The organism is Aquimarina rubra (assembly GCF_042684305.1).
GTDB lineage: Bacteria > Bacteroidota > Bacteroidia > Flavobacteriales > Flavobacteriaceae > Aquimarina > Aquimarina rubra.
This window is the reverse complement of the sequence record NZ_JBHULE010000002.1, coordinates 70,017-185,359: the sequence shown is the minus strand read 5'-3', so window position 1 is coordinate 185,359 and position 115,343 is coordinate 70,017. Positions and strand designations below refer to the sequence as shown.

The 115,343-nt window shown below is 34.1% G+C and carries 71 protein-coding genes and 1 pseudogene (2 of these 72 cut by a window edge); 48 read left to right on the top strand and 24 right to left on the bottom strand.

Annotated elements, in window-relative coordinates; translation table 11 throughout:
• Positions 1-2,710 carry the 3' portion of a BspA family leucine-rich repeat surface protein gene (locus tag ACFSR1_RS01345; RefSeq protein WP_378288877.1) on the top strand. Its footprint begins 4,073 nt before the window's first position, so only the last 2,710 of its 6,783 coding nucleotides appear in the window; its start codon lies beyond the left edge, outside the window; it ends in the stop codon at positions 2,708-2,710.
• A 255-nt stretch (positions 2,711-2,965) separates the two neighbouring features.
• Here ACFSR1_RS01345 and ACFSR1_RS01340 read toward each other — a convergent pair whose 3' ends face one another.
• Positions 2,966-5,680, bottom strand: coding sequence for a phosphoenolpyruvate carboxylase (locus ACFSR1_RS01340; RefSeq protein WP_378288875.1), 2,715 nt, complete (start codon positions 5,678-5,680; stop codon positions 2,966-2,968).
• Positions 5,681-5,929: 249 nt separating this feature from the next.
• Between ACFSR1_RS01340 and ACFSR1_RS01335 the strand changes: the two genes are divergently transcribed.
• Both ACFSR1_RS01335 and ACFSR1_RS01330 read left to right on the top strand, forming a co-directional pair.
• On the top strand, positions 5,930-6,529 hold the full coding sequence (locus ACFSR1_RS01335; RefSeq protein WP_378288874.1) for a LysE family translocator: 600 nt from the start codon (positions 5,930-5,932) through the stop codon (positions 6,527-6,529).
• Between the two features lie 57 nt (positions 6,530-6,586).
• Positions 6,587-7,087, top strand: coding sequence for a DUF1761 domain-containing protein (locus ACFSR1_RS01330; protein ID WP_378288872.1), 501 nt, complete (start codon positions 6,587-6,589; stop codon positions 7,085-7,087).
• Between the two features lie 52 nt (positions 7,088-7,139).
• On the opposite strand, the gene ACFSR1_RS01325 is transcribed toward ACFSR1_RS01330, so the two are convergent.
• Positions 7,140-8,153, bottom strand: coding sequence for a metal-dependent hydrolase (locus tag ACFSR1_RS01325; RefSeq protein ID WP_378288870.1), 1,014 nt, complete (start codon positions 8,151-8,153; stop codon positions 7,140-7,142).
• 2 nt (positions 8,154-8,155) lie between these two features.
• Positions 8,156-9,343, bottom strand: coding sequence for a hypothetical protein (locus tag ACFSR1_RS01320; protein WP_378288869.1), 1,188 nt, complete (start codon positions 9,341-9,343; stop codon positions 8,156-8,158).
• Between the two features lie 267 nt (positions 9,344-9,610).
• Here ACFSR1_RS01320 and ACFSR1_RS01315 point away from each other — a divergent pair, with 267 nt between their 5' ends.
• The 4 genes from ACFSR1_RS01315 (at position 9,611) to ACFSR1_RS01300 (ending at position 15,426) form a co-directional block, all read left to right on the top strand.
• Positions 9,611-10,036 carry a response regulator gene (locus ACFSR1_RS01315; protein WP_378288867.1) on the top strand — a complete coding sequence of 142 codons (426 nt, stop codon included), beginning with the start codon at positions 9,611-9,613 and terminating at the stop codon, positions 10,034-10,036.
• A 325-nt stretch (positions 10,037-10,361) separates the two neighbouring features.
• Positions 10,362-10,778: a response regulator gene (locus ACFSR1_RS01310; RefSeq protein WP_378288865.1), complete on the top strand. Its 417-nt coding sequence runs from the start codon at positions 10,362-10,364 to the stop codon at positions 10,776-10,778.
• Positions 10,779-10,894: 116 nt separating this feature from the next.
• Positions 10,895-13,594, top strand: coding sequence for a TonB-dependent receptor (locus ACFSR1_RS01305; protein WP_378288863.1), 2,700 nt, complete (start codon positions 10,895-10,897; stop codon positions 13,592-13,594).
• 59 nt (positions 13,595-13,653) lie between these two features.
• Entirely contained in the window at positions 13,654-15,426 is a 1,773-nt protein-coding gene (locus ACFSR1_RS01300; protein ID WP_378288862.1) for a YfiR/HmsC family protein, read from the top strand.
• 66 nt (positions 15,427-15,492) lie between these two features.
• Here ACFSR1_RS01300 and ACFSR1_RS01295 read toward each other — a convergent pair whose 3' ends face one another.
• Entirely contained in the window at positions 15,493-15,714 is a 222-nt protein-coding gene (locus ACFSR1_RS01295) for a hypothetical protein (protein ID WP_378288860.1), read from the bottom strand.
• A 525-nt stretch (positions 15,715-16,239) separates the two neighbouring features.
• On the opposite strand from ACFSR1_RS01295, the gene ACFSR1_RS01290 reads away from it, so the two are divergent.
• The gene (locus ACFSR1_RS01290; RefSeq protein ID WP_378288858.1) at positions 16,240-16,758 is read left to right on the top strand and encodes a DinB family protein; all 519 of its coding nucleotides are present in this window, start codon (positions 16,240-16,242) and stop codon (positions 16,756-16,758) included.
• 12 nt (positions 16,759-16,770) lie between these two features.
• On the opposite strand, the gene ACFSR1_RS01285 is transcribed toward ACFSR1_RS01290, so the two are convergent.
• On the bottom strand, positions 16,771-17,343 hold the full coding sequence (locus ACFSR1_RS01285; protein ID WP_378288856.1) for a uracil-DNA glycosylase family protein: 573 nt from the start codon (positions 17,341-17,343) through the stop codon (positions 16,771-16,773).
• A gap of 473 nt (positions 17,344-17,816) precedes the next feature.
• Here ACFSR1_RS01285 and ACFSR1_RS01280 point away from each other — a divergent pair, with 473 nt between their 5' ends.
• The 14 genes from ACFSR1_RS01280 to ACFSR1_RS01215 all read left to right on the top strand — a co-directional run bounded on the left by ACFSR1_RS01280 (position 17,817) and on the right by ACFSR1_RS01215 (position 35,342).
• Positions 17,817-19,457, top strand: a complete 1,641-nt coding sequence (locus ACFSR1_RS01280) for a TldD/PmbA family protein (RefSeq protein WP_378288854.1) — start codon at positions 17,817-17,819, stop codon at positions 19,455-19,457.
• Between the two features lie 30 nt (positions 19,458-19,487).
• Positions 19,488-20,804, top strand: coding sequence for a TldD/PmbA family protein (locus tag ACFSR1_RS01275; protein ID WP_378288852.1), 1,317 nt, complete (start codon positions 19,488-19,490; stop codon positions 20,802-20,804).
• Between the two features lie 107 nt (positions 20,805-20,911).
• Entirely contained in the window at positions 20,912-21,532 is a 621-nt protein-coding gene (locus ACFSR1_RS01270; RefSeq protein WP_378288850.1) for a DUF4159 domain-containing protein, read from the top strand.
• 13 nt (positions 21,533-21,545) lie between these two features.
• Complete coding sequence (locus ACFSR1_RS01265; RefSeq protein WP_378288848.1) at positions 21,546-22,547, top strand: AAA family ATPase; 1,002 nt, start codon at positions 21,546-21,548, stop codon at positions 22,545-22,547.
• Between the two features lie 18 nt (positions 22,548-22,565).
• Positions 22,566-23,462: a DUF58 domain-containing protein gene (locus ACFSR1_RS01260; protein ID WP_378288846.1), complete on the top strand. Its 897-nt coding sequence runs from the start codon at positions 22,566-22,568 to the stop codon at positions 23,460-23,462.
• 1 nt (position 23,463) lies between these two features.
• Positions 23,464-24,759 (top strand): BatA domain-containing protein, encoded by a 1,296-nt coding sequence (locus ACFSR1_RS01255; protein WP_378288844.1) that lies wholly within the window; start codon positions 23,464-23,466, stop codon positions 24,757-24,759.
• Complete coding sequence (locus tag ACFSR1_RS01250) at positions 24,759-26,975, top strand: tryptophan-rich sensory protein (protein ID WP_378288842.1); 2,217 nt, start codon at positions 24,759-24,761, stop codon at positions 26,973-26,975. The genes ACFSR1_RS01255 and ACFSR1_RS01250 overlap by 1 nt, the downstream gene beginning before the upstream one ends.
• Positions 26,968-28,728, top strand: a complete 1,761-nt coding sequence (locus tag ACFSR1_RS01245) for a hypothetical protein (protein WP_378288840.1) — start codon at positions 26,968-26,970, stop codon at positions 28,726-28,728. Before ACFSR1_RS01250 ends, ACFSR1_RS01245 begins: the two co-directional genes overlap by 8 nt.
• Positions 28,729-29,022: 294 nt before the next feature.
• A complete protein-coding gene (locus tag ACFSR1_RS01240) occupies positions 29,023-30,177 on the top strand; it encodes a DUF3800 domain-containing protein (RefSeq protein ID WP_378288838.1) in 1,155 nt (384 codons plus the stop codon).
• Between the two features lie 375 nt (positions 30,178-30,552).
• Positions 30,553-32,682, top strand: coding sequence for a hypothetical protein (locus tag ACFSR1_RS01235; RefSeq protein ID WP_378288836.1), 2,130 nt, complete (start codon positions 30,553-30,555; stop codon positions 32,680-32,682).
• Positions 32,682-33,650, top strand: a complete 969-nt coding sequence (locus ACFSR1_RS01230) for a hypothetical protein (protein WP_378288835.1) — start codon at positions 32,682-32,684, stop codon at positions 33,648-33,650. The genes ACFSR1_RS01235 and ACFSR1_RS01230 overlap by 1 nt, the downstream gene beginning before the upstream one ends.
• Before the next feature lie 481 nt (positions 33,651-34,131).
• Positions 34,132-34,371 carry a ribbon-helix-helix domain-containing protein gene (locus ACFSR1_RS01225; protein ID WP_378288833.1) on the top strand — a complete coding sequence of 80 codons (240 nt, stop codon included), beginning with the start codon at positions 34,132-34,134 and terminating at the stop codon, positions 34,369-34,371.
• Positions 34,364-34,651, top strand: a complete 288-nt coding sequence (locus ACFSR1_RS01220; protein ID WP_378288831.1) for a type II toxin-antitoxin system RelE/ParE family toxin — start codon at positions 34,364-34,366, stop codon at positions 34,649-34,651. Before ACFSR1_RS01225 ends, ACFSR1_RS01220 begins: the two co-directional genes overlap by 8 nt.
• 85 nt (positions 34,652-34,736) lie before the next feature.
• The gene (locus tag ACFSR1_RS01215) at positions 34,737-35,342 is read left to right on the top strand and encodes a hypothetical protein (protein ID WP_378288829.1); all 606 of its coding nucleotides are present in this window, start codon (positions 34,737-34,739) and stop codon (positions 35,340-35,342) included.
• Positions 35,343-35,537: 195 nt separating this feature from the next.
• Here the strand turns inward: ACFSR1_RS01215 and ACFSR1_RS01210 are convergent, their stop codons facing one another.
• Positions 35,538-36,053 carry a hypothetical protein gene (locus ACFSR1_RS01210; RefSeq protein ID WP_378288827.1) on the bottom strand — a complete coding sequence of 172 codons (516 nt, stop codon included), beginning with the start codon at positions 36,051-36,053 and terminating at the stop codon, positions 35,538-35,540.
• Between the two features lie 304 nt (positions 36,054-36,357).
• On the opposite strand from ACFSR1_RS01210, the gene ACFSR1_RS01205 reads away from it, so the two are divergent.
• From ACFSR1_RS01205 to ACFSR1_RS01180, 6 genes are all read left to right on the top strand, one after another.
• Entirely contained in the window at positions 36,358-36,972 is a 615-nt protein-coding gene (locus ACFSR1_RS01205; RefSeq protein ID WP_378288825.1) for a hypothetical protein, read from the top strand.
• 605 nt (positions 36,973-37,577) lie between these two features.
• Positions 37,578-38,189, top strand: coding sequence for a hypothetical protein (locus ACFSR1_RS01200; protein ID WP_378288823.1), 612 nt, complete (start codon positions 37,578-37,580; stop codon positions 38,187-38,189).
• A 151-nt stretch (positions 38,190-38,340) separates the two neighbouring features.
• Positions 38,341-41,604 (top strand): AsmA family protein, encoded by a 3,264-nt coding sequence (locus tag ACFSR1_RS01195; protein ID WP_378288821.1) that lies wholly within the window; start codon positions 38,341-38,343, stop codon positions 41,602-41,604.
• A 249-nt stretch (positions 41,605-41,853) separates the two neighbouring features.
• Positions 41,854-42,801, top strand: a complete 948-nt coding sequence (locus tag ACFSR1_RS01190) for a hypothetical protein (RefSeq protein ID WP_378288819.1) — start codon at positions 41,854-41,856, stop codon at positions 42,799-42,801.
• 333 nt (positions 42,802-43,134) lie between these two features.
• The gene (locus ACFSR1_RS01185) at positions 43,135-43,911 is read left to right on the top strand and encodes a YHYH protein (RefSeq protein WP_378288817.1); all 777 of its coding nucleotides are present in this window, start codon (positions 43,135-43,137) and stop codon (positions 43,909-43,911) included.
• A gap of 104 nt (positions 43,912-44,015) precedes the next feature.
• Positions 44,016-44,639, top strand: coding sequence for a toxin-antitoxin system YwqK family antitoxin (locus ACFSR1_RS01180; RefSeq protein WP_378288815.1), 624 nt, complete (start codon positions 44,016-44,018; stop codon positions 44,637-44,639).
• A gap of 261 nt (positions 44,640-44,900) precedes the next feature.
• Here the strand turns inward: ACFSR1_RS01180 and ACFSR1_RS01175 are convergent, their stop codons facing one another.
• A complete protein-coding gene (locus tag ACFSR1_RS01175) occupies positions 44,901-45,758 on the bottom strand; it encodes a universal stress protein (RefSeq protein WP_378288813.1) in 858 nt (285 codons plus the stop codon).
• Positions 45,759-45,976: 218 nt separating this feature from the next.
• Positions 45,977-46,303 (bottom strand): hypothetical protein, encoded by a 327-nt coding sequence (locus ACFSR1_RS01170; protein ID WP_378288811.1) that lies wholly within the window; start codon positions 46,301-46,303, stop codon positions 45,977-45,979.
• 295 nt (positions 46,304-46,598) lie between these two features.
• On the opposite strand from ACFSR1_RS01170, the gene ACFSR1_RS01165 reads away from it, so the two are divergent.
• Positions 46,599-47,099 carry a GTP-binding protein gene (locus tag ACFSR1_RS01165; protein ID WP_378288809.1) on the top strand — a complete coding sequence of 167 codons (501 nt, stop codon included), beginning with the start codon at positions 46,599-46,601 and terminating at the stop codon, positions 47,097-47,099.
• A 56-nt stretch (positions 47,100-47,155) separates the two neighbouring features.
• Here ACFSR1_RS01165 and ACFSR1_RS01160 read toward each other — a convergent pair whose 3' ends face one another.
• Both ACFSR1_RS01160 and ACFSR1_RS01155 read right to left on the bottom strand, forming a co-directional pair.
• On the bottom strand, positions 47,156-50,464 hold the full coding sequence (locus ACFSR1_RS01160) for a VCBS repeat-containing protein (protein ID WP_378288807.1): 3,309 nt from the start codon (positions 50,462-50,464) through the stop codon (positions 47,156-47,158).
• Positions 50,461-51,768 carry a vanadium-dependent haloperoxidase gene (locus tag ACFSR1_RS01155; protein ID WP_378288805.1) on the bottom strand — a complete coding sequence of 436 codons (1,308 nt, stop codon included), beginning with the start codon at positions 51,766-51,768 and terminating at the stop codon, positions 50,461-50,463. The genes ACFSR1_RS01160 and ACFSR1_RS01155 overlap by 4 nt, the downstream gene beginning before the upstream one ends.
• 246 nt (positions 51,769-52,014) lie before the next feature.
• On the opposite strand from ACFSR1_RS01155, the gene ACFSR1_RS01150 reads away from it, so the two are divergent.
• Entirely contained in the window at positions 52,015-55,461 is a 3,447-nt protein-coding gene (locus ACFSR1_RS01150; RefSeq protein WP_378288803.1) for a YDG domain-containing protein, read from the top strand.
• A 64-nt stretch (positions 55,462-55,525) separates the two neighbouring features.
• Here the strand turns inward: ACFSR1_RS01150 and ACFSR1_RS01145 are convergent, their stop codons facing one another.
• The 11 genes from ACFSR1_RS01145 to ACFSR1_RS01095 all read right to left on the bottom strand — a co-directional run bounded on the left by ACFSR1_RS01145 (position 55,526) and on the right by ACFSR1_RS01095 (position 74,386).
• On the bottom strand, positions 55,526-56,947 hold the full coding sequence (locus tag ACFSR1_RS01145; protein WP_378288801.1) for a TolC family protein: 1,422 nt from the start codon (positions 56,945-56,947) through the stop codon (positions 55,526-55,528).
• An 11-nt stretch (positions 56,948-56,958) separates the two neighbouring features.
• The gene (locus tag ACFSR1_RS01140; RefSeq protein WP_378288799.1) at positions 56,959-57,627 is read right to left on the bottom strand and encodes an ABC transporter ATP-binding protein; all 669 of its coding nucleotides are present in this window, start codon (positions 57,625-57,627) and stop codon (positions 56,959-56,961) included.
• A gap of 252 nt (positions 57,628-57,879) precedes the next feature.
• Positions 57,880-58,623 carry a GIN domain-containing protein gene (locus ACFSR1_RS01135; protein WP_378288797.1) on the bottom strand — a complete coding sequence of 248 codons (744 nt, stop codon included), beginning with the start codon at positions 58,621-58,623 and terminating at the stop codon, positions 57,880-57,882.
• Between the two features lie 18 nt (positions 58,624-58,641).
• Entirely contained in the window at positions 58,642-61,074 is a 2,433-nt protein-coding gene (locus ACFSR1_RS01130; protein ID WP_378288795.1) for an ABC transporter permease, read from the bottom strand.
• A gap of 51 nt (positions 61,075-61,125) precedes the next feature.
• Positions 61,126-63,480, bottom strand: a complete 2,355-nt coding sequence (locus ACFSR1_RS01125) for an ABC transporter permease (protein WP_378288793.1) — start codon at positions 63,478-63,480, stop codon at positions 61,126-61,128.
• 281 nt (positions 63,481-63,761) lie between these two features.
• Positions 63,762-66,146 carry an ABC transporter permease gene (locus tag ACFSR1_RS01120; protein WP_378288791.1) on the bottom strand — a complete coding sequence of 795 codons (2,385 nt, stop codon included), beginning with the start codon at positions 66,144-66,146 and terminating at the stop codon, positions 63,762-63,764.
• 69 nt (positions 66,147-66,215) lie between these two features.
• Positions 66,216-68,645, bottom strand: coding sequence for an ABC transporter permease (locus ACFSR1_RS01115; RefSeq protein ID WP_378288789.1), 2,430 nt, complete (start codon positions 68,643-68,645; stop codon positions 66,216-66,218).
• 51 nt (positions 68,646-68,696) lie between these two features.
• Entirely contained in the window at positions 68,697-71,096 is a 2,400-nt protein-coding gene (locus ACFSR1_RS01110; RefSeq protein ID WP_378288788.1) for an ABC transporter permease, read from the bottom strand.
• Positions 71,097-71,137: 41 nt separating this feature from the next.
• Entirely contained in the window at positions 71,138-71,815 is a 678-nt protein-coding gene (locus ACFSR1_RS01105) for an ABC transporter ATP-binding protein (protein WP_378288786.1), read from the bottom strand.
• A 45-nt stretch (positions 71,816-71,860) separates the two neighbouring features.
• Positions 71,861-73,111, bottom strand: coding sequence for an efflux RND transporter periplasmic adaptor subunit (locus ACFSR1_RS01100; protein WP_378288784.1), 1,251 nt, complete (start codon positions 73,109-73,111; stop codon positions 71,861-71,863).
• A 36-nt stretch (positions 73,112-73,147) separates the two neighbouring features.
• Positions 73,148-74,386 (bottom strand): serine hydrolase domain-containing protein, encoded by a 1,239-nt coding sequence (locus ACFSR1_RS01095; protein WP_378288782.1) that lies wholly within the window; start codon positions 74,384-74,386, stop codon positions 73,148-73,150.
• Between the two features lie 235 nt (positions 74,387-74,621).
• On the opposite strand from ACFSR1_RS01095, the gene ACFSR1_RS01090 reads away from it, so the two are divergent.
• The 5 genes from ACFSR1_RS01090 (at position 74,622) to ACFSR1_RS01070 (ending at position 81,954) form a co-directional block, all read left to right on the top strand.
• Positions 74,622-75,968, top strand: a complete 1,347-nt coding sequence (locus ACFSR1_RS01090; protein ID WP_378288780.1) for a sigma-54-dependent transcriptional regulator — start codon at positions 74,622-74,624, stop codon at positions 75,966-75,968.
• Entirely contained in the window at positions 75,958-77,301 is a 1,344-nt protein-coding gene (locus tag ACFSR1_RS01085; RefSeq protein WP_378288778.1) for a sensor histidine kinase, read from the top strand. Before ACFSR1_RS01090 ends, ACFSR1_RS01085 begins: the two co-directional genes overlap by 11 nt.
• A gap of 262 nt (positions 77,302-77,563) precedes the next feature.
• Positions 77,564-80,554 carry a sensor histidine kinase gene (locus ACFSR1_RS01080; protein ID WP_378288776.1) on the top strand — a complete coding sequence of 997 codons (2,991 nt, stop codon included), beginning with the start codon at positions 77,564-77,566 and terminating at the stop codon, positions 80,552-80,554.
• Between the two features lie 16 nt (positions 80,555-80,570).
• Positions 80,571-81,326 (top strand): LytR/AlgR family response regulator transcription factor, encoded by a 756-nt coding sequence (locus ACFSR1_RS01075; RefSeq protein WP_378288774.1) that lies wholly within the window; start codon positions 80,571-80,573, stop codon positions 81,324-81,326.
• Between the two features lie 4 nt (positions 81,327-81,330).
• Positions 81,331-81,954 carry a methyltransferase family protein gene (locus ACFSR1_RS01070; protein ID WP_378288772.1) on the top strand — a complete coding sequence of 208 codons (624 nt, stop codon included), beginning with the start codon at positions 81,331-81,333 and terminating at the stop codon, positions 81,952-81,954.
• Positions 81,955-81,969: 15 nt separating this feature from the next.
• Here the strand turns inward: ACFSR1_RS01070 and ACFSR1_RS01065 are convergent, their stop codons facing one another.
• The gene (locus tag ACFSR1_RS01065; RefSeq protein WP_378288770.1) at positions 81,970-82,899 is read right to left on the bottom strand and encodes a helix-turn-helix transcriptional regulator; all 930 of its coding nucleotides are present in this window, start codon (positions 82,897-82,899) and stop codon (positions 81,970-81,972) included.
• A gap of 286 nt (positions 82,900-83,185) precedes the next feature.
• On the opposite strand from ACFSR1_RS01065, the gene ACFSR1_RS01060 reads away from it, so the two are divergent.
• The 4 genes from ACFSR1_RS01060 (at position 83,186) to ACFSR1_RS01045 (ending at position 106,507) form a co-directional block, all read left to right on the top strand.
• Complete coding sequence (locus ACFSR1_RS01060; protein WP_378288769.1) at positions 83,186-83,941, top strand: LytR/AlgR family response regulator transcription factor; 756 nt, start codon at positions 83,186-83,188, stop codon at positions 83,939-83,941.
• Positions 83,942-84,153: 212 nt separating this feature from the next.
• A complete protein-coding gene (locus ACFSR1_RS01055; RefSeq protein ID WP_378288767.1) occupies positions 84,154-90,408 on the top strand; it encodes a hypothetical protein in 6,255 nt (2,084 codons plus the stop codon).
• A gap of 25 nt (positions 90,409-90,433) precedes the next feature.
• A complete protein-coding gene (locus ACFSR1_RS01050; RefSeq protein WP_378288765.1) occupies positions 90,434-96,952 on the top strand; it encodes a leucine-rich repeat domain-containing protein in 6,519 nt (2,172 codons plus the stop codon).
• 36 nt (positions 96,953-96,988) lie between these two features.
• Positions 96,989-106,507, top strand: coding sequence for a DUF6443 domain-containing protein (locus ACFSR1_RS01045; protein ID WP_378288763.1), 9,519 nt, complete (start codon positions 96,989-96,991; stop codon positions 106,505-106,507).
• 274 nt (positions 106,508-106,781) lie between these two features.
• On the opposite strand, the pseudogene ACFSR1_RS01040 reads toward ACFSR1_RS01045, so the two are convergent.
• Both ACFSR1_RS01040 and ACFSR1_RS01035 read right to left on the bottom strand, forming a co-directional pair.
• A pseudogene (locus ACFSR1_RS01040) lies at positions 106,782-107,024 on the bottom strand (integrase core domain-containing protein); the annotation flags it as partial.
• Between the two features lie 63 nt (positions 107,025-107,087).
• Positions 107,088-107,648 carry an REP-associated tyrosine transposase gene (locus ACFSR1_RS01035; RefSeq protein ID WP_378289670.1) on the bottom strand — a complete coding sequence of 187 codons (561 nt, stop codon included), beginning with the start codon at positions 107,646-107,648 and terminating at the stop codon, positions 107,088-107,090.
• A 211-nt stretch (positions 107,649-107,859) separates the two neighbouring features.
• On the opposite strand from ACFSR1_RS01035, the gene ACFSR1_RS01030 reads away from it, so the two are divergent.
• The 9 genes from ACFSR1_RS01030 to ACFSR1_RS00990 form a co-directional block, all read left to right on the top strand.
• Positions 107,860-108,963 (top strand): LamG-like jellyroll fold domain-containing protein, encoded by a 1,104-nt coding sequence (locus ACFSR1_RS01030; protein ID WP_378288761.1) that lies wholly within the window; start codon positions 107,860-107,862, stop codon positions 108,961-108,963.
• Positions 108,964-109,337: 374 nt separating this feature from the next.
• The gene (locus tag ACFSR1_RS01025; protein WP_378288759.1) at positions 109,338-109,529 is read left to right on the top strand and encodes a hypothetical protein; all 192 of its coding nucleotides are present in this window, start codon (positions 109,338-109,340) and stop codon (positions 109,527-109,529) included.
• A 129-nt stretch (positions 109,530-109,658) separates the two neighbouring features.
• On the top strand, positions 109,659-109,814 hold the full coding sequence (locus ACFSR1_RS01020) for a class I lanthipeptide (protein WP_378288757.1): 156 nt from the start codon (positions 109,659-109,661) through the stop codon (positions 109,812-109,814).
• 302 nt (positions 109,815-110,116) lie between these two features.
• Entirely contained in the window at positions 110,117-111,508 is a 1,392-nt protein-coding gene (locus ACFSR1_RS01015) for a hypothetical protein (RefSeq protein WP_378288755.1), read from the top strand.
• Between the two features lie 112 nt (positions 111,509-111,620).
• The gene (locus tag ACFSR1_RS01010; protein ID WP_378288753.1) at positions 111,621-112,154 is read left to right on the top strand and encodes a hypothetical protein; all 534 of its coding nucleotides are present in this window, start codon (positions 111,621-111,623) and stop codon (positions 112,152-112,154) included.
• 37 nt (positions 112,155-112,191) lie between these two features.
• Entirely contained in the window at positions 112,192-112,788 is a 597-nt protein-coding gene (locus tag ACFSR1_RS01005; protein WP_378288751.1) for a hypothetical protein, read from the top strand.
• A 103-nt stretch (positions 112,789-112,891) separates the two neighbouring features.
• Positions 112,892-113,806, top strand: coding sequence for a helix-turn-helix domain-containing protein (locus tag ACFSR1_RS01000; protein ID WP_378288749.1), 915 nt, complete (start codon positions 112,892-112,894; stop codon positions 113,804-113,806).
• Positions 113,807-113,940: 134 nt separating this feature from the next.
• Complete coding sequence (locus ACFSR1_RS00995) at positions 113,941-114,765, top strand: GLPGLI family protein (protein WP_378288748.1); 825 nt, start codon at positions 113,941-113,943, stop codon at positions 114,763-114,765.
• 39 nt (positions 114,766-114,804) lie between these two features.
• Positions 114,805-115,343, top strand: partial view of a carboxypeptidase regulatory-like domain-containing protein gene (locus ACFSR1_RS00990; RefSeq protein WP_378288746.1) — the 5' portion only. It continues 2,200 nt past the right edge of the window; only the first 539 of its 2,739 coding nucleotides appear in the window; the start codon lies at positions 114,805-114,807; its stop codon lies beyond the right edge, outside the window.

The following is a 115,343-nucleotide window of genomic DNA, read 5'->3' as shown; positions in this document are numbered from 1 at the left end:
TTTTGATCAAGATTTAGGAAATTGGAACCTACAGAAAGTAACAGATATTAATGATATGTTAAAAGATTCAGGACTTTCTGTAGCCAATTATGATGCTACTTTGATCGGTTGGGCTTCAAATGCCAGTACCCCTAATGACTTAGTACTTGGCGCAGATGGACTCAATTATTGTCTTGCAGAAAGCGCAAGAAATACACTAACAAGCGCTCCCTATAATTGGACTATCGATGACACAGGACTAGAATGCGCTGATGCTTTTATAACTACCTGGGAAACTACCATTGCAAATGAAAGCATTACCGTACCTACAACAGGAAGTGGATATAATTATGCTGTTGATTGGGGAGATGGAATTATTGAAAGTGGATTTACAGGAAATGCTACACATGCTTACGCAACCGCTGGTACGTATACAGTAAAGATTATCGGAAATTTCCCTAGGATTTTCTTTAACAATGATGGAGATAAAACCAAAATACAAACTATAGAGCAATGGGGCACAACCGCCTGGATCAGTATGCATGCAGCCTTTTATGGTTGCTCTAATTTGGTGTTAAATGCAGATGATACTCCAAACTTATCGAATGTAACGGATATGTCATCTATGTTCAGAAGAGCTACAAGCTTTATGGATACTAAAAATTTAATGAATACTTGGGATACACACACTATTACTGATATGGAGAGAATGTTTCTGTCGGCTACCAGTTTTAATGAAAATATTGGAAATTGGAATGTAGGTAATGTAGACGATTTCTTTCTGATGTTTAGTAGTACCAATGAGTTTAACCAAAATATTAACGGCTGGAATATTGGGGAGAATACTACTAATGCTATTAGGATGATTGGTATGTTCAGTTTTGCTCGTGATTTCAATCAACCACTTAATAATTGGGATTTAACTCTGGTGACCAATTTGGCAGATATGTTTAGTAATACTACTTCATTTAATCAGCCATTAGATAATTGGGATACAAGTAACATAGAAAATTTGTCAACTATGTTTTTGAACGCTCAGGCTTTTAATCAAAGTCTCGGCGATTGGGATATTTCTAGTGCTATTACAATGTCTGATATGTTTTTTAAATCAAGCATTTCAACTGAAAATTATGACAGTACTCTAATCGGTTGGGCGACACAAGATACCGGAGAAATGATACCCACAGGAATTGTATTCAATGCTGGAAATAGCGAGTATTGCATTGGTGAAGCTTCCAGAAATAGACTAACCTCATCACCTTACAATTGGAATATCACTGATGGCGGACAAAACTGTGATTTTACGAATAGTTTTATCACTACTTGGCAAACTACTGCAGTTAATGAGTCTATTACAATTCCAACAACTGGAGGTGGATATAACTATGCTGTTGATTGGGGAGATGGAATCGTTGAAGGTGGATTTACAGGAAATGCAACTCATGAATATACCACTGCAGGAATGTATACTGTAAAAATTACAGGAGACTTCCCTAGGATATTTTTCAATAACGGTGGTAGTAAAAATAAAATTTTAACCATTGAGCAGTGGGGATCACAACAATGGTCCAATATGAATGCTGCTTTTAGAGGATGTACAAATGTAGTATTAAATGCATTAGATACTCCAGATTTAAGTGTCGTACAGTTTATGGATTCAATGTTTAGTGGTACAACATCTATCGTAGATAATGGAGGTGAAATCGGTAATTGGAATATTACAAATGTGATTAGCTTGGTTAGTCTTTTTGAAGGGTCAGCTTTTAACGAAAACATCAATAACTGGAATGTTAGAAATATTCAGACCATGGGGAGTATGTTTCAGGATAATACATCATTCAATCAACCTCTTGATTTATGGAATCCAGAAAATGTATCAGATTTTGAGCATATGTTTAATGGGGCAACATCTTTTAATCAATCTATAGATGATTGGACTATGACTAGCGCCACTTTTTTTGAGTCTATGTTTGAAGGGGCTGTTTCGTTTGATCAGGATTTAGGCAATTGGGATATCAGTACAACAGATAGAGATGGCATGATCAATATGTTTATAGGTTCGGGCATGTCTACCGATAATTACGATAGTACGTTAATAGGTTGGGCAAGATTAGATGCCGGAGAAACTCAAATCCCTGCAAATGTTCAATTAGATGCAGACGCAACCTACTGTTTAGGTGAAGCTGCTAGAATCACGCTAACCAGTGCTCCTTATAATTGGACGATTACTGATGGTGGCTTGGATGTTAATTGTGATACAACGGCTCCTATAATCACTTTGTTTGGTGATAATCCACAAGAAATTCCCGAAGGTGATGGATACACAGAATTAGGAGCCACTACAGATGATGGTTCTCAGGTGATTATCGATGATTCAGAGTTTAGAGATCAGGTTGGTACCTATACTATTTATTATAATGCCATAGATGCCTCAGGAAATATGGCTGTTGAGGTGACTAGAACGGTAAATGTTGTTCCGCTGTTGAGTACAGAAGATTTTAAGTTAGATCAAATTACTATGATGCCAAATCCTGCTAGTGATTATTTTCAATTTTTTGGACTGAATACTGATGCAGAGATTTCTATATATACGGTAAATGGTCGTAAGATAAAAACTGCCCTTATTTCAAAAGAAGACAAAATGAATATTCAGGAACTTCCAAGCGGGGTATACTTTGTAAAAGTTAGTTCCGGCATCTCAAATGAAACGTTCAAACTGCTGAAAAACTAGTCATTACATTGGAAGTAGATTTTCATTTTTACAAATAGATAGTGCAAAGTTGGGGATATAGCAATATCAACCTTGTAAAATTAAACCATCCGCCTCAGGCGGATGGTTTTTATGTATTTATTTCAAGTCTTAGATAGCTTACAAACTTTAAATATACTTACTAGCAAAGCGCTCTAACTGAAGTACGTCGGATTTAGAATTCTAATTAATTTGTAAACTTGAAATGGGATCAAAGTTTTGAAATATTTGTATAGATCAGCCTGTACTTTTAAGTCCACCAGATAAAGCGTTAACTAGCATTAAGAGATGTAATAAGTATGTATCGCCAAGTTCTTTATCAGTTTCTTTAATATTTCTCCATTTCGTCAAGTATTCGATTTGTATTTCGTGGAGAACTTGTAAGGCAGTATTTCTTAATTTGTTGTTTTCTAGTTTTGAAACTCTTCTGGACGCTATTGGTTCACCCATAAGGTCTGCGATTTTTTGTAAACAGGTAGAATGATCTGTAAGGATCAAATCCATAAGCTCCTTTTTTGTATTAGGTCCCTCTACTAGGTTCGCAAAACTTTTCATGATATCTATGTCTGAATTTAGTAGATTCGATTCGATTTGAATCAGTCGATATTTTAAGAATGGCCATTCTTTAGCTAATTGCTTCAGTTCCTCAAAACTCTCAGGCTGTTGTTTTTGAAATTCTTCAAAGGCTGTTCCTACTCCAAACCATCCGGTAACGTTAAATCGCGATTGACTCCAGCTAAATACCCAGGGAATAGAACGAAGATCATCCAAAGAGCGTTGCCCTGTTCTACGAGCAGGTCTGGAACCAATTTTACTTTGTTCCAAAACATCTATAGGAGTAGCGCTGGCGTAAAAATCAATAAACTTTGGGTGATCTAATAACTTACGATATGTTTTTCGTGCCAGATCAACCAATTGATCCATCATTTGATAACGTTGTTCATCTTGAGTATCACTTAATGGAATCAGGGTTTGTCTGGCAGTTCCGGCTACAAACATTTCCAGATTATATGAGGCAGTAAGAAGATTGGCAAACTGATTTGCAATAGTTTCTCCTTGTATGGTCATTTTAATAGTTCCGCTCATAGCGCCAGGTGGCATGCTATCTAAAAATCGATGAATTTTTCCACCTCCACGGCTAATAGTTCCACCTCGTCCGTGAAAAAAGCACAGTTCAACCCCTAATTTTTGTGCAGCTTTCGTAAGGTTTTCTTCCGCTTTGTATATATTCCATCGGCTAGTCAAAATACCACCATCTTTATTACTATCACTATATCCCAACATAACTTCCTGAATAAACGGGTGTACTGATTTTCGTTGTTTTTCAACAACAGGGTGTTGCAGATAAGCCGATAAAATCTCAGGGCCGGCAATTAGGTCATCAATCGTTTCTAAAAGTGGGACTACCGGAAGATTAGCATCTTGTAAACCTACTTCTCTTAATAATAAAAAAACCAATAACAAATCACTTACACTGCGTGTCATACTCACAATAATGGAGCCAATACCTTCTGTCCCGTATTGATCTACGTACTTTTTAACCTCACGAAGATAGCCCAGTACATTATCAGCTTCTGGCCCGCAGGAGGTTCCTGCTACCAAAAAAGGGCGTTTGCTTTGGAGTTCTGTATTCAAAAACTCTAATCTTTTCTCCTCCTTCCACGAACCATAATCAGCATCTTTATAACCCGAAGCGATCAAAATTTGACTAATAGCCTTTTCGTGGTACGCACTATTTTGTCTGATATCTAACTTGGCTAAATGAAAACCAAAACCCTGTATCATTCTTTCTACAGGAAACAAATATTGTTTAGCGATTCTAACCGCATTTAAATCAATAAGTATTTCACGTAGTTTTTTGAGTTCGTCTCCTAGATCATTTGACGATTTAAAATATGCTACTTCTCCTAACTCATCGTGATCTTTAATTGTGTTTTCAAGTTTAATAAGAAGTAGATTTACAAATTGTCGTAATGGTTCTGATGGGTTCCGATCTAAAGCTTTTTGTCCTTTAGCTCCTAATTGTTTGGCGGTATTTTCAATTTCGTCCAAAAAGGTTTGCGGGATGGAAGTTTGATACCCCGAAAAGCTAAGTTTTGCGGCCAATCCTATGAGCTGGTGTTGTGTCATTTTAAGTGCCTTCTTCCGGTGCAGACGCAAAGTAGCGGCTGTAAACTCTGGAGTAACGAATGGATGCCCATCCCGATCGCCACCAACCCAACTACCAAATTTAATTACAGGAAAATGTTCTGGCCATTCGAGTAACTCCTCAGAAAAACTAAGAGTTTTCCAGGCATCCTGTAGACGCTGATCTGTTAATCGCACAGCTTCCGGAAACACATTTTCAAAATAATGGAGGAGATTATTTCGTTCGTCTTCGAGTCGAGGTTTTTCAATATAAATTTCGCCTGTACGCCACCACCGTTCTAATAAGCTGATAATTTCTTCTTTAATCTTGGATTGTTCGGTAGTAGACCAGTTCGGATTTTCAATTTTTACTAACAATAAATACAACTCTCTGTGAATATCAAGAACTGTTAAACGTTTAGCTTCAGTGGGATGTGCAGTCAACACCGGAATTACATTGATGAGACGTAACTTTTGGGCGATTTCTTGTTCATTGACACCGTCCTTTTTCCATTGGTATAAAGTCTCTCCCCAAGAACCCCGTGTTGATGGTAAGCCAAATTGCGTCTCGGTTTTTCGTCTGTATTGTGTTGCAGCATTTTCTTCAACCAAATTAAGAAGTTCAAAACTGATCCCAATAGCCTGTGTGAGTTTTTGGTTTGAAAGATTCTTTCTATCCGGAATTTTTTGATTGTCGAAAGGCAATGCTTTTGCTAGCTCTTCTTCTCCAATAGATATAAGCATTTGTTTAAATAAAGATGTCAAAAAGTGAAAATCTACTTTTATTTTCTGGAGTCCCTCTTGCTGAAGTGATTCTTTTGTCATTGGTTTTTAGTTGGTTTTAAATGAAAATTTTGATAATGCATGTGGTTACATACTCTCAAAGGTAATTATCTTTATAGTAGTTATAAAATTATTTCTTGTAGATAAACCATCTTACTTTGTTCGATTCTTTAAGGAAAAAGTATAGCTACTTTATATTTTATGTTTTTGAAACAATACATTAAAAAAAACTATCACAAATTGCTCATTTACAAAAAAAGTATATTTGTCAGGTAATTGATACTAATAGTTATGCCATTTATTGAAGGGTTAGGTATTGGCCTGGCCATGATTATCTTTGTCGGACCTGTCTTCTTTTTATTATTGAATAGTAGTTTTCAATACGGAGTAAAAGCCGGAGTGGCTGTCGCTTTTGGAATTATAATAAGTGATATTATTTGTGTTGCTTTATGCTACTATGGACTTTCTTCTTTTATGACAGTAACACAAAATCAATTCTGGATAGGCATTATTGGTAGTATCATACTTTTTGGTTTAGGAATTAATTATCTTTTAAAAAAAGCTGTTATCATCGAGGGTGTATCGTTGGCTTCTAAAAAGTTGAGCACTTTTTTTATCAAAGGATTTAGCGTGAATTTTTTTAACCCGTTTGTGTTTGTGGTTTGGATAGGAGTTTACACATATGGAGAGGAAAAATATTCCGAAACATCATTACTTATGGTATTCTTAATTGCAGTCCTCACTGCGATATTAACTACAGACTTGTTAAAAGTATTTCTCTCAGAAAAGCTAAAGAAATTTATCTCTGAGTATAGACTAAATATTTTTTTTAAAGTTACTGGAGTACTATTGTTACTCTTCTCTTTTCGTTTAGCGTATTTAGTTTGGTAGTATTGTATAAAGTTGATTTTCGCTATATTTGAGTAACAACTTAAAAAACAAACCAATATGGAAATTAATGTTTTGATTGCTGCGATCGCAGCACTTATCCCTATGATCTTAGGGTTTATTTGGTACAATCCAAAAGTTTTTGGCACGGCTTGGATGAACGCTTGTGGTTTTACTGCAGACGATTTAAAGGGAGGTAATATGGCGGTAATCTTTATTGTTTCCTATATTTTTAGTTTCATGTTGGCTACCATGCTTCATACCGCAGTAATCCATCAATTTGGTTTTTTTCAAACGTTAATGAATGAACCGGATTTGACGAAAGAAGGAACTGAAATATATCAATATACTCAGGACTTTATGAATAAGTATGGTACAAATTTCAGAACGTTTAAACACGGAGCTTTACACGGGTCTATGTTAGGGATATTTTTTGTTTTACCTGTATTAGGTACAAATGCCCTATTCGAAAGAAAAGGAGTTAAGTATATTTTAGTCAACGTTGGATATTGGACCGTATGTCTAGCACTTATGGGAGGAGTAATTTGTCAATTCGCTTAAAAAGTAATAATTATATATATGTAAAAAGGGTTCGATATTTCGAACCCTTTTTTTATGATTTATCACCAAGTACTCTTGCAAAAAGTTTTTTAAGCATTGGAGCAGCATCCTCAATAACACGCTCTCTTTCTTTTGCTTTTAATTCTCCGCGTTCGTTGTAATATAGTTCATAACTGAATACAAAACGAGTAGCATCTGTCCCCATTCCTAATTGACCAAACCTAAGATCGTTAAAATAGGTTTTATCGTTGTCTTTTTCGATAGTATACCAACCTTCGGATAATTTAATGAGACGTGGAATTAACGGATCTTCCTTTAAATCTCCTAATAAGTGATGATTCTTAGGAAACTCTGCAAAGTCAATAATATCCGGTTCATCGAGAAATGAATAATAACCAATAAGAAAGGAATCGTTGGTCTCTATATTGGCAGTCCATAAAATACTATTAAGCGGAGTAGGACGGGTCTGTATCTCATTGTATTGTAGGTGTTGATTCTCTAAATTGATCGTAAAATTTGCTTTTGCACTCCGTTGAAGAAAAAGTGTGATCAGCAGGTAAGTACAGCTACAATATAGTCCAAGATTATTAAATTTTCGTCGTTTCGGATGTGTTCTCTTATAAAACATTGCAATAATAAGAAAGATCAAAAAAGGAATTGTATATAATGGATCAGCTACAAAAATATTGTTGAAAGCTACTTTATAGTCCAGAGGCCAGAATAATTGAGTTCCCCAGGTCGTAAATGCATCCAGAATAGGATGTGTAAAAAGTGCCAGAAACATCAATTTTGTCCAGTCCCTCCAATCTGCTTCTTTATTTTTATAAAGCCAAGCAACGAACCATCCCAGAATTGGCGCCATAATAATGCTAAACAAAATAGAATGCGAAAATCCTCTATGTAATTCATTAGCTGTAACATTATCAAAAAACAATTTTGCCATTACATCTAGATCCGGAATTGTTCCTGCAATGGCTCCCCAAAGCATTGCCTTATTTCCAACTTTTTTTCCGATAGCGGCCTCTCCAACAGCAGCGCCTAAAACAATCTGTGTTAACGAATCCATAATTAACTTAATTGAAGTTTAAACGGATTTCGTACTTCATATTCACTGGGAGAAATAAACTCAACCAAAGGTTTTAAAAGTTTATTAGAGATAGAGTTACCATGCCGAACATACAATTTCATTTCCACGGGTTTAGCACCTACACAACTTTTAATAATCTCAGCGGTCCTCCCTAATCTTAATTCATCAACTTTCTTATCAATGGCCAGGTTCACATAGTCATATAACATTCGTTGATAAATATCGTGTGATTTATTAAATGTATAATCAATCCCTATATGATTTGCTTCCACAACATGATCTAATATGAAGGAAGTCGTAAAACCTACTAGTGTATCATCTAGGAAATAGGCTTTAAAAATGAAGGATTCGTTAAGTGAATTTTTTAAATTTCTGAAAGTTACAGCGTTTAGTTTTCCAATTTTGAAATCAGCATTCTCCAGAACTGAAAGGTATAATTTGTCAATTTCTTCCTTATAATTATTTATATCCTCAGCTGTAAAATCTTTAACCGTAATGTCAGCAGATTTTTTGAAAACTTTTTTGGCTCTGGTTCTGAATTTAGTTTTCATACTGGTGAGATAATCCTCAAAATTATTCCAGCTCGGTCGTACTCGCAACACCATGTTTACATCAATCCTGAATTCTCTGAATTTCTGATCTTTGATATAATCACTTTGATTAAAAGATGTTGGCCAAAATTCTTTTAGTAAAATAAAAGAGGGTTTATCAGACCTTTCAGTTTTTCTGATTTCTCTTAATGCATCTGATAGATTTTCAAAAGCCTCTTTAGCACTAATCTTATCAGAGTAAAGAAAACCGTGCTCTCCACAAGAAAATAAGTTCCCGCAGACCAATACTCTAACATCCATACTTTTCATAAACGTATTTTTGATAGCATCGCTTATTCTGCAAGGAAATTCCTGAAACTTTAAATCTTCTGTGTTAAATTTAATCAGTTGAGTTACAGCAATAGCTACAGGCTCATCCTGATCATAAAATACAATATATCGAAACCCTATAGTTTCTGATAAAGTATACTCTAGTGTATGAAGATAGTCCAATGTAAGAAAAAGATTATTTTCCTTATTTATGCTATTCCAATCATCAGATGGAATATCATTGGTGATATTAAATATTGAATAATGTAATGTGGTGGCTTTGCACCTGTTTTTTATTTTGTCAAGCATAAATCCCTTACAAATGTTACGGACAAATAACTGTCCGAATCGTCTCAAAAGTACATTTATTTTTAATAGTACTCTGTTAAACGATTCTCAATTTTGGTATATAGGATTTTTTGATGCTTTATTTCCGTAATTTTAATACGGTAAAACATTTGATGTTGTTTTGTCGTTTAAATAAGGTTTTTGAACGAAAAGTGTTCGGGAAAGTCTGATTTTATGGTGTATATGTCAAATAAGTTTAGTTCTTTTGAGTGTAATTGGAAAAATTTTATGGAGAAATCAATCACTTGCGCTCTACTAATCGATGACGATAAGGCTACAAATTTCTTTAACGAAAGAGTGGTAACCAAGCACAATAGTTTTGATAGTGTAAACACAGTACAGAGTGGGAAAGCTGCACTGGAATATCTCGCTAATGTGGAAAATCAAACAGCAATAAAACCGGATGTTATTTTTCTGGATATCAATATGCCGGCTATGAACGGATGGGAGTTCCTGGTAGAGTTTGCTAAATTGAACAAAAGTACTACCGAAGGAATAAAAGTAATTTTACTATCTACTTCTTCAAATCCAGATGATGTTAATGAATCAATAAAAAATCACTCAGTCGACGACTTTATAAACAAACCACTGTCATTGGATTTATTAGATAATATAATAGAAAAACATTTTTCAAAAAGTATTGTCCGTAGATAAAACGTAGGGCAAAGTCTTCGGGGCTGCTAGGTAATCTGGTAATGCGTATATTGATTTTTGTTTAACTTTGAACTGTAAATAAGTGCAAAAAAATATTTTTCGTTAAACATTAAACACTTTATCGTGTGTTTTTGCGTTTAGTCGATAAGACTGTGATTAAGTGTTATTGATTCGAAAGGAAATCCTTTTAAAGCTTTTTTATTGTCAGGATTTTGTAAAGAAACTTAATTTGTTTGTCGATATAACTTTATTTGATTCATAAAAATCAAATAGAATTTTTGATAAGGCGAAATTGTAAAAATCATTTTTTGTATAACTATTTAATATGGGAAAAATAAAACAGGTGCTGTTGGTGGACGATAGTAGGGCTACTAATTTCTTTAATAAGACCATTATTAAGAAAACAGATTGTGTACAAGAGGTCCTGGTTGCTGAAAATGGAGAAGAGGCTATACAGTTCATAAAATCAGGTAATGTTCCGGAAGTAATTTTTCTGGATATCAATATGCCAATAATGAATGGGTGGGAGTTTTTATCCGAAGTTCAGAAATTTGACAAAGAACTTACTAAAACAGTGGTTGTTTTAATGATTGGCGCTGCTCTAAATCCCGAAGAAGAAAAATTAGCATATAGTTTTCCATATGTAAAAGAGTTTAAAGAAAAAATGCTAACTACCAAGACGGTTAAAGAAATAGTAGAGAAGTATTTTCATAAGGAATGTAAACTCATTGAACAGGCATAATTTAGTTTGATATAAAGGTATGCTCAAAAACATGCTTAAAACTAAGATTCTTTTTGTTTTATGATTTATCTTGTCCGATGAACGAATAAAGTTGATATAAACCCCACATATATAGAATGCAGTATTCATATTTTTTTGCTGTACTTTTTTGTTGTTTCACGCAAATAAACTTTTCACAGTCCCGAGCCATCATTTCTGGCAATGTTTCTGATCAATTTGGCAGTCTGCCCGGTGCACGAGTTAGTATCGAAGGGACTGATCAAAATACAACAACGGATGTAAATGGTAATTATACTCTGGATGTTGATGAAGGAGAATATGTAATAACCGCCGGATTTGTTATGTACAATTCTGTTTCAAAAACCACCTCGGTTCAAGTTGGTGATACGGTTCAGGTTGATTTTTTGTTAGAAACGGGATTTTCTATGGATCAGCCCATTTCTGTTGGCTCCAGAGCAAAACCAAGATCTCTTCTAAAAACTACTGCTCCTGTTGATATTATATCTCCGCAAGAAATAACCAACTCTTCTCAAATAGAATTAAGCCATATCCTACATTATCTGGTACCATCTTTTCACTCTACACACCAGACTATTGCAGATGGTACGGATCATATTGATCCTGCTACACTACGAGGGCTTGGACCCGATCAGGTATTAGTGTTGGTTAATGGAAAAAGAAGACATAGTAGTTCTTTACTGAATGTAAATGGTACTGTAGGTAGAGGTACCGTAGGCACAGATTTTAATGCCATACCCATAGCTTCTATAGAACGTATAGAAATACTAAGAGATGGGGCAACCTCTCAATATGGATCTGATGCAATAGCAGGCGTAATTAATATTATTCTAAAAAAGCAGACAGAAGTTATAAATGTAGATAATAGAGTAGGAATTACAACACAAGGCGATGGTTTTACGACCTATTCTGCTGCTAATTTTGGGTTAAAAATTGGGAAAGAAGGGTATATTAATGTTACAGCAGAATACAGAAATAGGGAATCTGTAAATCGGGCAGGAGCATATACCGGAACTGTCTACACAGATGATCTTGTAGAAGATGAAAGACTGATTCAGGAAAATAATTTTTTCGGTCAAACGGGATATTCTGACAAGAGGGTGATGGAAATCGGAAGCGCTGAGACACAAAATCTCGCCCTGGGATTTAATGGAGAAATCAAAATGTCTGATAATGCCACGTTCTATCTTCAGGGAGGAAGAAACTACAGAGAAGGTATGGCTGCAGGCTTTTATCGTTTTCCAAAAAATCAGGACAGAGTAGTGCCGGAATTATTTCCTAATGGTTTTTCGCCACAGATATTAACAGATATTCAGGATGATGTCATTGCGGGTGGAATTAGAGGCGTGAAGAATGGTTGGGACATAGATTTTAGTCATTCTATAGGTACTAATAGTTTAGACTATACAGTTAATAATTCTAACAATGCCTCACTTGGTGTAGCCTCTCCCAGAACTTTTTATGCAGGAGGATTTAAGTACCAACAAAACACTACAAATCTTGATATTTCTAAAACCTTTGATTGGCTTAAGGGAGTTAATCTTGCATTCGGTGCTGAACTTAGAGTAGAAAACTATCAGATTATAGCAGGTGAAGAAGCCTCATATATTGATGGAGGTAGTACCTATTTGAATGAATCAGGAGATGAACTTCCCAGAGCTGCAGGAGTACAGGTATTTCCTGGTTTTCAACCGGAGAATGAATTAGATCGTTTTAGAACCAATAGCTCTGCATATTTAGATATAGAAACTAATGTTTCAGAAAAACTATTAGTAAAGGCAGCCGGACGATATGAAGCATATAATGACTTTGGCGGTCAGGCCATCTGGAAACTGTCCGGCAGATATAGAATTAATGATGATATAAGTTTTAGGACTGGATTTTCTACAGGTTTTAGAGCGCCGTCTCTTCACCAAGTGTTCTTTCAGAATATTAGTACGCAGTTTATTAATGGAGAAAGTGTTCAAGTAGGAACTTTTAATAATGAAAGTGCCATTGCTACAGAAGCATTTCAGATCTCTAATTTAAAACCTGAGTTATCAAGACATTTTAGTGCAGGTGTGAGCGGAAAACTGAATGAAAATTTCACTTTCACTTTTGATTATTATCGAATAAGTATTGATGATAGAATTGTACTTTCCGGTCGTTTTGCAGAAGGTTATGAAACTATTCTGGAGCCTTTTGGAGTTGGAGCAGCACAGTTTTTTACGAACGCTATTGACTCCAGAACATCCGGTGCAGATGTTGCTGTAGTATATAAAACTACACTTGGTTCAGGTAAGTTAGATGCTTCTTTAGGAGCTAATTTCACAGATACTAAGGTAACAGGACGTATTAAAGTTTCTCCATCTCTTGTTGGACAAGAAGACGTTTTATTCAATCGGGAAGAAATCGCAAGAGTGGAATCAGCTCAACCTAACTATAAGATCAATTCCTTGGTATCCTATGAATTCGATAAATTTCGTTTTCAGATGGTAAATACGTTATTCGGCGAAGTACAGTTCATACATCCGGATGATGGAGATCCAGCAAATTGGGTGTTAAACGAATTTTCAGGTACTATTGAATCCCGAGATCAAACATTTGCTCCTAAGTTCACTACAGATTTATCTATTTCATATCAATTTAGCGACCATGTAAAATGTACGCTCGGCGGGAATAATATTTTCGATGTATACCCTGATAAACACGAACATTCTGCCAATACCAGTAATGGTAATTTTATCTATAGCAGACGAGTACAACAGTTCGGAGTGAATGGAGCTAATTATTATTTTCGATTATTGTTAAGATTATGATGAATAGGTACGTTACATTTCTCCATTTACCCATTTACAAGACACCTAAATTATGGGTGTTGCTTATTTTCTTTTTTTCCTTTGGAATTGCTAATGTTTTGGGACAAAATACGAGTGATGAAGAGGTTAAAAGAGTACAACGAACTATATTTATTTATAATTTCGCTCAACAAATAGGGTGGCCGGAAATAGATGAAATAGATACTTTTAAGATTGGTGTTTTGGGCCCGGATCGAACAATTCTGGACTTGAAATCGATGGCTCAAAAACGTAAGATTTTTGGGAAACCTGTGGAAATTATTCGCTTTCAATTTGTAAAAAGTGTAAAAGATATTCAGTTGTTGTATGTCAACAATAAATTTAATTATGACATCAATTATATTCTACGTAAAATATCCGGTAAAAATATTCTCTTGGTTACAGAAGATTATAATTATAATGCTTCTATGATCAATATGGTCAATGTAGGCAATTCATTTGAGTATGAAATCAATCAAGACCGGATTAGTAATGAAGATTTTGTAATCGCTCCTTCACTGAAACAATACGCCATAACTTCTGCCCAAAAATGGAAAAGCTTGTTTAAGTCAACAGAGGATTCCTTAGAAAAAGTATTGGATGAGAATGAGGAGCAAAAAGAAGTCATTAAAGATAAAGAGGAGCAAATTAAGCAACAGGAAGAGAGAATAAGTAATCAGGAAAAAGCCATTGACACTATTAAAGAAAGAATTAGTGAGCGAAATAAATGGATAGAGGAGTTATCAAATGAGAGTGCAATACAAGAAAAGAAATACGAAGAAAAACTCCTGATTGAGAAGGAATTAGAGAAAAACATTCAAGATCAAGTTGCCTTTATTAAGGATCAGGATGAAAAGATCAAAGCAAGTACTGAAGAAATTAAAAAGCAACAGGAATATTTAAGCGAACAGAACGATCAAATCAAAAAACAGCAAGCGATACTCGAAGAACAACTTTCTGAAATAGATGATCAGAAAAAAATAAATTGGTCTTTAATTGCTTTGATAATAATTGTTTTAACAGCAGGTTTCTTTATATATAGAAATTATCTCATTAAGAAGAAATTAAATGCTGTATTAGAACAAAAGAATATAGAAATACACGAGCAGTCTTTAATATTAGAATCTAAAAACAAAGAGTTGGAGCAGTTTGCATATATCGCTAGTCATGATTTGCAGGAGCCACTAAATACGATATCAAGTTTTATAGGGTTGATATCCGAGGATTATGGAGATAGTTTTGATGAAGTAGGAAAAGAAAGCCTGGATTTTATAAAAGATGCCAGTATTCGGATGAAAAAACTTATTGATTCATTGTTAGAATACTCCAGACTTGGTAGAACTAAAGAGTTCTCGGATGTAAATATGAATGGTGTCTTAGAGGAATTACGAGCTGATTTCAAAAATATTTTGGAAAGAACCAATGCAACCATACATTCAGAAAATTTACCGGTAGTTAAGGGTAATGAAATCGAGTTGCGCTTATTGATACAAAATCTCGTCAGTAATGGAATTAAATTTACTGAAGAAAATACCATTCCTGAGGTTTATATAGCGGCCACCAACAGAGAAAGTAATGAAGGAACTAAAGGGTTTTGGGAGTTTTCAGTAAAAGACAACGGTATAGGAATTCCCGAAATTCACAAAGATAGAATATTCGCCATTTTTCAAAGATTGCATTCCAGAGAAAAATATCAGGGTACAGGAATAGGTTTGGCCCACTGTAAGAAAATTGTAGAATCTCACGGAGGTCAAATTTGGTTAGAATCAGAAGAAGGAAAAGGAACAACCTTTTACTTCACGATTCCCAAATAAAAAAAATGCCCGGTGATCTGTAATACCTAATAAACACAATCAGATCTATTACCTGCAGTAATTATCTTATACTTCAGGTCTACCTTTAAGTCTTTTTTCGATCTTTTGTTTCTTGGCAGTAATAACCTTCATCATTTCCATGATTTCAGGATCTTTATTTTGTTTGTAGATTTCATTAAGGCTCAAAACGAGATCCTTAGCTTCTCTAGATGCTTCAACTCTATCACTTGTGGACATATTGCTCATACTTCTGCTCTCAAACTCACGTGCTTTCTCCATTAATTCCATAACTCAATATTTAATGTAAAAGTAAAAAGGTTATTCTGGGACTATTATTAGGAATAATTATTAATCGTAGTCTTAATTTAACACTTTTGGGGTAAATATATAAAAAAAATAAGCATATATCCCAGCGAAACTATGACATAAGTTGATAGACATATAAATGTTAATGATACCTCTTTTAAATAATCAGAATTCTTTTCCCGAATCATTATCATTACTTCAGTTTTTTAACGAATATGATGCAATTTTTTTCAGCCTTTTTAATCTTTTTTTCGAAATAAAAACCCGACCGGAATCACTAAAAAAATAAAAAGATACCATCCTGTAATTAAACCAATAACTGTAATGATGGTTGCAATTAAAAGAATCCTTAGTTGTGTTTTGCTGAATTTTGACATTTCTACCTGAAAATTAGTATAGTAAAATATAAAAATTTTATAGAACCGGAATCTCGATTATCTCAAAACCGGACTACTATCCAGATCATAATAATGAATATTATTGTATCACAATCAAAAATTCAAAAGGATGAAAATTACAGATCTGGATACAAGTGAATATGATGAATATTATGGGAGATATATCAACAAATTATCCGCTAAATTAATACTAAGAAAAGGCTTCGAAGTTGGGATGAAAAATATAATCGAGTTTTTTGAAGCAATTCCGAATGAGAAAGAAGAATATCGTTATGATATAGAGAAATGGAGTGTGAAAGAAGTTCTGCAGCACCTCATTGATACCGAAAGAATATTTATGTACCGATGTTTTAGGATAGCTAGAAATGATAAAACTTCATTAGCAGGATTTGATCAAAATATTTACATAAATCCTTCTGGAGCAAATCAAAAATCTATGAGCGAGTTGATAAGTGAATTTAAAGCAGTTAGACAAAGTTCTATTTCATTTCTTAATAGCATTACTGATGATCAGTTAGCGTATGTAGGTAATGCGAATGGTGGTGATATGTCTGCCAGAGCTGCAGCGTTTACTATTATTGGCCATGAAATCTGGCATATAGATGTTATAAAAGAAAGATATTTATAGGTCTAAATTTTACTAGGTAAGGATGGATCGAATACTATTCTTTAATTCTGGAATAACCTCTTTTTTAAACCACTCATTTTTTGCTTGCCAAATATTATTCCTGGGTGATGGATGAGGTAATACGAAGTAATCAGGTAGATAATCAGTATAGTTTTTTACAGATTCCGTTAGGGTACGTTTTAATCGATTACCTAGATAATATTTCTGAGCATATGAGCCAATTAGTAAGATGAGTTCTACATCTTTCATCTTACAAAACAATTTTTGATGCCACAAAGGGGCACATTCTTTTGTAGGAGGGAGATCTCCTGACTTTCCTTTTCCGGGATAACAAAATCCCATAGGGATCAAAGCAATTTTTTCTGTATTATAAAAAATGTGAGTATCAATTCCCATCCAAGCCCTTAAATTCTCCCCACTTTTATCATCCCAAGGGATTCCGGATGCATGAACAATGCTTCCAGGAGCTTGTCCTATGATTACTATTTTGCTATTAATATTGGCGGAAACTATAGGTCTTGGTCCCAGCTCTAATTTTGAAGCACACGTATCACATTTAGAAATTGAAGACAATAACTTTTTCATAGAGGCTATTACAAGTTTGGAGGATCAAATTATAAATATAATAGTTGGTTACATAGTTTAGTGAAAGGAAAGTAGTGTTTTGGTTGTTTTTATGAGTATTTGATAAGGAACCATCTGAAAGTTTAACAAAAATTTAAGCAAGTGGGGTTTTTATAGTTTTTTGGTATGATTTTGTACAATCTTTTAAGAATCGTGTAATTATAAATAAGGTTTTAATAATTTGTTTATCAGTTGTTTATGGTTTTGTTTATAAAGTGTTTGTTTTGCGGAATATTACATTCAAAATCCACTAAGTAGGATTCATGGTGGTATGGTACTTTGATTTAATTTTTCTACTTTTAAAGCTAACGGAAGTTAGTCTTGTAACAAAACTTTGGGAATATGGTCAAGTAACTATAGAAACTAAAGGAATTTTAACAAGATAAAGTTCATCAGACTTATTTTAAATATTCACTCAATCAAAAAAGAGGTTTATGAAACGTAGAGATTTTATTCAATACACAGGATTAGGAGCAGGCGCTTTGATGATGCCTTCACTACTCCTGGGAAATGACATTCCCGCAGAAGCATTGCTTAATCCGGGAATGGATGTAGCCATTAAGAAAAGAATGGCAGACGTAGCACTCAATACTGCAAAATCGCTTGGTGCAAGTTATGCCGATGCTCGAATCGGTAGGTATTTAAACCAATATGTATTTACCAGAGAAGATAAAGTACAAAATGTGGTAAATACCGAATCCTTTGGAATCGGAATTCGGGTAATTGTTAATGGTACTTGGGGATTTGCGTCTACTAATAGTGTTACCGAAGACGGAATTAAAAAAGCGACAGATCAAGCGGTAGCAATTGCAAAAGCAAATTCCAAAATTCAAAAGGAAGAAGTAAAACTAGCTCCGGTAAAATCCCATGGAGAAGTTACCTGGAAAACTCCTGTCAAAAAGGATTTCAAAGATGTTCCGGTTTCTGAAAAGGTAGATTTATTACTATCTGCAAATGCTGCAGCATTACAAAATGGAGCTAATTATGTAAACTCAGGTTTATTTATGGTAAATGAGCAGAAATATTTTGCTTCTACTGATGGATCGTATATAGATCAGGATGTACATCGTATCTGGCCTACATTTACCGTAACTGCTATTGATAAAGGTACCGGTAAATTTAAATCACGTCAGGCAATGAGTGCTCCTATGGGAATGGGATACGAATATATGGATGGATTGGCTTCAGAAAAATTAAAAGGCCCTGAAGGATTAAATCTATATCGTAATAGTTATGATATTGTAGAAGATGCAACGCTGGCAGCTAAACAAGCTAAGGCAAGATTGACAGCAAAATCTGTAGAAGCAGGTAAATATGATTTAGTATTAGAACCTAATCATTTAGGTCTTACCATTCACGAATCTGTTGGACATCCGTTAGAATTAGATAGAGTATTAGGATACGAAGCGAATTATGCAGGAACTAGTTTTGCTACATTAGATAAATGGAAGACTAAAAACTTTAAATACGGTAGTGATATTGTAAATCTTGTAGCTGATAAAACACAAGTTGGTTCATTAGGAGCAGTGGGCTACGATGATGAAGGAGTAAAAACTAAGAAATGGGATTTAGTCCGTAATGGTATATTAACCAATTATCAGGCAATACGAGATCAGGTTCATATGATTGATCAAAATGAATCTCACGGTTGTTGTTATTCTCAGAGTTGGAATGATGTACAGTTCCAGCGTATGCCTAATGTATCTTTAGAGCCTGGTACAGAAAAGTACTCTATAGATGATATGATCAAAGATGTAGAAAAAGGAATCTACATTGCTGGTAGAGGATCATATTCTATTGATCAACAACGATACAATTTCCAATTTGGAGGAACTGTATTTTATGAAATCAAAAACGGAAAAATTGTTGGTATGCTAGATGATGTAGCATATCAATCGAATACACAAGAATTCTGGAATTCTTGTGCTAAGATATGTGACAAAGATGATTATCGAATGTTCGGATCATTCTTTGATGGTAAAGGACAGCCTTCTCAAATAAGTGCTGTATCTCACGGAAGTTCTACCACACGTTTTAACGGTGTGAATGTGATCAACACAGGTAGAAAAATTTAAATCACAGTCTTATTACAAATAAAAAATATCATGGCAATATATTCTAAAGAAGAAGCAAGGCAGATTATGGAAAAGGCGTTAAGCTTTTCTACTGCAGATGCTTGTGAAATAAATTTAAGCGGAAGTGAAAGTGGTAATATCCGCTATGCTAGAAATACAGTGTCTACCGCAGGACACAGATCTAATCAAACGCTCGTAGTGCAGTCGAGTTTCGGAAAGAAATCCGGTACAGCTACGATTGATGAATTTGATGATGAATCCTTAAAAAAGGTAGTAAAGAGAGCGGAAGAATTGGCAAAACTTTCTCCGGAGAATCCGGAATTTATGGCTCCGTTGGGACCACAAAAATATGATGCATCAATTACTTATGTAGATGCTACAGCAAAAATAACACCCGATTATCGTGCTAAGGTTGCCAATAGCAGTATAGAACCAGCTGCGGCAAAAGATGTGACCGCTGCAGGATTTTTTAATGATTCTGCCGGGTTTAGTGCAATGCTGAACTCTAATGGTTTATTTGCTTATAACCAGTCCACGAATGCTAGCTTTACAGTTACTATGCGTAGTAATGATGGTACAGGATCTGGTTGGGTGACTAGAGATTTTAATGATGTCAGTAAATTTGATGCTGTAGAGGCTTCCAAAGTGGCTATTGATAAAGCAGTAATGTCTAAAGAAGCTAAGGCAATAGAACCTGGTAAATACACAGTGATTCTGGAACCGGCAGCTTCTGTTGGTCTTTTAGGCAATATGGCGTTTGCATTTAATGCGCGTACTGCCGATGAAGGACGAAGCTTTATGTCCAAAGAAGGAGGAGGAACCAAAATGGGAGAGAAGATTGTAGATGAGCGTGTAAACATTTGGTCCGACCCGTTGAATCCCGAAGTTCCTACAGGTACCTGGAATGGTTCAGGACAACCTCTGAAAAAGACAAGCTGGATAGAAAATGGAGTAGTAAAAAACTTGGCATATAGTCGTTATTGGGCAGAGAAAAAAGGAGTGGATCCCGTGCCTTTCCCAAATGGATTTATTATGCAAGGAGGAGATGCATCCTTAGAAGACCTGATTAAAGGAACTAAAAAAGGTATTTTAGTTACTCGATTATGGTACATAAGAACCGTAGACCCTCAAACCTTACTATATACAGGACTTACCAGAGATGGAACTTTCTACATAGAAAACGGAAAAATAAAGCATCCGGTGAAGAATTTCAGATTTAACGAAAGTCCGATCATTATGCTTAATAATCTGGAAACGCTAGGTAAACAAGTTCGAATCGATGGTAATCTAGTGCCATATATGAAAATAAGAGACTTTACCTTTACTAGTTTATCAGACGCAGTATAAGAGGTAGTTCATAATATTACTGGTTATTTTGATGAATTCATGATAACCAGTTTTTATTTATGTATTATTTCAAAATGTATCTTACATGGATTAAACAACACACTGCATTGAGTACTAAATTTTTCTTTACACGATTACAATATGAGTCTGGGGATTGGGATGTGGATCAAAGAATGCCTTCTAATCTATTAAACTCACTTGTGGAGTACACTACACTAAAAGTGGATACTCAAGAAAGAATTATCCCTTTGAGTAGTGATGAGATATTCAAAAGCCCATTTTGCTATATTTCAGGACACAAGCTGGTGCAGTTTACCAAAAAGGAAAGAGAAAACTTTAAAAAGTATGTAAATAATGGTGGTTTTGTGTTTGCAGATGATTGTAATCACGATATCGATGGATTATTTTCTAAATCCTTTGTGCGGCAAATGGAGGATATTTTTGGATCGCAAGCATTAAAAAAGATTCCTAATAATCACGAGATTTACAAAGTATTTTTTGAGTTTGAAGATGGTCCGCCAACCACTTCTCAAGAATTAAACGGATGGGGAGATGATATTGTGCACGACTATTTAAAAGCGATTCAGATTAATGATAGAATAGGTGTTTTGTTTAGTAACAAAGACTACGGTTGTGAGTGGGATTATGATTTTAGAAATAAACGATGGTATAAAATAGACAATACCCGATTTGGTGTTAATATCGTTATGTATGCGTTAACATCATAAAAGATATAGTTAAATGGACAAAGAGTTAGTAAATATAGAAGAAGAGGTAACGATTCTTACCGAGAAGCTTCAGAAGTTACGGAAAGAGATCGGTAAGGTAATTACAGGACAAGAAGAAACGGTAGAACAATTGTTGATTACCTTTCTTGCGGGTGGACATGCATTGTTAGAAGGAGTTCCGGGTTTGGCAAAAACGTTAATGATCAGAACACTGGCACAAGCGATTGATCTTAAATTCAAAAGAATACAGTTTACGCCGGATTTGATGCCGTCGGATATTATTGGAACCGAAATATTAGAAGAAGATTATAGTACCGGGAAGAAGTTTTTCAAGTTTAATAAAGGCCCCATTTTTTCTAACATCATATTGGCCGATGAGATCAATCGTACGCCACCAAAAACGCAAGCAGCGTTGTTAGAAGCCATGCAGGAGTTTGAGGTTACCTATTCAGGAAAAACATACGAGTTAGATAGACCGTTTTTTATACTCGCTACTCAGAATCCGATCGAACAATCGGGAACGTTTGCACTTCCTGAAGCACAACAGGATCGATTTCTATTGTATATCAAAATAGGATACCCAACCGAATCAGAAGAAACTACCATTCTAAAAAACACTACAGGTGTCAAAAAAGAAACTTTGAATAAAGTAATTTCCGGAGAAGATATTATTAGATTACAACAGTTAGTAAGAGAGGTTCCAATCAGTGATGACTTGATTTCTTATGTAAGTAAGGTGATTAGAGCTACGCGACCAGAAACAACAACCAATACCTATGTAAAAGAATGGGTCAATTGGGGAGCAGGACCACGTGCTGGTCAGGCCATGATATTAACAGCCAAGGCTCGTGCATTAGCGCAAGGAAGATTATCAGTGACATTAGATGATTTACAGCATGTAGCCATACCTGTGTTACGTCATAGAGTTATTGTGAATTTTAGAGCAGAATCAGAAGGAATCACTTCTGATGATGTTACGCACCGTCTATTAAAAGACATTGAGGTAGGGAAGTAAGACCATAGAACAAATCAAGTGAGACAAGATTATCACCAATTACTAAAACCAGAGCTTATTAAGAGTGTATCTGGATTGTCACTCATTGCGCGTGTGATTGTTGATGGATATTTGTCTGGTCTAAACCATAGCTATAATGTAGGTTCGGGAATGGAGTTTACTCAATTTCGTAACTATGAACCTGGTGATGACTTGCGATTACTAGATTGGAAAATGTTAGCCAGATCCGGCCGGTATTATATCAAACAATCCGAAGTAGAAACGAATATTTCGGTAAAATTTATTTTGGACGCCAGTAAATCCATGCTTCATCAAGAAGACGAACTTTCTAAAATGGATTATGCCAGAATACTGATAGCCTCGTTAGGATATTTATCCCAAAATCAAGGAGACGCTATTGGACTTTTTGCATTAAATGAACAGCAGTTGTATAACGTATATCCTAAAATCCAGAAACAACATTACAATCGATTTTTATTAGAGCTAACCAAGATTGAAAATAAAGGAAAGTGGCCCGAAAATCCGGATGCTTCAAAAAGTCTTCATGATCGCAATCATAAAGAACTCATATTTTTTATAACAGATCTGTATGAGCATAATGAAGAATTGACTTCTTTTATCAAAAGACTGAAAACTCCTAAAAATGAGGTAGTAGTCTTACATCTTATGGGTAAGAATGAATTGGAATTTGATTATAAAGGAACCGTAACATTCGAAGATTTAGAGACTGGTGCAAAGCTCAAAATAGATGCAAAAACTGCAAAAAAAGAATACCTCGCATCGCTGGAAAAGATGATAAAAGAAACAAAAGATACGCTCTTGGCCAATGATATCAGTTATCATCTCTTCAAATTGAATGAACATATAGGTGAAGCATTGCAAGTATTCCTGAAGAAACGAAATAAACTAATCTGATATGTTTTTCCTCAACCCTACATATCTCTGGGCATTATTGGGACTTCTGGTTCCTTTAGCCATACATCTGTGGAGTAAAAAAGAAGGAAAAACGATAAAAGTAGGGAGTACCAAATTACTAAGTGAATCTGACTCAAAACAATCAAGAAGTATTCAGTTGAATGAATTTTTGCTACTGGTAGTAAGAATGTTATTAATAGGCGTTTTGGTCTTACTCATTGCCGGATTTCAAATTAAAAAGAAAGCGGCTACCATTCCAATTATCTATATGGTGGAACCTTTATTACTGGATGATGAAAGGATACAAACTATCATAGATACGATAAATACAGGAGCATCATTAAGACTCTTGGAATCCGGATTTCCAGAATTAGACAAAGATCAATTTGATTCAAATAATAAAACACCTAATTATTGGCAGTTAGCCAAAGAAATGGAAACCTTACAAACCGATAGTATTGTCGTTTTCACAAAAGCATTCATAAACGGAATCAAAGGTAGAAGGCCAAATACGAATCAAAATATCGCCTGGGTATCTTTAGATTCAAAGGAGTTATCTAAAAAAGCACTCAAAGCCGTCAAAAAAGAAGATTCTCTTCAAGTACTATCGATGATTAGCGATCAGGATCAGTTGTTTTTTAAGAAAGCATTTATTGCTACCGATGATAAGAGACTGAGATTTAATGAAGCAAATGATAGTGTGACTTTTCCGTTAAACGGAAAGGAAGAAAGCCTATCGCTTACTTCAGAATTACCAACCAAAGTAGTACTGTTCTATGAAGATAGTTTGGTTACTCAGAAAACATACATAGAAGCATCGCTAAAGGCAATATCAAAATACCTGAATAGGCAAATAGATATAGAAACAGTTCAGAATATAGATGGTATAGATTACGCTGTATTTGACCTGGTTGTTTGGTTATCTTCAGATGTAGTTCCGAATACACCAACAAAGATGTTAGTGTATCAACCGGATAACCTTGCTAATAACATTATTGAAGCAGGATCTTCGAATAGGATTTTTTATCTTACAGAAGCGCTTACTACAGCCAATAGTATTGATAGAAATCTATCTGAGCAGTTGCTAAAATTGTTTGATTTTCATCAAGATATTCAGGATAGAGTTAATGAGTATGATAAAAGAACGATTGATATAGCAGAACTAAAACCAATTACAGCTAGTCTGGCGACAGACAAAAAACAATTTGAGCTTTTTGATATATCAACATGGTTATGGTTGTTATTGGGAGCATTGTTAGTAATGGAACGTAGTGTAGCAAAATTCAGAAAACAATAATGAGATCAGGACAAGACATATTGGTTGGATTTAGAAGGCGATGGCAACTGATGCTTTGGCTGGAGATCACATTATATGCCTTAGGACCAGCTATTCTTTCGTACCTGATATTTTTGAATGTATTTTGGGCGATAGCTGTATTCATCTTAGTCGCTTCTATCATCATAATTTTTATAAAGCCCTGGAAACACAGTTTAGAAAATGTTGCCAGCTATATAGATCTTCATCTCGATGCTACGGAGTATAGTACCGGTCTTTTGTTAGTACCCGAAGAAAAGCTGTCTGGCTTAGCCAGAATACAGCAAAATAGAGTAACAACCAGACTTGTCGAAAAGCTAAAAACCATAAAACCTCCTCATCACTTAGTTCGTGGAGCGATTATTTTAGGTTCGTTTATTTTGATAGGTGCAGTGATCTACAAGTATGAAGTATTAACAAACCTACAAGGGTCGCAACAACCAACAATAACTCCGGAAGCAATTGTTTTTAAGCCAACAGATACAACTGCGACAGTAGTTCAATCCCCTAAGCTAATTCGTCAAGAACTAATCATTGATTATCCTAACTATACACGAGTTCCTTCTGTAGAGACTTCCAACATGGATATAAAAGCAGTAGAAGGATCCAGAGTTTCCTGGAAAATACAATTTGACCAAGAAATTAAAGGGGTAACGATGGAAAGTATGGGAAATAGCTATCCTATGAAATTATCAGATGGTAACTATACAGGAGCATCCACACTCACGAGTGCAGGTTTTTATAATTTTAAATTTACAGACCTTCAAGATAGATCATACGTTTCCGAATTGTATGCTATTGAGGTGATCAAAGACAAGAGTCCTTCGGTAGAAATCAAAGGAATAAAACAGTTCACTTCTTTTGCTTTTAATCAAGATAAAAAGGTATCGTTTACCACAACTATTAGCGACGATTTTGGGATTGAAGACGCTTACATTATAGCTACGGTGAGTAAAGGTTCTGGCGAATCTGTAAAGTTCAGAGAAGAGAAGTTAAACTTCAATAGTAAAATTCCCAATGGCAATAAGAATATGAGTTTGGCCAAAAACATCAATCTGGATCAAATGAAGATGGAACCTGGTGACGAATTATATTTTTACGTAGAAGCGTTGGATCGCAAACGGCCGAAACCGAATACATCCAGGAGTGAAACCTTTTTTGCGGTGATAAAAGATACCATTTCTGACACCTTTGCGGTAGAAGGAACCATGGGAGTGGATCTGATGCCGGATTATTTTAGAAGTCAGCGGCAGTTGATTATTGACACAGAAAAATTGCTGAAGGATAAACCTAAACTATCCACAAAAGACTATAAATCTAAGAGTAATGAACTAGGTTTTGACCAAAAAGTATTACGGCTGAAATATGCAGAATTTATGGGTGATGAATCAGAATTCGGAGGCACGGCTGAAGGAGACGTAGAATCTCCTGAAGAAGAAGGAGATCATCACGAAGAAGATCACGAAGAAGAAGATCCATTGGCAAAATATACCCACGCACATGATAGCGAGAACGAGCATAATTTGGTAGAAGAAGAAAAAAAGGAAGACCCTTTAGAAGAATACTTGCATAATCACGAAGACCCGGAAGAGTCTACACTGTTTACACAATCCTTAAAAAGCAAGTTGCGACAAGCATTGAATGAAATGTGGGATGCAGAATTGTATTTACGACTCTATACGCCAGAAAAATCATTACCCTATCAATACAGAGCCCTAAAACTGATTCAGGAAATAAAAAACAGTGCGCGTATTTATGTACATCGTATCGGTTTTGATCCTCCACCCATTAAAGAAGATAAAAGACTCACCGGAAAAATAGATGAGGTATCAGGCTATAGAAAAAGTGCCGAACTAGCCCAAGAAGATGCATATCCTTCCATACGTGTAACCTTGGCAAGACTGGAGCAATTAATTTCTGAAAAAGGAACGATTACCGAAAAAGATAAACTGCTTTTCGGTCAAGCCGGAAATGAATTAGCCGAAAAAGCGATTGAAGATCTAGGAAAATACCTGGAAACATTGCAACAATTAAAATGGATTTCTGAAGATGTGGCAGTACCATCAGAAGCGCTGGTAGCCTTGCAAAAAGGATTGTTTTTAGCGCTTCCGGAGTTGAAGCCTAATGCAGTGAAACAGCAACAACAAACAAGCGAAATAAACGATTTACTATTAAAAGAGCTCGAAATCAATGATTGAGGATGTCACTTTTTTACATAGTAATTGGATTGCTTATATCGCTATTGGTGCCATAGTGTTATGGTTGGTTTTTGTTTGGAAAGAGTGGTCTCATTTTGGAAAAACTAAGTTCTGGATCAACATAACAGTTGCGCTGTTTGCGATAATGTCCATCGCTGTGATTGCTTTAAAACCAGCGGTACCCATACTCGGTAAAAACACCAAAGTAGCAGTGCTTACGAATGGTTATGACACCAAACAGTTAGATAGTTTAAAAAAAGTTCATAAACGAATACAAACCTTTCCGTACAAAGCGAATCAACCCATTTTTAAAAATATACATACATCGGATACTGTTTTTGTATTGGGAGAAGGTGTAGCACCCTTTGATTTTTGGCAGTTAGAGGATCATAAAGTACACTATATCAACAGTGATAGCCCTTCTGGTGTGGTGCGGTTCCAATATGATCATAGTAGGGTAGTAGGAGAGCAGTTACAGTTTGAGGGATTGTATAACAATCCAACAAAAGGAAACCGATTGATTCTGGAAGGACCAGGAGGAAATGGATTAGATTCTATCTCTTTAGAATCGGGTAAAAAACAATCCTTTCAATTAGCTACACATCTTAAGTCGGTTGGTACCTATACCTTTTCGTTGGTCGAAACAGATTCGCTAGGAAAGCTGCTTTCAAAAGATCCCATTCCCATAAAGGTATTGGATCGCAAAGGCTTAAAAATCCTGATCGTAAACGGTTTTCCAACTTTTGAAACCAAATACCTAAAAAACTATTTGGCAGAAATGGGACACGAAGTATTGGTGAAAAGTCGCATCACCAGAGGAAAATATAAGTTCGAATATTTTAATACGGATCGAATACCGATCGGCGCTTTTTCTGAAAAGAGTTTACAGCCTTTTGATTTGGTGATCCTAGATGCTACTACCGCAAAGAATGTAGGACAACGTTCTCGGACAGCACTTGAGAATGCTATTAGAGAAAAAGGATTAGGACTTTTTATCCAACCGGATGATGATTTTTTTAGATTTAGAAAAGATGAGGTCGCTTTTGATTTTGACAGAGAAAAGAGTACTGAAACAAGTCTTATTGATTCACCGAAAAATACAATAGGGAAGTATCCTTTTATTTTTAAGGATCAATTTCAGTTACAAGCGATACATAAAAATAATACTGAAAACATAGTATCCGCCTATAAACATCTTGGAAAAGGGAAGGTAAGTACGACGGTTTTAGAAAGTACCTATGAGTTATTATTAAACGGAAAAACAACCGATTACCAACAACTATGGTCCGAAATTATAAGTAGTATCGGTAAAAAAGAGAGTGCTGAGGTCAGTTGGGATGAACATAGTATCCTGGGGATTAAGGATCAATCGTATAGTTTTACACTAAGAACCGCTATTCCTGAACCAGAAGTAATAACAGAAGAAGGATATCGCATTGCAATGCGAAGCGATATTGATATCTCAAACCTATGGACAGGCATCACCTATCCTAAGAAACTAGGCTGGAATAGATTATCCATAGCACAAGACACCGCAGCCGTTTTGGATTATTTTGTAACAGATACCACTACATGGAAATCAAAATCAAGATATGATAACATACTAAGAAACCGCAGACAGTTTGATAGGCAAACCGAGAAAGTCACCAAACAAATCTCACCTGCAGCACCCATCAATCCAATAGGATTCTACATTTTCTTTCTATTGTGTATCGGATATTTATGGCTAGCACCTAAGTTGGGAAAAGAGTAATAAAAACCGTCCATTCGATGAAAAGCTTTGTCACACTGAGCCTGTTGAAGTGCTGCCCAAGTACTGTCACCTCGAGCGCAGTCGAGAGGTCGTAACAATCATGCAAACACCAACTAATCCATAAAAGAACTCACATCATTTTGTAATATGGGGAATTTTACATTATTTTTAGAAGGTATAATAAAAACGAGTAGAAATATGAATCGTTTGTAAATGTTTATAATTACTTACAAACGGTACTAAACGCAATTGCTGTTATATAATAGTTACCCATAATTACAAAACTAGATCTGATTGACAAAAATTTTAGCGCATATTGATGAGTTCGGAACAAACTCAATAGAAGTTCAAAAAGATGGTGTTACCTCTCATTTTCTGATATGTGCTACTTTAATTGAAGAAAAAAACCTTATTTCTGGTCAAAAAATAATTGATCAAGTTAGAAAAACACATTTTCAAAACAGTGAAATAAAATCTTCTAAAGTTAAGCGGACTCACCATGCAAGACGTTTATCAATTCTTAATGACCTTAATGAAATTGATTTTACTATTTATTTAATAGTTGTAGACAAAAAAGAAATAAATTCAGAAGGATTGAGTATAAAACAATCTTTCTATAAGTATTTTAATAAATTATTGGTCACTGATTTAAATCGCATTAATAAAAAAATAACTTTTTTAGCAGATCAAATAGGAACAGCTGAATATCAAAAAAGCTTTCAAAAATATATTGAAAACGAAGTAACTCAATATGATTTATTCAATGAAAATAAGCTTTTTGAATTTAGTGATAGTAAACAAAATAATCTTGTCCAATTAAGTGATTTTATAGTTGGCAGTTTAGCTAAATGCTTTGACACAAAACATTTTCAAGAAAATTCTTCCGATTATCTTAAGTTACTAAAAGATAAACTTAACATCCGATTTTGGCCTAATAAAGTAGCTAATTACCTAAGACAAGAAAACGAAACTGATAATTTTGATCCAAAAATTGCGCAATTATCTTTGACATTAGCTAAAGATTATATTATTAGAAATGAAAATAAAGTTGAGACAGATATAACAGCTCAAATCTATCTTTTAAAGTACTTAATGCTAATACAAAAAGTAAGTCCTCATTATTTTGTTCAAACTCAAGAATTAATGGACAAATTGAAATTTGAGATTGGACTTGATTATTCAACTAGACTATTTAGGAAAAACATAATAGGGCATTTAAGAGATAACGGATTGATAATTGTTAGTTCAAACAGTGGCGGATATAAATTACCTGTAAATAAATCAGATCTAACCGAGTTTGTAAATAGATATAATAGCATCATACAACCAATGATTGCAAGGATGAAAAAATGTAGAGATAGTGTATTGCTAGGAAGTATGAATGAGATTGATATTTTAAATTACCCTGAATACGAAACGTTACGTGAAATAATAGAATTGAAAAAATAACTATGGGTAACAACACCTATGCGATAATGCGGGTTTTCTGACTAATCGAAAGGTTATTGTCTATTTGGTTTGTCGCCAAAGTATTAAATTTAGTATTTTAGAAAATATAAAAACAAAACATAAACTTTGGCTAAGTGCTCGCTCGAAAACCAGTAATTTTCTGCTTCAGCACTACGCATGGCTAAACGTTACCTGCAAGCTGAAAAGCCAACGCACAGTCAAGCTCTTTTTATTTTTTTCGTGCCTCAAAAAATAAAAAGAGCTTGCCTTTTCCCAACTTTAATCAAACTGAATAATTATTTTAGTAGACCTAATTGAGGGATTAAAATTTAATATCATTGTCAGAACAATTGAAAAAAAATACTATATGTCCAAATGAGTGATTTTAAATTAATAGCAATTAAAACAGGAAATAAATTATCTAAGGAAGAGTTTTCTCCAGTAAATCCAATAAATTGGACTCCTAAGGAGAATCATAATTTTCTAAAAAACCTGGAGCATAACACTCCCTTTTTGTTTTTTAACGATTACTCTATTAGTGACGACTCAAATGTTTTAACACATAATGTTGAGAATAGTATTCCAAATCTTTACCAATTAAGAAACAACTATAGGACTAATATTGAAGTCTCTTCTATTGTTGGTAAGAATGGTAGTGGGAAAAGTTCCTTAATAGAGATTTTGTATTTAGCTATTCACAATCTTGCTATTCAATTGGAAATCTTATATGATTCTGATAAGAACTTAGTTATAGAATCTCAAAATTATTTAAGATGTGAATTATTTTTTCTGATTGATGAAAAAACATCGTATAAATTGAAGTTTCAATTTGACGACTCAAAAAGAGAATGCTATCTATTCAAGTCAAAAAAGGAAGGCAATGTTTTTAAATATAAGAATGAGCCTGACAATTTAAAAAAAGAAGATTTAGTCAATTTGTTTTATACTATTTCTGTGAATTACTCAATCTATGGACTCAATTCTCAACAAATAGGATCCTGGATAACTCATCTATTTCATAAAAATGATTCTTACCAAACACCTTTAGTAATTAATCCAATGAGAACTGAAGGTAATTTTGATATTAATCGAGAAAATTACCTTTTTAAATATCGATTATTATCTAATTCGGTTTTGAAATATAAAGATCAGAAAACTGACGTTGAAATTATCGAAGATATTAAGCTTGCTGAATTGATATTTAAACTTGATAGATCTAAAATTAAGGTTTTAGAATCTGAAAAAAAATACTATGATAGAGGAAAAGAGAGAGCTTTAAAAGAAAAGACGATTGAAGAATTACTCAAGGAAAGCAATCTTGGATTTAATATTGAGAAATTAGTTGTTCTTGCGATAAAGCATATTCTTGGAGCAGAATATATAGAAACTAATAAAATAGTGTATGAAAAGGAAGTACAATTATACATTGTAAAAAAACTATATCGAATTGCATTTAATTATAACAAATACTGGGATTACTTAGAGTTTGGCACTTATAGCAAGCCTATTATGTTCGAAACAAGTTTTAACAAATCTAAATTTATAGATTACTTAAAAAAATTGAGTGATGATCACACCCATATCACTTTAAAACTAAGGCAAGCCTTAAATTATATATTAAATAATCCTCTTAAAACTTTTACTCCTGATAATTCTAAAACAAGATATTGGTTCGATTCAAATTTAACAGGAAAAATATACAGAATACCATTCAATCAATTTGCCGAAAAGCTATTGGAATTTTCAGATAAAATTATTAACTGTTTACCACCAAGTCTATTTAAAATTATAATCAATGTCTATAAAGATGACAGGGAAGATTATTTTGACATCTCTACTTTAAGTTCTGGTGAATTACAGCTTATGCAATCAGTCCAGTCCAGTATTTATCATTTAAATAATTTAGACTCATATCATTACTCAAAAGATATTAAATATAAAAATGTCTTAATGTTATTTGATGAAATAGAATTATATTTTCATCCTGAATATCAAAGAAAAATTGTTAGTCATTTAATATCAGAAATTGATAAGTTAAAATTGAAGCTTATAAAGAACATACATATAATTTATATTACGCATTCACCATTTGTTTTATCTGATATCCCACACACTAACCAACTAAACCTAAATGCTGGTTCTCCATTTCCTGTTACCGAAAAAACTTTTGCGGCAAACATATATGAATTACTCCAAAGTACGTTTTATCTCGACTCTAATATTGGAGATTATTCTGAAAAAGTAATTGATATAGTCCTAAATAAATTGAATGCGATTTTAGATGCCCAAGAATCTACGGCTACAAAAAAACTCATTAACTCACTTAAAGAAGAATTTATAAAACAAAACTATCTCTCCATAATACAACTGATAGGAGATCGAATTGTTAGGAATAAGCTTCTAGATATGCATTATAAATGCTTTCCAGAAAATAATTCTTCTAAAAAAGCTTTTTTAGAATCTCAAATTGAGAAATTTCAATTAGAATTAAAAAAACTAAATTAATGATTGACTTAACTCTAAACCAAAATAGAAATTTAAAAACCCTATCTGAAAACTTTTATCAGACAATTCAATACTCAATTAAAATGAAGTTGAATGAGCATTCTTCATTTTTAAATAACTATTACACAAAGTCTAACTTTAAACTTGCAGTTTACATTAGAGCACATTTAAGAGAAATCATATCTAATGATATAGATAGCATTTTGATAAAACATAAAAATGAGTTCGAAGATTTGTTTAACAAAGAATATGTTAATGACAAACCAAAGGTTTTTTCTGAATTCAAGAAAAACATTAATGAAATCTTTAATTATGAAAAGCATAGTTCTGGAAGCGGATATAGCTTCACTTCAGCATTAGGAATAAACACTTGTCCTTATTGTAACAGAAATTATATTACCACAATTGGTAATGATAAAACAAAATTTGTTAGAGCAGATATTGATCATTTTTTACCAAAATATAAATACCCCTATTTAAGGCTTTCATTTTATAATTTAATTCCCAGTTGTGTGATTTGTAATAGGAATGCTAAAGGAAGAAAAGAAACTTCACTTACAAATAATATTCATCCGTATATAGAAGGATTTGGAGATGATGCTAAGTTTATACATAGACCAAAAAACTATAAAGATTTAATAGGAAGGGGAAATCCCGAAATTGAATTTAACTTCAGTAAAAACCAAAGTAAAATAAAAAAAATAAAAGGAAACATTAAAACTTTTAGATTGACGGAACAGTATTCTATTCATAATAAAGAGCTAAATCATTTATTAAGGTTAAAAGAGGCTTTTACAGAAACATATATAGATGATTTAATAAAAAGATACCCGAAGTTGAATTTAACCAAAGAAGAAGCCTATTATTATGTATTTGGTATAAACCACTCCTACTTGGAAGATGAAAAACAACCTTTGTCAAAGTTAAAAAGGGATATTTTAGAACATATTAATATGATTAGTATTTAAAATGGTAAGTTTTGTGAGATTTATTTTCAATTGAATTTATATATTGCCAACACTAGTTCAAGCACATTTAAAGTTTGCTCGTGCCTCACAAATTTAAAAGAGCTTTCACGCCAACGCTAGCAAGTTTACGGAAAGAAAAGCCAGCAGGTAACAACGTGTCCTATGAAAAGCACTAGCTCAGTTTTTCAAAGTTAATATTTATATTTTAATTATCTCATAATGATTACTTTGAAGTGTTTAAATGTTGGCAATTCTCTTCCCCTGCTGCCGCTAGTTTGTAACTAGTGGTGACTTCGAGTAAGAATATATAACAGCCGTGATTTTTTGTGTATGATGGCTGTTTTTTTATGTTGCCTAACATAGGTTTGTGGTGCACATTAGTTGCAGACTTGGGGTAGCAAGGGGAATTACTGTTGTATAGTAGTTGGTAATAATTTTGAAATGATGCGTTTTTGGTGTATTTTTACATCAAAATACAATTATGGCAAGACAAAGCATATCATTTACAAAGCCAAATGATGAGTGGCTTAAAACTCAAGTCGATAGTAATGAATATTCAAGTAAAAGTGAACTCATAAATGACTTAATTAGACAAGCCCGAAAACAACAAGCCCAAATTGACTGGATTCGTGCTAAACTAGATAAGGCCGAAAATAGCGGATTTACAAATGACAGTAAAAACGAAATTTTAGCTAAATCAAAGTCTTTGCTTAATGGCTAAATACAGATTAAGTAACGAAGCTAAAAATGATCTGATTCGGATTCATCATTACGGAACTAAAAAATTTGGAATAACGCAGGCAGATAAATATTTCGAATCGTTTTTTGAATATTTTGATATTATTTCGGAACGACCTTTTTCTTTTGAATCAGTAGATTATATAAAAAAAGGTTACAGACGTTGTGTTTGTGGTGTTGATAGTATTTTTTTTAAAATAAGTGAAGATATTATAGAAATTATGGCGATTGTCGGCAGACAAGATTTGGACGAAATATCATGAATTGTAAAGCACTATTGTCAACAAGGCGTAAAAATGCATTGAAACGCATTTTACACAAACCATTATATAGTATTAGAACTAAATAATGAAAATAATAGTTAATAAGCTTTTTATATACCTAGCACTCTTTTTGATTATAATATCTCTTAGTAATTGTGCATCTTTTTCATACCAATATCAAAACCCAGTATTTTTAACTCCTTCTTTTCTGACTTCAGAAAATATAAAAGAGTTAAATGGAGAATACAGTATCATAGCAAGATCGAAAGACTCTATTATGAACAATCATTACCCTAGTTATAATAATTTTTTTCAAATTTTGGATCGAGATCGAGGCAATAAAAAAGACACCCTAAATAAGAATAATTTAAGTAATTTTTCTTTTAAAATAAATGTTATTAATGATGGGGAAATTAAATTTGAATATTTAACTAATAATAAAAAATTTAACGAACGAATAATTAAATATGAGCTGAGAGAAGGGTATTTATATTTGAAAAATAAAAACACAACGATTGGTGGAATTCCTTATGTATTTGGTGGGATAGAAGTTAATAAAGTAAGATTAACTAGGGATTTAAAGGATAATTTGGTTGCTGAAATAGCACATCATAACTCAGGTGCCATATTATTAGTTTTTGGAGATGCTAAAGACAATCATTATCAATGCTATTATCATAAAATAAAATGAATACTATATAACACGATATCCCCAGACTTCTATTAGTTTGTAATTAGTGTAGACTTCGAGTAAGAATATATAACAGCCGTGGTTTTTTGTGTATGATGGCTGTTTTTTATGTTGTCTAACATAGGTTTGTGGTGCAAACTAGTTGCAAACTTGGGGTAGCGGGAGGCTATGTTTTATATCTGTAGTTACCTGTTTTTATATTTTGTTTTCAGACAAGTCTTTTGCAAGACTAGCCTTCTTTAATTTCTTATTTTTTATTAGATATGCAACATCATACTTATTGTCAATCATAAGCTGGATATAGTAATAGTTTACGTGTTCTAATACTGCGAATAAATTGGCTATTATTCCCCAAACCAACATATTATTAGATTCAAAACTCCAGCCTTGCACGTAAAGCTGAATCAAAAGAACAGGAAGCATAAACAAAATCAATATAGAATTTAATTGTTTTGATTTCTTGAAGAACTGAATATTATTGTCTTGTTCTACATGTTCTCCTTTAAGCCCATCCAGTTTCAATTTCCAGTAATGTTGTCCTTGATACAGAATGAATATGCACATAATTAGTCCATAAGATAACAGAATTACGTTGATAAGAGGATTAGTGAGCACTATAAAAAATAGTAATCCTGGAAAAGTCACATACGTATGAAATTTCTCAATTGGATAGTATCCTTTTAGTCGTTTTATTAGCCTCGTTTTACTCATCTTTATTTTCACTGCAGGTAACACAAAAGTAAGAACATTTAAACTTGTTTTACTTAAGATGTTACTTTTAAGCGCAAAAAACTAAAAATGAAAAAATACTCTTATTATTACTAATCTCCGCCCGAGGCGGACAAGTGCAACTAGTGTCAACTTCGAGTAAGAATATATAACTATAACCACTATAAATTTTTATGTAATACGGTTGTTTTTTCAATAAACGATTGTAACAATTTTAATTTTAAGCATACCAATTAGTAACAATGTATCCGGTTGGATATATTTTGTAGTCAGTAAATATTAAAAAATGTTTGGAGGAGGAAGTGTTCAAGGAATGATAACAAGCTTGAGTAACAATAAAAAGTTACTCAGGTCTAAAAGACTATTCCAAAAAGAACGGACTTTCCTTAATACTAAAAAAGAGTCCTTAAAAGCCACTGAAGGAAAATTAAATTTTAAAAAAGCGTCACAAGAAGAACTACTGCAAATAGGAAAAAAAATAAGAAAGCAAAACCGAAAAGAAAATACAATACTAATCGGTATCGCAATACTTATAATAAGTGTTTTTACATATTTTACAATTAATGTAATCCGGCAAAACAGTATAGATAAAGAGAGTATACAAGTGCTAAAATTCCAAGAAAAAGAAAAACAATTTTTAGTACTGATCAATAAAGGCGATGAGTGGTTTGAAAAAGGAAAATGGTATAATTCTATCTTTTACTATGAAAAAGCAAAAGAAATTTTCCCAAAAAACTATGATATTAATTACAGACTCGTTAGGTCATATAGTTTTGAATGTGAAAGCGAGTTTCAAAATTGCCACGAGGCTAAAAAGCTTTTGGATAAACTCTTTCTAATGTTTCCTGATAAAGAAAAAGATTTATTAGAAATTAAAGGTAAATTAGAATACGAATATTAAAAAACATTTACTAACAACTCTCGCTACCGTTCTGGCCTTCTCCCAAGGCAGAGAAGTGTGAATAGTGACGACTAAGAGCAGGAAATGGACATATATAGAATAATTAAATCCCTCTTATATCTATTGGGATTATGTTTTACAATCTATTCGATTATTAGATATGGAATTGGTGGAAGTCATACGCCACCAGTTGGATTTGTAGTAGCTGTTTTCTTTATTTTGACGGCATTCTTTTTCTTGATTATTGATTTTTTATTTAAAAAGTATTTGAGAAACTATTATTCACACCTAAAAATAAATGCTTTTTCCATTTTCATCAATTTAATGATCATTATTTCAATTCTTTTAATGACTTGATAATAACTTTCCTCCTGTACTCTAAAAAGTCTATCATTTACAACATATGCTATGCGAGAAATAAACCAATTGGGGCATAAAAAATTTAAAAAACAAAACATTTTTTATATACTTGCAATCCTTAAAAATGGAGTGTTTAACAGGTAGTAATAATTGATAAATATCACTTGTTAGAAATGGTTAATATTTGATCTACTTGTTTAATCGGTCAAACAAAAAAGTAAAATAATTATTAAAAGGAAATTAAAATGAAGGTATCTAAAAAAGCAAAGTTTTCAACATCTGTTTTGTTTTTTATTTTTTTAAGCATAAGTATTTCTCCTCTTTTTTCTCAAGAGTCTGAAGGAACTTTTATTTTGAAATTGGAGCCATTTGTATCTGAAATCAAGTTGAGAAAAAAAGTATTGAAACAACTTGAGAGTGGAGCTTTAGAGTGGGGGATTTCAGGAAATCAGTTTGTAACTACTTTAGCGAATAAACGATTCCTAAATTTTGATTTTCCATATATGACAAGGTATGGAACCTCAAAAGAAATTAAATTAAAACCAGGAAAGTATAGCATCACTTGCGTTGGGTTTAATTACAAAGGTGGAATGAGTGTAGATAAGGTCTTGAAAAAAGGTGCTTTTTTTAATTTAGATGTTCTGAGTTTTGAAATAGTGGAGAATAAAATAACTGTTCTAGAAATTTTACCCATTATAGAAAAGTCGCAGTCTCTCTTAGTAAAGATGTATTCGCCTGATTTAAAGGTAAAAATTATTGAAGATGATCAGGTTAAAATCGAAAAAACAATAAGCAAAAGAGGAGAGAACTCAATTAATTGGGATGAGTATGACGGAGATTTAAAATTTAAAAAATAGAATGCTAAACTTCTTTCAGCAGTATTTCCCATACTGCCACTAGTCTCCGCCAGAGTCGGACAAGTATAACTAGTGGAGATAAAAACTAGTTGCAGCAAGGTGTTCAGATCCAGTTATTAATACGCCTGTTAGACCCAAAAAACGAATTCGTATGATACATACGATTTTATCATACGAATTCGTTACTTTTAAGGTCATAACCCTAAAGAAGCCTGCTGTGAAGATTAAAAAATTCTGGAAACGAATTTTATTAGGACTAATCTTAGTCCCAATGTTAGTGGTAGGAGGCCTCATACTATATATTCAGAGCAATCAATCTGAAATTATTAAAGAGGAGATCGCACTACTAAACAAAGAACACAAAGGGCTTATCAGCGTTGGTAAAAGTAAATTATCTCTTTTTGGTAACTTTCCATATATCTCGATCAAAGTATATGATGTGCAAATTTTTGAAACCAAAGAAGACAATGCGCCCATCATCATGGATGTAAAAGACATATACATAGGTTTTAACCTATGGGATATGGTGAAAGGAGATTATGATATTCAGTCGTTAGTAGTAGAAGACGGCGTTTTTAATATTGTGATTCACGAAAATAATACGACAAATATTCAAAACTCTTTGGCCAGCACTTCTGAAACAGAAACCCCTTCCACCAATATTCATCTAAAAAAAATTCGATTTAAAAGTCTGGACATCCATACCTTAGATGAAGCTACGAATACAGACGTCGAAAAATTTATGTATGCCGGTACCGGTGGTTTTAGTCAAAAAGATAGTATCATCGCCGGGCATATAGACACTCATTTTGAGTTAAATGTGATCAAAGATGGCGATACTACCTTTATCCATAATAAACATCTAGAAGTGCATACAGACCTTGTATTTAATGAACACACGGGCATTCTTGATATACAACCTTCTGGTATTGTCATGGAAAATGGTGATTTTGAGTTAGAAGGCTCTATAGACACGAAGAATGATGTAGATCTTGACCTTGCTATAAACGGAACAAAGCCTAATTTTGATATGCTGATTGCTTTTGCTCCAACAGATGTCATACCGGTATTAGAAAAGTACAGAAATGCCGGCGAAATCTATTTTAATGCTACGATCCAAGGACCCGCTAACAAAGGAAATAGACCTTTTATTAATGCTAATTTTGGAGCTGGGAAAGCTTTTCTGGAAAATACTAAAAGAGGGAAAAAGATCGATAATATGGGCTTCAATGGTCATTTTACGAATGGAAAAAATAGAGATGCAAGTACCATGGAATTTTCGCTAACCGATATGACAGCATCTTTAGAAAAGGGAGAATTTTCAGGTTCTGTTTTTGTGAAGAATTTTGAATCTCCAGAAGTGAATATGCAAGTAAACTCGAATTTCAATCTTGATTTTATTGCAGATTTTTTAGAACTAGATCAAGTACAAGAGGCCTCTGGAGAAGTGTCGCTGAAAATGAATTTTCATGATATTATCGATATTGACGAGCCAGAAAAAGCATTACAAAAACTCAATCAGGCGTACTTTGCAGAACTGATTGTAAAAGACTTGAGTTTGGTTGCCAAAGAACTTCCCGCTCCTTTGCAAGATATGAATGTACATTTAGTAATGAATGGTAAGGAAGCGACCCTGAACCAATTCGAACTGTTGATGGGAAATTCTGATATATCTGTAAGTGGTTTTCTTTCGGACTTACCTGCAATTGTGCATCATACGGATATCCCTGTTGATGTTCATTTGGATATTAGTTCTAATAACCTGGATATTGCCGAATTAACCCGTTTTTCAATACAAGACTCCACCAAAACCGGATTCGATGAACAAATAAAAGGTCTAAGTACAGGGTTTTCTTTTAAAGCTTCTGCGAAAGATTTCACAGAATCTAAGTATTTACCCAAAGGCGAATTTTTTATCGATAGTTTATATGCTGACTTGAAGCATTATCCACATAAACTTCACGATTTTCATGCCGATGTGTTAATCGATGATAAAGATTTAAAAATAGTAGATTTTACGGGATATATAGATGATAGTGATTTTCATTTGGACGGGATCATACATGAGTATGCTTTCTGGATGCAACCCCAACTGAACGGAGATGTAGATTTAGATATCAATCTTACTTCTAATAAGTTAAGACTAGAAGATGTCTTTTCGTATAAGGGAGAAAATTATGTTCCAGAAGAGTATCGACACGAAACTTTTGATGATTTGGCATTGCATGTTGCGGCTGGTATGCACTATAAAGATTCGGCTTTACATTCCATCGATCTTGCTTTAGATAAGTTGGATACAAAAATGAAATTGCATCCGCTTCGCTTTCATGATTTTAGAGGAAACATTCATTACGAAGATGAACATATCGTTATAAAAGACTTTCATGGCGAAATAGGAACCACTAATTTTAATTTCGATCTAAACTATTACTTAGGAAAAGATGAGAAAATAAAGAAACGAGATAATTATCTCGAATTAAAGGCAAATTATATCGACTTTGATGCACTTTTTAAGTTCGATGTAAATCCTCCGAAACCAACAACAATTGTTACTTCAAAAACTGCAGATGTAAAAGAACACGCAGAAGCTTTTAATCTATATGAATTACCATTTACAGATATGCAGTTTAAGGCGGATATCGCTCACTTTATATATCATAGAATAGATCTACAAAATATCAAAGCAGCGATAAGAACAACACCCGATCATTACGTTTATATCGATACCTTACATATGGATGCTGCAGGTGGAAATATTCGATTAAGTGGGTATTTTAATGGCAGTGATCCGGAACATATCTATATGCAGCCGGATTTGGTGATGAATAATGTTGATTTAGATAAATTGTTGTTCAAATTTGAAAATTTTGGGCAAGACCATCTCGTTTCAGAAAATTTACAAGGAAAACTCACCTCTAGAATTAAAGGTAAGATTAGAGTATACCCGGATATGGTGCCAGATCTGGACCAATCTACCATAGAAATGGACGTAAAAGTATTAAATGGAAGGTTGAAAAACTACGACCCCATGCTGGCGCTTTCGGATTATATGGGAGATAAAAACCTGCAGAACATTCGTTTTGATACTTTACAAAATAGCTTGGATATAAAGAAAGGGAAGATTACGATTCCGGCGATGAGAATCGAATCTACGTTGGGTCATATGGAATTGTCCGGTACTCATGATAACAATCAAAATATCGATTACTACATACGTATTCCCTGGAAAACGGTAAGAAAGGCTTCCTGGAAAAAATTATTTGGTGCCAAGAACGATACTACTGCTATTAGCGAGGAGCAAGAAGATGAAATTGTAGAAGTAGATCCTAACAAAAAAATTAAGTACCTCAATCTAAAGATCAAAGGCAGTATAGATGACTACAAGGTTTCATTAGGTAAGAAAAAAGAAAAGTAATTTAGTGATCCCCGGTCAGTGACTAGAGGCAATATTTGCTAGAAAAGACATAATAAACGAAAATACTTTTTTGCTAGCCTTAAACTTTCTGTTTACTTATGATCTTAATGGGGTATTTCCAAATTAACAACTCCATCTCTTCCATTTCCTAAAGCTCATCAAGCTACTTACTATCATTCTCAACAGAATTTTTTTATACACTGTTTAAAATGTAATTTTATAACAACGTAGTTTGATAACCAAAAACACATGGGACAAAGAGGAAATTATATCATCAAAACCAAAGACGGTATCGATATTTATTATACGCATTGGCGAGCAAATTTAATTGCGAATGACTTATTGCTTGGTAAAAGAAAGTTTATAGATCATATTCAACAGTTTGAGAAAAGAGATGAATTAATCAATGAACCCTGGATAGAAGGATGTGTGCTAGTAGATTTGACTATCAAAAAACTGTTATTCTATGAAATAGAACAATTATCTGAGTATTCATTACGAGAAGCATATCTCGCAATACTTAAAGATAAATGGCCTGGTTGGAAAATAGTTTATGCTGAAAAAGAAATGTATGATATCGAAAAAGAACTTTCTATATCCTACACAAAACATCAGGAAACAAATTTTAATAGAATAGAAATAGAACGACTAAAGAATGATGAGGTCAGTGATTATGTGGCCTGTTTCATTATTTTAAAAAAAGATGGACAAGTAGCTTTAAAAAAGCTTTACACCGGATCTGATGAAGAAGTAGCATTAGTTGGAGAGCAGCTTATTGATATTTTGCAGAATAAACCTTCCAGTCCATTGGTAAAAGAATCAGAAATTGAAATCTGGGATATATTACTCATTGATCGTGATCAAAAACAATTATATGTAAATCAAAGTATAACCGGCCTTAACGAAGCATTAGTTGATTTGTGGCCAAATTGGAAAATTGAAATTGGTAGTTTTGGATATATCAAGTTACTTGAAGTGGCTGGATACGATACAACAGAACTAAGAATGAACCAAACAGAGATTGACGAGCATATCAAGTCAATACTCAATTATAAAGATGATTTCGATCCTATTAAAACTGCAGAAAAGATTTTAGAGAATCATCAGGACGTGAAGTTCCATCCTAGTTTCTTTGAGAATATAAAACCTAAAAAAACGTTGTTGGACAAAATAAAATCGATATTTAAGAAAAAATAAAAGACAAATTATGAAATTCTTAAGATCGTCTTTGATGATATTACCTATAGGCTTTTCGTGTTGTACTACATCTCGATAGTTCTGCTGAGCCCTTCGATAAACTCAGGACAGGCTTATCTAAGTACATTTTAGACTACGCTATGGCTACACAAAAAACACTCAATGAGATGGCATGGTTTTGATACTAATTGGAGTATGCTCGTCAGATCATTTTCCATATTTCTAATCGAATTCCGCTAATAAAAGAATTAATTTCATACCTAAATTAAACCTTTTTTAAATAGTAAAGTCTAAGTATAGCACACACTTATGTCTAAATTTAAATCTTAAAACATGAAAAACTCCAAATTCACTTTTTTGTTCCTTTTAGGAGCTATTATTTTAATTTCATCTTGTAAGGATGATTCGAACAATGATCCAGGTGATTCATCTACCGAAGGCAGCACACCATTAGCTGCATTTGATGAATTTAATCCTGATGCTGTCACCGTCTCTTTTGATGGTGATGAAATTACCATTGAATCAAATGGTTTGCCTAATCACACCTCTCCATACTGGGAAGAGACGGAACCGTTGTATATTGATCCCGTAGTGGCTACTCGATTGACTCCCGGACGTATTGGTGGCGATCGTAGTTTTATTGTTACTGTTCCTTCTGCACCAGAAATAGCTGCTACGAGCACAGCGACAGGGCTAGGTCCTATTGGTATTTCTGTAACTGGAGTACCAATTTTTAATGATCAAGAAGGAGACAATAGACCAATCGAAGAAATGATTGTAGAAACATTTGATTATGCAGGAGCTCACAATGGACCTTCTGGGTATCACTACCACGTAGAGTCTTCTGATGTTCCTGAAAATACCACGCTCTCTCATGATGATGAAAAATTGGTAGGAATCCTGGCAGATGGGTTTTTAATTTATGGAAGAAGAGAAATGGATGGTTCTTATCCAACGAATTTAGATGAGTCAGGAGGGCATTATGGAGCGACACAACACAGTGAAGGTGAAGAATTCTATCATTATCATATCATTAATGAACTGTATTTAGGGAATATAATAGCGCTTTTTGCTGTTGATTTGAAGGGCACCCCTAATAGCATTATGTAGGTAATACAAGAGATGATTGATTGAAAAGAAACCACCATTCGCATTTTCTTCTAATTTGAGGGTGGTTTCTTTTTTAACTAATCACCGAAATTAAAATCATTACAATGAAAATATTTTTTTTGGCACTTTTGTTTCCTTGTTTTCTATTTATTGGCTGTTCTGAACAAAAGGAAAAAGCATCAATAAGCCCTGAAACAGATCTCCTATTGGAAGTGCCAGAAACTATAGTAGAAAAATCAGTACTGCACTATGATCATAAAACATCGGTATGGACTTTAAACGATCAGCTATATTCCGGATTTGTTGTTAGTTATTATCCAGATAATAATTTGAAGGAAAAATTTGGAATCTTAAACGGGAAAAAGCAAAACAAGTTTATTCAATGGTATCCTGACGGGCATTTTAAAAATGTTGCGGATTATCATAAGGGGAAATTACATGGAGAAAAAAAAATATGGTCTTCAGATTCAGTACATATCCTAATTGCTCATCTCAATTACCATAAAGGTAAACTGCACGGACAGCAAAAGAAATGGTATCCAACTGGTGAGCTTTTCAAGAAGTTAAATATGAATAAAGGAAAAGAGGAAGGCATACAGCAAGCATTTAGAAAAAATGGTGCTTTATATGCAAATTACGAAGCAAAGAATGGTAGAATTTTTGGATTAAAAAAAGCAGCCCTTTGTTATGGACTAGAAGATGAAAACGTTAGATATAAAAAAGAATAGCGTTTGAGATGAAAAGTTTCATTTTAACGAAATAGCGATCGAGATCTTTGTATAATCTAAGAGGCTATCCGGAAAGTAACTTTACTATGTCAAACTGAGCTTGTCAAAGTTTTTTAATCGGTTGATTTTCAAAATGTCTTCGACAGGCTCAGACTGACAATTTCAGGTTTTGTTCACTTCTCAGACCTTTAGTTTGCAAGGGTATTTAAACTTATAGTATTACAGTACTACTAATTAGACTAACAAAACTAGCATATCGTATTACCGACCTCCAACAACAAGCAAAGAAATATTTAGTTTTTCAATAACATTGTCCATGTGGGATTTTCTGTTAATCAGTCTGTTTAACCATCCTCTGTTATCATTAACACGTCCCATACATAACAGCTCTACGTTGTTTTTGTGAACATAGGTCGTAAGACCGTCGAGAGAATAAGGGTTTTCTTCAAATTTATATTCTACAGAATTCATAAAATTACAAGCAGACTTAATATGGTCAATTGCTAATTTAGCGTTGTCTGCAGCAGATTTTTTACGAACACTAAAGAATTTCACAGGATTTTCTGACTGCTTATTTAGGTCTTTGACAATATTTACCGTGTGGTTATCGATAACATTATTGTTATTATAAAAACCTAAGGAAATATCACTGTCCGGTTGGAACGTTTTTTCTTTACCGGTAATCATAATAATCCCGGGATGTTTTTTTAATAAAAATTTAGTGACACCATCTTCTAAAAAGTTAATGAACTTTTTATCTCTTTTACCCACGACAACAATGTCAGGATTGGTTTTCTGTATGTAATTATGGATTTCGCTTTTTACGTTACCAAAAGTGAAATTATAGGTAATCGCAACATTCTCTTCTTCAGAAATACGAAGTACCATGTCCTGTAGTTTTTTTTCTGTCCTAATATATGTCTCGTTGATAGTGCGCATCGCAGAAAGTTGGTTTTCATACTGTACAACATTTGCCGGTGGGCATACATGAAATAGTTCAATCGTTCCATTGATTACTTTAGCCAAATGGATTGCATTTTTTAGAGCAGTATGCGATTTTTGAGTTAAGTCAACAAGGACTAGTAATCGATATTTATTGTTGAGATCTTGATTTTTCATGGTTTTAAGTTTTTAGGCTTGTTTTTAAAACAGTCATAGATTCCTATATTTTTAAATGTAATTATATATATTGGCATTGCCATTTATAATAGGTTTCTACAAGTTTTTAATCATTTATTATTGATTGGATTGTAGTAAAGGAATTATTCTGAAAAAGAATATATACATTTTTTAGGTATACCTTTGCTATACGTATATGAAATACTAATGGTAAGCAATTATACCATTTCTGGAGGAGGTATAGGGATTTCTAGATGCACATCCCATAAAGAAGTTTGTAACCAAGAGCAAAACGATTTTTTATGGTAAGAAACGTGATATGAATAATCACTAGTAAGTAATATCTCTATTTTTTCGTCTTTACCGTCTTTTTCTTGTTTTTCCTTTTCAGCATTTTTATCCCAATCATAGTTCACTAATTCATAATCGTCCTGAAACAAGAAATCAAAGGTTTGGGTTACGGGCTGAATAACCATAGTGCATACCACAAAAACAAAGGCAAATTGCCTAAAAAAATGGATGTTATGCTGTGTTTTGTCATTCATCTTGTCATCGTTTTGAAAATTTAGTTTATTATAAAGTAGCTTACTTTGGTATTGATTTATGCTACTGCTAAAATTTCATAACTTACTAAATATAAGATTAATAGCAGCTTTGTCTAATACGTAGGCCGCATATTAACCAGACTTTAACACCTGTTTATAGATGTAATTTTCCCTAGAAATGATGTTTATGAATATAAATTAGAACAATTTACTTGGAAGAGATATGGCTGAAAACTGATAAAAGTCAGGAATAAAGATTTAGAAAAATGGTAACATTGATGTTTAACTCTCATCTATGGAGATTGCAAAGGACATTGTGTTACGACCGAGATTTTTTCAGGATTTGGATGTGCCATCAGAAAAAGCTCTGGAGGCTTTCGAGAAAAAAGGAAAAACTTGTAAAGATTTTAAGATCAGTCGTATCGATCATCATGTGTTTATACGGATTCCCAAAAAAGATCAACACTTTTGGTCTCCGCAATTGCATTTAGAGATTTATGATATAGATGACAAACCAAAACTCAAAGGACTTTTTGGACCCAGTCCAACGGTTTGGACATTTTTTATGTTTGCTCATTTTATTGTGGCCACAGCATTCATAGGGGCAGGTATCTGGATGTATGTTAATATGAGTTTAGGAGATGATTATCTATATGCTATCATTGCTATGGTCTTACTTTTTGTTACCTGGTTTGTATTGTATTTTGCAGGTCGCTTAGGCAAAGAAGCGGGTAAAAAAGAAATGCATGCATTGTATCAGTTTATGAAAAGTACATTGGGTGGTACTAAGAAATAAATATTACTGTTTGTCTGTGATGTTTTTGTAAGATGTAAAATATTCTTTTATCTAATTTAGTTTTTTATAATTTCGAAAAATTGCAAAGGGCCATTATTATTAGTGACTGCAAAGAGTTTTTCATTTATTAGGACAATGTGTCTGGAATCCATATTATACGTATTTAGACCACTTTCTAAAGAATTTAAAGCCTGAAAGCTATCCTTTTTATTTATAAGAACTAGACCTTTACTTGCATTGCTGATGCCACTTTCTTCATCCACTCCAAAATCATTTCCTACTAGTATAAGGTCTTTAAATGTGTCTTGGTTAATATCCTTTACCAATACATCTTGGATGGGTGCAAATTGAGCTTTCTTAGGTAGCGCTTGGATTTGGAAATGATCATCTCCAACATTTTCAAGATAGATAGATTCGAAATAATGAACTTCTCTATATTGTGAGCGATCCGGAATAATAGTTTCTAGTGAAGCCTTAGAATAGGAATCATAATTTTGAAAAGTCCTGCGAATACTTTTCATCTGATTAAACAATTTATCTAAGTTAGCCTTAGGATATGTAGCACTGTCTTTAGGAAAATAATAACATGTAATGGCATCCAAATCTTTATTGTTGTCAAAATCTCCCCAATAAATCACCGCAGGATGCTTTGCAGATGCATTGTAAACAGAATTCGTTCCTCTATTTCCGGCAATTAGGTCAAGATCACCATCATTATCCATATCAGCTGCTCTGATAATATTCCACCAGCCTCCTGTTTTGGATAGCCCATTATTTTCTGACATCTTAAATTGACCAGAGGTATCTTTTTTTAGATGCATAATTGGCGTCCATTCTCCGGCCACAATCAGTGAGTTAGAAGAGAACACAACTCCACTATTAATAATACCTAATTGTCCTTGGTTGGGTAATAATGCAGATTTATCAGTAAATGTTCCATTGTCATTTTCTAACAACCAGCTTTTTCCTGCAGTCGGATAAGCATTCCAGTTGGCATATCCGCCTATAAAGATATCGAAATCTCCGTCTTGATCGTGATCAAAAGGAATTACACAGGAGGTAGATGTTGTTATATTAGGTAATACTCCTTTTGTAAAATTTCCTTTTCCATCATTTATATACAACCGATCTTGATACAGAGATGCATCGCTAAATTCATTACTTCCACTGGATACATATAAATCATTATCTCCATCTCCATCAATATCAAAAAAGGCACAGCCTCCATCTTCATATTTTTGATCATCATTAAATATTGGAGTATTTTTTTCGATAAATTTTTCATCTCTTTTTTGTACAAAGAGTTTACCCGGCTGCTGTGCGCTACCTCCAATATATAAATCATTTAATCCATCTCCATTAATGTCTGCTGATGCAATCACGGGGCCTTCGTTTGATAATTTATGTTCTAGTAAAGGTTCTGCCTTGAAATCTTGGTATGAACTTTCTTTATGTGTGTATATTAGATTATCCTTAGAAGTGGTAATCAAAGGCTCAGGTATTTCAATCGGTTCTCTTTTATATTCTGCAGCTTCTGTAAAATTTAATACGATACGTTGATTGGCTTTGATATTGTTCAATACTTGGCGTTTTCCTTCTGGCCATATAACTTCTAACTCATCTATTTCGGTAATTTTACCTAAACCAAAATGTAAATTAGGGTCTACAGATGAAATAAAACCTCTGTAAGGATTAGAGGTTCTTATTTGTTGCCCATCTGCAGTTTTGATTGTGACAGTTGCGCCAAAGCCCAAGGAATTACCCTGTGAACCTTTTAGAGAGATAGAAAGATAATTTCCCAACTGCTTTTCGCGACTAGTATTTTTAAATAAAAAAGATTCCTGATTGAAATTATTTACAATTAAATCCAAATCACCATCCAGATCCAAATCGGCATAAGCAGAACCATTAGAATAAGAAGGGAAACCTAAACCACTTTCTACAGTTCTATCTTCAAATTGAAGACTCCCGGTATTTTTATAGAAATAGTTGTTTATTTTGGTACTAGTCATTAGGTTAATAAGGTCTAATGGTTTAACCTGGTCATTTCCTCCTGCTTTTTCAATAGCTTCAACAGATCTGTATTTTAAATAATCCTGATCTGTAATATCATTATAATGTCCATTAGAAACATAAATATCTTGCCATCCATCATTATCAAAATCAGCAAATAGAGTAGACCAACTCCAATCGGTATATGCGATTCCTGCTAGTTGTCCTATCTCACTATATGTACCATCTCCGTTGTTTAGGTGCAGCATATTACGAGTAATCTGATGATAAAACCCATACTTTTTGGCCAGATGGTATTTGTCATAAGAACCTCGACCCTTTAATTGCTTTCTTCTATAATTATCCTCTGGAGTCATATCTACATTCATCACATCTTCTAATCCATCATTGTTAATATCTGCGATATCCAATCCCATGGCACTCACCGGAATATGATTAAAGATAGTTTCTATTTCATCCTTAAACGTTCCATCTTTTTGATTGATATATGCGTGGTCTTTTGATGAAAAATCATTAGAAATATATAAATCTACCCAACCATCATTATTGAGGTCTTTAGGAACGGCACTCAAACTAAAATCGGAATTTATAATACCGGCTTTTTTTGAAACTTCTGTAAATTTCTTATTTCCATCATTACGATATAATCTATCAGCATAAGCTTCATTCCAAAAAACGTGATCAGGAGTAATATTTCCTTTCTTTTCTTTAGAGTCAAAAATGTGATTTGCTTTATCAAAATCTGCTCTGTGATTCATAATATATAAATCAAGATCTCCATCGTGATCATAATCAAAGAAAACAGATTGATTAGAATAACCATTGTCTGCAATCCCATATACATCTGCTTGATTCGTAAATGTGTTATCTTTATTATTAATTAACAATACATTTTTTCGCATATCCGGTTGTGATGATAAAGATTTACACAAGTAAATATCCTGGTATCCATCATTGTTAATATCCACAAAAGTAACGTCGGTAGTAAAACCAGCAGAAAATACACCAGCAGATTCAGAAATTTGTTCAAATTTTAGGTCACCTTTATTGAGAAATAATCTACCTCCAAATAAGTTGCCCGTCATAAAGACATCTGGCAATCCGTCATTATTAACATCACCAATTCCAACTCCACCACCATTGTAGTAGTTTTCATATGTTATTATATTGATCGCATCGGTTTGGTTTACTTCGTTTAAAAAATAAAAACCGCTACTTTCAGGGTTTTGTAATTCAAACAACGTTGGTTTTTTAGTTGTTGCATCTATAGAAATTATTTGTTTTTTATAAGATTGATCTGTCTTACAAGCGCATACTATGGCGATTAGAATGAAACAAATAAGCTTTTTCATTTTTTTAATTTTTTAACAGCGGTTAACACGTGTTTTCCTACTTTGTCACCTTGCTTAATACCTTGATAAATAGCTGGTTTAAAGTGAATCCCACCGTAAAACCTGCTAATTGCTGCCTCATCAGAAGCGTGAATGAATGAAGAAAATGAACGAGGCGGCATTCCGAAAGGGACTTCGGTTGTATCAGTAAAACTATAGTTTTCTCCGAATCGATATGTTAGTAAAGTAGCTGCCACTCTTGAAACTACACTATGGCCACTGGTGTATTCTGGAAAGTTGGGAGTGGACAAAATCGGGAACCAACCCGGATCAATTTCATTCTGAATTACAGTAACAGGTCTAATATAATGGGTGGCGTATTTAGTTTGCCAACAACTAATAAAAGCATCAAAAATACCAATAGATAAACTGGTATACGAATAAGCAACTTCTTCAAAAGTATGTATTTCTTTGCGAGAAGCCAATCTGCATATGTTCATCCAATGTCCTCCCGGAGTTAATTTTTTCTCAGAATAGGTAATATGTCCTTCTTGTCTGGAAATAATTGGATTACAATCCCAGAATTTAGCAATGGCTTCGGTACTATCTGTTTTTGTATTAACAGCTTCGTAGACCTCTATTAATTCTTTATGGAAATCACTTCCTTTTGTAAGATCATATTTTGTGGGAGCGATTGGAGTAAACTGGTTTGCAGAATCTAGGGTAACATACCTGATTTTTTCCCAATGGGGCTCAAGCGCATCCATATAATCGGGTGGTGTAGGAGTCCAAGAGCCTTCTTTTTCTAAAAGCGTATAGCCCTGCATATTGCGGGTTTCTGGGTAATTATCTTTTTGTAACCACTCTCTAATAGAGGCAGTTGCTTGTTTACTATAGGATTTTATAGCATCTAGATCATCGATAGTTGCAAATTTTTCATCTAATTGTTTGATTTCAGTTTCTATATGATTAGTCGTATAGACCAATTCCTTAGCTACTAGTAAAAAACTATATAAAGAAGCTATTTCATGCTGTTTCCCTTCATATCTCGGAATATTAGGAAAATCAGGAAGAATCGTTTTTAAGGACACATAGTCTGTATGCTTCTGGCTTATAATTTCATACGAAATCAGATTGGGATATAAGTAAATCCTACTGGCTACCGGTGGGGAAAAAAAATCGTGCACAATATCTTTTTCCAGTGCGATATTAACAGAGTGTAAATTTTCGGCATCAGGAGCTTCCACTTTTGGAGAGGTGCAAGCGGCTATAGTTATCGTGGTAAGGAGTACTATAAACAGGTAATGTACTGATCGATTTTTCATGAAGTAATATCAAAAATATGAGCTAAAGTATAAAAATTTGTTAAGATGTAGTTATCAATAAAATATTAATAAGTATGAAACATCATAATTTATACGATGCAATGTTTAATCTGCATATTTGCTTGTTTGTATGCTTTTTAACAGGTGTAAACACCTGTTTACCGTAATTATTTTGTTTAATCACTGTAAATTAATAGGAATTTTACTATTTTCATCATTTTATAGTAATAAACCAAATCGTAAACTATGATGAAACAATTACTTTATCAACAAAAGCGATCAATTTTCGCTTATTTTTTATTTTTCTTTTTTGTGGCAGCAGCTCAGATGTATGGGCAATGTCCACAAGGGGGGGCGGATTTTGACCCTGATTTTGATGCTATTGCTTTAACATTAGGTAATAGAACTCAGGTAAACAGTAGCACTTGGGCTGGTGAATATCAGGTGATAAACAACGTTACTGCAGGCAATACCTATCGTTTTGATTCTTGTGGAGCTTCTTATGATAGTGAAATTACAATTTTTGATCCATCAAATGCTCCAATAGGATTTGACACTAATAGTTGTGGTGATGATGGACAGATTGATATTGTTGCTCCTGTTTCAGGATCCTATAAATTTCAGGTTAATGGTACAGGATGTACTAATGGTGCTCAAAACACACCATTATTTGTCACATTACTTTCTACAGGAGGAGATACAACAGCCCCCATATTTCAGAACGGGACTCCCAATGCATCATCAATAGCACAAACAACATTGACCTTGGGGACAGATATAGATGAGGCAGGAACGATTTATTATGTAGTCGTCCCCGATGGAGCTGGAGCTCCCTCTTCTGCACAAGTGGTAGCAGGTACTAATGCTGGAGGAGGGCCTCCTATAACCGGTGGCAATGCAGCTGTAACTACAGGAGGGTTTACCAACGATTTTAGTGTTACCGGATTAACGGCAGCAACGGGATATGATGTGTATGTAGTTGCTGAGGATGATGAAGGAACACCAAATTTACAAGCATCGCCAACAAAAATAGATGTGACCACAGCTTCTCTTATTCCTTTAACCATTACAGGGCTTACAGGACTTGATAAAGTATATGACGATACCACTGCGGCAAGTGCTACAGGAACGGCTACATTATCGGGAGTACAAGGAGGGGATGATGTGAGTCTTGGAGGAAGTCCAGTCTTTACTTTTGCAAGTGTCAATGTAGGCACAGGGATTACCATCAATACAACGGGTTACACCATCAGTGGAACAGATTCAGGGAACTATACACTGACTCAACCTACCTTATCAGCAGACATCACCCCGAAAGAATTAACGATTACGGGTCTTACAGGAGATAACAAAGTGTATGATGATACTACCGCAGCAAGTGCCACAGGAACTGCATCACTAGTGGGAGTTGAAACAGGAGATGATGTTTCTTTAGGAGGAAGTCCGGTCTTTACCTTTGTAATTGCGAATGTCGCAACTGGCATCACAGTCAATACGACTGGTTATACAATTTCAGGAACTGATTCAGGAAACTATGCGCTAACTCAGCCTACCTTGTCAGCGGATATCACTGCAAAAGAATTAACGATTACGGGTCTTACGGGAGTTGATAAGATATATGATGGAACCACAGCAGCTACAGCCACAGGAACAGCTTCACTAGTGGGAGTTGAAACAGGAGATGATGTTAGTTTAGGAGGAAGTCCAGTCTTTATGCTTGCCAGTGAGAATGTAGGAACGGGAATCACAATGAACACTTCAGGATATACGATTTCAGGAACGGATTCAGGAAATTATACGTTGACGCAGCCAACACTTTCTGCTGATATTACAGCGGCTGAATTAACTATAGTAGGCTTAACAGGAGATAACAAAGTATATGATGGAACGACTGCAGCAACTGCAAGTGGAACTGCAACCTTATCAGGAATCATCGGAGCTGACGATGTGAGCTTAGGAGGAAGTCCAGTCTTTACGTTTGCCAGTGAGAATGTAGGAACGGGAATCACAATGAACACTTCAGGTTATACGATTAGTGGAACAGATTCAGGAAATTATACCTTGACACAGCCAACACTTTCTGCTGATATTACAGCGGCTGAATTAACTATTGTAGGGTTAACAGGAGATAATAAAGTATATGATGGAACGACTGTAGCAACTGCAAGTGGAACAGCAATCTTATCAGGAATCATAGGAGCTGATGATGTTATTTTAGGAGGAAGTCCAGTCTTTACGTTTGCGAGTGCGAATGTAGGAACGGGAATCACGATGAACACTTCAGGATATACAATCTCGGGAACAGATTCAGGAAATTATACCTTGACACAGCCAACACTTTCTGCTGATATTACAGCGGCTGAATTAACTATAGTAGGCTTAACAGGAGATAATAAAGTGTATGATGGCACGACTGCAGCAACTGCAAGTGGAACTGCAACCTTATCAGGAATCATCGGAGCTGATGATGTTATTTTAGGAGGAAGTCCAGTCTTTACGTTTGCGAGTGCGAATGTAGGAACGGGAATCACGATGAACACTTCAGGATATACAATCTCGGGAACAGATTCAGGAAATTATACGTTGACACAGCCAACACTTTCTGCTGATATTACAGCGGCTGAATTAACTATAGTAGGGTTAACAGGAGATAACAAAGTGTATGATGGCACGACTGCAGCAACTGCAAGTGGAACTGCAACCTTATCAGGAATCATCGGAGCTGATGATGTTATTTTAGGAGGAAGTCCAGTCTTTACGTTTGCGAGTGCGAATGTAGGAACGGGAATCACGATGAACACTTCAGGATATACAATCTCGGGAACAGATTCAGGAAATTATACATTGACACAACCTACATTATCAGCAGATATTACCGCCAAAGAATTAACTATTAATGGATTGACTGGAGATGATAAAGTGTATGATGGTACAACAGCAGCTACTGCAACCGGAACAGCGACCTTGTCGGGAATAGTTGGAGCGGATGATGTTAGCTTAGGAGGAAGTCCAGTCTTTACTTTTGCTTCTCCAAATGGAGGTACAGGAATTACCATTACTACCACAGGTTATACGATCAGTGGAACAGATTCAGGTAATTATAGCTTAACGCAGCCTACCTTATCAGCAGATATCACAGGACAGACAGTGGCTATTACGTCTACAGAAGTTGGTCCTACCGGAGCAAACCCAATACCTGTAACAATTACTTTCTCAGGAAATGTGACAGGTTTTGTAGAAGGCGATATCACAGTTGGTAATGGTGCTACATCTAACTTTAGTGGATCAGGTGCTGTGTATACAGTGGATATAATTCCTGCTACATCAGGTGTGGTAACAGTAGATGTGGATGCCAATGTTGCTATGGATGCAGGAATGACAGGAAATGTTGCTGCTCCTCAGTTTAGTATTACGTATGATAACTTATTAAGTATTGATGATGAGTTATTGGCGAATGGTTTACGTTTGTATCCGATTCCGGCGACAAATAGTATTACTATAAGTGCAGATACTGGTTTACGTTTAGAAAAAACAGAGATTTTTGATATTCAAGGAAAGATGATTATTTCTAAACCTTTAAAATCAACTACAGCAACACACACGATTGATATTTCATCGATGGAATCAGGAGTATATTTGATGACCGTATATTCTGAAAATGGTTTTACCATCAAAAGAATCGTTAAAGAATAAATATTCTTTGTAACGATAAATATTAAGAAAACCGGAACATTTGTTCCGGTTTTTTATTTAAAAACTAAAAAGAATTCCCACGATAAAATTCTAATATTTTAACACGTAATAAATACTCATATTTAGCATTGGTAAGATTGGTTTTTGCATTATCCAAATTGTTTTTACTAGTGATATAGGCTATAAAGTTAGAAACTCCATTGTTAAAACGGATTTCATTAACGCGATAGGATTCTTCAAAAGCAGTTACTTGATTTTGTAGACTTTCATATCGATTAAATGCGGTTTGCATGTCAAAATGAACCTGTGCAATAGCATTTTTCACTTCCAGCGCTGTTCGTTCCAGTTCAATAAGGGATTCTTCAGCTTTTATCTTTTCGAGAGCTACATTATTTTTTGCTCTAAAGCCATTAAACAATGGAATGTCTACGGCAATTCCAACAACAGTGTTTAAGTTGTTATCAAACTGATCTAAATATTCAATATTTTCTCCAGTAAATTGTGTTTGATTGGTAAAAACAGAAATTTGGTCATTATTGACAGTCACAAAATCTCCCGTTTCTACAATATCAGAACCGGTTTCTGTAAATGTTTCCGCAACACTAGAATAGTTGGTGTTTACTTGTCCAAAAAATGAAATCTCCGGGATATATTGGGCTTTAGCAACCCTGATTCCTTTTTCAGCAGCTTTTGCTCTTAATTCTTTAGCTCTGAAAGTCGCTAAATTTTGCATGGCATCATTAAAAACATCCTCTGACGAAAGTGTGTACTTTTCAAAATCCAGTAAAATCGATGTTTTATCTATCAAAATATCCTGATGAATGTTCATAAGCCTTGTAAGACTTAGTTTAGCATTATTCAGGTCACTTTCTGCAATCAGTATGTTGGTTTCATCTATCGTTTTTTGACCTTTTATATCTGCATAATCTGCTGGATTTCCTACCTCTTCATTATACAAATCTTCCTGTTGCTTTAATTGCTTATTCGTCGCTATTAATCTTGTTTTAGCTAGCGCTAATACATCAGTTCTATTTAAAACCTGTAGATATGCTAAGGTTACATTCAATATCAATGTTTGTTTGGCTTCTTCTATTTCCATTTCAGATGCTTGCTTATTAAGTCGTTGTTGCCGTACTGTATTTAATATTCGGAAACCATTAAATATAGTAGCATCCAGATTCAATCTTGCATTAGAAAACGTTAGTTCTTGATTTATAAAATCATTGGTAAAGGGATCGATACTTCTTCCATTATTTACCCCAATATTATAATTACCATTCAGTGTTGGCAATATATTGGCTTTAGATTGATTATAATTTACTCGGGCTGTATTAGCATTCAGGATAGTGGATTTTAAATCGAGATTATTTTCTAAAGCAATCTCTATACATTGGGATAGAGAATATCTTTCTGTGCCTTTTCTTTGCGTAAATCCAATGAATGGTAAAAGAAAAGCACTGATATAAATTATTGATTTCAGTGACATGTTATTTTGGATTATTCAGAGACGATGCGACCGTCTAAAAGATTAATAATTCTCGAACCATAAGAAGCGTTATTCTCTGAGTGCGTAGCTTGTATGATTGTAACACCTTCTTTGTTTAATTCAGAAAATAATTCCATAATTTCAGTACTCTGTTTAGAATTTAGGTTTCCTGTAGGTTCATCAGCCAAAATCAATTTTGGTTTGGTAATTAATGCTCTGGCTATACCTACCAATTGTTGTTGTCCACCACTTAATTGTGAAGGAAATAAATCTTTTTTACCTACAATATTAAAACGATCCAATATGTCTGCTACCAAAGCTTTTCGTTCAGAGGATTTTACGTTTTTGTAGAGTAGGGGAGTTTCGATATTTTCATATACGGTTAATTCATCGATAAGGTGATATGCCTGAAACACAAAACCAATGTATTCTTTGTAAAGTTTAGACCGTTGCTTCTCTTTCATAGTATGAACAGCTTCATCTAAAAAGGTATAACTACCGTTGGTAAAATTATCCAGCATACCGATGCAGTTCAATAATGTAGATTTACCGGATCCTGATGGTCCCATTAATGAAATAAATTCTCCTTCAGTAACATTTAAATCGATACTATCGAGTAGTGCTATTTTATTGCTTCCAGAATTGATTACTCTCGAAGCATTGTTAAGTTGTAAGATCATAATTGTTTTTTGATAATGATGATTTATTTTAGCTTGACATGATTTAGGAAAATTACGTCAGTTTGAGTGCCCGCCTTAGGCGGATGTATCGAAAACCAGCCTATCTGTCGGATGGCGGGCAGGCAAGTGATTTTCATTTCAAAGCCTAATTTCGATACAATTTTTCTCCATTTGATTATGAAAAACCACTCAATTTGACGGCTTTTAATTATAGGCTAAATTATATCGAACTCATTTTGTTTTATATAAATATTACTGAATCTCAGTGATTTCTACTTCTCCTATATTAAGGCCTTTATCTATGGTGGCATTGCCTTTATAATAAAGCCTGGCTTCTCCAAATGCCGTAAGTTTAATACGATTGGATGCTTGAATTTTAAATTCAGCTTCTCCAAAAGCTTTCAATTTTGTGTTTTTATTATCTACACCCAGTAGGTTGGTAAAACTTTCGCCAAAAGCGGTGATTTTTTGATTTTCGATAGCTCCTTTTTTGATTTCTAAGGTACTGGCTCCATAGATATCCACATCCATATATTCAAAATTCACTTCGTTTAAAACAATTTGCGACTCTCCATAAATCCTTAGTTTAAAAGTTTCGGTTGCTATTTTACTTTTGCACAGCGCCGCTTGTTCTCCTCGTATGGATAGGGTTTTGAGCTGCTTGTAGTTCACTGTGATCGTTAGCACCTTTCCTTTATAAATAGGTACTTGTCTTTTAGTTCCATTGATAACTACTGTTTTATTTTTGGTAGTTTCCTTAGCATCATCCAAATACACTCGTAGTACGTTTGCTTTGACTTCAATATTTATTTTGTCTGCTGGTTCTGTACTGTCTTCAATGGTTACAGACTCTTCATTACTTTCTACAAAAGTTGCCTGGATATGTGGACTTATAATTACTTTTTCAAAAGGACTAACGGATTTGGTTGTTTGTGCTATGACTGTTTGAGTACTAGCTAATACTATAATTATGAGGATGAATTTTAGATGTTTCATGATGAATGTTTTTTATTGTTATTCGGTTTTTAGACTATTTACAGGATTAGCAATCGCGGCTTTGATCGTTTGAAAACTTAGTGTAATGATTGCAATGAGTAAAGTAATAATACCTGTGAGGGCAAAAACCCACCAGTTTAGTTGAATTCTAAAAGCAAAGTCTCTAAGCCAACTGCTCATAAACCACCACGCAATAGGTGTAGCAATACAAAAGGAAAATAAAATTAATTTTATAAAATCTTTAGAAAGTATTTGTACGATTAAAGCTGTAGAAGCTCCTAAAACTTTACGTATTCCGATTTCTTTAGTTCGTTGCTCAGCGATATAAGCAGCTAATCCGAATAACCCAAGCGCGGCAATAATAATGGCAAGAACTGTAAAGATTAACGCGATTGTTCCAATTCTTTTTTCTTGTCGATACATATCCAGAAAGAAATCATCTAGAAAGCTATAGCTAAAAGATATTTCTGAGGAAGCAGCTTCATATTTTTTTCGAATCTTACCAATGAAGCCTTCTACATCCATTGTATTAAATCGATACGCAGTTCTCCAACTATTATCACCTAATCTAAGACTTAAAGGACCTACATCTTGTCGTAGAGATTCAAAATTAAAGTTTTTTACTACTCCAATGATTGTATAGGTAATCTTATTATTGTTATCTCTGGTTTTATATAGTTTTTTACCAATTGGATTTTTGAAACCTGCTAGGGCAACAGCCTTTTCATTAAGGATAATTGCTGTAGAATCTGTTCCAAAAGAACGAGAAAAGTTTCTACCTGCAATGAGTTCCATGCCCATAGTTTCTATATATTCATAATCTGCGCTCCAATATTGCATATTAAAACCATTTTCTGCAGTGATTACGCTCTCGGTATTAAAGGTGGTGTCGGATCTTGCAGATTTGGATACTGGAATATATCCTGCAAAAGAAGCTGATTTTACCTCTGTTAGTTGTTCAATTTCTGATTTTAATGATTTTCTAGTTTCATTTGATAAACCAGAATTCTCTACAATGAGTACTTGATCTTTATTAAACCCTACATCTGTAGTTTGGATATGATTTAGTTGTTGATAAACTACAATAGTTCCAATGATTAGTATAATGGAAGTGGTGAACTGGAAAATAACTAAGAAATTTCTTAAGGTATTTTTGGTCATCCCTTTGGTCAAATTTCCCTTTAGCACAGTTATCGGTTGGAATTTAGAAAGAAAAAATGCGGGATATATTCCTGCTAAAGGACCTATAATGAATGGTAATGCAATAAGAAAAGCTAAAAATTGTGGACGTAACAATGCTTTTACAGAAATTTCTTTTCCTGCGATATTATTAAACCAATCTAAAGAAAGAAATACAAATAAAATAGCGATACCGTGTGCTATAACCACAATCAATGTAGACTCGCTTAGAAATTGAAGGATTAATGACTTTTTTCCTGTTCCCAGTACTTTACGAATGCCTACTTCTTTTGCTCTACCTGAAGATCGTGCTGTTGTAAGATTCATAAAATTAGTACAGGCAATAAGCAAAATAAATAAAGCAACTGCTGAAAAAATGTATACATATTTAATAGAACCATTAGCACTAAGTTCTACACTTCGAGAGGAGTGTAAATGAATATCCTTAATTGGAATCAATGAATATTCGATTTTATTACCCGAAGCTTCAATATCTTCCATACTTTTAATTTCGGTAAACTGAGAGATCTGCGGTAAAGAGTATTTTGCTATTACTTCTTTAAAGTTATTATTAAATTTTTTATAATCAGTTCCTTCTCTTAATACAATATATGTATGAAAATTATGGCTTAAATAATCTCCGAAACCGTAATTTACATTGGCCATAGATAATAAAACATCGAAACGAAAATGCGAGTTTTTAGGCATGTCTTCTATAATAGCTGTAACCTTATATAGTGTGTTACCATTACTATTTATTTCTAAAGTTTCTCCTATGGCGTTATCCACACTGCCAAAATACTTGATAGCTGCTTTTTCAGATATCACGACGGTATTTGGTGCCTGAAGAGCTGTTTTGGGGTTTCCTTTTATAACCGGAAATGTAAAAACATTAAAAAAAGTAGAGTCTACATAAGTAATAGCATATTCATCGATAAGTTCTGTTCCTTTTCTAATTAATTTAGACCCTTCAGAAGCATATATTCTTGTATACTCTTCAACTTCTGGGTAGTCTTTTTTTAGCGTAGCTCCCATTGGATCTGAACTCACTGCCATATGCATCTCTGTACCACCAAAGAGTATATCAGAATTAATTCTATAAATACGATCTGCTTTTTGATGAAACCGATCGTAGCTGATTTCATCAGTTACAAATAAAGCAATAAGAATAAAACATCCTATTCCTAACGAAAGTCCAATTGTATTAATAAAAGTAATCCCTTTGTTCTTAGTGAGATTTCTCCATGCTATTTTAAGATAATTTTTAAACATAATTATTCGTTTTGATCTACAAGAGGTAGGCAGATTAATGATTGCTTATACTTACTCGGTTTTTAGACTATTTACAGGATTAGCAATCGCAGCTTTAACTGCCTGAAAACTTACCGTTGCCAATGCGATGATAATTGCAACGAAGCCTGCAATGATGAAGACTAACCAGTTGATCTCTATTCTATAGGCAAAATCTTGCAACCAATTACTCATGGTTAGCCACGCTATAGGAACGGCAATTACTAATGATATTAAAACTAATTTTAAGAAATCTTTAGAAAGCAATTTTACAATACCCGTTACACTAGCCCCCAGTACTTTTCTTACTCCGATCTCTTTACTACGTTGTTCTGCAGTATATGCAGCTAATCCAAAAAGCCCTAAGCAAGAAATCAATATCGCTAGTAATGCAAATATCTGAGAAAGTTTACCGACTAATTGTTCGTTTTTGAATTTGGCATTAAACTCGTCATCAACAAAGGTGTATTCAAAAGGAAAAGCCGGAGTATGTTTTTTCATAACTTCTTCAACTCTCGATAAAGCCTCATTTATGGGAGTTCCTGCCTTCGTTTTTATAAACATATATCTGGCATAATACGGGTTATTGATAAACAATACCGGATCACTGGTATCATACATATCTCCATAAAGATAATCCTTCACCACTCCAATGATCTCATAATAATCTTCGCCACGACTTATCTTATTACCAATAACATTTTCAGTACCCATTAACTCTGCTAACGATTGAGAAACCATAACATTAGTACTATCAGCGTCTACATTTTTACCAAAACCTCTACCTTCTACAATTTCCATACCGGTTGTGTCAAAAAAACCTTCGGTTATATTTCTAAATGAAAGTAAAACTTCTTCTGTATCTGTACCTCCTTTCCACCTAAAACCGGAGCCGTTATTACCGGCAGACAAAATTTGAGAATTACACAGCGCTGCATTGTGAACGAAACCGGTTTTAATCAAATCTTGTTGAATTATATTAAACTTATTGATCATTTCGTCATTTACACGCATAGAAATCAACTGATCTTTATCATAACCAAGCTCTCTATTTTTTGCGTGTTGGATTTGTTGATATACGATGATAGTACAAATAATGAATACAATAGAAATTGTAAATTGTCCTACTACCAACCCTTTACGAATAAATGAAGCCGAGGCACTGGTAACTTTTATACCTTTTAGAACTTCTACCGGTTTAAAGGAGGATAAATAAAACGCGGGATACAGACCTGCAAATACTCCACAAATTATGGTAATACTTAATAACATGGTGACATGAAGCGGATTATTGAGACCTAATACCAGTTCTTTTTCGATTAAAAGATTGAATTGAGGTAACAGTAGTATTAATAATAAAACACTTACTAGTGAAGCAAAAAATGCCATCATAAGAGCTTCAGAAACAAACTGAACCATCAAACGCGAACGGCTAGATCCCATAGCTTTCCTGACACCAACCTCGTTAGCTCTTTTTTCACTTCTGGCTGTAGCCAGGTTCATAAAATTAATGCATGCTATTAATAATATGATTAATGCAATAATAGAGAAGAGGCGAACGTAAGTGATTCTTCCTCCAACTTTTTCTCCTCCTTCGAATTTTGATCTTAAATGCCAGTCTTTAATCGTGTGTAAAAAAGCATAGTCATCTGTAAACTCTGCTTTCTTTCCTATTAATTTCCTTACTTGAGCATCTACAGTTTCGAAATTTGCTTCTGGAGATAATTCTACAAAAGTATCAGAAAAATTACTTCCATATTCTGTCATCCACTCTGCGCCATCACGGTATCTTTCAAAAGGCGCTATCCAATCAAAAGAAAATGAAACATTTTTTGGAAGATTTTCAATTACACCAGTGATGAGGTAGTTGTCCTTATTACTCATCTTTACCGTTTTCCCTAATACTTTGGCATTCTCACCAAAAAGTTGTGCTGCAGTTTCTTTTGTCAAGACTATAGCTTCAGGATTATTAAAAGCATCGTTTATATTTCCTTCAATAAACTTTAAGCTAAAAATTTCTAAAAAATCAGCATCTGCATATCTACCTCTTCTATTAATGGCATTGTCTCCAACGGTAAAAAGACGTTCTTCAGAACTAGAGCGAGTTGCTTTGATGATACCGGGAATTTCATCTTTCATTGCCTGTGCCAAAGGACCTGGTGTAGAGTAAAATGTACGCCATTCTCCTTCGTAATTTTGATTAGTTGGCACGTAATAGACTTGGTCTTGCTTAGGGAAAGACTTGTTAAAACTAACTTCGTCTTCTACCCAGAGAAATATGAGACTAGCACAGGTAATACCAATGGCCAAACCAAAAATATTAAGAAAGCTGTAACCTTTATTTTTAAGTAAACTACGGAAGGCTATTTTTATATAATTGAAAATCATGACTGTTCGTTTTTTTGATCTGCCTGTGACAGACAGGTTGATTTGATTACTTATGTTGATTATATAGAGAAGATGATGCCGAATATTTAAATATTTGATAATCAATTATTTATTTTTTGTTTCAAAAATTAAAGTGTTCGGTTTTGATACACCTCTTGTTCGTAATCGAACACTTTAAAATCATGATTCTTTCTTCTGAAAATATAAGTATGTAACTGTGTTGAATCTTCAGTTTCGGTATCCTTATAATTGATACTGAAACAAGTTCAGTACTAGTTAATTTATTCTGTTTTCAAATTTTTAATTGGGTTAGCGGTTGCTGCTTTAATCGCTTGATAACTAATAGTAAGCAATGTGATGATGAGTAATACACCTATAGCTACGATAAATATCCACCAACTTATTTCTGTATGATATGCATAGTTCTGTAGCCAATTATTCATAAAATACCAAGCAACAGGCGAGGCTATAGCACCAGCTAATAGGATTAGTTTTAAAAAATCTTGTAGTACGATCGCTAAAATGTCTTTTACTTTTCCTCCCAGAATTTTTCTAATACCTATTTCTCTTGTTTTGCGAGCTAAAAAGAAAGAGATCAATCCATATAATCCTAAACAGCTAATAAAAATGGCTAAACCTGAGAATAGTTTTGTCATAGATAAAAAACGTTGCTCTTCTCTATATTGTGACGCTACTCTTTCATCTAAAAAGCTGTATTTATATACAAATTTAGGGAACACTTCTTTCCATCGATTTTCAATTGCTTGTAATTGAGTATTTATATCTTGCCCATCCATTTTTACAGCTAACTCATTATATGCACTTTTTTCTGGAGCTATAAAAACAGGACCAATACCACTTTGGAAATTTTGATCGTGAAAATTTGATATTACTCCAACTATAGTTGCTTTAATCGAACCTCTATTAGCTTCTAAGCTTTTTCCTATAAGTTCTTCATAAGAAGAAAGTCCCAGCTTTTCTGCAAATTTTTGATTGACTACAACTTCTGTGATAGAATCAGAGCTAAAAAAGTTACGTCCTGCTATTAATTTCAGATTAAAAGTATTCAGGTAATCTTTATCAGCAAGTTTAGCAGAGATCGAAAATTCTTCATATTGTGGTCTATTATGATATCGTATACTGGTTCCCCAGTCATTATATGCGGCTCCAGGACTTGATAAACATGCCGTAGTACTTGATACTCCCGGTATTTGATTCAATCGGTCTTTTAACCCCTTTAATTTTAATAACTCTATTTGTTCAGGGATTTCTAACATTACGATGGATTCTTTGTCAAAACCTAAATCAGAAGTAATAGCATAATTAACTTGCTTACCAATTACTATAGTGGCTACAATAAGCATAATGGAAATTGCAAATTGAGTGGTCACCAATACTTTTCTAGTTAATTTTCCTCCTGTATCCTTCTGCGTAAGTTTTCCTTTTAATGCTAAAGTTGGTAGAATTCTTGCCATAAGAATGCCAGGGTAACTTCCTGCAAAAAAAGAAACAACTATTAAGAGTAATGCCGCAAAACCAAGAACTTTGTACGTCCATAACGATTGTATAGTAAGCTGTAGCTGAAATAACTCGTTAAACTTAGGCAATACCATAAGAGCTATTGCTAACCCTATTAGTAAAGCAAAAAAGCTGATTAAAAATGTTTCTAATATAAATTGCCAAAACAAACTGTTTTTGCTAACTCCTAGTACTTTTCTGACTCCGATTTCTTTGGATCTGGAAAATGCTTGCGCTGTAGAAATATTAATAAAATTGATACAAGCAATAATAATTAAAAACATCCCAATCAATGAAAAGGTCCAAAGAAGATTTGCATTAATTCCTCCATATCTATGATCAAAATGGACATCTGATATTTTCTGAAGTTTGTATCTGTGGACATTTTTACTTTTTGAACGATACTTAGAGACCAAAGGAATCAATGTTTTTTCGATATGAGCGATATCTTGATTAGGTCTTAATAATGTATAACATTGCAAGCTACTCGTTATACCTCCCCAAGTTTTACTATAAGCGAAGGAACTGTAATTTTTTAAACTCTCATAAGAGACAAAAATATCCCCCTGAACCGTAGAATTAGTTGGTATATCCTTCAGTAATCCTATAACTTGGATGGTTTCTTTGTTTTCTAAAACAAATGTTTGTCCCAGAGCGGGATGATCACCAAACATTTTCTTAGCAAAACCTGTAGTGATATATGCTACATTAGGTTCAGTAAAGTCTCGATTACCGAGAGATTTTATTAAAGGAAAATTAAGAATCTGAAAAAAATCAGGTTCTGCAAAAACAACATCTTCTAATAAGCGATTATTTGAGTTATTGCCTATTCCATCTACCTGCCAATCCTGTCGAATAAAAATATTAGCTACTTTTTCAGCGTAATTAAAATCGGATTTAAATACTTCTGCAAAACCAGGTGGAACACTAGGTTCATACTCTATCTCGTCTTGATGTTCTTCAGTTACTACTCTGTGAATCCTATCTTCATTATGATGAAAATTATCAAACTGAAGATGATAATTTGCGTATAGAAATATTAAAATAGAACATCCAAATCCCAAGGCTAATCCCAAAATATTTATAAAGGAAAACACTTTTCGTTTCTGTAAATTTCTCCAAGCTATTTTTATATAATTCCTGATCATAATTGTTTACTTTTTTTGATCCACCGATGACGGACAGGTTTATACTGAAACAAGTTCAACACTAGTTGTTTATTCTGATTTTAAACTATCAATAGGATTTACAAATCCTGCTTTAATCGTGTGATAACTTATAGTGAGTAACGTTATTAAAATTGCTAGTGAACCACTTAATGCAAATACTTTCCAGGAAATAGAAATTCGATATGCATAATCCTGAAGCCAATTATCCATGACAAAATAAGACAAGGGTATCGCTATGATTATTGATATGACTACTAAAATTAAAAAGTGGGTTGTAAGTAGTTTAAAAAGATTTTTTATAGAAGCTCCTAAAACTTTTCGTATGCTTAACTCTTTTTTACGCTGTTCTACTAAAAAAGCGGATAATGCGAACAAGCCTAAACAAGCTACAAAAATAGATAATAAGGCAAAACTTACGATCAATTGTCTCATATGCTTTATATTGGAATACATTGTAGCGTACGATTCATCCATAAATGTGTATCTGAAATCAAGATTAGGCACAAAAGCTTTCCATTTATTTTCTATTGCTGTAAGCACTTCCGATATATTTTCAGTAGTTACTTTTATAGAAGTTATTGTAGTTTCATCACCATAAAACATGGCTAAGGATCCGACTTGTTGATGTAAGGATTCAAAATTAAAATCTTCTACAACCCCAATAATAGTATATGTCCTATTACCTCGAAGCATTTTTTTGCCGATAGGTTCCTCCATTCCAAATTTTTCGGCTAGTGTTTGATTAATTATTACGGATTCGTTTTCTATTGCTCGGTTTTTGTCGAAGTTTCTTCCTGAGGCAAGTTGCATTCCAAAAGTATCTAAATAATCTTCGTCTACGATCCAGGCTTGAGATGGCACACCATCTGCATTCATAACTTCTTTATTATAAAAAGTGTTACCATTACGTTTTGTTCCTTTTATGGGTAGATAATCACTATTACTAACATTTTCAACTCCTTGGATCTGTTTCATTTCGTTTGTAAACGTAGTAAGGCGATCTCCTAACATATTTACCCCATGAATTTGAAGGACTTGTTCTTTTTTAAACCCTACCTCTTTATTCAAAATAAAATCCATTTGATTATTAATAATCAGGGTGCTCACTATTAATACAATGGAAATAGTAAACTGAAATACAACCAAACTACTTCTTAAACTAGAAGATTTAGAACCTTTACTAATTTTCCCTTTTAAAACATTAATTGGAGTAAATTTTGAGAGGTAAAAAGCCGGGTAAATGCCTGCAAAAATTCCAACGAATAATGCTGCTAAGAATATAGTAGGGATAAAGAACCAAGTACTCCAAGGTAATGTCAGTGTTTTACCAGAAATTGTATTAAAAAGAGATAACCCAAGTATCGCTAGTAAAACACCTAAACCAAACGCAAATATTGTAATAACTATAGATTCTATTAAAAACTGGATAATAAGTTTTTTTCTACCAGAGCCTATTACTTTTCTAAGACCGACTTCTTTTGCTCTATTTGCCGATTTTGCGGTTGATAGATTAATGAAATTAATACAGGCTATTATTAAAATAAAAAGTGCAATAGCTCCAAGGATCCATACAAAACGAATATCTCCGTGTGTTTTTCCATCATGAATACCTTTAGAGCGAAGATGAATGTCGGCAAGTGGTTGTAAATCAAGATGAGAAGTGCGTAAAATGCGTTCAATCTTATCATATCCATCATTTTTAAATGCTTCTAAGATGTAATTATTTAGAATTACCTGTGTCATTCTATCTTCAAAGATCGTGACGTCTGTATCCGGTTTTAGTTGTATAAAGTTGAAATAATTATTTTGAGTCCATCGTGTTTGCTCTCCTTCTCCAAATTCTACTCCTTTTAGGGTTAACAAGAATTTGTAATCAAAGTTAGATGCTTTTGGGAAATCTTTATATACTCCTGTTATTTTATAAGGTTCGGACGTATCTCCATTTAGATACATAACTTGACCAATGGCGCTTTTATTTTTAAAAAACTTCTTTGCCTTGCTTTCTGAAATAATTATTGTTAATGGCTTAGTAAGCACAGAAGCGGCTTCCCCTTCAATCATTTCTAAATCAAAAATATCAACAATGGCTTGGTCGGCGTAAGCAAAATGTTCTTCGTGATATTGAGCTGGGTCTTCGTTAAGGCTTATTTCATTGCTTCCGGCTCCATACATTAATTCATTATCTAATACTCTTCCTGCGTTTTCTACTTCTTCAAATTCACGGTGAATAGTGCTTGCCATGAGAGCGGAGTGATGAGCTCCCCAACCTTCTACACCATCAAAATTCGCAAAATGGGTTAACCTATATATATGATCTCTATTAGGTATTTGCGTATCATAACTAGTTTCATCTACAATAAACAATGTTATTAGTAAACAAGCAGCCACACCAATACTTAACCCAACAATGTTAATAGTGCTAAAGACTTTATTTCTTAAAAGATTTCTCCAAGCTATTTTTATATAATTCCTGATCATAACTGTTCGTTTTTTTGATCTGCCTGTGACAGGCAGGTTGATTTGATTGATTTATTCTGTTCGTAATGAATCTACAGGGTTAGCTGTTACGGATTTAATAGCTTGAATGCTTATTGTAATAATCGTTATTATTAATGCCCCAGAACCTGCAATTAGAAATATGTTCCAGGAAATATCAGTTCTGTAAGAAAACTTTTGCAACCATTGACTCATGAAATAGTAAGCAATAGGACCTGCTATAAAGAGTGCAATAATTACGAGTTTAATAAAATCTTTAGAAAGTAACATCCATAAATTGCCTAAAGAAGCTCCAAGGATTTTTCGTACACCTATTTCTTTAGTGCGTTGTTCTGCCACAAAAGATGCTAATCCAAACAATCCCAGAAGACTTATAAATATAGCTAAGAGAGTAAAGACTTTTGCTAAACTTGCGATGCGCTCTTCTGCTCTGAATTTTTTAGCGTATTCCTGATCTATAAATTGATAGTCGAAAGGAAGGTTGGGAAAATTCTTTTTAAAAGTTTGTTCTACTAGTTCTAAACTACTGCTTACACTTTTATTAGGATGTAAACGTAAGTTGAAGAAACTTGCATTATTGTCTTTATCAAAAACATACATAGCTTGTTTTACCGGGCTATAAGGAGATTGAACAATCATATCTTTGATTACCCCAATAATTTGAAGTGGTTCATCGGGATCTTCGGTGTCTGAGTCTCTGATATATTTACCTATCGGATCTTGTAGACCCATATATTTTACTGCGGTTTCATTAAGAATTACTGCATTAGAATCAGAGGCAAATTCTCTAGAAAAACCTCTTCCGGCAAGCAACTCAATATCTAATGTCTTAGTAAATTCATAAGATACAGCTGTATACGCCAAATCTTCCTGAAAACCCTCTGGTTTTCCATCCCAGGTATATCCACCTCTATTTGACCAAACATTTGTAGTCGGACTACTGGTCGTTGCCATTTCTATAGCGGCACCAGAGGCGATGAATTGAGTTCGCATAAGATCAGCTTTCCCTATAAACTCATCACTCATAACCGGAATTTGTATCAATCCTTCTTTATTATATCCTACAGGTCTGTCTTTACTATGTTGTATTTGATTCATGACTACAAGTGTGCCTATAATAAGAGCGATAGAGACTGTAAACTGAGTAACTACTAATATTTTTCTGGGAACCGCTGCAAAACGACCTGCTTTAAAAGTTCCTTTTAAAACCGAAACAGGATTGAAAGAAGATAAGTAGAGTGCTGGGTAGCTACCTGCCAGAAATGCGGTTAGAATGATAAATACCAGAGAAACACTCCAAAACTGAAGACTTAACCAAGGAAAAACAATTTCTTTACTAGCTAAATTGTTGAAGCTATTAAGAAATAATAACACAATTGCGAGGGCTAAAACAAAAGAAAAAACGACAACCAGAAAAGATTCACTCAAAAATTGAAAAATCAATTGCCCTCTTTGAGAGCCTATTGATTTTCTGATACCAACTTCTGTAGCTCGTTTTTCTGATCGGGCGGTACTAAGATTTACAAAATTAATACAGGCAAGTAGCAAAACAAATAACCCGATAATACCAAATAACCAAACATTTTCGATACGTCCACCTGTTTGTACCCCGTTTTCAAAATTAGAGCGTAAATGCCAATCTTTCATAGGTAATAAAAACAACTGTGGATTAAATTCTGCTTCGTCTGCCGCAGCTTTTTTCTTGGCATCTTTTATTTTTGAGGAAACGATATCCATAGTGGTATTATCGTGAATCTGAACAAAAAGTTGAAACGAATTGTTTCCCCAGGAATCAGCTGACCTTTTTATCCATTCCTGAGTTGTTATATAGTGTTTCCAAGGAATGATATAATCTGTGTCATGAAAAGCATTGTTAACAGGAATATCTTGGTATACGGCGGTAACTAATAAATCATCTGTATTATTAACTTTGATAATTTTTCCAATTGGATTTGTCGATCCAAATAGTGTTTCTGCAGTGGATTTAGAAAGCATAATTGAGTTTTTTTCTTTCAATCCATATTTTTCGCCTTGAAGAATTTTAAGACTTAATACATCAGGAGCAGGTTCTTGCATAAAATTTCCTTCTCTATAAATGCTTTTTTTACCATATCTCAAGTATCTGGGTTGTGTCCAGGAAGACATCATGACATGCTTAAAATTGTCATTATAGTTTTCTCGCAGCTCAAATTCTAGAGGCCTGGGAATTGCAGGTCCTGTACCAATTTTACCATTAAATGTCTGACTTTGGAAAACTTGTGCAATTGTTGCTTTGCTTTCAAAGTAATTATTATAACTTAACTCATCTGTAATCCATAATCCTATCATTATGGTTACGGCCATACCCAAAGCAAGACCAGAAATATTGATAAAAGAGTATATTCTGTTTTTGAGAAGGTTTCTAAATGCTATTTTGATGTAATTCCTAAACATAACTATTGATTTACTGATTCGATTTTGATTGATGATGACCTCTATACTAATACGTTTTCGGTTACTTTTTGTCCGTCTAACATTCTGATAATTCGATGGCTATACTTAGCATCGTGCTCACTGTGTGTTACCATGATGATCGTAGTTCCAGCTTCGTTAAGTTCGATCAATAAATCCATCACTTCATTGCCATTGGTACTATCCAAGTTTCCTGTTGGCTCATCGGCTAGAATTAGTTTTGGATTATTAACTACTGCTCTGGCAACAGCAACTCGTTGTTGTTGTCCACCGGATAATTGCTGTGGAAAATGATTGCGTCTATGCATGATTTGCATTTTTTCTAAGACTTCTTCTACACGTTGTTTACGTTCTGCAGGTTTAACGCCTGTGTAGATTAATGGCAATTCTACATTTTCAAAAACTGTAAGCTCATCAATAAGATTAAAACTCTGGAAAACGAATCCTACATTATGCTTACGCAATTCTGATCTTTTACGCTCATTATATCCTGAAACTTCTTCGCCGTTAAACTTAAAACTTCCTCCATCGGAATCATCTAACAGTCCTAAGATGTTTAACAAAGTTGATTTTCCACAACCAGAAGGTCCCATGATCGCTACAAATTCACCTTCATTGACACTAAACGATAGTTTATTTAAAGCGATGGTTTGGACCTCTTCGGTACGGTAAAATTTTTCTAAGTCTGTTATTTGTATCATTGTATTCGATTTTTTTGATCCGCCTTAGGCGGACAGATTGATTTTTTATTTTAATATTAATTCTTCTGTATCTCCAAAACTGTCATAGCTAGAAGTTACTACTTGATCTCCAGGCAGCAAGCCTTCGATAACTTCGTAATATTCTGTGTTTTGACTTCCTAAGCGGATGTTTACTTTGTATGCAGTATTTCCACCTTCACTTATTTTAAAGATCCAATTACCACCTGTTTTCTGGAAAAACCCACCTTTAGGAATAAGTAAGGCTTGCTTCTCTGCACTTAGGGCTACGCGGATTTGTAGGTTTTGTCCTCTGCGAATTCCTTCCGGGACATCGCTTTCGAATTGCATATCTACCTGAAAACGTCCGTTAGTAACTTGAGTAAATACTTTTTTAATGATGAGCGTATAGGTTTTGTTATTAAAACTGAAGGTTCCTTTTTGACCGGTATAAATTCTGGAGATATAGTGTTCATCAATATCTACACGAACTTTGAATCCGCTTAGAACATCAATTTGCCCTAATCGCTCACCTTTGTTTTTCGATTGTCCGATTTCTGCATCTAATGAGGTTAACTGCCCATCTACCGGAGCGCGCACTACCAAATCACCTACTTTTTTACGCATTAATTCTAAGGCACTTTGTGTTCTTGCGTATGAGCTTTGTGCTTGACTAAGTTCTTGTTTGGTAGCAGAAGAATCCTGACTCAATACTTGTTTAGCCAATTGCATACGCTGTTTTTGATAGTTGTAATCGTTTTCAGAAGACTCATATTCCTGACGACCCACAGCTCCTTTTTGGTATAATTTTTTATTTAGTTCATAAAGACGTTTAGCTTCAATAAGACTGTTTTCTACATCAGTAAATTGATTACGTCGGTTTATGGTGTTTTGGCGCGCAGCATTTTGAGAAATCTGCATTTGTGTTAATAAATTATATACTGATGTTTCTTGATTGATCAAACTTAATTCCAGATCGGTATTGGATAGTCTTAGGATCGGTTCACCTTTTTTCATAATAGCACCATCTTCTACAAACTTTTCTTCTACTCTTCCGCCTTCTAGAGCATCAAGATAAATAGTGGTGATGGGTAATACAATTCCGTTTACCGGAATGTTTTCCTGAAACACATCTTTCTTAATAGTACTAATGGCGATACGCTCTTTTTCTACATTCAATTTAGAACCTCCAGAAGACTGTATGAATACAAACAGTATCAATGATAATATTGCTAAACCGCCTATCATCATTGCGATACGTGATTTTGAAAATTTCTTTTTTTGAATTGGAACGTCCATGTTTTGTCTTTTGGTTATTGATGCTAATTAGTTGATTTATTTAATTTTGTTTTCAAATTCTATTATAGATTTCCAAACATCTTTTATATACGGAACTACTACTTCTTCATTATAATCAATGTCTGTATTAATCATTAATATTTTTCCAATTTTGGTTTCCGGATTGAAATACATCATCGCCAAAGAACCTATACAAGAACCATTATGACCAATTAATAAATCTTTAGAACCTATAAAATCATTGTTGTACTCTACAAAAGTCCCAACATTTATTCTCCCACTTTTGTTTAAGTTATTCTCAAAACGTTTTTCAAAGAAGGTCTTGTAACTAGATTTATTTAATAAGCTTCCTTTTCCATCATATCCTTTCATTAGTTCTGCTAAATATTTGCTTAAATTTTCACTTGTAGTAAGTAGGCTTCCACTTGGATAAGATACAGCTTCGTAGTCTGCAATTTTTTGACCTTTATAAAGATAGAACTTAGAGCGTCTATCTGTATCAACTTCATTTAATTTCCAGGCAGAATCATTCATTTGCAGCGGTTCGAAAATATGTTTTTTAGTAAAATCTTTAAAAGACATTCCGGTGGCTTGTGCAATTATTAGCCCGCATAAATCAGCTCCAAAATTTGTGTACTCGAATGTTGATCCGGGCTTGTTTTTTGAAAAAGATTCGGGAGTATACCATTTTCCATCTTTTGAAAAACAGTCTTCTAGAAAACTAAGCATAGATGTTTTTTTGCCAGGATTTTGAAAGTGTGTAAAAGGAACTTCGTCTTTTTCGATTTTTTCGTTTTTAAGAAAATAACCTTTCAGATAATTTTCCTCATAATCTACAATAGAAGAAGAGTGTGTCGCTAATTGCAATATTGTAATAGGAGTATTAGGATAGTTAGGATTTGTAACGTCAAAAGGTAAATATTTATTAATAGGATCATTTAAATTAAGTTTTCCTAATTCTTGAGCTTTTAATAAAGAGATTCCTATAAAAGTTTTAGAAATAGATCCTACATTTTGAATCGTATTGTTTTGGTATTTTACTTTATTTTTAGCATCTGCAAATCCAAATCCATTATTATATAATACGTTGTTTTGATCAATGATAGCTACAGAAAAACCAACTAATTCTCCTTCTTTATTAGTGTTTTTAAGAATTGTAGTTAAAGAGTCTTTAGTTCTGGAATCTTCTCTTTTTATTAGATTTGGTTCTTTAGTGTTCTGCCCGCAAAATAAAGTTACTACACTTATTATTAGAATTAAAACTGACTTGCTCATTGTATGATGAATTATCTGGTTTATATTTTTAATCTTATTTCTGTACACCAATTACATAGTCAAGATAGTGCCAAAAACGTAAGTACTTGTTTTTCAGTGCTTAAATAGGTTTTTGAAGAAACAAAAGTGTTCGGTTTCGATACACTTTGTGTTCGGAAACAGTACATTTTATGATCCCGAAAACTTTTGATTTCTAATTTTTATATGATCAATATAATATTGTAATATTGTATCAATGGTATTAAAGGAAGCAACGATATTAGTTATAGATGATGATGTAGACGTACTAACGGCATTACGTCTTTTATTAAAACCTTTGGTGAAAGAGGTTGTTATCGAAAAGAATCCAAGCAATATAAATGCGCAAATAGAGCAGAAAAGTTTCGACGTTATCATTCTGGATATGAATTTTAACGGTTTGGTGAATACCGGTAACGAAGGGATTTTTTGGTTAAATAGGATTAAGGAGAAAAAACCTGACACTGATGTTATTTTGATTACTGCCTATGCAGATATTGATTTGGCAATTCGTGCTTTAAAAGAAGGAGCGTCCGACTTTTTGGTAAAGCCTTGGAAGAATGAAAAAATTATAGATACGATTACATCTTTGCTAAAAGCTAAAAAATCCAAAGCTTCCGGGAAGAACATTGCACAGCCAAGTAAGAATGCAATTATTGGTGAAAGCGAGGCAATTAAGGATGTGTTTCTAAAACTAAAAAAAGTAGCACCGACCGATGCGAATGTTCTAATTCTTGGAGAAAATGGTACCGGTAAAGATCTAATCGCAAGAGCATTACATGATAATTCAAACAGAAAGGATAAGCCTTTTGTAAAAGTAGATGTAGGAGCATTGACTTCATCACTTTTTGAGAGTGAATTATTTGGATATAAAAAAGGGGCATTTACAGATGCTAAAGAAGATAGAGTAGGGCGATTTGAAGCAGCTAACGGTGGAACACTTTTTTTAGATGAAATAGGCAATATTACCTTAGGTCAACAAGTACGACTATTAACCGTTTTGCAAAACAGATTAGTTACTCCATTAGGCTCTAACGAAGCTATTCCAATCGATATCCGATTAATTTGTGCTACCAATATAGAACCTCGAATTTTGGCAGATGAACAGAAATTTAGAAAAGACTTAATTTATCGAATTAATACGGTAGATATTATCATGCCACCTTTACGGGATCGAGGAACCGATATCACGTTGCTGGCTAAACATTTTATTAGTGTCTATGCAGATAAATATAACAAAACGCCATTTACATTAGATTCCGGGTTTATTTCTAAATTAAAAAAACACGATTTTCCGGGTAATGTCAGAGAACTCCAGTACGTTTTAGAACGTGCCGTAATTATGTGTGACGGAGATGCACTGAAACCTGAAGATTTGGTTTTTTCTTCTATTGAAAGACAAACAAATAAAACGGCGGTAACTACTATGAATTTGGATAGTATAGAAAAAAATGCAATTCTTACTGTTTTAGAAAAGAACAAAGGAAATGTTTCAAAATCTGCAAAAGAATTAGGAATTACCAGAGCAGCATTATACCGAAGGTTGGATAAATATGAACTATAACGGTTACATTTTCAGATTATTCCTAAGGATTCTAATATTGGTTTCCCTGATACTAGGTTTGGTATACGCTATTGATAAGGACTATACCAGTATTGCTACAGGTATCACGTTTGTAACCTTGTATGTAGGGTATACCACTTATAGTTTTGTCAAACGTCGTTTTGTTGTCATGGATGATTTTTTTGAAGCAGTAAAGTATCGAGATTTTTCCAGATGGTTTCCAGAGGACAGAGGACCTAAGGATATAAGATTTCTTTATAGAGGTTTTAATGAGGTAAATCGTACGATTAAAGATATAAACTCCCAGAATGAGGCACAATATGTATACCTACAGAAGATTCTGGAGATGGTGGATATTGGTATTATTGCGTATAACCTGGAAACAGGTGATGTGTTATGGTCTAATGATTCATTTAGGGAAACATTAGATTTTCCTTCATTTAAGAATATTCGCTTTGTAGAAAAAAGAAAACCTGATTTGTACGATGCAGTTTTCGAAACCTATCATAAAGAACCGAACTCCATTTCGATAGCCGTTCAAAATGAAAAGATAAAGGTATTAATTTCTGATACGGTCTTTCAGGTTAATGATGATCCTTTTAAACTCATAGTTTTACAAAATATCGATGATACCCTAAACAAGAATGAATCTGAAGCTTGGAAAAAATTATTGAGCGTGATGACTCATGAGATTATGAATTCGATAGCCCCAATTTCATCTCTGGCGGATACTTTGCAATCGCACTTGGAACTAACTTTGAACAATCCTAAGGAGTATCCATTAGAATTAGAAGATCTAAACGCTGGTATAAAGACCATAAAAAATAGAAGTGAAGGTCTATTAAAGTTTGCTAAAACATATCGTAGTTTAAGTAAAGTGACACATTTAAATTTGGAGAAAAAGAAGATTACAGATCTTTTTGAGACCATACAATTATTAATGCAGCCTTCTTTGGATGTCAAGAATATTCATATTGATTTTAAAATAACTCCTCCAAAATTAGAATTAAATATTGATAGTTATTTAATCGAACAGGTATTGATTAATCTTATTTTAAATGCAGTAGATGCCTGTAAGGATAGACCGAATCCAGAAATACGGGTACTTGCAGAACAAAAACCAAATAGAGGTATCGTAATAAAAGTTTTTGATAACGGTTCTGGAATACCTCAGGATATTATGGAGAGTATTTTCATTCCGTTTTTTACCAGTAAAACTACGGGTAGCGGTATCGGTCTTAGTTTGTGTAAACAGATTATGTTATTACACAAGGGTAAAATTCTGGTGAGCAGTAAAGAGAAAGAAGGTACTGTGTTCTCTTTGGTTTTTTAAATAAAAATTTACCAACATATATCGATAAACGAAGATAATTTTTCTTCAGGCGTTGAATAATAAAAATTAGATAATTAGGTTCTTTGCAAGAATAATTTTTGTAGGTAAATTCCTAATTACTGAAAGTTAATTGATGTTTTTGTTTTTCATCTAACCGATGATATGACCATTTTAGCAATCAAAACCGTACTTTTAGAAGGTGTGCTTTCCTAATTGATCATAAAAAAACTAGGTTTGTATATAGATAACTAACTAACTAATATTGAAATTTTTATTCACCTATTTTTTATTTTTTCTAGGTATTGTCTTAAGCAATGCTCAGCATCCTGAATACTATCAATTAACCGAAAAAGATGGATTACCGGATTATGAGTTTTATGATATGATGATTGATAGTAACGAATTTATTTGGTTTGCAGCTAATAATGGACTTTTTAGATATGATGGACAGGAGTTTAAAAATTATAGTAATCCGGAAAAACGTGGATTATCTGTTTTTGGTTTATTAGAGGATAAAGAGGGGATTATCTGGTGCAATAATCTTGGGGGACAAATTTTTAAGGTAGTAAATGACTCTCTTAAAACCTTTTTGGATACCAAAGAGTTTTCTGATGGCTCCACTCTTAAGGAATTTAGAATACTGGGAGATTATGTATACGTTACTTCTGATTATGGACTCATGAAAATAAATCGAGAAAATAAAACATACCAATTAATAAAGTCTAAACAAGATACAATTAAGCATAAAACGTACTATCCCAGAATTGTAGATGATAAAGTGATGTATATTGAAAAAGGTACTCATCGTAAAGACCTTATCTATAACGGTACTACTAAAGAGTTAGAAGAATTAAATTTTGAGTCTAAATATATTACAAACATATATAGTACAAAAAACTATATCATTCTTGATAAATCTAGGAATCTTGTAGGCACAGATTTATATGTTATACCTAATATTTCAGAAGTTCCTATTAAAATCAAAAATGTTCCAGACAAACTGTTTATATCAAGAGCCGTTCATTTATTCGAGGACAAAGAAGGTTATTTATGGTTGAGTACAAGTAAAGGAGTGATTCGTTTTTTGTTGTTAGATAACCAAATGACAGAAGTACAAACCTTTTTTCCGGATAAGTTTGTGACACGAGTTCAGCAAGATAAAAAAGGAGTATTTTGGTTCTCTACCTTAGCAGATGGTGTTTTTATGATTCCCAATCTTAATATTATCAAATATACCAACGAAAATTCTGGATTAAAAGAGAATAATATCAGGGGTTTAACTAGCAATACTTCTGATAGTTTGTTTTTTTCTAGTTATAGTAATATACTAGGGATATGTGATCTAAAATCAGATAAGGTTACTTACGAAAAAAGAAAAACTAATATAAGCTCAAACATTAATAAAATAAGATACGAAGAAAAATATAATGCGGTTATTTCTATAGCCGAAAGAATAAATATTTGGAAAAAGGGCGATGTTGAAAATATTAATTTTCCGAATTGGAAAGATTATAGCATTTTGCCCAATAATAAGATACTGTTTTCTACTAATAATGTGTCAGGTTTTGTAAAAAATTTCCTAGATGACCCGGCTAAGGTGGCGGATGTGCAATATCAGATATTGAAAGATAGTTTATCATGCTATAATGTATTAAGAGAAAAACGTTCTTATGCAAACCACTATAGTGAAAAAACGCAACAATCATATGTAAGCTATTATGATGGATTATATATGTATAATGATGCTTTTGAAGAGACCATTGTTACCTATAACAATAACCCTATTTTTGCTACAGATATAGCAGAAACAAGTGATGGAATTGTTTGGGTGTCTACATTTAATTATGGATTATTAGGCCTTGTAAATAATAGGGTAGTAGAAGTGTATGGAATTGATACAAAATTAATCTCTAATACAATAAAGAAGATAGAACCGGATGGTTTAAATATTTGGGCAGCTACCAATAAAGGCTTGCAATATATTAAAAGAAGTGTAACTCTTGATGAAACTACAGAAGTCTTTACCATAGACAAAAATGACGGGCTCTCTACCAATGAAATTTTAGATATGGAAATCGTAGATCGTTATATCTTTTTAGCTACGCAAAAAGGGTTGATAAAAATTGATAAAACAAAATCCTACATTAATCCGATTACACCAGACATTTATATCAATTCTATTTCTATTAATGAAAGAGATACCATCATTTCTTCCGCGTATAAACTTCCTTATCAGAATAGTTTAGAAATACATTTTAATTCAAATTCATTTAATAACCCAAATGTTAATAAGAGGTATCGTTATCGTCTAAAAGGATTACAGGATAACTGGTATCAAAAAAACACCTCTGTTGCAAGATATAATTCTTTACCAGCTGGGAAGTATACTTTTGAAGTAAAAGCTGTAAATGAAGATGAAATAGAGAGCACAAAATGTGCAACCATAGATTTCATTGTTGTGCCTCCATATTATAACAGATGGTGGTTTTATCTAATCATCGGTTCACTACTCACTGGATTGATTACGTTTATCTTTTATATTCGTATCACAAGAATTAGAAGACAAAACCAATTGGTAAAGGAGAAGAGAGAGATAGAGCTGGAATTAATTAATTCTAAGCTGGTAGCATTACGATCCCAAATGAACCCTCATTTTTTATTCAATGCCCTCAATTCTATTCAAGAGTATATCTTAACCAATCAAAAAGAATTGGCATCTGACTTTTTGGGAAAATTTGCCGATCTAATGCGCATTTATTTAGATCACAGTAGAAAAAATGAAGTAAGCGTAGAAGAAGAGATTCTAGCATTAACCCTATATTTAGAGTTGGAAAAAGACAGGTTTGAAGATTCTTTAGTATATGAAATAAATATTAAGGATGCCGAGTTTGCAATCAACCACTATAAAATTCCGTCACTGTTGATTCAGCCTTATGTAGAAAATGCTATTAAACATGGACTGTTACATAAAAAGACAGATCGAAAATTAAACATAACGTTTTCGTGTTGTGCTAATGAAGAAAATGTAATTATCTGTGAAATTGAGGATAACGGAATTGGTAGAGAGCGATCTGCCGAAATTAATAAAAATAGACCGTCGAGCCATAAATCATTCGCTTCTGATGCAGGAAAAACAAGATTAGAATTGTTAAATCAAGAAAATCAAAAAGAAATAGGGGTGGAGATACTGGATCTCAAAAAAGATAATGTAGCTGCCGGAACTAGAGTAATATTAAGAATCCCCTTTATTTAATAAGTAAAAACTAACTATGAGCTTTACAGCGGTTATAATTGACGATGAAAAGAAAGCCAGATTGCTTCTAAGAACGATATTAGATGAATATTGTTCACAGATTGATCTTGTTTATGAAGCTGAAGACCTGCCCTCAGGAGCTGAGCTTATCAAAAAAAATAAACCGGATATGGTATTCCTGGATATCGAAATGCCTGAATATTCGGGGCTACAGATTTTGGAGTTTGTGGATAAAGAAGATCTTAATTTCGAAATTATATTTACTACAGCCTATAGTGAATATGCTATAGAAGCATTTCAATTCTCGGCAATTGATTACTTACTAAAACCATTGCGACCAAAACAAGTACAAGATGCAGTAACCAAGTTTGAAAAAGAAGCCAAAAAGAACCAGTTACATGATAAATTACTGGAACTCTCTAATGCTTTTAAAACGGCGTCATTTAATAAAATAGCACTTCCGGTAAGTGATGGTGTTCATTTTATACCTTTAGATGATATTATCTGTTTTAAGGCAGATGGTATGTATACAAAGGTATTTTCGTTATCCGAAGGGGAATTGTTGATAAGTAAGCCATTAAAACATTTTCAAGCTCTGTTAGAAAATAAACCACTGTTTTATCGTCCTCATCGATCTTTTTTGATCAACTTGAAACATATTAAACAATTTGTAAAAAAAGATGGTTCTTATATCATTATGGAAGGTGATATATCGGTAACCATATCCAAAGAAAAGAAGGAAGAGTTTCTTTCTTTTGTAAATACAATGTAGATCAATGAAAAGTACTAGAGCTTTATATATAAATATCCATAAACTGCTAATTATTCCCATAGTTCTTGGGTTAATGTCTTTATATGATAACTTTTCTATAGAAGCTTATATTTATCTGGCATTACATGGAACGTATTCTCTGTTATGGTTTCTTAAATTTTATTGGTTTAGAGATGAGGGGTTTAGAGTTCAAATTCCAGTTCTAAAAGGTGTTTTCTCTATTTTTTTGGTGATGACAGGATATTATGTGGCACCATTTATATTGATTAGTCAACAGGTGAAAGCTTCACCAATGTTTATATCGGTGGTCTTATTTTTTTATATCATAGGGATCTTCTTTCATTTCGTGAGTGATATACAGAAATATTATACACTTAAATATAAGAAAGGATTAATAACAGAAGGAATGTTTAGCAGAACTAGAAACCCAAACTATTTTGGTGAAATAATCATGTATCTTTCTTTAGCTCTCTTTTCAAAACATTGGCTGCCGTTTGTTATTATTGTAAGTTTTACCGTTTTTGTATTCCTCAAAATAATGAAGCAAAAAGACGCTTTTCTTTCCCAGTTTCCAGAATTCGAAGCATATAAAAAGAGGAGTTGGTTATTGTTTCCTAAATTTTTTTGATCAAAATGGGGAAAATTAAGTTGAGTAGATCAATTTAGAAGGTGTAAAACCATATGTTTTCTTGAAAAGTTTACTAAACGTAGGAAGGTCCGGGAACTGCAGTGCGTCTGATATTTCTGAAATCGTCATGCTCCCTGAATCCAATAGTTGTTTTGCTCTTTGCATGCGTAAACTATTCAGGTATTGATGTGGAGTTTGTTTATAAATCGCTTTAAATGCGCTATAAAGATGATATTCTGATAATCCTGATATTAAAGATAGTTCTTCGATATCGATTTTTCTGTTTTGAAAAGAATCGTGCATATAATCATGAGCTACTAGTATTCTTTTAAAAACCTCTCTTTTAGTAACTTCTTTTTTACCTTTTATAAGCTGTATGTTTTTATTGTATGCAGCATGTTCTCTATATAATATACTCAATAGTTCTAAAACAATCTCATCGGGGTCTAATAGTGCATAATCTTTTGTGTTACTAATATCAAATAGATTTTTCAGTAATTTCCCGGTATCCGAATATGAAGCCCGATAGGTGTTTTCTATGAATAAATCATTGTAATCAGAAGTATCAAACGGAACCTCAAGCAATTTTTCTATTGATCCACCTAAGTAATAGCTAAATTTGGAAATCAATTTTTCTGATAATACAAAACTTAAAACATCAATTCTCTCTTCTTTTTTACACAAAAATTCCCAATCTGTGTTTGGATTGATAATGGTAAAGTGGTTATTCTTAAGTTTAGAAGATCCCTTTTTAGTGATCAGATTCATATTACTTAATGAATTGGAGTATACCAGGCTTAATGAGCTTTGTTCTTTTGAGTATGAATACGGCAAAAATGTATGAAACCGCATCAAATAGTTTCTGTCTTTAGTTAGTGGATTATGATCCTCTCTTTTACTTTTACTAAAGTGATTATAGTATCGATCGAGGTATTTTAAAGACATAGGTTTTTAGGGGTAAAAAACTGGTTGCGAAGGTACTAAAAAAATCAATAAACTATCTTTTTTAAAAAACTCATCAGTTTTTGACAACCTTATCTTTTTACATATCTAATATTTTTGCGGCCGTAATAGGATGTTATTGGTTAATATCTGTATTACAGGTGTAGTTGGTTTACCGGATAACAATGGGGTATATGTTATCCGGTATTATTCTTAGAGCAATTATAAAAAAAACAGAAGAGGGATTGTATGAGTATAATTTTAGTCATAATCCTATTAAATAATAAGTATGGAGATTTGTGCTATAATCATAGATGATGAGAAAAAGGCAAGGCAATTATTAACCATTGCATTACAAGAATACTGTCCTCAGGTTACAGAAATTCATGAGGCAAAAGATTTGTTGTCTGGAGTAGCTATGATAAAAAAACATCAACCACAGATCGTATTCCTGGATATTGAAATGCCTGAACATTCCGGCTTACAAATCATGGAATTTTTAGATGAAAAAGATCTGACTTTCGAGATTATTTTTACGACAGCGTATAGCGAGTATGCGATAGAAGCGTTTCAATTTTCAGCAATTGATTATTTATTAAAACCCCTACGTCCGCAACAGATACGAGAAGCAGTTGCGAAGGCAGAAAAAGTTATCGGTAAAACACAAATCTATAATCGCCTACAGGAACTCTCTACTATTTTTAAAAATAACAATTTTAGCAAAGTAGCACTGCCGGTTGCCGATGGGGTACTGTTTTTAGCTTTAGATGAGATTATTTGTTTAAAAGCAGATGGTATGTATACTATAGTATATGCCGTTTCTAATGATGAAATTCTGATCAGTAAACCATTAAAGCATTTTAGTGAGATAATGGTACAACGACCTAACTTCTACAGGCCTCATCGTTCTTATATCATTAATGTCAATCATGTCAAAAAATATGTGAAGCAAGATGGAGGGTATATTCTTATGGAGAACGATATAACAGTTTCTATTACCAAAGAAAAAAGAGAAGAGTTTTTAAGATTAGTTAACAGACTATAGGCGGTTTTTATTTCAGCAACTCATATTGAGGTTTCATATGGTTTTACCATAATTTTAAAAGTTACTCTTATAATTAATAAAGGGATTGATAGAATTTTACATTCGAAATTATTTTGTGCTCATAAGCGTAAAAAAGAAAGTAAGGGAACAATTTTCATAATATTTTCAGTAGTTATCCAACATAAACATTTAAATACCTAGTACTACCCAAAATGATTCAAAACATTCGAACCAGTAAAGTATCAAAAGTAGTAGCCTGTTACCTGGCTATGCAACTTGTTTTACAAACATTACAGCCATTACGGTTATACGCATTGACCAGTGGACCAAGTCAACCAGAGTTTAATTCATTTACACCGATCGGAACCTCTGATATGGTGAATTTGTCTTCTGGTGACTTTAATTATAACATTCCTATTATGGATGTAGGAGGGTATCCATTAAACTTAGCCTATGACTCTGGGATCACTATGGATCAGGAAGCATCTTGGGTAGGATTAGGCTGGAACCTTAATGTGGGGCAAATTGCAAGACAGGTAAGAGGGATACCGGATGATTTTAAGGGTGATGAAATGGTGTATGAAAATGATATGAAACCAAATCTAACTGTAGGTACCGCTTTTAAATTATCTGGTGATTTTTTTGGTGCAGAAAAGGTAAAAGATAATGTTAAGACAAAAGCAGGCGAACTTAGTTTTGGGTTAGGAGTGCAGTATAACACGTATGAGGGAATTACTTTTAAACCGACTTTTGGAATTGGGTATGACCTAAATGATAATATAAAACTAGGAGCTGATTTTTCCTCTTCTGTAGGAGAAGGAGTAACCGTACAGCCAAGTGTTAATTTCTCTAAGAAATATACAGAAGAAAATAATCAAGCAACTGGATTAAAGATTAATGAAGTATCATCATCTGCGGGGATTTCATATAATTCCAGACAAGGTTTGAACAATTTTAATATTTCTGGTTCAGTTCAAGGAACTAATAAAAGAGAAGGTAAAAAAAATATCAGTGGAAGCGTTTCTTCGGGCTATGGTTATAGTTTTAATAATCCCACTTTTACACCACAAAAAAGAAGTGGCTTAATTAATAAAAGTTCCAGTTTGAGAGTAAGTTTAGGTTCCAGTTTTTTTGGAGGTAATATACAAGGGCAGATAGACGGGTATAATACCTATCAGGTAATTAAAGATAAAACCAAAAGTATACCAGCGTATGGATATGAACATACAGAATATGGGGATGAGAATTCAATTTTAGATTTTAATAGAGAAAAAGATAGAAGTTTTAATAAACACACAACAGTATTACCTATTACCAATTACACTTACGATGTGTATGCGATTCAGGGACAAGGAATTCAAGGAACTTTTAGATCTTTTAGAAGTCAGGTAGGTTATGTGTTTGATAATCAAACAAGCGACGAAGGGGGTGGAGGTAGTTTTGGCCTACAATTGGGATCTGGAAATTCTGTATACGTTGGTGTTGATGTTTCGGATACTGAGTCAAAAGGAACTTCGGGTATTTGGAAAAATAATAACTTAGTGTTACCACAATTTGAAGTAGATACAAAAACAGAAGCAGGATATGAACCTGTATATTTTAAAACTTCCGGGTCTTTGGATGTCGATGATAATGCCTTGTTATTCACCGAAGAACTAAAGGCTGAAGCGCCACTAAAATTAGAAATCGACGGTGATAAATATAATAGATCAGCAAGACCCAATTATCAATATAAAACGTACGAACGAAGTGGTCAAATTGCATATGATTCCAAAAAGATTGCATCAAAAATTAAACGAACAAAAAGGGCCAAAAGAAATCAAACGATTCAGAAAATAACCAATGCGGAAGCGAAGTTGGATCCATTTGTGCATCATAGGGATAGTGATGTGGATGCTAAGGATCATCATACGGTTGGAGTTAAAGTATTGCAACCCAATGGAAGTACGTATGTTTTTGGACAGTCAGCATATAATACAAAAAAAGTAGAGGCAACGTTTGATGTATCAGGAAGCTCGGATGTGGACTGTGCAACTGGATTGGTGAGATATGATCCTATTTTGGGAGAGAATAGAGAAGGTCTGAAGAGTGATCACTTTCTTAACAGAATAACCACTCCTGCGTATGCGCATACCTACGCATTAAGCAGTATTTTATCAGCAGATTACGAAGATATTACTTTAAATGGTCCAACAGAAGATGATTTGGGAACGTATACCTTATTTCATTATAAAAAACCTCAACAGAATTATCAATGGAGAGTGCCATTTGAAAAAAATATGGCAAGTTATAATGAAGGTCTCAAATCCAATCCCTATGACCAAAAAGGAAATTATATCTATGGAGAAAAAGAGTTGACCTATATTCATAAGATTGAAACCAAAACACATATCGCGGTTTTTCACTTATCTAACAGAAAAGATGGCATTGGAGTAGCAGATCAAAACGGAGGGCAAGGGACCTCATACATGAGAAAAATTGATCGTATTGATTTATACTCAAAACCAGAATATGATCGATATAAAGATTTTTTGGAAGATGAAGATGATAGTAACGATCCATCTTTAGCAGAAGTTTCACCCATTAAATCAGCTCATTTCGAATATAATTATGCTTTGTGTAAAGGAGTTCCAAATAATTTGGGAGTTGATGAAGTAACTAATGAGCTGAGCAACGAAGGAGGAAAACTAACACTTAAAAAGGTATATTTTACCTACAGAACTTCCAAAATGGGAAAACACACCCCCTATGTGTTTAATTACGATAGTTTTAATCCTGACTATAATCTAAAATCCTATGATATATGGGGTAATTATAAACCAGTAATAGAAGATTGGGTAGAAAAAGATGAAAACGGGATTATTAGTTTCAATCCTAAAAACGGAACCTATTGTGATATTCAGGATCCAATTACAGCTCCAGAATTTGGGTATGTACAACAAGAGGATAAACAATTGCAAGACGCTTTTACAGCAGCATGGACATTAACCTCTATCGACTTACCATCAGGTGGTAAATTAGAAATAGAAACTGAAGCTGATGATTATCAATATGTACAGAATGAAAAGGCAATGCAAATGTACAAAGTGGTTGGGGTTGGTAATCTTCCTAATCCTTCTATAAATGACCTCTACAAAACTGAGTTGTATGACAAGAATGATCACACTGATTATTTATATATAAAAATTAGTGATGAACGCCAAGAAATCACCTCAGAACATATTCAGGATTTTAAAGACAACTACATAGGTGATCAGATTAATAAACCTATTTTCTTCAGGTTCTTACTAAATATGGTAAATCCAAGAAAAAGTAAGGATCAATATGATTATGTGTCTGGATATTTACAATTGAATTCGGATATAAATTTAGTAAGTAATGATGATGGTACATTTGCTATCCTGCAAATTAAGAAAGTTGAAAAAGAAGGAGGTTGGGTTGGAAATATTTTACCTGTTAATCCTATAACCAAATCAGGATGGTATTTTGGGCGTTCTTATCTCAATAGAGTGGTATACAGCCTTGGTGGAGATAGTTACAATGAAAGTTTAGATTCTATTTTAAAAGATCTGGATGCAAGTTTAAAACAGGTTGTAACCATTTTTAAAGGTCCGAATGGAAAGTTACAAGAGCAAAAGTGCGCACAGGAATTTATCCCGGAAAAATCGTGGATTCGTTTATTGAATCCTACTGGAAGTAAGTTAGGTGGTGGAGCTAGGATTAAAACGTTAAAATTACATGACGGTTGGGGTGGTATGACTAATAATACAGACAACCCTATCTACAAACAGTTTTATGGACAAGAATATAGTTACCAACTAGAAAATGGTACTTCTAGCGGAGTAGCAACTTTTGAGCCGAATGGAAGTGCAGAAAATCCATTTGTAGAGCCTTTTTATGATGATGAAGGGGATACTAAAAAAGAGAAATTACTAGCTCCACAAGCATCCAATTATGTCGAAAAACCAATTGGATCATCTTTCTTTCCTTCTGCAACCGTAACGTATAGTAAAGTAACAGTAAAAAACTTAGATAGAAAAGATGAAGATCGAATAGTAAGTAAACATGCCACCGGAAAAGTAGTACATACGTTTTATACTTCTAGAGATTTTCCTACTCTTACCGATCATACCGATATTAATAAATTAACAGATTTCAATGAAGGAGTTCTGAGTATACTTACAGTTAAATTGAGTAATCGTAACCATCTTACCTTATCACAAGGGTTTGTAATAGAAACCAATGATATGAATGGGAAACTATGGAAACAGGAAGTATTTGCCGAGAACCAAGAAGAACCCATTTCTGGTGTGGAGTACTTCTATAATTTGGATAGCAAGGGAAATTTAAAGAATACATTGCCGACTATATCAAAAAATGGAGAAGTACAAGAGGATACATTTATAGGTATCGAATATGAAGTAGTTAATGATTTTAGGGAAAGTCACTCTACTACAGATATTTTTGGGGTGAACGCAAATTTATCGTCATTTTTCGCCGGACCTTTGCCAGGTTTCGTACCTGTAGCTCTCCCTGTGTTTTCAGCGCATGAAGATCTTTTACGAGTAGCAACAACAACCAAAGTGATTCATCGATCAGGGATATTGGTAGAAACCAAAGCCTTTGATCTAGGATCAGAAGTAACCACTAAAAATTTGGCTTGGGATGCTGATACCGGACAGGTACTATTAACGCAAACTATTAATGAGTATAATGATCAGTACTATAATTTCAATTTCCCGGCATATTGGTATTACGATACCATGGGATTGGCATCAAAAAATATTGATTTTACTTCAAAGTTAGAATCATTAGGCTCCAATTATTTTGGCATATCCGGAGCGAAGGCTTCAGATTTCTTAACCAAAGGAGATGAATTATTATTAACGGGCATTAATGAAAGACTTCAAATACCTTCTAACAAAATATGGGTAGTGGGTATGAATGATAGCGGCACAGGAGTACGATTAATGAATGCTAATGGTACCCTTATAAATGATACCTTTTTTAGTGAACTTGGTATCTATGACCTAAGGTTTAAGGTGGTTAGATCAGGTAGAAGAAATCAACAGACAGCATCTATGGCGTCTCTTACTATGATGGATAATCCCATTCGTGATGCAGATGGCAATCTTAAAAACATAGATTCAGAATCATTTAACGTATCAGAGAACAGCACCTTAGAAGAAGATCTTAGAATTATCAATAGTAGTGCAGTTGCTTATAGTGATTTATGGGAGTCTCCATGCGAGTGTATTTTAGCAGAAAAACCTTTCACCCTGGATGAAAATGAAGAAATAGCAGAACAACAAGTAACGGGACTAGGGTTTAACCCTTACTTATATAATATAAAAGGAGCATGGCGTGCAAAATCATCCTATGCCTATTTAACTTCTAGAAGAGTGAGCGACAAAGCATCCCCAAGAATAGAAGGTTTCTATAAGGATTTTAGACCATTTTATACAATTAACAATGGAAAATGGCAAAAATCACAAACTGTTGATCAGGATTGGACGTTTGCCAGTGAGGTATCTATATATAGTCCGTACGGGGTGGAGCTTGAACATAAAGATGCATTGAACAGAAGATCCTCTGCACAGTATGGATATGGATATACCTTGCCGGTGGCCGTTGCATCTAATAGTAGTTATATGGATATGGGAGCGGATAATTTTGAAGATTATGATTCCAGCACAGCCAAGGATGGACATTTTAATTTTTTAGAATCCACAGGAGAATCAGGTATTGAAATTAATGACCAATATGCACATACCGGAAGTAATAGTCTCCTGATAGAAGCCGATAAAGAAGCGTCTATCACACGACAATTGACCGGAGAGATTAAAGAAAAAAATGATATAGATGGAGATGGCGAAGATGATCCTGACGATAACTGCAAATATACCCCTAATGGCGATCAATATGACTATGATGGAGATGGTGTGGGGGATGCATGTGATGATGATGCCAGACCAATTATTATCAATGCGAGAATCACAATAGATGACCGTCCAGGGTTTAACTACAATAACAATTTTAGTACTTTTTATTGTCACGGTAGGTTATCTACCTTTGAAATACAAGGTAAGCCCAATGCAGTAGTGGACTATAGAATAACAATGCTGGACTATCCCAATACACTGGGATGGGCAGTACTCGTCGATGAAAAAGTAGCTTTAGAGAAAAAAGATAATAGCACTGAAAAAGAAGGTCAAATTACGTTGGATGCAACAGGGTTTGCATTTGTAAAATTGGATATTGGAGTTAGAAACAAAGAAGACAACAGGGACCCTGATGAATTGGCAAAGGCAAGGTTTGAATTACTGCATAAGCAAGAAAGAACTCCTTTGAATGAAGGCGGCTATCCGGCAATTATTATTGATGCCAGGGTAGATTCTAAAAAATGCGAAGGTTCTGCACATCAGGATGTTTATATAGATTATTCATCTTACACTCCTCAAAATTAATAGAAAGACAATTAGTTTTTAAGACATGAAAAATTCAAATAGATATACATCCAGCATAACGATATTCTTATTCCTCATTGTTGGAATTCACAATATGTGGGCACAGGTATCCCAGGCAGAACGTGATGCATTGATAGACTTATATAATTCAACTAACGGTGATAATTGGACAAATACTGTTGCAGGTGACAGGGTTTGGCAAATTAATGATCCTAATAGTGATGTGAGTACTTGGTATGGGGTAATTTTAGGGAACAATGGACATATTTCTAGTATAAACCTAGGGTTTAATAATTTAAATGGAGTCATTCCGGCTTCATTAAGTAGCTTAAAACAATTTTCATCCATATTGATTTTAGCTCTTCAGGGGAATAAACTAACAGGAAATATTCCTCCAGAATTGGGTGAGTTATCCTCATTAGTTAATTTAGTCCTTTTTGAGAATGATTTAAGCGGTTCAATTCCTATGGAATTGGTTCAGCTTAATAAATTGGTAATACTGTGGTTGTCAAACAATAATTTTTCAGGAGATATCCCAAATTTCTCGGTTTTGCCCGATTTAGGATTAATGATTATTGATAATAATAGATTTGTATTTTCAGATTTTGAGGATGAATTTAATTCTTATAGACTAACAACAAATAATGGATTTCAATACATTTCCCAAGCTAAAGTAGATACAGAAGAAACACTATCGGTTACAGAAGGAGGTAGTATTACACTAACCAGTAACGTACTGACCAGCGATAATAACAACTACCAATGGTATAAAGATGGAGTAGCAATTGCTAATGAGACCAATAAGGATTTGGTGATTTCTAATGCTGTTAATACTGACGCCGGAGAATATATGTTTAGAGCAACCAATAGCGTTGTGATCAATCTTGAACTGGAAAGAAATCCTATAACACTAACAGTAACGGCTAACGCCGATTGCGTATCTGCAGCAGAACGCCAGGCATTAGTTGATCTGTATAATGCTACTAATGGTGATCAATGGAAAAATACAGTAGGAGGGAATCAACCATGGTTAGTAAATGATCCTAATTCTTCGGTATGTGATTGGTTTGGCATTGTCGTAGTTGATGGTAAAGTTACACAGTTAAAATTACCTATAAATAATTTATCAGGCTCCATTCCTAGTTCCATTAGCCAACTTTCAGGATTACGTGATCTTCGATTGGGGTCAAACAATTTTAGTGGCACTACATTACCAAATGAAATAGGAGAACTCACAGAGTTACGCATATTAGGAATTAATAACTGCAAGTTTGAAGGTCCATTTCCTATTCAGTTTACAGGTCTATCAGAGTTAACATTTTTAAATGCCGAAAAAAACAATTTTACCGGGACTTTACCAATAGAAATTAATAAGTTAAAAAAGTTGGAAGTTTTAGAGCTTAATCAAAATCAACTTTCGGGAGCTATTCCTTTTGAGATAGGAGCGTTAGAAAGTCTAACTTACTTGAGGATGTTTTCTAATCAATTCACAGGACAGTTACCAACTTCTTTAGGAGATTTGAGTAATTTGGTTATGTTAAACCTTGGAGGAAATTCATTTACCAGCAAGTTGCCTGAAGAAATAGGAAAATTAAAAAAACTCAAATATTTAGTTTTAAATAATTGTGGACTCTATGGTAATATCCCTGCGAAGATTGGAGAAATGTCTAGTCTAATAACTATGAGTATGTATAATAATCAGTTTGAAGGTAGCATACCAGTTGAATTTGAACAATTGAAAAATAGTATAGAAAACATTATTCTGCAAGGAAATCAACTTTCTGGAAATATTCCTGATGAACTTGGTCAATTGGAGAATTTAAAAATACTAAACTTAAACAGTAATCAATTTACAGGGAGTATTCCTGTTTCATTAGGAGAATTAACCAATTTAAAAGAGCTACGTATAGAGGTTAATCAGCTAGAAGGGAGAATTCCTGATTTTGCCGCCTTATCAGGATTAACAAATCTTCGAATTCAACAAAATAAATTTATTTTTTCAGACTTTGAGACAGAATTTGATGGATATGTCTCAAAATTAGGAAGTAATTTTAAATATTCACCGCAGGCAAAAGTAGATGAAGAAGAAACCAGAGATGTTTCCATAGGAGAAGGACCGATTACCCTAAGCAGTGATCAACTTATAAGTCCTAATAATAGTTACCAATGGTATAAAACAGTAAATAATATTACCACAGCAATTCCTGATGCAACTTCAAAAGAATATATAATCGCTGATGTTGATGAAAGTGATGCTGGAGTATATCATTTTTTAGCAACCAATAGTGTAATTACAGATTTAGAACTAAGAAGAAATCCCGTTACAGTTTCCATAAGTAATGACTGTGTATCTGCCCAAGAACGTCAAGCATTGATAGACTTTTATGTAGCACTTGATGGAGCTAATTGGATCAACACTCGTCAAAATAATCAACCTTGGTTAATCAATGATCCTAATTCTTCAGTCTGTGATTGGTTTGGAGTAACCGTAGTAGATGGAAAAGTCACAGAACTGAGGCTTGAAAATAATAATTTGGTTGGGGCACTTCCTAATGAAATAACGGGATTAGTTCATCTACAAACGATTTGGTTGGCTAAAAATAAACTTTCAGGAAACATCCCTGCGGTATTAGGACAGATGAATACATTAACTACGATTCGTTTGAATCAAAATGAATTTTCAGGGTCTGTGCCTCCTGAACTAGGTGGGCTGAATAACTTAACCGGATTATTTTTATACTCGAACCAACTTACAGGGACGATTCCGGTTGAGCTATCAGAGTTATCCAGTTTACTATATTTAAATCTTTCTTATAACCAATTGACAGGCACAATTCCCTTAGAATTAAGCCAATTAAAAAATACGCTGCAACAATTACATTTAATGCATAATCAATTAACAGGTACAATTCCTAAAGAATTAGGATTGTTAAGTAGGTTGGTAATTCTTAATTTGAACAGTAACAGACTTACGGGATCAATTCCTAAAGAATTAGGAGATTTATCAGGGCTTACTCAGTTATGGTTAGATGTAAATGAATTATCAGGTACCATTCCTCCAGAATTAGGAGCATTAACTAAAATTAATTCTTTAAAATTAAATACAAACCAGTTGTCTGAAGGTATTCCGATAGAACTTACCAATTTGAAGCAGGCACGAGTGTTTTACCTTTTTGATAATCAATTAACAGGGCCAATTCATCCAGAGTTTGGTGCTATGAGAGAGCTTAGATATTTTGATATAAGTAAAAACCAATTAGATGGAAGTATTCCTACTTCGTTTGGTAATTTAACGAATGCTAAGTTTATTGATATAAGTGTAAATAAGCTAACAGGTGCAATCCCATCTGAAATAGGACAACTATCTACCGCACTTCAATTTTTTAGTGCAAATAACAATCAGCTTGAAGGTAGTATTCCTCCTTCATTTATGAACCTAGAGAAGTTGATCAAGCTTAATCTTGGAAGAAATCAATTAAGTGGAAAAATTCCTGACCTCTCCGGGATTTCTACGCTTACTGCATTATATATTCAATACAATGAGTTTATTTTTTCAGATTTCGAAACGGAGTTTGTAAAATATAAAACACAACTAGAAACGTTTCAGTATTCACCTCAAGCCAAAGTAGATACAGCAGAAGCCAGGTCCGTTTCCATAGGAGAAGGGCCTATTATCTTGAGTAGTAATCAACTCACCAGTGAGAACAACAGCTATCAATGGTATAAAAAGGTTGGGGAAACAGCGACTCCAATTGCTGATGCCACCAGTAAAGATTTTGTTATAACAGAAGTAAAGGAAGAAGATGCAGGAGCATATTACTTTTTAGCGTCTAATAGTATTATCACTAATCCTGATCTTATTTTAGAACGTAATCCTATAACATTAGTTATCGGGACAACAGGGGGAGATTGTACAAATCTTTTAGAAACTATTGGAGTAGATACTTCTTTTGAAACGGCAATATCAGTCGTAACAGATGGTAGAAATGAAAGTTTGGGAGATACCGGATGGACTGTTGGACAAGGAACTCCGGATACGTTTTTGCCACCGTTAACGAATACTACAGATGATCTGTTTTTGGAATATAATTTTCAGAATTCTCCTAATGGAGGAGTATGCGCCGGAGGATTAAGGGCTAATGATCAAACAGAATCATTTGGTACAGAATTATCAGGAATCATACCGGGAACAACCTATATCATTGAATTCTATCAGGCAAATGCCACGAATTTATTGATTCCGCAATTACGAGAAGAAGCCTATGGATCTTGGGAAGTACAATTTGGAGATGAAACAAAAACATCATTTCCAATGGCACCAAATTCTTCTAATATAACCTGGCAAAGAGCAAGCCTAGAGTTTGTGGCTAATAGCAGTTCAGAACAGATAGAATTTATAGCGCATTCCTCTGCCTTTGACATAAATAATTCATATCCTGTTTATGTACTCATTGATGGGATTCGAATATATCCAAAACCTATTTCGAGCACAGATACTTGTACTGATATTAATACACAAGGGTTTTGTACACTTGGAGATAATGAACTTACGTTTGCAGATGTTGTATCTCCGGTAAGTGGTACTACAAATTGGTATAGTGAGCAAGTAGGTGGTGTTTTATATAATCAAACACAGTCTCTATATTCATTATCGAATTTTATCATATGGGCAGATAATGGAGAGGGTGATCGTGTACCTGTAGAAATTGTTTTTGATCTGGGAGCTCCAAAAGGAAACACGAATCAATTTTTTGATATACAAGACGTTCCAACAGTGGAAAACCTGATAGCAGAAGGAGAGAATGTAACCTGGTATGATAGCGAGGATGGTACTACTTCTTTAAATAAGGATACGATTCTGATTGATGGTAAGACATATTACGCAGCTCAAGGCAATAATCCTTGTCGACTTCAGGTAACGGTTAAGATTGGTATATCCAACCCAAAAGGAGATGGATATCAGGTGTTTTGTAGCAACAATAATCCAACGATTGCTGATATCGTTATGGAAACTACAAACCCGGAATACACAATCGCCTGGTATGCAGATGAAACAACTACTGAGTCATTGGACACCAATACTTTACTAAGTAATAATGCAACGTATTATGCAGTACAGACGAATGGTGTTGAACAAAGTGCAGTCCGTGTTCCTGTAAGAATCAAGATTATAGATGTTACCGCATTATATAAGCGTTATGATCGAGATATTCTGGTGCCTGAAAATTCTGTAATAGGTTTGTTAACTAAATTTTATGGATATTCTGAAGATACTGTCTGGTATACATCAGAATTTGGAAATGAAACCTTTAGAGAAGGAACCAAATTAGAAAAAGGGATAACCTATTATGCCAGAATCGGACAAGGATTATGTAGTGCTTCGGCAATACTTGCAGTAACGGTACAAATAGATGATGTAGAAGAACCAGAGAGAATTAGTTGCATTAAGTTTATACCAAAGCCTGGCAGTAAATATGTAATTAGTGCGTGGGTGCGAGAAAGTACCAAAATAGGCAAAGATCCGGTAACCTTACAATTCGATGATGTTAAATATCAATTCATAAACCTGATTGGGCAGTTAAAAGATAAGGTTTTAAACAAAACTTCAATACCATTAGTATATGTGCCGAAGAATGATGTCCTATTTGATGGAGATGTAGAAGGCTTGCTCCCATTTGTAAAAGGGAATACGGATAGAAATTTAACAGTATATGATTTTAGCCTTATAAAAGAAGAGGTAAATGGCTTAGAAAGATCCATAGGATTTTCTTTTTCTCTCGCAAAAGGAGGACCTGAGTTCAGATATATTACTCCAAAAGTTGCCCTTAAAGTGAATGGAATAGGTTTTAAAATTAAAAGAAAATTTCATCTGCCGATTCTTTTTGAGGATACGCCCAAAGATCATATTAGTATAAATTTTAATGATGTTGAAATCAGAAATGGAAACTTTTATATTGTTTCGGAGTTTTTCTTCAATTCTAATAATAACAAAAATCCTTTTTTGGTTAGAGAGTATGAAAATCAAGTAAGCAAACCTACAATTTCAGGTTTTGAAGCTTCACCACAGGTGTTCACTAATTTTGAAGATACCGATCAAGTTGCTTTAGAATATGTAAACTCTTCAATTGATCTGTCTTATTTAGATATCAATGGCAACACAATTATACTTACAAATGATCAAGCAGTTTTTAATCCTCAAGGATCAGTAATAGATGGTTGGCAAAGGGTTTCCTCAAGTTTTACGATTCCATCTAATGCGGCAAGCATGACTATTACACTAAGAAATAGTGCAACGGAGAATAGTAATGGTATAGCGTATTTTGATGATGTCAGGATCTACCCTTTTAATGGAAATATGAAGACATTCGTCTATGATCCGGTAACCCAATGGTTACGAGCAGAATTGGATGAAAACAACTATGCTACCTTCTATGAATATGATAAAGAAGGTGGATTGATACGAGTTAAAAAGGAAACTGAAGAAGGTGTATATACCATACAGGAAACACGATCCGGAACTTCAAAGAAAAATTCAACAAGATAGATTTTAATAGCATACAAGCAGATCAACGATATAGTTATGAAAATAATGATCAAGTCAAAAATAACGAGCATTTTTATCTTACTCACTGTATTGATAAGTACATCGATACATGCTCAAAACACTAATTTTCCAGGAACAGTTCTTTCTTCGGATGACCTGGAAAACGCTGTAGCATCAACTACTGGATATAGTTATATAGATCCTGAGTTGACCAATACAGATCAGTTAACTCTGGACCCAACAGCTACCATACGTTTAGAAGTGGATAGCAATAAGGCTCCGTATACTTCTTTTACTTATACTTTGGACTTACAGGTGTTGCCAGTATTGGAGGATGGCACAGAAGGTGACCCCAGAGAGATTACTTTAACCGTAACAAACAATGTTACCACAGGAGGGGAGTTTGTAGATAAAACAGTCCATCTTCTTAAAGGTTTTTATGGAGCAAGAGTGGTAATCGTACAGAAAACCTATACAGATCTGGATACTAATGCAACTTCTACGAGTACACCGGAAAATATATCAATGCATCTTGGTTTTGAGGCAGAACGTTATTATAAGTTAGCTGATACACCACCAATCTTTATAGATAGCCCTGATAAAATTAAAACATACACCGATAATTTTGGCAATGAGGTTCAGGAAAGCTTACATCTTAACTGGGCAAATGTTACGGGAGCAATAACGTATGAATTAGAATGGACTTGGGTAGATCGTTATGCGGATACGGAAACAACAGATCTATTAGCTAATGAAATCACATTAACTGAGAAAGAATTTAAAAACAACAGCTCTAGAATTCAAACGGATAAAACAAATTATCAAATCCCACTGATATATGATAAAGGGTTTCTAATTTATAGGATACGAGCCGTTGGTAAATCTATGAACCCTAAATACATTTCCAAAAGATTATATGGGTCTTGGTCTAGTGGTAAGGATGCTGTTACCGTAACCGATTGGAGTAATTATATAGAGACTACAGGACACGAAAATCAGAAAAACTGGCAGTTTCAGGCGTCCTATGCAGAAGAAGGGAAGAAGAAAGAAGTGGTTAGTTATTTTGATGGCTCGCTACGTAACAGGCAAACGGTAACTAAGATCAATAGTGATAAACATGCGATTGTAGGAGAAGTAATCTATGATAACCAAGGTAGAGCTGCAGTGGAGGTGCTTCCTGTTCCTGTATCAGATGAAGGAATTAAGTATCGAGATAATTTTAATCAAAATAGCTCAGGAGAAGTATATACTCACAATGATTTTGACTGGGATGATCCGGATAAAGAAGATGAGGTATCCGTAAATGACATGAGCGCTATTGCAGGTGCATCAAAATATTATTCGGCAAACAATGATATTAATGATGAGTTTAGACATAGAATTCCTGATGCGCAGCGATTTCCATTTTCTCAGATAGAGTATACCCCTGATAATACAGGAAGAGTACTCAGAAAAGGAGGAGTTGGACCACAATATCAATTGGGATCAGGTCATGAAATGAAATACAATTATGGACTCCCAACACAAGAAGAATTAAACCGATTATTTGGATATAAAGTAGGAGATTATACACATTATAAAAAGAACCTGGTGATAGATCCTAACGGCCAGGTAAGTGTAAGTTATATTGATCCGCAAGGAAGAACTATTGCCACAGCACTTACCGGAGGAAACCCTGACAAACTTGATCCCTTGGATGAAGAAAAAAACGGAAATCATGGATCCATGACTTCTGATCTGTTAGCGGGCGTCATAAATGATAAGACAGCTAGTTCTTTTTATCTGAATAAGCAAATTTTGGTCGATGGTGATAATGGAGAAGAAGGTCCCAAAGACTATACATTTAACTACGGACTTAATGCTACTACTTACACCGATTGTGCCAATAATGAATATGCCTTTGTATATGATCTGGAACTTTCGTTAAAAGATGACAAAGGGCAGGATATGTTTCCTCCTGTAGTTAAAAAGATAGACGAAAATGGTATTGGTTCCATTGTAGATTTTAAAGAGGAGGCAAAAGCAAGCTTAGCCATAGGAGCCTATACCTTACATAAAGAACTAAAAATTAATGAGCAGGAACTGATAAACTATACTGAGGATTTTATGGCTTCGCTTACCGATCCTGATAATCCGGCTTGTTATTTAGATCCTATTGTTTTTGCACCAGAAGCGAATATTACTGAATGTTTTGTGTCTTGCCAGGATTGTGTAGATAGCCTTGATACACAAGAAACCTATATCCTAAAACAACTGGAAGCGTATTTTAATAACGACACCTTTATCGCAGATGGGATCAATGGAGATTACATTGCTGTAAGCTGGGAAGATCAGGAGGATGATACCAACGGGGTTTTAGTAATAGATCAAGAAACCGTAAATGCATTGATTGTAAGATATGATAGAGAGTGGGAGTTATTGGTTGCAGCTTGTATGGAGCCTTGTGATACTTTTATAGATTCGTGCGAAGGAAAACGAAAAACACTCCTGGCAGATATGTCTCCGCGAGGACAATATGGTAGTGTAGCAACTATTCCAGGTAGTGATGAGTTAAGTGACCCGCTAAGTATTTTTAATGAAGCAGGATTTTTAACAGCGCCAAACTCTAACAGAAGGGTAGATTGGAGATCTGCCGAATATAAAGATGCCTTAGGTAACCCAGCAGAAATTGTAGTAAAAGCCTTAGGGGATGGGAAATATAAACCGGAAGTTTATAATTATTTAGCTATCAAATATGGAACAAATGATCAAGGAGAATTAGCCTATTTATGGACATCTCCGGAAAACCTTAAGAATCTCGAAGACTTTCTAAAATACTGGGAACCTAGTTGGGCAAATGCTTTGGTACAGTACCATCCGGAGTATCGTTATCTTCAATATAGTGAAGCAGTTTGTGCCTCCATAAAAGAGGAAGAAGTATATGATCCAAAAACACAAGAAAAAACGTTTCAAAGTTTAGACTCAGGAGAGTACGATGCGTATTTGCAAACCTTAGATACCTATAAAGATGCAAAAGAAGCAAAAATGTTTTCAAATGCTACAACAATCTATACCAAAGATCCATTTTCTATCAAATTAGCGGATGCTTTTGAAAACAGTACACTTTCTGGTTGGAAAAATGATTTGATGAATAGAGCGCTTAATACGCAATACGAAGCTGCAAAACGTCCTGATGGATCAGGTATACCACTGCTCGAATTTGCGTATCGTAATGTAGTATGTAATGGGTTGACCCAATGTGCAACTAATTTTAATGGAACTTTAACGATCGATAATTTACCAAAGTGGCAACAGGATGAGATATGGATAGGCTATAAAAATTACTACCTAAGCCTTAAACAAAAGTTGCGCTATGTATTGATGGGAGCAAATATGAAAAAAACAGGTAACTATAATGGTTGTATTGGCCAGGATGGAGACCAGATTCTATCTTCGGTACTTCGTAATTATTCAGATATCGCTCAAGAGATATATGTATATGAGACAACAAATATCAATAGTACACCGTGTAATAATAGTGCTTCAAAAGAGTATAAAACAAGACAAAAAAGGTATGTGCCGATCGATGTGAATTATGATTCCGGGATTGATGAGGTAGATAGCATTGGTGATCTGGAAGATAATGGAGATTTTCAAACTTATTTACAGACTGGTCGATGTCCTCTGGGATTTGATTTGGAAATGATGCTTAATGGCATGGTTACAGAAATAGATGCTAATGGAGATAAAAAAAACATTGTAGGCACTCGTGGATATACCGGTAGGTATATTGTACCTTCTTTATACCAGGCTTTTGGTGGAGTTCTAGGTGATGGAGATGCGATTGTACTATTTGGAAATGTGCAAAACCAAGGAACCTCACTAAGCACTCAAATGAATGTTTCAAGTGGAGTGGCATCTACGATATGTGCGAATGCACTAACACTGCAATTGCCTTCTTTAGGTTGGGATACTTCATATACCTGGAACAATTATACCCCTAATGGAACCAACAGCGGATGGGAGATCCTGGGCTTTAGCAACTTGTTTTATGATAATAACATTTCTGATCCTGCATCTAATGTGTATGGATTCAAAGTACTGGCAACAGTAAGAGTAGGATCAGATACATTAGAAGTGATTTTTACAGGAACTACCTGTGCGGCGATAGGAGAATGTGGATTGAGTAATGATGGTATTGGTGAAGTATTAGATGATACCAACGGAGGCTTATATTCAGATTGTAATAAGAAATACTTATTTAAAGAAGGACTAAAATCCCTATTGAATGAAATCATAGATAACAATCAGGTAGCGAATACCGCTTATGCTATAACAGAACTTACGAGTTATAAAGACAGCTATTTACCAGAGTTCTTTTTTGGTACAAATGTTACAAATGCAATCACCTGGTCTGCTAATCTAAATCAATATAGGTTACAATCTAATGCAGGAACAGAAGTGGTGATCAACCTGTCTCAAGAACTATCTAGTTTGGACATCAAAGATATTACCGGTGTTCATATCGATAAAAGACCAGTACTTAATGGAGAGTTTGTAGCAGATATCACCATCTATTACTACACTTTTACAGGATCCTATCAAAATGTAACAGGAACGATCACTAAAGATGGCAATGAACTATTGGATTTTAGTTGTTGCACCTATATCGAACCCGATGGTGGCGGGGATGGATTTTCCTGTGGTAATGATGCCTCTTTTAAACCTCAGTTTGCTTTTCATATAAAGAACTTAATGAATGCACTGTTGGCAAGAGGAGAGTTTTATAATCCTAATGTTGATTTAAGTAAATATGATGAGTATAATGCATTTTTACAACAATTTTTTTCTAAAAATAATCAAACATGTACAACTGATTATGGATGTTCAGCGGTTGATTTTTCAGAAATTGATAAAGTAACATGGCACGGTGCAGGTTTGTTAGACCCATTTAGTATTGGAGAAATCAATATAAAGCACTCAGATTCTTATTCCTATATCATTCTGAAACTTCATGAAGGATTCTCTAGTGTTCCTCAAGCATTAAAGGATATAAAATATATAGAGAGTATAGACTTTGATATATATCCTGGTGCGGATAATGATGGTCAATCCAATATTACTTATGTCACAAATCAAGAAAAACGTATTATAGAAGAAAATAGTCGTTTTATGTACTATCATAACGATGGAGATTTTGGTGGAGGATCGATAGACATGAATTTCGGCTGTGATCTTGGTGATAATGATACGTATGACTTATCCTTAGAATGTGATGATGAGTTATCGTTAAAACCAAAATTTGCTTATCATTTTAAGAATTTGATGAATGAATTATTAGCTAAAGGTCAATTCTATGATAATGAGGTTAGTTTTTCTTCTTATCAGATGTATAATACCTTTGTTCAAGATTTTTTAACCAAAAATTTTACGTACCGCTATCCTAATAACACTAATCTAAACCCTGATTTTGGCAATGCAAGTTTTGTAGAATGGAATTCTAGAACTTCTTCATTCGGAGATACTTCTTATGGAAGTTTTGAAATTGAAATTCAGGATAACTATATATTTGATATTAATGTGGAGGGGCTTGCCTCAGAATTAGAAGCCTTAGAAGATATTAAAGCTATTAGATCCATAAATTTTGATGTATACCCAGGACTAGGGTCTGATAACCTTGGAGGTATTACCTATGAAACCAATAAGGGTGTCATTCTTACCCAGAGTGCTACGTTCAATTTTAGGGCTCCAAATGGCAGCGGAGAAGAGGCGTTTGAGTATTTCAATCCACACTTCGGCTGTGATCTTGGTTATGGAATTACAGCTAGGGCAAATAAAACTGTTCTTACTGAAAAATCTACCACCCCACAAAACTGTACCACCTGTATCCCACAACCGGTAGCACCGGTAAGTTGTTCAGAAAAATATCCAATCTTTATGGATTTCTTACAGTTGGATGCCGAGGGGAATTCTGCAAGAATTACGGACTATACGTTACCCGAGTTTTTTGACGAGAAATTTTTCTGCGAATTTAATTTTGCCTACCTGGTAGATTCGTATATCACCTATATGGATGTATTAAACATTACCAGCACCGATGATTATGCCTATTTGTCAATAGACGAGTTTGGAAGTACAAAGCTTAATTATGGGTTTAATGGGATCGAAGACGTCATACAAGCCTATAAAAATGCTGGAGGTAACACCGAGGGAGCACCTTCATGGATTACTTTTGTAGACGAAACCTATTTGGTAGAAAATCAGGTATGCCCACCTGCAGCTTTGCAACCCAAAATATCCATGGATTTTGATATCGATATCGAAAAAGATCCATGTACAGAGTTCAATCTTAGTATATCAGAGACGTATAAGAAAGATTCGTACGAGCGATATCTGGATGCCAAAAAAGCACAGTTTATCAGGGAGTATATAGAGGCGGCCTATGCCAATGCCAAGGAAACTTTTACCATGACCTATTATGATAAAGAGTATCACTATACCTTGTATTATTATGATCAGGCAGGGAATTTGATCCAAACGGTTCCGCCAGAGGGAATCGATCGATTGGATGGTACTACCAATGAGGAGATTAATTATATACGAGTAAAAGAGCCAAATTATACTGCCGCAGTAGGCAGAAATAATGAAAAAGTATTGCCTAATCATGATTTGATTACAGAATACAAATACAATTCATTAAACCAATTAATCTGGCAAAAAACGCCGGATGGTGGGATTACCAGATTTGCGTATGATAAATTGGGTCGTATTATTGCTTCACAAAATGCTAGACAACTAGCCAAAAATGGTACAGAACGTTTTAGCTATTCTACCTATGATGGCTTGGGCAGAGTTGTAGAAGCCGGTGAAATTTGGTTAGACGCAGGAACCTATACCATAACCGAAAAAGGAAGATTACAAAAAACAGCAATTGCTGGGTATCAGGATGGATTTGATATCACAGATCGTAACGATCTTAGAGAGGTGACTATCACCCAATATGATTATACAGATAATGATGGGATACAGTATTTTAAAACCAATTATGATCCTTATAATAGTCGCAATAGGGTAGCCATGAGCCTGTATTTTGATGAATTTAACGAGGCAACTTCATTAAGTACCTATGATAATGGTTGTTATTATAACTACGATGTACACGGCAATGTAAAAGAATTGATGATGATCATCCCGGATATGGCGGTTACAGAATTTGTCCAAGGAGTAAAAAACACCATCTATGACTATGATCTGATTAGCGGAAATGTGCACTCGGTGACTTATCAGAAAGATGCACCGGATCAATTTATCCATAGATACAGCTATGATGCAGATAATAGGATTACAGCGGTAGAAACCTCTACCGATGGAGTGATCTGGGAGAAAGACGCTTCGTATCTGTATTATGCACACGGACCAATCGCCAGAATGATAGTAGGAGATAAAAAAGTGCAGGGGATTGACTATGCCTATACCTTGCAGGGATGGATCAAAGGAGTGAACTCAGAGAGCGTAACTCCTGATACCGATATGGGTGGTGATGGTAAGGTCGCGTCTACCGTAGCTAGAGATGCTTTTGGATATTCGTTAGCCTATCACCAGGGGGATTATACATCAGTTGGTAATACTGCGACCAATGCATTTGCCTATAGCAATACGGTAGGTTTACAAACCAATAAAAACCTGTATAATGGTAATATCAAACAGATGGTTACCGGTTTATTAGATAATGATGAGTCCATGTTGGCTGCACAGATCAATCATTATGAGTATGACCAGCTCAATCGTATCAAATCCATGCAAGGATATGATGACAAGGGTGCTAAAAACTATAGTAGTAAGTATGCCTATGATCGCAATGGTAATTTAGATACCTTGATCAGAAATACAATTGATAAAAAAGGAAGAATTAAACTAATGGATCAATTAACCTATGACTATAAAAACATTATAGATCCATCTACTGGCGAAGAAAAGAGATCCAACCAATTGGATTTTGTAGATGATGCCATATCAGGTAGTCCATTCAAGGATTTCAAAAAAGGACAGAAAGCCGGTAACTATACCTATGATGAGATTGGTCAATTGATTAGAGACAAACAAGAAGGGCTTACGATCGCATGGCGTAATGACGCCAAGGTAAAAAGCTTGACCAAAGATGATGGTACGGTGATTAAATTTGCCTATGACCCTACAGGAAATCGAATTTCTAAAACCACGACCAGTGGATCTGAAGTTAGAACAACTTATTATCAGCGTGATGCACAAGGTAATGTACTGAGTACCTATGAAAAGCAAACAGACCCTATAACTGGTCAGGTAACCGCCTTAGAGTTGCAGGAGCAACACATCTATGGTAGTGGTAGAGTAGGATTACAACAAAGCACCACAGATCTACTAGCGGATACCCAATCAACCAACAACCAGCAACTAACAACTAACATTGTTGGCGACAAGCGTTTTGAGCTCAGTAACCATTTAGGGAATGTGTTAAGTGTAGTAACAGATCGTAAGTTGCTAGATGATGATCTTATTTTTAAACCCAATGTAATTGCCTATAATGACTATTATCCCTTTGGGATGCTATTACCGAATCGACATGGAAACTCGGCTGAGTACAGGTATGGCTTCCAGGGACAGGAGTTAGACAACGAGATCAAAGGCGAAGGAAACTCTGTAAACTATAAATATAGAATGCATGATCCTAGAATAGGTAGGTTCTTTGCTGTGGATCCGTTGGCTCCGGATTATCCTTGGAACTCTCCATATGCGTTTAGTGAGAATAGGGTTATCGATGGGGTAGAACTGGAAGGTTTGGAGTATAGAAATTCTACAGTTATAAGATATGTGGAGGCAGGAGCTAAAGGAGGAGTTGGCTTTGGAGGAGCTGTTGGTATTAAGCAGGGCACTGCTTTGGATGTGATAGGTAAGACTCAATTTACTCTTGGAACGGCCTATCTAACTAGACCTGAAGATTTAAAGGAACATGCTGAGAATACAAGGCTAATAGGTGGTCTATCAATAGATTTAGCTGTTGGTGCAGATTATGTATTTGAACCAACTTTTTTGAGAGCTGAAGGGGTTAAAGCTCTTTCATTACCATTACCTTTCGCTCCAGGATTTGCGATTACATTTTCAGATAAAATGGTAGGGCTTTCTTTTAGTGTTCTAGGTTTAGGCGACGCCGGTACTACTGGAGATTTGGATGATGTAATAGAATCCATTTCAATCACTTATAAAGAAGCATCTATGATAGATGAAATGGGATATGGAAACCAATGGCAATTAGGTGAATGGATGGAAGTTACTGCGCCTAATGGGAAGATTATCGGTGAATTGTCAGAAATAGAAGTCGTTAAGTCTACAGGGGATTATTCATGGGAGAGAGTAGGTACCGGAATTAAGGTTTTTAGCCCGGCTACAAGCGATAAAAACCCTATGCCTACTGGTGTATGGAGATCAGCTGCTTATATAAAGGAAGAAGCTAAATACGATGAAGATTTTAAGTATAATAGTGTAAATAAAGAACTTATTGAAAATTATGGTTCTAAGATATGTAAGGATTGTACTCCTTAACCTGCTGCGCGAAGCCTGCCCTGCTGCGCGAAGTTTGTAACCCCCTGCTGCGCGAAGCCTGTCTACTAAAGGTAGATTTGTAACTTCGAGCTATGGTTGTTAAGATAAGTTGATATTACGATAGTAGTTTGTAACTACTAAACGCAATAACACCCCCGCTACCGCTAGTTTCCAAAACTAGTGGCGGTATGAGTAAGAATATGTCTCGTCCTGAAAAAAGTTTACATATATTACATTAATCCTAAAATAGCTTTACAACCTATTCTTAGTCCTATTATTGGTTTACAATGATAGGACTTTTTGTATAATAATTCTTCCATAGTTTTTCTGTTTTTATATTATTTTGATGTACTTGATTTGGTGTAAGGTTTCCTATACTCATATGTGGTCTTTGATTGTTATATAGTTTAACAACTGCATCTAATAATTCTTTAGCTTCTTTTAGATTCTCTGGTTGATAATCATTTAAATATTCTTCTTTTATAATACCATTTACTCTTTCGGCTATTGCATTTTCTAAAGGATCCCCACGCTAGCGCCCGAATCCTTTCGGGTGCCGGCCCTGAGTAAGTTTTATATACTAACCAAGTTCTATAAATCCCGTTTCATCTATTCCTAAAATAGTGTGATCATCTTGAAAGTTTCTGGCGCTGGAATATTTCCAATGAGTAGCATCTGTTACAAAACCACTTTCAATCGGATTATTATGGATATAGTTTATTTTTTGCTGAATTACTTTTTCACTCCACAACTCTATAGGCTTATTATGATGCTGCCAAAATTGATACTTGGTTACATTTGATTGCTTCTTGGCAGCTCTTTCAAACATCCATAAAAGCCATTCCTTTCTACTTTCCTGCGGATTGTTAGTTATTGCTTCAATGATCTGGTTAGAAGTATAACGCTTAAAGTCTCTTAACAACTCCATTGGCTTTTCATTCGAAGAGCGAAAAATAAAGTGCGCATGACTTGGCATAAAACAATACGCATATAATTCCATGCCTTTTTCTTTTCTGCAATACCTAACACTTTCCGTTAGCACATCTAAATATACTTGTCTTGTGAAAACGTCTATCCAATACACAGTGGTAAAACTAACAAAATATAAGCCTGATTTGTTATGAAATTTGTACTTCCCCAGCTAGCGCCCGAATCCTTTCTATGGTGTCTCGTCCTAAGATAAGTTGATACATACGGGCTTATAAGTCTAAAAAAAAACTAAAAAATCGTTTAGAAGGTCACATTTACCTTTCATCAAGTAATAAGGGTGTTTCGCAAAATGATTCATCGTTAGAAATAGCCGTGTCCTATTTTTATAACTAATTAATAATGAATTTTTAAAAGGATACGAAATGAAGAAAATAACAATTATTTTAATGGGGTTGATCACACTGATTTCTTGTAGCAATGATGATGATTGTAACAATGATCCTATGATCACAGTAGAAAGTTTTGAAGCTGTTGTTATAGAAAACCCTTCAGAAGGGCAGCCCATAGGTACAGTAAATGCAACAGCTAATAACGGTGCATCGTTGGTATTTAGTTTAGACAATCAGAGTGTTGCTAATGCTTTAGAAATAGATGCTGTAACAGGAGAATTAAGTGTTTTGAGCACTTCGGCTTTTGATCACGACGTAAACGGTACCATTACGGCTACGTATAGTGCATCTTCAGGTACGCATACAAGAGAGGCAGGTATCACCATAACAGTTTCTTTACCTGTACCGGAAAATGATCTTTTGGCGTATTATTCTTTTAACGGAAATGCAAAGGATGAAAGTATTGGTACCACAGATGGGGTGCCTAGTGGAGTAAGTTTTGGATTAGACAGGTTTCAGAATGCGAATGCGGCGGCAGTGTTTAATCAATTTGGTGCGTTTGTGGACTTAGATGATCAAGATTTTTTTGTAGGACAAGATCAGCAGTTTGCAATCTCAACTTGGGTAAAACCTAATAATTTCCCAACGGATACTCGAAATCAAATTACCATTATTGGCAAATTATCACAAACAACGGCAACCACACCTTGTGGAGAGTTTGAACAAGAGTTTTTTACACAGTTAACTAACGAAGGTAAAGTAAGAGTAGTATACTATGAAAAGGATGGGACCATTAACAGACCATATCGCTGGATAGAATCGGTAAATGGGGTAAATGAAGATCAGTGGGCGCATATTGCAATTAATTATGATGGAAGTATAGATACTAATGATGGAAAAGATAGAATTGATATTTTGATTGATGGAGTAAGTTCTCCTACGACAATGGTCGAAAAGGCTGGTGATGTACCTACAGAGATTCTGGATACAACCTCACATTTAAGTATCGGAAATTTTTTAGATAGTTCTGGAGAAGTATGCCATAATAGAGCTTTTGAAGGTACAATCGATGATATGGCAATATATAGTAGGTTACTAACCGTTGAGGAAATTACTAATCTAGCGAGTGATAATTAGAAAGGTAGTAAGTGTTTGAAAATAAAATTCATAGTAGTTTGTAACTACTTGTAAAATTAAATTGGGATAAAAGCTACTTAGAAATAGGTAGCTTTTATTGGTAAAGACTAATAAGACTTGTGTCGACATTATAAACTTCTCATAGATCTGAAAGTTAGGAACTCAAAAAAACGTTAGTTACTTGTTAAGAATTATTCTGTTCAAGCTCGTATCATGGGTATCTCATAATAGTTCAGCAATCCAGATCATAGTTTTATAAATCAAAAACAAGCATTCAGAAATTCTAAGGGATTTTATCATTAATTAATGAGTAGTTTTATGTTAAATCATTCATTAATCTGTCCGCCTAAGGCGGGTCGTAAAACAAAACGATTATGTTACAAAACATTTTAAATGTAAAAGGGGTTCAAAAAATGAACAAAAAGGCTCAAAGGGGTATTAAAGGTGGATTTGGCAATTGGCCAACTACAGAAGAGGCATGCATTCAATGCGGAGGCGAATGGGGAGCCTTCGCTTTTGGACCAGGAGGATTATGTGCGTTACCACGAACTTCTCCTTGTGCTTAAAACAGCAAAACTCTTTTGAGTACTAGGTTGGCAGGAAAATTAAGGCACAATCAATCAAGGTTTTTCTGCCAATCTTTTCAGCTGTTAGACTCTTTAGACATTCTAAAAAACAATTTAAAACAAAACATCATGAAAAAGCAGAACAGTAAAATAGTAAAGTTATCATTAGATAAAATAGCAATTGCCAGACTTAATGATATGCACACCATAAAAGGAGGAAATGGATTTTTGTTGCATAGAAGTATAAAAGACCCAAGTGCTGATGGCCATCTTGGTTGCGGTTAATAATCACATGTTACAAATCATACGCGAAGTGATAGACTATAATGTTTACAAATACCTTTTACTGTTGTAAAATTAATACAATAGTAAAAGGTATTCGTACGTAATAACCTGAGTTCGATTATCAGTCAATTGATTATGCGTAATTATTTTTCGTTTCTGTCACCTCGAGCTGAGTCAAGAGGTTATTTTTTAGACAAATTATCAAATCACGAATCGGATCGACCAGATAGGTGGGTTATAAAAACTTAAAAAAAGAGGATAATAATTTATTAGTTTTTGATACTAATAAGAAAACACAAATAATGACAAACTGGAATAAACGTATTATAATTTTTAAAGTCCTTTTAATTACAATAGTATCTCACGTAAAAGGACAGGATGGGGTAATCAATATTAATTTTGAGGAGTCGACCAAAAGGGTGTTGTATCAGTACGATATTGCAGAAAATGGTGATGTTATTGCTTTACATGGGATTAGAACATTATCAAAAGATAAGCAAGATGCACGTATTGTGCGATTTTCTAGTGATTTTGATACCATATTTAATAATAAAATTGAAAGTAACGCATTTTCAGAACTGATTGTATCATCTGATGCTAATTACTTCTTATACCATAAAAATGTATATGATCGTACCGGAAAAAAGGTCAAACCATACGATATAAGAAGAGAGTATGAAACAGGAAATGTTGATCCTTTTATTAATTTTTTTGCCAGTAAGTATGACGTAAGTATTGGTAATAACAAAAACGAAAAAAAGAAATTTAAGGATAAGTTTATCACATCCGAATTCTACATGTTCGCAAGACATAATGAAACGCTCGAAGATAAAGAGGTAAAATTGAATTTTCCTGATTTACCATATACAGAAAAAGTTATGTTGGTAGAATATAGAAAGCACACCGATGATGAATTTTATCTGGCATACAAGGATTTATCAGAAGATAAAAGAGAAGACCGTTATAACATACTTGCTTTTGATTATGATGGAAATTTAACATATAGTAAAAGTATAGCGTTTGCATTAGAAGATGGCATGTTTTTCAACTCATCGAACAACGGTTCGGGTGGTTTTCTGGGAGCTGGCAATTTCATAGATAATCTTAGATACCCTAAAGAAACTATTTTGCAAGCTACAGCCGGAAATGTTTATATAGATACGGCTAACAAAGCTTTTTATATGTACGGATTATTTTCTGATAAGGATAAATTTTATCATAATAGACCTAAAGGTTTTTTTCTTCATAAATATGATTTTGAAGGTCAGTTAGTATGGAAAGTTCAAAAAAATATTGAAAACAAAGAGTTTAATGACTCACGAAAAGGGATTGACCTAAACATTGAACTATTTAATATGATTTCTGATATAGGAGTTGGGATCAATATTGATGGCATGCTATTTACCTTTAAAATAAATCCGCAGAATGGTACCATAGGAGATAGCGTCATACAATATTTTTACAGAAAACAGAAGGAAGATTATAACAAGAAATTGACGTTAGGATTCTATACAAAGTTTGCTATGCTTTTTAATGATAAGATTAAAGATTACCTGGCAACAAAAAAAGGAATCAAGCATAAGGAGATCATTACAACCAAGGTGATCGACGGTAAAGGGTTTTATCTGGTCGAAGCTGAAGATCATTTTCGCAGAGGAAGAGAAAATGTCAAAATCGTAAAGTTTGATTTTTAATACTGCAATTCCATGTTATAAAAACGTTTCACTTTGCCGATTGTTTACGATGCGAGAGAATACCTAACTATACTACTTTTAATTAGTAATAAATACATACACAAAAATCAAAATGAAGAAAATAATATTGTTATTTGGAATTACAGGAATACTAATGGCCTTTTCAGGATGTCAATCTGATGATGATTCAGGTCAGGCAGACTTTTTTATAGAAGGAACAGTTGACGGAGAAAAGGTGTATGCCGATTATTTAAGACCAGGAACTACAGAAACATATTTCGCAGAAAGTCATCGATTTACGTTCCAAAGAAAAATCTCTGAAGAAAATCAGATCGTATGGTATATGTCTGTGGATGATTTGGATTTAGACAATATCACATTTCCACGTACCTTAAGACATTTTGAAAACAACGGTGATCCTTTTCTTGATTTTTCTTATATCAATGATAACGATGGACAAGAAATTTCTTATGGACTGGATAATATCAATACCGAAAGATTTAGTGTAGTCTTAACCGATTGGTCTGATGATATATTATCTGGAACCTTCTCAGGAGAGCTGAGTTCTGGAGCAGGAGATAACGATCCTTTTATAACGGTTACCAATGGATCTTTTAGAATAAAACTTTCGAGAGTTCCTTTATAATAAGTAAATTTATACTGGTACTATAAATATATGATCTGTGCATAAATATATCTTACATTATCTTTCTATAGCTATGCTACTAATTTCTTTTGCATCTTGCCAAAAAGAAAAAGAAAAGCCTAGAACAAAAATAGAAGAAAGGTTATTCAACCTGGAGCAATCCGGATGGAAATCAAGATCGATATCGCATTTCCTCTCGGGTATAGAGTATAATGCTACTTTGGTACCTATACAATACTATATCCTTAAAAATGAAGGTAATCAGAATCTCAATAAAGTAGATTCGATATATGAATTGTATAAAAATGAAAGGGTTATAGAGGTTAAATTTCAACAAGAAAAAGAAGATGATCTTTTAAAAGACAAGTATACTAACAAATCTTATGAAGATGCTGTAAAATATATGGCATTTACGATACAAAAGGATTTTAAAGCCGTAACTACATCCGGAGATACGATAGCCTGTGCTGGAGTAACTTTTGAGCGTAATTTTAAAGTGGCTCCTTTTAAGCGATTATTGTTAAATTTTGGTAATATTCCTGAGAATGAAACAATACAGTTGATCTACGATGATCAATTATTTGGGAATGGATTGATGAAATTTAATTTTAAAGAAAGACCAGTTAAGTTGTGATTTAAAAGTTAATATTTAGTTAATATAATGTATATTTGCAGCTTGTAATCAGCTAGTTATGTTTTTTTTAAACTATAACAAACTGTGTAAATTACCCCAAAATATGCAGCATTATAAAGACGAATACTACGATCACTTCTCAAAGAGAAGAAACCCAATCCCACCACAATTTAACAGGAAAGAAAATTTTATGATGCGTTTTAAAACGCAGCTTCCTTATTATGGATATAATGAAAATAGTCTGACTATTATCTATTTTAAAGAAGGAGTCGGTGATCTTATCGTTAAGGATAAAAAAGTAAAAGTAGATGGTAATAAGTTTATTGTTTCTAATCCCAGTTATGGGTGGGAGTATTTTAACAAAAGCGAAAATTATATCGATGTATTGAGTTTTGCGGTATCTGATGACCTTATTTCCAAGTTCAATTTCTATGCCTTTGCTACAGAAGATCAGTTGCTGAATGTGCCTTTAGAAAAAATAGAACAAAAATCATTTTTTTTAGAGAAGATATACAATGCAGACCATTACCCATCGGGTAGATTATTAAAATCTATACATCAGCAGAGTTGTACCGATAATTATCAATACATGGATCCTAAAGAGCTTACTATAGAGGTGTTACAGGCTATCTTTAAGGATCAATGCAGGGCATACTTGATGGCAGATCAAATAAAAGCTTCAAAAAGCTCCACAAAAATGGAAGTACTTAAAAGATTATTAGTGGCCTATGAATATATTCATGATAATGTAGAGCAAAAGATTTCTGTAGAAGATTTGTCGTATGTTTCTGCTTTATCAGAGTACCATTTGTATAATTCCTTTAAAAAGATATTTGGTAAAACACCACATCAGTATATTACATGCCTAAAGATGAAACGAGCCAAACAGTATTTGGTATTGGGTAATCTTACGGTTTCAGAAATAGCAGATATTCTTAATTTTCCGGATTTAGCATCTTTTAGTAAGCTTTTTAAAAAAACTTTTGGCTACACACCCTCTAATTTTAAACTAAATTAATTCTCCATAAGATTTAGTTGATATTTATTTTCTTTTTTCATTAGTAGTGAAAAAGATACACCGTTAATGTTTTAATAAAGTTCTAATTATATGTTTAACAATTGTATATATTCGTTAAACAAAATTTAGTCACAATGAAAACGCTAACAAATAACTATCTATTTTACCTATTTATCTTTCTCTTTTCCACCAGTCTTTTTGCACAGGATTTTCAGGGTAAAGCTTATTACTATGCTAAATCAACTATGGAATTGGGTAGTTGGGGAGCAAGATTGAGCGAAGCTCAGAAAAAACAAGTAGCAGCACGTTTAAAGAATAGGCTGGAGAAAAAATATGTGCTAACCTTCGATAAGGTATCATCAACGTTTAAGGAGGATGAAAAACTGGATGTAGATGTGCTTTCTGGTGCTACGGACACTTGGGGGAAAAATTTCGCTCCAGGTGAGCAATATAAAAATGTAAAGACTAATGAGCTGGTTCAGAAACAAGAATTTTATGGAAAGAACTTTTTAGTCAAAGATAAGTTGCTTCCGATAGCATGGAAAATGGGAGCGGAGACCAAGCAAATAGGCGGGTATACTTGCTACAAAGCAACAGCAATGATACCTACTGCCGATCTTACCTGGTATGACTTTTCTTGGGGTGAATTAAGAGCAGCGAATAATCCCGACAAACCTGAAGAAGTACCAATGACCGAAGTTACTGCCTGGTATACACTAAAAGTTCCCGTTAGTTTAGGCCCATCGGAGTTTTGGGGACTTCCTGGATTGATTTTGGAGGCCAATGTAAATAATACTACCATGTTGTGTTTCAAAATTGTAATGAATCCTGATGATAAATCAAAAATAGAAGCTCCGGATAGGGGGAAAGAAGTTACTAAAAAAGAATATAAAGAAATTATCACCGGCAAAATGCAGGAGATGCGTAATAATAGAGGTAGACGTAGACCAGGAAGTTAACAGTTTGAATTTTAACGATTCATATATTATTTAAAATTCATGAGAACTCTTTTTGTGTTGGTACTGCTGTGTGTAGTACAAAGTACGTTCGCTCAGGTAGAGCTAAAAGGTACTGTAAAGGATAGTGTAGGTAATCCCCTAGAATTAGCAAATGTAGTAGCCATTAATCAGGAAACAAAAATTTTACAAGCGTATGGAACGACTGATGCTAAAGGTAATTACAAACTTAACTTAAGCAAGAATACCGAATTTAAGCTGACTGTCAGTTATATTGGCATGGAAGATTATGAAGAAGTTATTTCTGTTGGCGAAACGGATATCTCAAAAAACGTAGTCCTCAAATTTGGGAATACCTTAGATGAAGTGCAGATAACCTACGAAATGCCGGTAACGGTAAAAGGCGATACCTTAATCTATAACGCAGAATCTTTCAATACGGGCACAGAGCGTAAACTAGAAGATGTACTCCAAAACCTGCCCGGAGTAGAGATTAATGAAGAAGGTCAGGTAGAAGTAGAAGGGAAAGTGGTCAACAAATTGATGGTTAACGGAAAAGATTTCTTTGATGGTGATACCAA

Bases quoted from the DNA above. Each gene is read 5' to 3' on its own strand.
- ACFSR1_RS01220 (WP_378288831.1), top strand. From the start codon at position 34,364: ATGGCTAAATACAGATTAAGTAACGAAGCTAAAAATGATCTGATTCGG.
- ACFSR1_RS01030 (WP_378288761.1), top strand. From the start codon at position 107,860: ATGAAGAAAATAACAATTATTTTAATGGGGTTGATCACACTGATTTCT.
- ACFSR1_RS01305 (WP_378288863.1), top strand. From the start codon at position 10,895: ATGCAGTATTCATATTTTTTTGCTGTACTTTTTTGTTGTTTCACGCAA.
- ACFSR1_RS01020 (WP_378288757.1), top strand. From the start codon at position 109,659: ATGAAAAAGCAGAACAGTAAAATAGTAAAGTTATCATTAGATAAAATA.
- ACFSR1_RS01290 (WP_378288858.1), top strand. From the start codon at position 16,240: ATGAAAATTACAGATCTGGATACAAGTGAATATGATGAATATTATGGG.
- ACFSR1_RS01140 (WP_378288799.1), bottom strand. From the start codon at position 57,627: ATGATCTTACAACTTAACAATGCTTCGAGAGTAATCAATTCTGGAAGC.
- ACFSR1_RS01280 (WP_378288854.1), top strand. From the start codon at position 17,817: ATGAAACGTAGAGATTTTATTCAATACACAGGATTAGGAGCAGGCGCT.
- ACFSR1_RS01125 (WP_378288793.1), bottom strand. From the start codon at position 63,480: ATGATTTTCAATTATATAAAAATAGCCTTCCGTAGTTTACTTAAAAAT.
- ACFSR1_RS01315 (WP_378288867.1), top strand. From the start codon at position 9,611: ATGGAGAAATCAATCACTTGCGCTCTACTAATCGATGACGATAAGGCT.
- ACFSR1_RS01320 (WP_378288869.1), bottom strand. From the start codon at position 9,343: ATGCTTGACAAAATAAAAAACAGGTGCAAAGCCACCACATTACATTAT.
- ACFSR1_RS01340 (WP_378288875.1), bottom strand. From the start codon at position 5,680: ATGACAAAAGAATCACTTCAGCAAGAGGGACTCCAGAAAATAAAAGTA.
- ACFSR1_RS01015 (WP_378288755.1), top strand. From the start codon at position 110,117: ATGACAAACTGGAATAAACGTATTATAATTTTTAAAGTCCTTTTAATT.
- ACFSR1_RS01105 (WP_378288786.1), bottom strand. From the start codon at position 71,815: ATGATACAAATAACAGACTTAGAAAAATTTTACCGTACCGAAGAGGTC.
- ACFSR1_RS01085 (WP_378288778.1), top strand. From the start codon at position 75,958: ATGAACTATAACGGTTACATTTTCAGATTATTCCTAAGGATTCTAATA.
- ACFSR1_RS01230 (WP_378288835.1), top strand. From the start codon at position 32,682: ATGATTGACTTAACTCTAAACCAAAATAGAAATTTAAAAACCCTATCT.
- ACFSR1_RS01160 (WP_378288807.1), bottom strand. From the start codon at position 50,464: ATGAAAAAGCTTATTTGTTTCATTCTAATCGCCATAGTATGCGCTTGT.
- ACFSR1_RS01285 (WP_378288856.1), bottom strand. From the start codon at position 17,343: ATGAAAAAGTTATTGTCTTCAATTTCTAAATGTGATACGTGTGCTTCA.
- ACFSR1_RS01135 (WP_378288797.1), bottom strand. From the start codon at position 58,623: ATGAAACATCTAAAATTCATCCTCATAATTATAGTATTAGCTAGTACT.
- ACFSR1_RS01065 (WP_378288770.1), bottom strand. From the start codon at position 82,899: ATGTCTTTAAAATACCTCGATCGATACTATAATCACTTTAGTAAAAGT.
- ACFSR1_RS01255 (WP_378288844.1), top strand. From the start codon at position 23,464: ATGTTTTTCCTCAACCCTACATATCTCTGGGCATTATTGGGACTTCTG.
- ACFSR1_RS01025 (WP_378288759.1), top strand. From the start codon at position 109,338: ATGTTACAAAACATTTTAAATGTAAAAGGGGTTCAAAAAATGAACAAA.
- ACFSR1_RS01335 (WP_378288874.1), top strand. From the start codon at position 5,930: ATGCCATTTATTGAAGGGTTAGGTATTGGCCTGGCCATGATTATCTTT.
- ACFSR1_RS01120 (WP_378288791.1), bottom strand. From the start codon at position 66,146: ATGATCAGGAATTATATAAAAATAGCTTGGAGAAATTTACAGAAACGA.
- ACFSR1_RS01245 (WP_378288840.1), top strand. From the start codon at position 26,968: ATGATTGAGGATGTCACTTTTTTACATAGTAATTGGATTGCTTATATC.
- ACFSR1_RS01195 (WP_378288821.1), top strand. From the start codon at position 38,341: ATGATACATACGATTTTATCATACGAATTCGTTACTTTTAAGGTCATA.
- ACFSR1_RS01225 (WP_378288833.1), top strand. From the start codon at position 34,132: ATGGCAAGACAAAGCATATCATTTACAAAGCCAAATGATGAGTGGCTT.
- ACFSR1_RS01110 (WP_378288788.1), bottom strand. From the start codon at position 71,096: ATGTTTAGGAATTACATCAAAATAGCATTTAGAAACCTTCTCAAAAAC.
- ACFSR1_RS01055 (WP_378288767.1), top strand. From the start codon at position 84,154: ATGATTCAAAACATTCGAACCAGTAAAGTATCAAAAGTAGTAGCCTGT.
- ACFSR1_RS01045 (WP_378288763.1), top strand. From the start codon at position 96,989: ATGAAAATAATGATCAAGTCAAAAATAACGAGCATTTTTATCTTACTC.
- ACFSR1_RS01050 (WP_378288765.1), top strand. From the start codon at position 90,434: ATGAAAAATTCAAATAGATATACATCCAGCATAACGATATTCTTATTC.
- ACFSR1_RS01145 (WP_378288801.1), bottom strand. From the start codon at position 56,947: ATGTCACTGAAATCAATAATTTATATCAGTGCTTTTCTTTTACCATTC.
- ACFSR1_RS01010 (WP_378288753.1), top strand. From the start codon at position 111,621: ATGAAGAAAATAATATTGTTATTTGGAATTACAGGAATACTAATGGCC.
- ACFSR1_RS00995 (WP_378288748.1), top strand. From the start codon at position 113,941: ATGAAAACGCTAACAAATAACTATCTATTTTACCTATTTATCTTTCTC.
- ACFSR1_RS01205 (WP_378288825.1), top strand. From the start codon at position 36,358: ATGTTTGGAGGAGGAAGTGTTCAAGGAATGATAACAAGCTTGAGTAAC.
- ACFSR1_RS01190 (WP_378288819.1), top strand. From the start codon at position 41,854: ATGGGACAAAGAGGAAATTATATCATCAAAACCAAAGACGGTATCGAT.
- ACFSR1_RS01130 (WP_378288795.1), bottom strand. From the start codon at position 61,074: ATGTTTAAAAATTATCTTAAAATAGCATGGAGAAATCTCACTAAGAAC.
- ACFSR1_RS01000 (WP_378288749.1), top strand. From the start codon at position 112,892: ATGCAGCATTATAAAGACGAATACTACGATCACTTCTCAAAGAGAAGA.
- ACFSR1_RS01325 (WP_378288870.1), bottom strand. From the start codon at position 8,153: ATGGATTCGTTAACACAGATTGTTTTAGGCGCTGCTGTTGGAGAGGCC.
- ACFSR1_RS01070 (WP_378288772.1), top strand. From the start codon at position 81,331: ATGAAAAGTACTAGAGCTTTATATATAAATATCCATAAACTGCTAATT.
- ACFSR1_RS01100 (WP_378288784.1), bottom strand. From the start codon at position 73,111: ATGGACGTTCCAATTCAAAAAAAGAAATTTTCAAAATCACGTATCGCA.
- ACFSR1_RS01250 (WP_378288842.1), top strand. From the start codon at position 24,759: ATGAGATCAGGACAAGACATATTGGTTGGATTTAGAAGGCGATGGCAA.
- ACFSR1_RS01155 (WP_378288805.1), bottom strand. From the start codon at position 51,768: ATGAAAAATCGATCAGTACATTACCTGTTTATAGTACTCCTTACCACG.
- ACFSR1_RS01060 (WP_378288769.1), top strand. From the start codon at position 83,186: ATGGAGATTTGTGCTATAATCATAGATGATGAGAAAAAGGCAAGGCAA.
- ACFSR1_RS01165 (WP_378288809.1), top strand. From the start codon at position 46,599: ATGGAGATTGCAAAGGACATTGTGTTACGACCGAGATTTTTTCAGGAT.
- ACFSR1_RS01200 (WP_378288823.1), top strand. From the start codon at position 37,578: ATGAAGGTATCTAAAAAAGCAAAGTTTTCAACATCTGTTTTGTTTTTT.
- ACFSR1_RS01235 (WP_378288836.1), top strand. From the start codon at position 30,553: ATGAGTGATTTTAAATTAATAGCAATTAAAACAGGAAATAAATTATCT.
- ACFSR1_RS01265 (WP_378288848.1), top strand. From the start codon at position 21,546: ATGGACAAAGAGTTAGTAAATATAGAAGAAGAGGTAACGATTCTTACC.
- ACFSR1_RS01185 (WP_378288817.1), top strand. From the start codon at position 43,135: ATGAAAAACTCCAAATTCACTTTTTTGTTCCTTTTAGGAGCTATTATT.
- ACFSR1_RS01215 (WP_378288829.1), top strand. From the start codon at position 34,737: ATGAAAATAATAGTTAATAAGCTTTTTATATACCTAGCACTCTTTTTG.
- ACFSR1_RS01295 (WP_378288860.1), bottom strand. From the start codon at position 15,714: ATGGAATTAATGGAGAAAGCACGTGAGTTTGAGAGCAGAAGTATGAGC.
- ACFSR1_RS01310 (WP_378288865.1), top strand. From the start codon at position 10,362: ATGGGAAAAATAAAACAGGTGCTGTTGGTGGACGATAGTAGGGCTACT.
- ACFSR1_RS01180 (WP_378288815.1), top strand. From the start codon at position 44,016: ATGAAAATATTTTTTTTGGCACTTTTGTTTCCTTGTTTTCTATTTATT.
- ACFSR1_RS01075 (WP_378288774.1), top strand. From the start codon at position 80,571: ATGAGCTTTACAGCGGTTATAATTGACGATGAAAAGAAAGCCAGATTG.
- ACFSR1_RS01150 (WP_378288803.1), top strand. From the start codon at position 52,015: ATGATGAAACAATTACTTTATCAACAAAAGCGATCAATTTTCGCTTAT.
- ACFSR1_RS01275 (WP_378288852.1), top strand. From the start codon at position 19,488: ATGGCAATATATTCTAAAGAAGAAGCAAGGCAGATTATGGAAAAGGCG.
- ACFSR1_RS01095 (WP_378288782.1), bottom strand. From the start codon at position 74,386: ATGAGCAAGTCAGTTTTAATTCTAATAATAAGTGTAGTAACTTTATTT.
- ACFSR1_RS01170 (WP_378288811.1), bottom strand. From the start codon at position 46,303: ATGAATGACAAAACACAGCATAACATCCATTTTTTTAGGCAATTTGCC.
- ACFSR1_RS01115 (WP_378288789.1), bottom strand. From the start codon at position 68,645: ATGATCAGGAATTATATAAAAATAGCTTGGAGAAATCTTTTAAGAAAT.
- ACFSR1_RS01175 (WP_378288813.1), bottom strand. From the start codon at position 45,758: ATGAAAAATCAAGATCTCAACAATAAATATCGATTACTAGTCCTTGTT.
- ACFSR1_RS01090 (WP_378288780.1), top strand. From the start codon at position 74,622: ATGGTATTAAAGGAAGCAACGATATTAGTTATAGATGATGATGTAGAC.
- ACFSR1_RS01210 (WP_378288827.1), bottom strand. From the start codon at position 36,053: ATGAGTAAAACGAGGCTAATAAAACGACTAAAAGGATACTATCCAATT.
- ACFSR1_RS01330 (WP_378288872.1), top strand. From the start codon at position 6,587: ATGGAAATTAATGTTTTGATTGCTGCGATCGCAGCACTTATCCCTATG.